77 protein-coding genes and 1 riboswitch (1 of these 78 cut by a window edge) are annotated in these 97,614 nt (G+C 69.7%); of the genes, 26 read left to right on the forward strand and 51 right to left on the reverse strand.

Features of this window, described 5'->3' with window-relative positions; all coding sequences use genetic code 11:
- Nucleotides 1–406, reverse strand: the 5' portion of a protein-coding gene (locus O9255_RS06385) for a TetR/AcrR family transcriptional regulator (RefSeq protein WP_297866019.1). It extends 245 nt beyond the left edge of the window; the window shows 406 of its 651 coding nt (coding positions 1–406); it begins with the start codon at nt 404–406; its stop codon lies beyond the left edge, outside the window.
- Nucleotides 407–477: 71 nt separating this feature from the next.
- Here O9255_RS06385 and O9255_RS06390 point away from each other — a divergent pair, with 71 nt between their 5' ends.
- From O9255_RS06390 to O9255_RS06420, 7 genes are all read left to right on the forward strand, one after another.
- Nucleotides 478–1,686 carry an efflux RND transporter periplasmic adaptor subunit gene (locus O9255_RS06390; protein WP_297866020.1) on the forward strand — a complete coding sequence of 403 codons (1,209 nt, stop codon included), beginning with the start codon at nt 478–480 and terminating at the stop codon, nt 1,684–1,686.
- Nucleotides 1,687–1,692: 6 nt separating this feature from the next.
- Nucleotides 1,693–4,854, forward strand: a complete 3,162-nt coding sequence (locus tag O9255_RS06395) for an efflux RND transporter permease subunit (RefSeq protein WP_297866021.1) — start codon at nt 1,693–1,695, stop codon at nt 4,852–4,854.
- Nucleotides 4,855–5,019: 165 nt separating this feature from the next.
- Nucleotides 5,020–7,443: an Ig-like domain-containing protein gene (locus O9255_RS06400; protein ID WP_297866022.1), complete on the forward strand. Its 2,424-nt coding sequence runs from the start codon at nt 5,020–5,022 to the stop codon at nt 7,441–7,443.
- 36 nt (nt 7,444–7,479) lie between these two features.
- Nucleotides 7,480–7,573, forward strand: a riboswitch (TPP riboswitch).
- Between the two features lie 67 nt (nt 7,574–7,640).
- Complete coding sequence (thiC, locus tag O9255_RS06405) at nt 7,641–9,521, forward strand: phosphomethylpyrimidine synthase ThiC (RefSeq protein WP_297866023.1); 1,881 nt, start codon at nt 7,641–7,643, stop codon at nt 9,519–9,521.
- 2 nt (nt 9,522–9,523) lie between these two features.
- Nucleotides 9,524–10,369, forward strand: coding sequence for a hypothetical protein (locus O9255_RS06410; RefSeq protein WP_297866024.1), 846 nt, complete (start codon nt 9,524–9,526; stop codon nt 10,367–10,369).
- 147 nt (nt 10,370–10,516) lie between these two features.
- Entirely contained in the window at nt 10,517–11,128 is a 612-nt protein-coding gene (locus O9255_RS06415) for a DUF4136 domain-containing protein (protein ID WP_297866025.1), read from the forward strand.
- Nucleotides 11,129–11,152: 24 nt separating this feature from the next.
- Complete coding sequence (locus O9255_RS06420; protein ID WP_297866026.1) at nt 11,153–11,737, forward strand: DUF4136 domain-containing protein; 585 nt, start codon at nt 11,153–11,155, stop codon at nt 11,735–11,737.
- 3 nt (nt 11,738–11,740) lie between these two features.
- On the opposite strand, the gene O9255_RS06425 is transcribed toward O9255_RS06420, so the two are convergent.
- Entirely contained in the window at nt 11,741–12,967 is a 1,227-nt protein-coding gene (locus tag O9255_RS06425) for a saccharopine dehydrogenase NADP-binding domain-containing protein (RefSeq protein ID WP_297866027.1), read from the reverse strand.
- Entirely contained in the window at nt 12,964–13,728 is a 765-nt protein-coding gene (locus tag O9255_RS06430; RefSeq protein WP_297866028.1) for a helix-turn-helix domain-containing protein, read from the reverse strand. The genes O9255_RS06425 and O9255_RS06430 overlap by 4 nt, the downstream gene beginning before the upstream one ends.
- A 95-nt stretch (nt 13,729–13,823) precedes the next feature.
- On the opposite strand from O9255_RS06430, the gene O9255_RS06435 reads away from it, so the two are divergent.
- Nucleotides 13,824–14,201, forward strand: a complete 378-nt coding sequence (locus O9255_RS06435; RefSeq protein ID WP_297866029.1) for a hypothetical protein — start codon at nt 13,824–13,826, stop codon at nt 14,199–14,201.
- Here O9255_RS06435 and O9255_RS06440 read toward each other — a convergent pair.
- From O9255_RS06440 to O9255_RS06465, 6 genes are all read right to left on the reverse strand, one after another.
- Nucleotides 14,172–15,275 (reverse strand): serine hydrolase, encoded by a 1,104-nt coding sequence (locus O9255_RS06440; RefSeq protein WP_297866030.1) that lies wholly within the window; start codon nt 15,273–15,275, stop codon nt 14,172–14,174. The genes O9255_RS06435 and O9255_RS06440 overlap by 30 nt on opposite strands.
- Before the next feature lie 99 nt (nt 15,276–15,374).
- Nucleotides 15,375–16,892, reverse strand: coding sequence for a 4-alpha-glucanotransferase (malQ, locus tag O9255_RS06445; RefSeq protein ID WP_297866031.1), 1,518 nt, complete (start codon nt 16,890–16,892; stop codon nt 15,375–15,377).
- Entirely contained in the window at nt 16,892–19,060 is a 2,169-nt protein-coding gene (gene glgX / locus O9255_RS06450; RefSeq protein ID WP_297866032.1) for a glycogen debranching protein GlgX, read from the reverse strand. Before glgX ends, malQ begins: the two co-directional genes overlap by 1 nt.
- Nucleotides 19,057–21,291 carry a 1,4-alpha-glucan branching protein GlgB gene (glgB, locus tag O9255_RS06455; protein WP_297866033.1) on the reverse strand — a complete coding sequence of 745 codons (2,235 nt, stop codon included), beginning with the start codon at nt 21,289–21,291 and terminating at the stop codon, nt 19,057–19,059. The genes glgX and glgB overlap by 4 nt, the downstream gene beginning before the upstream one ends.
- Nucleotides 21,284–23,779, reverse strand: a complete 2,496-nt coding sequence (locus tag O9255_RS06460; RefSeq protein ID WP_297866034.1) for a glycogen/starch/alpha-glucan phosphorylase — start codon at nt 23,777–23,779, stop codon at nt 21,284–21,286. Before O9255_RS06460 ends, glgB begins: the two co-directional genes overlap by 8 nt.
- An 80-nt stretch (nt 23,780–23,859) precedes the next feature.
- Nucleotides 23,860–26,589 (reverse strand): alpha-1,6-glucosidase domain-containing protein, encoded by a 2,730-nt coding sequence (locus tag O9255_RS06465; RefSeq protein WP_297866035.1) that lies wholly within the window; start codon nt 26,587–26,589, stop codon nt 23,860–23,862.
- A gap of 144 nt (nt 26,590–26,733) precedes the next feature.
- Here O9255_RS06465 and O9255_RS06470 point away from each other — a divergent pair, with 144 nt between their 5' ends.
- The 3 genes from O9255_RS06470 to O9255_RS06480 all read left to right on the forward strand — a co-directional run bounded on the left by O9255_RS06470 (nt 26,734) and on the right by O9255_RS06480 (nt 32,750).
- On the forward strand, nt 26,734–29,091 hold the full coding sequence (locus tag O9255_RS06470) for an amylo-alpha-1,6-glucosidase (protein ID WP_297866036.1): 2,358 nt from the start codon (nt 26,734–26,736) through the stop codon (nt 29,089–29,091).
- Entirely contained in the window at nt 29,088–31,463 is a 2,376-nt protein-coding gene (locus O9255_RS06475; RefSeq protein ID WP_297866037.1) for a glycoside hydrolase family 31 protein, read from the forward strand. Before O9255_RS06470 ends, O9255_RS06475 begins: the two co-directional genes overlap by 4 nt.
- Before the next feature lie 120 nt (nt 31,464–31,583).
- The gene (locus O9255_RS06480) at nt 31,584–32,750 is read left to right on the forward strand and encodes an HD domain-containing phosphohydrolase (RefSeq protein WP_297866038.1); all 1,167 of its coding nucleotides are present in this window, start codon (nt 31,584–31,586) and stop codon (nt 32,748–32,750) included.
- Between the two features lie 2 nt (nt 32,751–32,752).
- Here the strand turns inward: O9255_RS06480 and O9255_RS06485 are convergent, their stop codons facing one another.
- Complete coding sequence (locus O9255_RS06485) at nt 32,753–33,709, reverse strand: alpha/beta hydrolase-fold protein (RefSeq protein ID WP_297866039.1); 957 nt, start codon at nt 33,707–33,709, stop codon at nt 32,753–32,755.
- Between the two features lie 139 nt (nt 33,710–33,848).
- On the opposite strand from O9255_RS06485, the gene O9255_RS06490 reads away from it, so the two are divergent.
- From O9255_RS06490 to O9255_RS06500, 3 genes are read left to right on the forward strand one after another with little or no spacing between them, the layout of a single operon-like run.
- Nucleotides 33,849–35,405 carry a tryptophan halogenase family protein gene (locus O9255_RS06490; protein ID WP_297866040.1) on the forward strand — a complete coding sequence of 519 codons (1,557 nt, stop codon included), beginning with the start codon at nt 33,849–33,851 and terminating at the stop codon, nt 35,403–35,405.
- Nucleotides 35,402–36,916 carry a tryptophan halogenase family protein gene (locus tag O9255_RS06495; RefSeq protein WP_297866041.1) on the forward strand — a complete coding sequence of 505 codons (1,515 nt, stop codon included), beginning with the start codon at nt 35,402–35,404 and terminating at the stop codon, nt 36,914–36,916. Before O9255_RS06490 ends, O9255_RS06495 begins: the two co-directional genes overlap by 4 nt.
- Nucleotides 36,892–37,638: a DUF6445 family protein gene (locus O9255_RS06500; RefSeq protein WP_297866042.1), complete on the forward strand. Its 747-nt coding sequence runs from the start codon at nt 36,892–36,894 to the stop codon at nt 37,636–37,638. The genes O9255_RS06495 and O9255_RS06500 overlap by 25 nt, the downstream gene beginning before the upstream one ends.
- Before the next feature lie 18 nt (nt 37,639–37,656).
- Here O9255_RS06500 and O9255_RS06505 read toward each other — a convergent pair whose 3' ends face one another.
- Entirely contained in the window at nt 37,657–40,314 is a 2,658-nt protein-coding gene (locus O9255_RS06505; protein ID WP_297866043.1) for an alpha-amylase family glycosyl hydrolase, read from the reverse strand.
- Between the two features lie 200 nt (nt 40,315–40,514).
- On the opposite strand from O9255_RS06505, the gene O9255_RS06510 reads away from it, so the two are divergent.
- A complete protein-coding gene (locus O9255_RS06510) occupies nt 40,515–43,199 on the forward strand; it encodes a TonB-dependent receptor (RefSeq protein ID WP_297866044.1) in 2,685 nt (894 codons plus the stop codon).
- A gap of 97 nt (nt 43,200–43,296) precedes the next feature.
- Here the strand turns inward: O9255_RS06510 and O9255_RS06515 are convergent, their stop codons facing one another.
- Nucleotides 43,297–43,956, reverse strand: coding sequence for a methyltransferase domain-containing protein (locus O9255_RS06515; protein ID WP_297866045.1), 660 nt, complete (start codon nt 43,954–43,956; stop codon nt 43,297–43,299).
- A 213-nt stretch (nt 43,957–44,169) separates the two neighbouring features.
- Here O9255_RS06515 and O9255_RS06520 point away from each other — a divergent pair, with 213 nt between their 5' ends.
- A complete protein-coding gene (locus O9255_RS06520; RefSeq protein ID WP_297866046.1) occupies nt 44,170–45,510 on the forward strand; it encodes an MFS transporter in 1,341 nt (446 codons plus the stop codon).
- Nucleotides 45,503–46,843 carry a serine hydrolase gene (locus O9255_RS06525; RefSeq protein ID WP_297866047.1) on the forward strand — a complete coding sequence of 447 codons (1,341 nt, stop codon included), beginning with the start codon at nt 45,503–45,505 and terminating at the stop codon, nt 46,841–46,843. The genes O9255_RS06520 and O9255_RS06525 overlap by 8 nt, the downstream gene beginning before the upstream one ends.
- Before the next feature lie 34 nt (nt 46,844–46,877).
- Here the strand turns inward: O9255_RS06525 and O9255_RS06530 are convergent, their stop codons facing one another.
- Complete coding sequence (locus O9255_RS06530; protein ID WP_297866048.1) at nt 46,878–47,480, reverse strand: thioredoxin family protein; 603 nt, start codon at nt 47,478–47,480, stop codon at nt 46,878–46,880.
- A gap of 31 nt (nt 47,481–47,511) precedes the next feature.
- Complete coding sequence (locus tag O9255_RS06535) at nt 47,512–48,384, reverse strand: protein-disulfide reductase DsbD domain-containing protein (RefSeq protein ID WP_297866049.1); 873 nt, start codon at nt 48,382–48,384, stop codon at nt 47,512–47,514.
- Nucleotides 48,385–48,565: 181 nt separating this feature from the next.
- On the opposite strand from O9255_RS06535, the gene O9255_RS06540 reads away from it, so the two are divergent.
- Nucleotides 48,566–49,069: a fasciclin domain-containing protein gene (locus tag O9255_RS06540; protein ID WP_297866050.1), complete on the forward strand. Its 504-nt coding sequence runs from the start codon at nt 48,566–48,568 to the stop codon at nt 49,067–49,069.
- A gap of 7 nt (nt 49,070–49,076) precedes the next feature.
- On the opposite strand, the gene O9255_RS06545 is transcribed toward O9255_RS06540, so the two are convergent.
- The 13 genes from O9255_RS06545 to O9255_RS06605 form a co-directional block, all read right to left on the reverse strand.
- On the reverse strand, nt 49,077–50,192 hold the full coding sequence (locus tag O9255_RS06545; protein ID WP_297866051.1) for an HDOD domain-containing protein: 1,116 nt from the start codon (nt 50,190–50,192) through the stop codon (nt 49,077–49,079).
- Complete coding sequence (locus tag O9255_RS06550; protein WP_297866052.1) at nt 50,189–51,265, reverse strand: HDOD domain-containing protein; 1,077 nt, start codon at nt 51,263–51,265, stop codon at nt 50,189–50,191. Before O9255_RS06550 ends, O9255_RS06545 begins: the two co-directional genes overlap by 4 nt.
- Before the next feature lie 154 nt (nt 51,266–51,419).
- Nucleotides 51,420–51,974 carry an inorganic diphosphatase gene (gene ppa / locus O9255_RS06555; protein WP_297866053.1) on the reverse strand — a complete coding sequence of 185 codons (555 nt, stop codon included), beginning with the start codon at nt 51,972–51,974 and terminating at the stop codon, nt 51,420–51,422.
- Between the two features lie 74 nt (nt 51,975–52,048).
- Nucleotides 52,049–52,420 (reverse strand): hypothetical protein, encoded by a 372-nt coding sequence (locus O9255_RS06560; protein ID WP_297866054.1) that lies wholly within the window; start codon nt 52,418–52,420, stop codon nt 52,049–52,051.
- Nucleotides 52,413–52,925, reverse strand: coding sequence for a sigma-70 family RNA polymerase sigma factor (locus tag O9255_RS06565; protein WP_297866055.1), 513 nt, complete (start codon nt 52,923–52,925; stop codon nt 52,413–52,415). The genes O9255_RS06560 and O9255_RS06565 overlap by 8 nt, the downstream gene beginning before the upstream one ends.
- A gap of 7 nt (nt 52,926–52,932) precedes the next feature.
- The gene (locus tag O9255_RS06570; protein ID WP_297866056.1) at nt 52,933–53,631 is read right to left on the reverse strand and encodes a hypothetical protein; all 699 of its coding nucleotides are present in this window, start codon (nt 53,629–53,631) and stop codon (nt 52,933–52,935) included.
- Nucleotides 53,632–53,728: 97 nt separating this feature from the next.
- Nucleotides 53,729–54,685: an arsenosugar biosynthesis radical SAM (seleno)protein ArsS gene (gene arsS, locus O9255_RS06575; RefSeq protein WP_297866057.1), complete on the reverse strand. Its 957-nt coding sequence runs from the start codon at nt 54,683–54,685 to the stop codon at nt 53,729–53,731.
- Entirely contained in the window at nt 54,678–55,493 is an 816-nt protein-coding gene (locus O9255_RS06580; protein WP_297866058.1) for a sterol desaturase family protein, read from the reverse strand. The genes arsS and O9255_RS06580 overlap by 8 nt, the downstream gene beginning before the upstream one ends.
- The gene (locus tag O9255_RS06585) at nt 55,490–56,194 is read right to left on the reverse strand and encodes a DUF2064 domain-containing protein (RefSeq protein ID WP_297866059.1); all 705 of its coding nucleotides are present in this window, start codon (nt 56,192–56,194) and stop codon (nt 55,490–55,492) included. The genes O9255_RS06580 and O9255_RS06585 overlap by 4 nt, the downstream gene beginning before the upstream one ends.
- A complete protein-coding gene (locus tag O9255_RS06590) occupies nt 56,191–56,853 on the reverse strand; it encodes a glycosyl transferase family 2 (RefSeq protein ID WP_297866060.1) in 663 nt (220 codons plus the stop codon). The genes O9255_RS06585 and O9255_RS06590 overlap by 4 nt, the downstream gene beginning before the upstream one ends.
- 23 nt (nt 56,854–56,876) lie before the next feature.
- Entirely contained in the window at nt 56,877–57,944 is a 1,068-nt protein-coding gene (locus tag O9255_RS06595) for a methyltransferase domain-containing protein (protein ID WP_297866061.1), read from the reverse strand.
- Nucleotides 57,945–57,982: 38 nt separating this feature from the next.
- Nucleotides 57,983–60,139: an FAD-dependent oxidoreductase gene (locus O9255_RS06600; protein WP_297866062.1), complete on the reverse strand. Its 2,157-nt coding sequence runs from the start codon at nt 60,137–60,139 to the stop codon at nt 57,983–57,985.
- A 56-nt stretch (nt 60,140–60,195) separates the two neighbouring features.
- Nucleotides 60,196–60,606, reverse strand: a complete 411-nt coding sequence (locus O9255_RS06605) for a hypothetical protein (protein ID WP_297866063.1) — start codon at nt 60,604–60,606, stop codon at nt 60,196–60,198.
- Nucleotides 60,607–60,751: 145 nt separating this feature from the next.
- Here O9255_RS06605 and O9255_RS06610 point away from each other — a divergent pair, with 145 nt between their 5' ends.
- Nucleotides 60,752–62,416, forward strand: coding sequence for an NAD(P)/FAD-dependent oxidoreductase (locus O9255_RS06610; protein WP_297866064.1), 1,665 nt, complete (start codon nt 60,752–60,754; stop codon nt 62,414–62,416).
- Nucleotides 62,417–62,478: 62 nt separating this feature from the next.
- On the opposite strand, the gene O9255_RS06615 is transcribed toward O9255_RS06610, so the two are convergent.
- From O9255_RS06615 to O9255_RS06635, 5 genes are all read right to left on the reverse strand, one after another.
- Nucleotides 62,479–64,512: a sodium-translocating pyrophosphatase gene (locus tag O9255_RS06615; protein ID WP_297866065.1), complete on the reverse strand. Its 2,034-nt coding sequence runs from the start codon at nt 64,510–64,512 to the stop codon at nt 62,479–62,481.
- A gap of 166 nt (nt 64,513–64,678) precedes the next feature.
- Nucleotides 64,679–65,320, reverse strand: coding sequence for a DUF1109 domain-containing protein (locus O9255_RS06620; RefSeq protein ID WP_297866066.1), 642 nt, complete (start codon nt 65,318–65,320; stop codon nt 64,679–64,681).
- Nucleotides 65,317–65,922, reverse strand: coding sequence for a sigma-70 family RNA polymerase sigma factor (locus O9255_RS06625; RefSeq protein WP_297866067.1), 606 nt, complete (start codon nt 65,920–65,922; stop codon nt 65,317–65,319). Before O9255_RS06625 ends, O9255_RS06620 begins: the two co-directional genes overlap by 4 nt.
- Before the next feature lie 54 nt (nt 65,923–65,976).
- Nucleotides 65,977–68,100 carry an EAL domain-containing protein gene (locus tag O9255_RS06630; RefSeq protein ID WP_297866068.1) on the reverse strand — a complete coding sequence of 708 codons (2,124 nt, stop codon included), beginning with the start codon at nt 68,098–68,100 and terminating at the stop codon, nt 65,977–65,979.
- 80 nt (nt 68,101–68,180) lie between these two features.
- A complete protein-coding gene (locus tag O9255_RS06635) occupies nt 68,181–69,434 on the reverse strand; it encodes a 6-phosphofructokinase (RefSeq protein ID WP_297866069.1) in 1,254 nt (417 codons plus the stop codon).
- A 182-nt stretch (nt 69,435–69,616) separates the two neighbouring features.
- Between O9255_RS06635 and O9255_RS06640 the strand changes: the two genes are divergently transcribed.
- Genes O9255_RS06640 through mpl form a run of 3 tightly spaced genes read left to right on the forward strand, consistent with a single transcriptional unit; the run spans nt 69,617 to nt 72,225 of the window.
- Complete coding sequence (locus O9255_RS06640) at nt 69,617–70,183, forward strand: adenylate kinase (protein WP_297866070.1); 567 nt, start codon at nt 69,617–69,619, stop codon at nt 70,181–70,183.
- A gap of 25 nt (nt 70,184–70,208) precedes the next feature.
- A complete protein-coding gene (locus O9255_RS06645; protein ID WP_297866071.1) occupies nt 70,209–70,823 on the forward strand; it encodes a hypothetical protein in 615 nt (204 codons plus the stop codon).
- A gap of 4 nt (nt 70,824–70,827) precedes the next feature.
- Nucleotides 70,828–72,225, forward strand: a complete 1,398-nt coding sequence (mpl, locus tag O9255_RS06650) for a UDP-N-acetylmuramate:L-alanyl-gamma-D-glutamyl-meso-diaminopimelate ligase (protein ID WP_297866072.1) — start codon at nt 70,828–70,830, stop codon at nt 72,223–72,225.
- On the opposite strand, the gene lnt is transcribed toward mpl, so the two are convergent.
- The 13 genes from lnt to O9255_RS06715 form a co-directional block, all read right to left on the reverse strand.
- Nucleotides 72,226–74,658: an apolipoprotein N-acyltransferase gene (lnt, locus tag O9255_RS06655; protein ID WP_297866073.1), complete on the reverse strand. Its 2,433-nt coding sequence runs from the start codon at nt 74,656–74,658 to the stop codon at nt 72,226–72,228.
- A complete protein-coding gene (locus tag O9255_RS06660; protein ID WP_297866074.1) occupies nt 74,658–75,356 on the reverse strand; it encodes a hypothetical protein in 699 nt (232 codons plus the stop codon). Before O9255_RS06660 ends, lnt begins: the two co-directional genes overlap by 1 nt.
- Nucleotides 75,357–75,373: 17 nt before the next feature.
- Entirely contained in the window at nt 75,374–76,462 is a 1,089-nt protein-coding gene (locus tag O9255_RS06665) for a hypothetical protein (RefSeq protein ID WP_297866075.1), read from the reverse strand.
- Between the two features lie 269 nt (nt 76,463–76,731).
- Nucleotides 76,732–77,862, reverse strand: a complete 1,131-nt coding sequence (leuB, locus tag O9255_RS06670) for a 3-isopropylmalate dehydrogenase (RefSeq protein ID WP_297866076.1) — start codon at nt 77,860–77,862, stop codon at nt 76,732–76,734.
- The gene (gene leuD / locus O9255_RS06675) at nt 77,852–78,433 is read right to left on the reverse strand and encodes a 3-isopropylmalate dehydratase small subunit (protein ID WP_297866077.1); all 582 of its coding nucleotides are present in this window, start codon (nt 78,431–78,433) and stop codon (nt 77,852–77,854) included. The genes leuB and leuD overlap by 11 nt, the downstream gene beginning before the upstream one ends.
- A complete protein-coding gene (gene leuC, locus O9255_RS06680) occupies nt 78,430–79,860 on the reverse strand; it encodes a 3-isopropylmalate dehydratase large subunit (RefSeq protein WP_297866078.1) in 1,431 nt (476 codons plus the stop codon). The genes leuD and leuC overlap by 4 nt, the downstream gene beginning before the upstream one ends.
- Nucleotides 79,857–81,431, reverse strand: coding sequence for a 2-isopropylmalate synthase (locus tag O9255_RS06685; RefSeq protein WP_297866079.1), 1,575 nt, complete (start codon nt 81,429–81,431; stop codon nt 79,857–79,859). Before O9255_RS06685 ends, leuC begins: the two co-directional genes overlap by 4 nt.
- Nucleotides 81,428–82,570, reverse strand: coding sequence for a threonine dehydratase (locus O9255_RS06690; protein WP_297866080.1), 1,143 nt, complete (start codon nt 82,568–82,570; stop codon nt 81,428–81,430). The genes O9255_RS06685 and O9255_RS06690 overlap by 4 nt, the downstream gene beginning before the upstream one ends.
- Entirely contained in the window at nt 82,570–83,433 is an 864-nt protein-coding gene (locus O9255_RS06695; RefSeq protein WP_297866081.1) for an aminotransferase class IV, read from the reverse strand. Before O9255_RS06695 ends, O9255_RS06690 begins: the two co-directional genes overlap by 1 nt.
- The gene (locus tag O9255_RS06700) at nt 83,424–83,660 is read right to left on the reverse strand and encodes an ACT domain-containing protein (protein WP_297866082.1); all 237 of its coding nucleotides are present in this window, start codon (nt 83,658–83,660) and stop codon (nt 83,424–83,426) included. The genes O9255_RS06695 and O9255_RS06700 overlap by 10 nt, the downstream gene beginning before the upstream one ends.
- A complete protein-coding gene (ilvG, locus tag O9255_RS06705) occupies nt 83,644–85,353 on the reverse strand; it encodes an acetolactate synthase 2 catalytic subunit (RefSeq protein ID WP_297866083.1) in 1,710 nt (569 codons plus the stop codon). The genes O9255_RS06700 and ilvG overlap by 17 nt, the downstream gene beginning before the upstream one ends.
- Entirely contained in the window at nt 85,350–86,399 is a 1,050-nt protein-coding gene (ilvC, locus tag O9255_RS06710) for a ketol-acid reductoisomerase (protein ID WP_297866084.1), read from the reverse strand. Before ilvC ends, ilvG begins: the two co-directional genes overlap by 4 nt.
- A 75-nt stretch (nt 86,400–86,474) precedes the next feature.
- Nucleotides 86,475–88,079: a dihydroxy-acid dehydratase gene (locus O9255_RS06715; protein WP_297866085.1), complete on the reverse strand. Its 1,605-nt coding sequence runs from the start codon at nt 88,077–88,079 to the stop codon at nt 86,475–86,477.
- A 553-nt stretch (nt 88,080–88,632) separates the two neighbouring features.
- Here O9255_RS06715 and O9255_RS06720 point away from each other — a divergent pair.
- The gene (locus O9255_RS06720) at nt 88,633–89,232 is read left to right on the forward strand and encodes an LON peptidase substrate-binding domain-containing protein (RefSeq protein ID WP_297866086.1); all 600 of its coding nucleotides are present in this window, start codon (nt 88,633–88,635) and stop codon (nt 89,230–89,232) included.
- Between the two features lie 4 nt (nt 89,233–89,236).
- Here the strand turns inward: O9255_RS06720 and O9255_RS06725 are convergent, their stop codons facing one another.
- The gene (locus O9255_RS06725; RefSeq protein WP_297866087.1) at nt 89,237–91,231 is read right to left on the reverse strand and encodes a bifunctional DedA family/phosphatase PAP2 family protein; all 1,995 of its coding nucleotides are present in this window, start codon (nt 91,229–91,231) and stop codon (nt 89,237–89,239) included.
- A 121-nt stretch (nt 91,232–91,352) separates the two neighbouring features.
- On the opposite strand from O9255_RS06725, the gene O9255_RS06730 reads away from it, so the two are divergent.
- On the forward strand, nt 91,353–92,168 hold the full coding sequence (locus O9255_RS06730) for an NAD(P)-dependent oxidoreductase (RefSeq protein WP_297866088.1): 816 nt from the start codon (nt 91,353–91,355) through the stop codon (nt 92,166–92,168).
- A gap of 27 nt (nt 92,169–92,195) precedes the next feature.
- A complete protein-coding gene (locus O9255_RS06735) occupies nt 92,196–92,828 on the forward strand; it encodes an FMN-binding negative transcriptional regulator (RefSeq protein ID WP_297866089.1) in 633 nt (210 codons plus the stop codon).
- 15 nt (nt 92,829–92,843) lie between these two features.
- Here O9255_RS06735 and O9255_RS06740 read toward each other — a convergent pair whose 3' ends face one another.
- From O9255_RS06740 to thiE, 4 genes are read right to left on the reverse strand one after another with little or no spacing between them, the layout of a single operon-like run.
- Nucleotides 92,844–93,983 carry a PLP-dependent aspartate aminotransferase family protein gene (locus O9255_RS06740; RefSeq protein WP_297866090.1) on the reverse strand — a complete coding sequence of 380 codons (1,140 nt, stop codon included), beginning with the start codon at nt 93,981–93,983 and terminating at the stop codon, nt 92,844–92,846.
- Complete coding sequence (locus O9255_RS06745) at nt 93,973–94,614, reverse strand: HAD family phosphatase (RefSeq protein WP_297866091.1); 642 nt, start codon at nt 94,612–94,614, stop codon at nt 93,973–93,975. Before O9255_RS06745 ends, O9255_RS06740 begins: the two co-directional genes overlap by 11 nt.
- The gene (gene hemL, locus O9255_RS06750; protein WP_297866092.1) at nt 94,611–95,906 is read right to left on the reverse strand and encodes a glutamate-1-semialdehyde 2,1-aminomutase; all 1,296 of its coding nucleotides are present in this window, start codon (nt 95,904–95,906) and stop codon (nt 94,611–94,613) included. The genes O9255_RS06745 and hemL overlap by 4 nt, the downstream gene beginning before the upstream one ends.
- Before the next feature lie 13 nt (nt 95,907–95,919).
- On the reverse strand, nt 95,920–96,576 hold the full coding sequence (gene thiE / locus O9255_RS06755; protein WP_297866093.1) for a thiamine phosphate synthase: 657 nt from the start codon (nt 96,574–96,576) through the stop codon (nt 95,920–95,922).
- Between the two features lie 71 nt (nt 96,577–96,647).
- On the opposite strand from thiE, the gene O9255_RS06760 reads away from it, so the two are divergent.
- Complete coding sequence (locus O9255_RS06760) at nt 96,648–96,830, forward strand: rubredoxin (protein ID WP_297866094.1); 183 nt, start codon at nt 96,648–96,650, stop codon at nt 96,828–96,830.
- Nucleotides 96,831–96,884: 54 nt separating this feature from the next.
- Here the strand turns inward: O9255_RS06760 and O9255_RS06765 are convergent, their stop codons facing one another.
- Nucleotides 96,885–97,352: a DUF192 domain-containing protein gene (locus tag O9255_RS06765; RefSeq protein WP_297866095.1), complete on the reverse strand. Its 468-nt coding sequence runs from the start codon at nt 97,350–97,352 to the stop codon at nt 96,885–96,887.
- Nucleotides 97,353–97,614: the final 262 nt, after the last annotated feature.

The raw sequence follows: 97,614 nt of genomic DNA on the forward strand, positions 1-97,614 counted from the left end.
GGCCGGCCTTGAAGTAGAGCTGGGCAAGGGTCGTCGACTGGCTGGCCTGGGCCGCCATCATCCGCATCAGCTGTACGGCGTCCTCGGCGAAGACGAGGTCGACGAAGCCGGTGCCGATCTGCTTCAGGGCCTCGCCCACGGGCAGGTCTTCGGGCCATTCGAACAGGCCGTGGGGCAGCTGGTCGGCGCAGCGGGCCTCGACGGCGGCCGTGAACAGGCCTTCCTTGTCGCCGAAGTGGCTGTAGATCGTCAGCTTGGACACGCCGGCGGCCTGTGCGATGGCCTCGAGGCTCACCGCTTCAAAGCCGTGCTGGCAGAACAGCTGGCCGGCGGCCTCCACCAGGGCGGCGCGCTTCTCGGGATCTTTGGGGCGTCCGGGGGTGCCGGGGCGGGCCTTCGTCGTCACAAGAAATTTATTGAACTCGGGAGTATGCGAAATATACCATACCGGCGAGTTCATGAATCGTGGTCGCCCCGATGCCCGCCCTTCGCCGCCTCCCCCTGTCGTCCCGCGCCGCCTTTCGGATCGCGCCCCTGCTCCTGGCTGCCGGCCTGCTGAGCGCTTGCGGCAATGGCGACACCGGCGCACCGCCGGCCCGTCCCGTGCTGGTGCAGCAGCCGACGCCGGCTGCCGGCGCCGTACAGGCCTTCGCCGGTGAAATCCGCGCCCGCCACGAGACGCCTCTGGCCTTCCGGGTGGGAGGCAAGGTCGCGAAGCGGCTGGTCGATGTCGGAGATCGCGTGGTGGCCGGGCAGCCGCTTGCTGAACTGGACGCGCAGGACCTCCGCCTCAGCCGCGACGCGGCGCAGGCCCAGCTGACCGCCGCCGAGGCCGATGCCCGGCTCGCGGCCGCCGAATTCGAACGCATCGAAGTGATGTTCCAGCGCCAGCTGGTGAGCCGCTCCCTGTTCGACGCCCGCAAGAACGGCCTCGACGCCGCCAATTCGCGCGTCGCCCAAGCGCGGGCCCAGCTGGATGTCGCCGGCAACCAGGCGGCCTACGGGGTGTTGCGCGCCAACGCGTCCGGTGTCGTCGCGGTCCGCAACATCGAGGCCGGGCAGGTGGTTTCGGCCGGCCAGACCGCCTTCGGCCTCGCCGAGGATGGCGAGCGCGAAGTCGCCATCGCCCTCCCGGAAGCGGATGTCGCGCGCTTCCAGGACGGGCAGGACGTGCTGGTTGAACTATGGGCCGCGCCGGGGCAGCGTGTGCCGGGCACCATCCGCGAGATCGCCCCCGCCGCCGATCCGCAGGCCCGCACCTACGCCACCCGCGTTGCACTCGCCTTGCCCGAGGGCGTTCGCGTCGAACTCGGCCAGAGCGCCCGCGTTTATGCGGCCAATGCCGCGGCGCCGTCGCTGAGCGTGCCGCTCTCTGCACTGGTGCAGGCCGACGGGCAGGCGGCCGTGTGGGTACTCGACGCCGACGGCCAGCGCGTGAAGCGCGTGCCCGTGCAGGCCGGTGCCTACACCGAGACCGATGTGCCCGTCTCCGGCGGCCTCCAGCCCAACGACTGGGTCGTGATCAGCGGCGTGCACCTGCTGCGTGAGAACGATGCCGTGAAGCCGGTGGATCGCGAGAACCGCCCGGTGCGCGTCGAAGCGCAGGAGACGCCCGCCGTCGCCGAGGACGCCAGCGCCGCGCTCGACGCCGGTGCCGATCGCCTCAACGCCGAAATCGCCGGATAAGCCGCGATGGCCTCGTCCTTCAACCTCTCCGCTTGGGCGCTGAAGAACCGCGTTCTCGTGCTCTACGCGATGATCGTGCTCGCGATCGTCGGCGTCTTCAGCTACCAGCGTCTCGGCCAATCGGAAGACCCGCCGTTCACCTTCAAGGTGATGGTGGTCCGCACGATGTGGCCGGGCGCCACGGCGGAGGAGGTGGCCGCACAGGTCACCGACCGCATCGAGAAGAAGCTGATGGAAACCGGGCAGTACGAGCGCATCACCTCGTACTCGCGCGCCGGCGAATCGCTGGTGCTGTTCATGGCCAAGGATTCGATGGTGTCGGCCGAGCTTCCGCAGCTCTGGTACACCGCGCGCAAGAAGGTCGGCGACATCCGCCACACGCTGCCGGCCGGCGTCGTCGGCCCCTTCTTCAACGATGAGTTCGGCGACACCTTCGGCAACCTCTATGCGCTGCAGGCCGACGGCCTCGACTACGCGACGCTGAAGGACTACGCGGAGCGCATCGAGCTGGAGCTGCACCGCGTGCCAGACGTCGCCAAGGTCGAGCTGATCGGCCTGCAGGACGAGCGCATCTGGATCGAGCTCTCGAACACCAAGCTGGCCACGCTCGGCGTGCCGCTCGATGCCGTGCAGCGCGCGATCGACGAGCAGAACGCCATGGTCGGCGCCAGCTTCTTCGAAACCCCGAGCGACCGCGTGAAGCTGCGCGTATCCGGCGCCTTCGATTCCGTGGAGGCGATCCGCCAGTTCCCGATCCGCGTGGGCGACCGCAGCTTCCGCCTGCAGGACGTGGCCGAGGTGAAGCGCGGCTTCGTCGATCCGGCGGCGCCGCGCATGCGCTTCATGGGGCAGGACGCGATCGGCATCGGCGTGTCGATGCGCAAGGGCGGCGACATCATCCAGCTGGGCGAACAGCTCGAAGCCGAGTTCGCGCGCATCCAGCAGACCCTGCCCGCCGGCATGACGCTTTCGAAGGTGAGCGACCAGCCCGCCGCGGTGCGCGATTCCGTTGGTGAATTCGTCCGCGTGCTGGCCGAAGCCGTGCTGATCGTGTTGCTGGTGAGCTTCCTGAGCCTCGGCTGGCGTTCGGGCCTGGTCGTGGCGCTGTCGATCCCGCTGGTGCTGGCGATGACCTTCGCCGCGATGTACTTCCTCGGCATCGGCCTGCACAAGATCTCGCTGGGCGCGTTGATCCTCGCACTCGGCCTGCTGGTCGACGACGCGATCATCGCGATCGAGATGATGCAGGTGAAGATGGAGCAGGGCTTCGGGCGCCTCGAGGCCGCGGCCTACGCGTGGCAGAGCACGGCCTTCCCGATGCTCACCGGCACGCTGATCACCGCCGCCGGCTTCCTGCCGATCGCTACCGCCGCCTCGAGCACCGGCGAGTACACGCGATCGATCTTCCAGGTCGTCGTCCTGGCCCTGATCCTGAGCTGGATCGTCGCGGTGGTGTTCATCCCCTACCTCGGCGACAAGCTGTTGCCCGACCGCGAGCAGATGCTCGCCAGCCACGGCGGCGGGTTCATCGGTGCCGTGCGCAAGTCGCTGGCGGCGCGCCTGCCGCCGGCGTTCGCGACCTGGGTCGCGCCGGACACGGCGCACCACGACAACCCCTACGACACGCCGTTCTACTCGCGATTCCGCGCGCTGGTGGCGTGGTGCGTCCGCCATCGCAAGACGGTGATCCTGGTCACCGTGCTGGCCTTCGTCGGCTCGCTGGCGATGTTCCGCTTCATCCCGCAGCAGTTCTTCCCGTCGTCGACGCGGTTGGAGCTGATGGTCGACCTCGAGCTCGCCGAGGGCAGCTCGCTGGCCGCCACCGAGGCCGCCGCGAAGCGCCTCGAGGCGAAGCTGGACGGCCACCCGGACATCGTCAACTACGTGGCCTATGTCGGCACCGGCTCGCCGCGCTTCTACCTGCCGCTCGACCAGAAGCTGCCGCAGGCCAACTTCGCGCAGTTCGTGCTGATCACCCCGGACATCGAGAAGCGCGAGACGGTGAAGGCCTGGTTGCAGGGCGTGCTCGACACCGAGTTCGCCGACCTGCAGGGCCGCGTGACCCGTCTCGAGAACGGCCCGCCGGTGGGCTTCCCGGTGCAGTTCCGCGTATCGGGCGAGCACCCGGACGAAGTGCTGCGCATCGCCAATGCGGTGAAGGCGCAGGTGCTGGCGAACCCGCATTCGCGCAACGTCAACCTCGACTGGGACGAGCCGAGCAAGGTGGTGCGGCTCGAGATCGACCAGGACCGCGCGCGCGCGCTCGGCGTCAGTTCCGCGCAGGTCGCTTCCTTCCTTCAGGGCTCGCTCTCGGGCACGCCAGTGAGCACGTACCGTGAAGGCAACGAGCTGATCGAGATCCTGCTCCGTGGCCCCGAGGAAGAGCGCACGCGCTTGTCATTGCTCGGTTCGCTGGCGGTGCCGACCGCCAGTGGCAAGTCCGTGCCGCTCTCGCAGATCGCGCGTATCGAGTACGGCTTCGAGCCCGGCATCGTCTGGCGCCGCAACCGCCTGCCGACCGTCACCATCCGCGCGGACGTCGAAGGTGGGGTCACGCCGCCGACGGTGACGAACCAGATCCTCCCGGCGCTCGAGCCGATCCGTGCCGAGCTTCCGCCCGGCTATCGCTTGGAAACCGGGGGCGCCGTCGAGGAATCGGCGCGCGGTGGCGCGTCGGTGGCCGCGGGCATGCCGCTGTTCCTGTTCGCCGTGATCACGCTGCTGATGCTCCAGCTGCGCAGCTTCTCGCGCATGGCGATGGTGCTGATGACCGCGCCGCTGGGGCTGATCGGCGTGGTCTGGTTCCTGCTGATTCCGCAGGTGCCGTTCGGCTTCGTGGCCATGCTCGGCACGATCGCGCTTTCGGGAATGATCATGCGTAACTCGGTGATCCTCGTGGACCAGATCGAGCACGACATCGCCGAAGGCCACGCACCCTTCCAGGCGGTCGTCGACGCGACGGTGCGACGCTTCCGTCCCATCGTGCTGACGGCACTCGCCGCCGTGTTGGCGATGATCCCGCTCTCGCGCAGCGTGTTCTTCGGGCCCATGGCCGTCGCGATCATGGGCGGCCTGATCGTCGCCACGGCGCTCACGCTGCTGTTCCTGCCGGCCCTCTACGCCGCGTGGTTCCGCATCAAGGCCCCGGAGGCGGCGCCGCGCTACTGAGCATTCCCGGGGCCTGCGCCCCGGTCCGAGATTCGCCGCCGGGTCGTCCGCGAACCGGCTCCCTCCCCCGCCTCTCCGGCGGCCCGGCGGCGATCTTCATGCACGGGTTTTACCTCGTGTCGCGACGGCCTACCATGGGCCCATCTTGGCTTCCCCCCGTCGACCATGCGTGCCTCCGTCGTCATTGCCGGCCTGGTGGCCATCGCTCCGCCCGCTTTCGCCAACACCATTCCGGAGGGCCGGCCGGATCGCTATGTGCTCCGCCAAGGCGAATCCATCGACGTTCGTTCGCCGGGCGTTCTTGGCAACGACACCGATGCCGATGGTGATTCGCTGTTCCTTGAGCCCGCGGAGGCTGCGGCGTCGGGGCAATTGATCCTCTTCCCGGATGGCAGCTTCAGTTACACGCCGGATGCGCGCTTCTCGGGTACCGACCGGTTCACTTACCGGGCGTGCGACGCTCTGGTGTGCAGTGCGCCCGTGGAAGTGCGCATCGACTCCGACGGCATCTCGGCGCCCCTGGCTGCGCGGGCGGATCGATTCGAGATCGTGGCCGGCAGTGCGCCGGTCGAGCTTGACGTCCTCGTCAACGACGCATTCGCGCTCGAGCGGCTGTCGGGAGGTCGCTTGGAGGTTCGGACAGCGGCGTCGCTCGGCAACCTCGAGGTGCTGGCAGACGGCGCCGTGCCGACGGGCTTCCGGTACCGCCCGCGGCCTGAGGCAGTGGGGACGGACCGCTTCCGTTACCGGCTGTGTGAGCCCGCCGGTCGCTGCGTGGAGGCCGAGGTCGAGGTCGCGATTCTTCCGGTCGCGCCGGTCACGCTGGATGTATCGGGCGGTGCCGGCTTCGCCGATGTGGCGCTCAGGGGCCTGCCGGAGCTTCCGGCCCCCAATCTCGTCATCACCGGCACCGGGAAGGTTTCACACTACGCGTTCCCCATCTCGATTGATGCCACGCCCCTCGATCCCTGGGCTGGCGGCGGGGCCGCGCAGACGCTGTTTACGGCGGACGGCGGAGAGTCGGGGCGCCAGTTGCGGCTCCGAGTCACGCTCGAAGCGTCAGACGCCGATGTCGATCTCTATGTCGGGACGGACGACGACACCAACCGTCGTGCGTCATCCGATGAGCTCACCTGTACCGCGGCGAGCGTGGCGGGCGTCGAGAGCTGCGTTCTCGAGCTGGTCGTTCCGGCGGACGAGCGGCGCAGTTGGTGGGCGTATGCGCACAACCGCAAAGGGCGGCGAGTCGAGGCGCGCCTGCGCGTCCTCGAGGTCGATCTCGCCGACAGCTCATCGCTCGCGTGGTCGGCCCCGGGCCGCCTTGAGGCGGGCGCGCCGTCGGCGCTTCGCCTCTCGTGGTCGGATCTGACGATGCTACCGGGCGAGACGGCGGGGGGGTGGATCCAAGTCGAAAGCGAGTCCGGCACGTCTCTGGGATGGGTGCCATACACCCTCGTGGCCGAGGGGCGAGGCGTCGCGCCACGCCTGCTTCGTGCTGGCGATACCGTGCGATTCGACCTGCCCGCCGGTAGTGCGGCGACCGCCCTCGTGCTGGACGTTCCCGATGGCACCGCATCCTTCACTGTATCGGCAGTGGCCGATGGCGATTTCGGCCTCTCGCTCTTCCGAGCGCCGATTCCCGACGACCAGCGGTCCGACGTCAGCGTCGAGGGCATCGTCGATGGGCAGTTGCCCGAGGCAAGTCAGTTCAGCGAAGACGGCGTGGCCAGCATCGACGTGGTCGATGTCCCGGCGGGCCGTTGGCTGGTCCGCGTCGGCGACGCGACGGGCGACCTCGCCGATGTGGCCGTGGACGTGGTGATCGACACCGTGGACGCTCCCGAATCGACGTTGGGTCCGGGGCTCTACGCCCCCGTGCGTCGCCCGGGCGAGGGCTTGATCGTGGATCGCACCGGTGGGGACTGGTCGGCGGTCTGGTACGCGTTTGACGACCAGAGTCTCAGCACTTGGCTCTATCTCCAGGGGGCGGCGCCCGCGGATGGCGAGGCTTGGATGCCCACCGTCTATCGCAGCGGGGTGGGTTCGGGCGGCCAGCGCCTCGCCGCCATCGGCCGCGCCAGCCTTTCGAGGATGGATGATGGCGGGCCGATCCTCTCGTTCGAAATCGATGGCCGCGTTGGTTCGCAGCGACTGATCGATTTCGGTCGCGACTGTCCGGTGGATCGGGGCACGCCGCGTGATCTCTCTGGCCTGTGGTACGACCCGGCGCGCGCTGGCGAGGGCTATGGGGTCTGGATCAGCCCCGCGTACGAGTTCTATGGCTTCTTCGGCCATGACGCGCGCGGCCAGCCGCGCTACTTGGCAGCGGAAGGCCGAGGATTCGCGTTCCTCGGTGATCGTACCCTGGCGCTCACGGCCTACCGTGGCGCGTGCCTTTTCTGCCGCGATAGCCCGCGTGTGGGTGAAGCGGTTGGGGAGTTGCGCCGCAGCTTCGCACCTTCACTCAGCCCGATCCTGATGACTGTGGAGGCGACTTTCGGCGCGGGTGTGATCGGCGGCATCTCAAGGCACGAGACGTTGGAGCGGCTGGGCGGTGAGGGCGCGGGCTTCGGTTGCGAGAAGCTGTGATGGCGTGACGCGCCGGCGCTGCCATGCTTCAATGCGCGCCGGAAGCAGGGGTGCCCGTCGTCGGGCTGAGAAAGACCCTTCGAACCTGATGCGGGTGACGCCGCCGTAGGGAGACTTCGACGCGCCAAAGTGCGCCCCTGCCTGCATTCTGCCCGCGCGCCTCGCGCGGGAACCGGACACGCACGCAGGACAACACCATGAACGCCGTCGCCAAGGACCTGCTGGACAAGACCCGCCAGCTCTCCGAAGAAGTCACCCGCCCCATCCCCGGTTCCGTGAAGATCCACGTCGAGGGCTCGCGCCCCGACCTGCGCGTGCCGATGCGCGAAATCGCGCTGAGCCCCACGCCGCGCACGGTCGGTGTGGAGAAGAACGCGCCGCTGGCGGTGTACGACACCTCGGGCCCGTACACCGACCCGAATGCGAACATCGATCTCGCCCGGGGCCTCGCGGCCTTGCGCGCGCGCTGGATCGAAGAGCGCGGCGATACCGAAGTGCTGGGTGGTCTGACCTCCGCCTTCGGCCGCGCTCGCGAGCACGACGCCAAGCTCGACAGCCTGCGCTTCCCGAACCGCGCGCTGCCGCGCCGCGCCAAGGGCGGCGCCAATGTCACCCAGATGCACTACGCCCGCCGCGGCATGATCACGCCGGAGATGGAGTACATCGCCATCCGCGAGAACCAGCGGCTCGAGGCCATCCGCGAGGCGCACCTTCTGAAGCAGCATCCGGGCGAGAGCTTCGGCGCCGTGCTGCCGGCGCGCATTACGCCCGAATTCGTCCGCGAGGAAGTGGCCCGCGGCCGCGCCATCATCCCGGCCAACATCAACCACCCGGAGCTTGAGCCGATGATCATCGGCCGCAACTTCCTGGTGAAGATCAACGCGAACATCGGCAACTCGGCGGTCTCGTCGGGCATCGCCGAAGAAGTCGAGAAGCTGGTGTGGGCGATCCGCTGGGGCGGCGACACGGTGATGGACCTCAGCACCGGCAAGCACATCCACGAGACCCGCGAGTGGATCCTGCGCAACAGCCCGGTGCCGATCGGCACGGTGCCGATCTACCAGGCGCTGGAGAAGGTCGACGGCAAGGCCGAGGAACTCACCTGGGAATTGTTCCGCGACACGCTGATCGAGCAGGCCGAGCAGGGCGTGGACTACTTCACCATCCACGCCGGCGTGCGCCTGCGCTACGTTCCGCTCACGGCCAAGCGCGTCACCGGCATCGTCTCGCGCGGCGGCTCGATCATGGCCAAGTGGTGCCTCGCCCACCACAAGGAGAATTTCCTCTACACGCACTTCGAGGAAATCTGCGAAATCATGAAGGCCTACGACGTGAGCTTCTCGCTCGGCGATGGCCTGCGCCCCGGCTCGATCGCCGATGCCAACGACGCCGCCCAGTTCGGCGAGCTGGAGACGCTCGGTGAGCTGACGAAGATCGCGTGGAAGCACGACGTCCAGACCATGATCGAAGGCCCCGGCCACGTGCCGATGCAGCTGATCAAGGAGAACATGGACAAGCAGCTTCGCGAGTGCGGCGAAGCGCCGTTCTACACGCTGGGGCCGCTCACCACCGACATCGCGCCGGGCTACGACCACATCACCAGCGCCATCGGCGCGGCGATGATCGGCTGGTACGGCACGGCCATGCTCTGCTACGTGACGCCGAAGGAGCACCTCGGACTGCCGAACCGCGAGGACGTGCGCGAAGGGATCATGGCCTACAAGATCGCCGCGCATGCGGCGGATCTGGCCAAGGGTCACCCGGGCGCGCAGGCCCGCGACAACGCGCTGTCGAAGGCGCGCTTCGAGTTCCGCTGGGAGGACCAGTTCAATCTGGGTCTCGATCCGGAGAAGGCGCGCTCGTACCACGACGAAACCCTGCCCAAGGACGCGCACAAGGTCGCGCACTTCTGCTCGATGTGCGGCCCGCACTTCTGCTCGATGAAGATCACGCAGGACGTGCGCGACTACGCCGCCGAGAAGGGCGTCGCCGAGGAGGCGGAAGCGCTGGAGAAGGGCATGGCGGAGAAGTCGGCCGAGTTCCGAGCGCAGGGCGCGCAGGTCTACCGGAAGGACTGACCGTGGGCACCTGGAGCGCGGCGCTTTACGGCGACGACGACGCCTGTGACCTCCGCGACACGATCGCCTTGGTCGCCAAGCTGCCGCGTTCCGGTGACCAGCTTTTCGATCTGCTTCGCGAGCGTGAGCTGGGGGACGGGGACATCGCGCCTGCGCTCTGGGTGGTGGTGGCCGACCAGTTCGAGCGGCGAGGCATCGCCTGCGAGGCTGCCTTCTCCCGCGCCCTCCAGGTCATCGAGTCCGGCGACGACCTCGCGTGGTTGCGTGAGGCCGGGATGGACGAGAAGGACCTGAAGAAGCGCATCGCGGTGCTGGCCGAGGTCGAGGCGCGGCTGCGCGCGCCGCGTCCGCCGAAGCCGCGGCCCAAGGCGGGCAAGCCACCGGCCAATCCGCTGCAGGCCGGCGAGGTGTATGCCTTCCCCACCATGCGCCATGTGGCGGTGAACAGCTGGTTCCCCTCGTGGGAGGAGGCGCGCTTCGTGCCGGATGGTTGGGGCGCGTGCGTGGTGCTGGCGACGGGCCGGGCCTTCGACTGGTTGCCGTGGGCGGCGGTCGAGAGCTTGGGTGTCGACACTGACCGCAAGCCGACGTTCGACGACGCCGTCGCGGCACCGTTCTTCGCCGGGCAGGGCCCGTCGCGCTGCGTGCCGCGCAAGCTCCAGATGCAGCGGACGGGACTGTCCTTGCTGGGTCGGGTCACGCTGGATGCGGCCAAGGTCGACTCGCACCTCGCGCCGACCACCAGCCCCGAGCGGACCGTGATGGCCGGTTGGGCCATCAGCTCGGTGGTGCTGGGCTGGGGCCGCGCGCGTCCCCCCCGCGGTGGCCTCGCGGACCTCCTGCCCTGAGGCGCCGGGGGTGATGATGACCTTGCTGAATCGCGGGGAACCGGCGACGCGGAACCGGCCGCCTTTGGCGTGACCGTGACGCCGTGTCCGCTCGCTTCGCGCGTAGCATCCGGAAGGTCGGTCCCGTTGATGCCTGCGAGGTTCCCCATGCTCCCGTTCCGATCGTTCTGCCGTCCCGCGTTCGTGGTCCTGGTCGCCCTGTTGCTGGCCGCCTGCGCGACCGGCCCACGCGTCACCACCGAAGCCGATCCCGAGGCCGACTTCGCGCGCTTCCGCACGTTCGCGTTCTACGAGCCGCTCGCCCTCGAGACCCGGGGCTACACGACCCTGCTCAGCGCGCGATTGAAGGACGAGGCGCGTCGCCAGATGGAGGTGCGCGGCTATGTGTACGACGTCGCCGATCCCGACCTGCGCGTCAACCTCAACGCCTTCGTCGAAGAGAAGACCGACGTGGTGACGGTGCCGACGACGGGTTACGCCACGTACTACAGCTATCGCGCCAGGGCCTTCGTGACGGTGCCGGTGTGGCACGAGCGCTCGCAGGTGATGCAGTACACCGAAGGCACGATCAACGTCGACCTGGTCGACGCACGGGCGAAGCAGCTGGTGTGGGAGGGCGTAGCCGTGGGCAGCGCGGCCGGCGCCACCCCGGCCGAGCGTCGCGAGCGCGCGGTGCTGTCGATCGCGAAGATCTTCGAAGCCTTTCCGCATCGCGCGGGCGGCGCGCCCGTCGCGCCGGCGCCCGCGACGGCCCCCTGAGCACGCCTTCGACCGGAGCCCCCCATGCGCCTACGCCCTTCGATCTTCGTTTCGTCGCTGCTTGCCGCCTTCGTCGCCGTGGCGCTGCCCGGCTGCGCGTCGACCCCCATCGCCACCGCCGAGCAGGCGCCGGGCGCCGACGTGCGCACCTATGCGACGTTCGCGTTCTTCGAACCCTTGGCGATGGAGCGCGACGGCTACGGCACGATGGCCGGCGAGCGCGCCCGCGCGGTGCTTCGTCGCGAGATGGAATCGCGGGGCTACCGCCTCGACCCCGAGAACCCCGCGCTCCGCATCAACGTGATCGCCGCGGCCCGTGATGGCGACGGCGGCCCGGCCTTCAGCCTCGGGCTCGGTGTCGGCGTCGGAGGCGGGAACACGCGCGGCGGCCTCGGCGTGGGTATTCCGCTCGGCGGCAGTGGATCGCGCGAGCGCTCGCGCCTTCCCGGCGCGATCGCGATCGACGTGGTCGACACGGGAGCGAAGCGCGTGGTGTGGACCGGCGGCGTGGACGTGCCTCGGGTCGGCCGGGACGGCGAGGCCGAAGCGTTCGAGGTGGCCCTGCGCCGCGTGATGGCGGCGCTGCCGTCGCGATCGTCGACGCCCTGAGCCTCAGCGTCCCTCGACCGGCCCGAAGGTGAGGCCGGCGCGCTGGCGCAGGCGCTCGACGAGGCGCATCCCCATCGCGGCGGCCGGCGTCCACACGCCGCCGGGCGTCGCCTCGCGGTCGACGTCCTGCACCAGGCACAGCGCGGCCTCGCTGATCATCTTGCAGGTCGAACCGTAACCGGGATCGCGGTCGCCGGTGACCTTCGTGGTGAGCTTGCGGCCATCGGCGGTTTCGCCGAAGAACAAGACTTCATAGCGGCCTTTCTCGCGCTGCTGTTTGTTCGGGCCTTCGCCGGGCTTGGGCAGTGCAAAACGCCGCAGCAGGGCGCGCGTCGGCGCGAAGGCCAGCAGCATGGTTTGCAGTTTGGAACTGCGTGCCATCGATTTGGCGCGTTTCTCTCCGGCCTTGCCTTCGCCAGTGAGCATCCGCTCGCTGTACACGAACGCCTCGCCCCAAGGATGGCCCAGCAGGGCGTGGCTGCGATGCACGTTCTTGGTGTTGATGGGCGCCATGACGAAGGGCGCCGTCCATGCATTGGCCAGATCGTCGAAGGCCGCGGTGTTGTCGTTCGGTTGGCGCGGGCCCTTGAAGCCGGGCACCAGCGCGAACGGATCGCCCAAGGTGCGGATCAGGCTGCGGTCGCGGCCGATGGCTTCCATCGTGGCCAGCATGCTGGCCACGGTGCCGCCCGAGAACGTGCCCTTCATGACGCTCACGCGGCCATGCACGCGGGCCAACGGCGCGCCGAAGCGCGCCTTCGCCTCGTGCTGGGCGTGCAGCACGCCGAGGTCGAAGGGGATGGAATCGAAGCCACAGGAGAAAACGATCCGCGCGCCGCTGGCTTTGGCGGGTGCCTGCAGCTCGGGAATCATCTTGGCCATCCAGCCCGGCTCGCCGCACAGATCGACGTAATCGGTGCCGGCATGGGCGCAGGCGCGGATCAGGGGTTCGCCGTATTGCTGGTAAGGCCCGACGGTGGTGATGACGACCTTCGTGCGTTTGACGAGCGCCGCAAGCGCGGCTTCGTCGCTGGCGTCGGCGACCAGCAAGGGAAGGTCTGCCGGCAAGCCAAGCTCATCGCGAATCTGCGCGAGCTTGGCCGCGCTGCGGCCGGCCATGGCCCAGCGTACCGACCCTGCGGCGCCGTAGGTGTGGTCCAGATACTCCGCCACCAAGCGGCCGGTGAAGCCGGTGGCACCAAACACGATGAGGTCGAATTCTCTGTTCATGGGCTGGATGGTCGCACGTCGATGGCGGTCCACGTGAGGTCGATCGCGCTGAGGTTGGAAGGCGGCATGCCAAACATCGCCTTGAAGGTATCGCTGAAATGCGCGCCGCTGGAAAAGCCCGCGGCGTGGGCGGCCTCGGTGAGTGAGGCGCCGGCAATGATGTTGCGTACCGCCGAAGACGTGCGTTGCCACAGGCGCCAACGACGCCAAGGCAGGCCGGTGCTTTGGGTAAAGAGGCGTTGGAATTGCGAGACCGACAGCCCGGCTTGCGCCGCATGCTCGCTGACGCGATGCGTGAGGCCGGGGTCTGAACGCAGACGTGCCAGCGAGGCTTCGATCCTCCGGTCCATGCGGGGCGCTTCGATTCCCAAGCACGCCGTCAGGGCGATGACGTCGACGCGTTTCACATGGGGCTGTGCTCCTAGGCGACGAAGCACCTGCAGCGCCATCTCTTCAACCGCCATGCCGATGGCACACCCTCTCGGCCCCGGTGTGCCCGAGGCGGCAAGCTTTTTCCACGATTGATCGCCGGCATCGAGGTAAAGAAAGGCCATGGTCGAGGCGGGCGTGTGCAGGCGATGCCATTGGCCGGCCGGAATCACCGCACTGCGCACACGTCGTCCGGTTCCCGGAGGACCATCCAGGTGTTCTGCCACTTCGAATGCATCGTCGAGCCCGAAGGCCAGGACCGTCACGCTGTTGCGGTGTGCCGCAATGGGAAACGCCGGGCCGATGTAGAGGATGACGTGCCCCCCATCCACCAACTGGGCTTGCGGCGGGGAGCACGTTTCTGGAAGCGCCGGTGGTCTTTGCGGCCTAGGATTCGCCATCGTCGATCCCTCAGGAGTTCTTCACCATGAAAGCATTCTCCGCGGCGTTATGGCTGCTCGTTGGGCTGGTGCACCTGTTGCCGGTCACCGGCGTCCTCGGCGCGGCCTCGCTGCAGCGCCTTTACGGCCTGCCCATCACCGACCCGAACCTGCTCATCCTGATGCAGCACCGCGCCGTGCTGTTTGGCCTGGTCGGAGGGGTGATGGTGGCGGCGGCCTTCGTGCCGGCATGGCGATCGGTCGCGGCCGTCGTCGGCTTCATCAGCATCGGCAGCTTTCTGCTGATTGCATGGAGCGTCGGTGGCTACAACGCATTGATCGCACGGGTGGTTTGGATCGATGTGGCGGCGCTGGTGGTGCTGGCCCTGGCAAGCCTACTGGCTGTGCGCGCCCGCACTGCCTGAGTTGGACGCGGCTGCGGTCCGCACCCGTGCGCCATGAACGCGGCGGATCACGCCATAGAGATCGCCGTCGTTGAATCCTGAACCGGTCTCGGTATCCACGCGGTGCACCATCACTAGGTGATGCTTCGGGTACACCCCCAGCATGTGCACGCCAACGCCGGTGTGGAAGAACGACGGCTGCGCCTCGCCCGGCTCGGGCAGCAGCACGTCCCAGAGCATGCCGTAGGCCAGGCCGTACCCTGCGTCGACGATGGAGTAGGGCTGCGTGCTGCGATCGATCCATTCGGCCGGAACCAGTTGTTGTCCACGCCATTCGCCGCGTTGCAGAAAGAGTTGTCCGTACAGCGCCAGGTCGTGTGCAGACAGGCGGAAGTGGTAGGCCGGGTAGCGTGAGCGCTCGCGTTCGTAGCTGTAGAAGCCGTCGGCGCTGCGGTTGATGGTGTTGTCGCCCGAGGCGGTCACAGTAATGCGGCTCTGCCAATCCAGCATGCCCAGCGGGCGAGCGATCTCGGCATCGAAGGCATCGAACACGCGCCGTCCGATGCGACGCTCCAGTACCGCGCCGGCCACGTTGAAGTCCCAGTTGTTGTAATAGTAATGCGTGCCCGGCACATGGCTGCCGCGCGCTGGTCGCGATTGCGCCATGCCTTCCGATTCGGCGGCCGCGGTGATGTAGACGCCGGAGCGCGACTTGAGCAGGTCGACCAGTCGCGCCGAGCGTTCCATCGCGGTGAGCGTCTGTGGTGCATCGTCGATGCCGAGTTCGGCCAACGTGGCATTGAGGTCGATCTCGCCACGACTTTCGTGAATGCCATACAGCGAACTCAGCAGAGCCTTCCGCATGGAGTGAATCAGCAGCTTTTTGCGGATGTCGCCCCACTCGAAGAACACCTTGCCGTCATGGAGCAGCAACAGGCTGTCGGAGCCGGACGTCTTGAGGAAGGTTCGAAGTTCATCGAGGCGCGCCGGGTCGTAGCCGGCCTGCTCGGGTGTGATGCGCTCGAAGGCATCGGCCACCGCAGGTTGGGCTGCTCCTTGCGCCGTGCCCAGCGAGGCCAAGGCAATCACGAGCACCACGGCTCCCAACGACGAGTGCCATCGCATATTCAGCCCCCTCCCCCAGAAGAACGCCGAGCCTACGCGGTGCTCAGGTCCGGCGCATCGGGCCGATCGTCACACCCCGCTCAAGCCCCACGGCCCGCGGCCGCTCGTCGCAGTGATCAGGCCGAGCACGCGTTTGGCCTCGTCGTCGACCATCGGCCACGTGAAGCGCCAGCTCCAGTTGTGGTCGCCCATCGTGCCGGGGATGTTCATGCGATGCGCGGCGTCGAGGCCGAGCACATCCTGCAGCGGGAACACGGCGAAGTTCGCGACTGAGTTCGCGCAGGCGCGGACCATCGCCCAGTGGATGTCGTGTTCCGAGGCCGGCAGGTAGCTGCCGGCGAACTGGCGCTCGCGCGGCGTCGCGCTGTTCCACCAGCCGCGCACGGTGTCGTTGTCGTGCGTGCCGGTGTAGGCCACGCGCGCCCGCTCGCTGTTGTGCGGAAGGAAGGGGTCGGTGGCGTCGCCGCCGAAGGCGAACTGCAGGATCGTCATGCCGGGGAAGCCGCAGCCGTCGCGCAGTTCGATGACGTCGGGCGTGATCAGGCCGAGGTCTTCAGCAACGATGGGCAATGGGCCGAGCGCTTTCTCGATGGCATCGAACAGCGCCTTGCCGGGGCCGGGTACCCACTGGCCTTCTTCAGCCGTGGGGCAGCTCGCGGGGATCTCGTAGTAGCCAGCGAAACCGCGGAAGTGGTCGATGCGGAACACGTCGGCAAGGCCGAGCGCGCGGCGCACGCGGTCACTCCACCACGCGAAGTCTTCCTTCGCCATGCGGTCCCAGCGGTACAGCGGGTTGCCCCAGCGCTGGCCGGTCGGTGCCATCGCGTCGGGCGGGCAGCCGGCCACGGCCGTGGGCTGGCCGTCGCTGTCGAGTTGATACAAATCCGGGCGCGCCCAGCAGTCGGCGCTGTGGTGCGCGATGTAGATCGGCAGGTCGCCCATCACCGCGATGCCGCGCTCGTTGGCGTAGCCCTTCAGCGCCGCAGCCTGCGTGTCGAAGCACCACTGCACCCAGGTCCAGTAGCCGATCTCGGCGGCGTGTTCGATGCGCGCGGCGGCCAATGCCTTCGGGTCGCGGTCGCGCAGCGCCGGCGCCCAGGTCCACCACGGCATGCCGCCGTGCGCGGTCTCCAGCGCCATGAACAGCGCGTAGTCGTCGAGCCAGTAAGCCTCCTGCTGCGCCCACGCGGCCTTGGCGGCGCGCTCGGCCGGCGCGTTCTTCGCGAGATAGCCGGCATAGGCCGCGCGCAGTTGCGCGTTGCGCCAATCGACGACCTTGCCGAAGTCGACCTTGTGCGCCGCGAAGCCGCCTTCGGGCAGCGTCGGCGCCTTGAGCCAGCCGTTCGCGACCAGGCCTTCGAGGGCGATCATCAGCGGGCTGCCGGCGAAGGCCGACACGCTCTGGTAGGGCGAATTGCCGGGACCGATCGGGTTCACCGGCAGCCATTGCCAGATCGTCTGGCCGGCGTCCTTCAGCCAGTCGACGAACCGGAACGCGTCCGGGCCGAAGTCGCCGATGCCGTGCGGGCCGGGCAGGGAAGTGACATGCAGGAGCACGCCGGCGGCGCGCTGGTCGAGGTTGAACATCAGGTCGGCTCCGGAGCGGAGGTGAGGCGGCGAAGGACGAGCAGGCTGTGGGCCGGGACGAGCACGGCCGGGGACGCGAGTGTGGTGGTGAGGACGCCCGGTGGGAACGTGCCGGAGGTCTCCAGCAACACGGTCCACGGACCATCCGGCAATTCGAAAGGGCGATCGCTCCCGCCCGGATTGAAGGCGATGCAGCCGCGCGGCGCGGAGGCGCCGGCGGCGCGGAGTTGGCAGGCGAAGGCGCCGTCGCTGGCGTCGTGCCAATCGTCCACGCGCATGTCGCTGCCGTCGGGGCGCAGCCAGCGGATGGTCGGGTCGTCGTCGCCCGGCTCCGGCAGGAACCACGTGGGCCAGCGCAGGTAGGCCTCGCTGGCGCGCAGCGCGACGAGCGCTGCGACCAGCGCGCCCGCGTCGTCGTCGGTGCCGAGGCCGGCCCAGTCGATCCAGCCGGTGGCGTTGTCCTGGCAGTAGGCGTTGTTGTTGCCGGCTTGCGAGTTCGCCACCTCGTCGCCGGCCAGCAGCATCGGCGTGCCCTGCGCCAGCAGGGTGGTCGCAAGCAGTGCGCGGCGCACGCGGCGGCGGCGTTCGAGGACAGCCGCTTCATCGGTCGCGCCTTCGACACCGAAATTCGTGCACACCTCGTGCGCGTGGCCGTCGCGGTTGTGCTCGCCGTTCGCTTCGTTGTGCCGTCGCGCGTAGCCGACGACATCGGCCAGCGTGCGGCCGTCGTGCGCGGACACGTAGTTGATGCTGGCTTGCGGGCGGCGCTGGCCGTGCTGGAACAGGTCGCTCGACGCGGTGAAGCGTTTGGCGAATTCGCTGCGCGGCACCGGGGCCCTCGGGTGGCCGTCGGCCGTGGCTGCCGCGCCCAGCCAATAGCCGCGGACGGCATCGCGGAAGCGGTCGTTCCATTCGGCGAAGCGGCCGGGGAAGCGGCCGAGCTGGTAACCCTCGAAGCCCGCATCCCAGGGCTCGGCGATCAGGTGAACCTGCGCCAGCGTCGGGTCCTGCCGCAGCGCGACGAAGAACGGCGCGGACGGATCGAAACCGTGGCGCGTGCGGCCCAGCGCGGCACCGAGGTCGAAGCGGAAACCGTCGACGCCCATCGTCTCGACCCAGTAGCGCAGCACGTCGAGCGCGAACTGGGTGGTGCGCGGGTGGATCAGGCGCAGGGTGTTGCCGCAGCCGCTGACGTTCTCGTAGCGGCTGCGGTCGTCGCCGACGAGGCGGTACCAGCTGGCGTTGTCGAGGCCGCGGAAGCTGAGCGTGGCGCCGTGCTTGTCGCCTTCGGCCGTGTGGTTCAACACCACGTCGAGCACGACATCGAAGCCTTCGCGCTGCAGGGTGGCGACCATCCGGCGGAATTCATTGATTCCATCCTGCGGATGTCGGCAGAGCCGCCGCGCCGGGCAGAAGAAGGCGAGCGTGTTGTAGCCCCAGTAGTTGCGCAGGCCGCGCTCGACCAGCGGCGCTTCGTCGAGCCACTCCATCACCGGCATCAGCGACAGCGTGGTGACGCCGAGCGACTTCAGGTGCGCGATCGATGCCGGATGGGCGAGGCCTTCGAAGGTGCCGCGCAGCGCCTCGGGAACGCCCGGCAGCTGCATGGTGAAGCCGCGCACGTTCAGTTCGTACAGCACGCTGTCGCGCAGCGGGCGACGCGGGCGCGAAGCCGCGCGCACGCCGAGGCCGTCGGCCAACGGCTGCGGATCGGAAACCACGCGCGCCTTCAACGCCAGCAGGGCGTTGTCGCGGGTGTCGGGCTGGCGGCCCTGCGGGTGGCTCGCCGCCCAGCCGTGGTGCTCGGGGCGCCACTGGAAATCACCGACCAACTCGCGGGCGTAGGGGTCGAGCAGCAGCTTGGCCGGGTTGAAGCGGTAGCCGGACTCCGGCTGGTAGCGGCCGTGCGCGCGGAAGCCGTAGACCAACCCGGGGCCGGCGCCTTCGAGGCGGCCGTGGAACACGCCGTCCTCGCCGGCGTGCAGCGGCAGGCGTTCGAGTTCGCGCGTGCCATCGTCGCTGAACACGCACAGCTCGATGCGCTTCGCGCGCTGCGAGGCCACGGCGACGTCGACGCCTCCGTCGCGCGCGTGTGCGCCCAGCGGCGCATGCGGGCCGGGCACGAGGGTGTGCCTTGGCGCCGCGATGACGGCCGCGTTCGTGCTCATGCCGGGCGCAGCACCACGGTGGCCAGTGGCGGCAAGGTCAGGGTGAGCCCACCGTCCTTCGCTTTCAGCACGCCGCCGCCATTGCCGAGGTCGCTGCCGCCGTAGTGGCGCGAGTCGGTGTTCAGGGCCTCGCGCCACGACTTCGCCGCGCCCTTCGGCAACGGCAGGCGATAGCCCTCGCGGGGCACGGGGGTGAAGTTGCAGGCCACGATCGCCAGATCACCGGCGCCGTCGCGACGTAGCCAGGCGTAGACGCTCTGCTCGCGGTCGTCGCCGACCAGCCATTCGAAACCGGCGGCCTCGCCATCGAGCGCATGCAGGGCCGGGGCCTCGCGGTAGAGGGCATTGAGGTCGCGCACGAGGTCGCGCACGCCGGCGTGGTGCGGGTACTGCAACAGGTGCCAGGGCAGCGGTTCGGCATCGCGCCATTCGTCGCCTTGGGCGAACTCCTGGCCCATGAACAGCAGCTTCTTGCCCGGGTGCCCCCACATGAAGCCGTAGTAGGCGCGCAGGTTGGCGAAGCGCTGCCACTCGTCGCCGGGGCAGCGGCCGAGGATCGAGCCCTTGCCGTGCACGACTTCGTCGTGGGACAGCGGCAGCATGAAGTTCTCGCTGAAGGCGTACACGAGGCCGAAGCTCATCCGGTCGTGGTGCCAGCGCCGATGCACGGGCTCTTCCTGCAGGTAGCGCAGCGTGTCGTTCATCCACCCCATGTTCCACTTGAAGTGGAAGCCGAGCCCCCCGGCGTGCACCGGCGCCGATACCCCGGGGAAGCTCGTGGACTCTTCGGCCAGCGTGATGGCGCCGGGGCATTCGCGGCCGATCGTCGTGTTGATGTGCTTCAGCAGCGCGATGGCTTCGAGGTTCTCGCGGCCGCCGTGCACGTTGGGGATCCACTCGCCGGCGTTGCGGGAGTAGTCGCGGTAAAGCATCGACGCCACCGCATCCACGCGCAGGCCGTCCACGCCCCAATGCTCCAGCCAGTGCAGCGCGCTGCCGGTGAGGAAGCTCACCACCTCGTTGCGGCCAAAGTTCGGGATCAGCGTGCCCCAGTCGCGGTGCTCGCCTTCGCGCGGGTCGGCGTACTCGTAGAGCGCGGTGCCGTCGAAGCGGCCGAGGCCGTGGGCGTCACGCGGGAAGTGCGCGGGCACCCAATCCAGGATCACGCCGAGGTCGGCCGCGTGGCAGGCGGCGACGAAGCGGCCGAAGCCCTCGGGTTCGCCGAAGCGCGCCGTCGGCGCGAACAGGCCGAGCGTCTGGTAGCCCCAGCTGCCGTCGAAGGGATGCTCGGTGATCGGCAGCAGTTCGACGTGGGTGAAGCCGAGCGCCGCCGCGTAGCCGGGCAGCACCGCGGCCAGCGCATCCCAGTGCGGGAAGCCGGTGCGTGCGCTGTGCTCGGCGCAGGCAGGGCGTTCGGCGGTCGCCGTGGCGAGGTCGGGGTGCGCCCAGGAGGCGAGGTGCACCTCGTAGGTGCTGATCGGCACGCCACGATGGTTGCGTGCGGCGCGGTTGGCCGGCAGGGGCGTGTCGGCGCGCGGCGCGGCCACGCGGCTGGCATTGCCGGGGCGCAGCTCGCTGGCGAACGCGTAGGGGTCGGCCTTGGCCGGCAACAGGCTGCCGTTGGCGTCGACCAGCTCGTACTTGTACAGGTCGCCCGGCGCGGCATGCGGCACGAACAGCTCCCACACGCCCGCGGTGTGGCGCAGGCGCATCGGGTGGCGGCGGCCGTCCCAGCCGTTGAAGTCGCCAACCACGGAAACGCGCCGCGCGTTCGGTGCCCAGACGGCGAAACGCACGCCGGCCACGCCGTCGATGCTCAGCGCATGCGCGCCGAGGAAGCGCTGCGGCCGGGTGTGGTGGCCTTCGTGGAAGGCGCGCAGTTCGTCGTCGCTGATCTGCGGGCCGAAGGCATAGGCGTCCGCGTAGGTGCCGTCGTCGCCATTGGCCCAGCGCACGCGCAGGCGGTAGTCGAAACGCTGCTTGCGGCGCGGGATGCGGCCTTCGAACAGCGGCGTGACCAGGCTCTCGCCCGCCGACAGCCCGAGGGCGCGCGGCGCCAGCGTCGCGACGGCCTTGCCGGTCGCAGCATCGAGCACGTCGACCGCGTCGGCACCGGGCAGCAGGGCGCGCAGCCAGAGCGCGCCGGCCGTATCGGCGTGGAGGCCGAGCACGGCGAAGGGATCGGCGTGGCGCGCCGCGAGCAAGGCCGCGACGGCGCCGGGGTCAAGCATTCGTTTTCGCGGCCTTCGCGGCGCCGGGCACGGACCAGACCTTGGCGGCGTACTCGGCCACGGTGCGGTCGGCCGAGAAGAAGCCCATGCCGGCGATGTTGCGCAGCGCGGAGGCGTTCCAGGCCTTCGGGTCGCGGTAGAGCACATCCACGCGCGACTGCGTGGCGACGTAGTCGGCGAAGTCGGCGAGCAGCAGGTAGGTGTCGCGGTTCAGCAGGCCGTCGACGAGGGCGCGATAGCGCTGCGGTTCGCCGGGGCTGAAGGCGCCGCTGCCGATGGCGTCGAGCACGGCCTTCAGCGAAGCGTTCTGTGCGGCGATCCAGCGCGGGTCGTAGCCCACGGCCTTCAGGTTAGCCACCGCGTCGGCGCGCAGGCCGAACACGAACACGTCGTCCTCGCCGATGTGCTGTGCCATCTCGATGTTGGCGCCGTCCCAGGTGCCGATGGTCAGCGCGCCGTTCATGGCGAACTTCATGTTGCCGGTGCCGCTGGCTTCCGTACCCGCGGTGCTGATCTGCTCGGAGAGATCGGCGGCCGGGATGATCGACTCGGCCAGCGACACGCCGTAGTTCGGCAGGAAAACCAGCTTCAGCTTGCCGCCGAGGCGCGGGTCGCTGTTGACCACGCGGCCGATGTCGGTGGCGAGGCGGACGATCTGCTTCGCGGCCACGTACGCCGAGGCCGCCTTGCCGGCGATGACGACGGTGCGCGGCGTCCAGCCCTGGCCCTCGGGGCCGGCCGGGTTGGCCAGCATGGCCTGGTAGCGGGCGACGACGTGCAGCAGGTTGAGCAGCTGGCGCTTGTACTCGTGGATGCGCTTGATCTGCACGTCGAACAGCGAATCGACATCGACCACGACGCCGAGTTCGCGGCGGATGCGCTCGGCCAGCTTTTCCTTGTTGGCGCGCTTCACCGCGGCGAGACGCTGGCCCAGTGCGGCGTCGCCCGCCTGCGCACGCAGGGCCGAGAGCTGGCCGAGGTCGCGGCGCCAGCCGGTGCCGATGCTGTCGTCGAGCAGGTTCGACAGGCCCGGGTTGCACTGCTGCAGCCAGCGTCGCGGCGTGACGCCGTTGGTGACGTTGGTGAAGCGCTCCGGATAGAGGCGTGCGTAGTCCGAGAAGATCGTCTCGACCATCAGGTCGGAATGCAGTTTCGCCACGCCGTTGACCTGGTGCGACGCGACGACGGCGAGCGCGGCCATGCGGACGCGGCGGCCGTGCTGCTCGTCGATGATCGACACGCGTTGCACCAGTGCGTCGTCGCCGGGCGCCTTGGTGCGCACGTCCGACAGGAATTCGTGGTTGATGCGGTAGATGATCTCGAGGTGGCGCGGCAGCAGGCGCTCGACCATCGCGACCGGCCACGTCTCCAGCGCTTCCGGCATCAGGGTGTGGTTGGTGTAGGCCACGGCCTGGCGGGTGATCGCCCACGCCTCGGTCCACTCGAGACCGTGCTCGTCCACGAGCAGGCGCATCAGTTCCGCCGGTGCCAGCGCGGGGTGCGTGTCGTTGAGGTGGATGGCGTTGCCGCGGCCCAGCTCGGCGAGTGGACGGCCCTCGGCGAGGTGGCGCGCGATCAGGTCCTGCAGCGAGGCGGAAACGAGGAAGGCCTCCTGCTTAAGGCGCAGCGTGCGGCCGGCCTCGGTGCTGTCGTCGGGGTAGAGCACCCAGTTCAGCGTGTCGGCGGCGAGCTGCGCGGCGCCCGCTGCGGCGTAATCCCCGCGGCAGAAAGCGGCGAAATCGATCGGCTGCTCGGCGCTGGCCTCCCACTGGCGCAGCGTGGCGACGTGGCCATGGGCATGCGCCGGCACCACGAAGTCGAACGCGCGGGCGCGGACGCGCTCGGCTGGCACCCAGCGACGCGTGCCGCCGGCGTCCGATTCCACATGGCCACCGAAGCCCACCACGAAGGCGACGTCGGCGCGCTCGAAATCCCAGTGCGTGCCGTCGCGCTGCCAGTCGTCGGGGCGCTCGACCTGTGCGCCATCCTGCAGGCCCTGCGCGAACATGCCGTAGCGGTAGCGCAGGCCGTAGCCGAAGGAGGGCAGGCCGAGCTCCGCGAAGGAATCGAGGAAGCAGGCGGCGAGGCGGCCGAGGCCACCGTTGCCGAGCGCGGCGTCCGGCTCGGACTCGAGAACATCCGCCAGCGAGACGCCGCGCGTGGCGAGTTCATCGCGCAGCGCGGGTTCGAGCTGGAGGGCGGCGAGCGCATTGCGCATCGCGCGGCCCATCAGGAATTCCATCGACAGGTAGTGCACGCGCCGCTGGTCCTTGCCGCGGGCGGCGTCCTTGGCCTGCGTGGCGGCCCAGCGCTCGGCCAGCGGGCCGCGGCAAGCCTCGGCGGCGGCACGCAGCGCGGCGCGAGCGGCGGGGGCCTCGCGGCCGTCGGTGGTCGTCATGGCAAGCGCTCGACGGAAGGCCGCGACGAGGTCGGCGGCGGGCGGGGCGGCCGGCGTCGTGGCCGGTACGGTGGCGGGCTGGGTCGTCATCCGCGGGAGCTTAAGACCCGCGTCCGCGTTGGGGCGGGCGTGAAAACGTATTCATGGGCGCGGGCACGACGGCGTGTCGATCAACGCACGAAAACCGCGACGCTGCGTCCCGGCACCGAGACCCGTCCGTCGGCGCCAAGCGTGCCCTCGGCGAGACCGTCGAGGGCGGGGTGCAGCGCCCAGCTGCCGCCGCCTGTCGCCGCCACCGTTGCCGTGCGCGGGCGCGGGTCGGTGTTGAGCACATAGACAAGCTGTCGGCCGTGCGCCGGATGCGTGGCTGGCAGCGCGCGGCCGTCGAGATGCCCGATGACGAGACCGGGTTCGCCGTCCACCGGGACGAAGCGCAGCGCGGCCTGCACGGCATCGGTCGTTGCCAGCCGCAGCAGGGGCTCGTCGCGGCGCAGGCGCAGCAGGGCCTGCGTCCAGGTGTTCACGAAGGCGGCGTCTTCGGCGCGCGGGGCGATGTCCGGCGCGCGCTCGAGGACCACGCGCATTTGCGGCCAGCTGTCTTCGTTGTCCCAGGCCGGCGGCAGGCCGATGCCGAAGGTGCTGCGTTCACCGGTCCAATCGACGACGTTGAACGCATCGCCGGAGTTGTAGCTGTTGCGGTCCAGCGACTTGCTGCGCATCACCTCCTGCCCGGCGTGCAGGTAGGCCACGCCTTGCGCAAGCAACACCAGCGCGTTGCCCAGCACCTGCACGCGCGCCCGGTCATGGCGCGTGGTCTCCAGCGGGAGGCGCAGGGCGTTGCTGTCGAACAGCGTGAGGTTGTCGTGGTTCTCGGTGTAGTTGACGACCTCGTCCGGCTGGCTGGCATAGCCGGCAGGGCCGCTGCCGTAGCGGATGTCGCGCAGCGGCTTCACCACGCCGTCGGCGTCGAAGGTCTCGACATCGACGAGCGTGCCCGCGAGGCCGACACGGATCAGCGCCTCGGCACGGCGCAGTTCCGCTTCGGTCTCCGCCTTCGGGCGTGCGGCGTTCGCCGCGTTCGGCGCGTGGTGGAGGCCGGAGAGCCAGCCCTGCGCGTTCAGCGCCTCGCCTCGGTCACCGGCGCGGCCGCCGCGAGCCGCGTCGCGCATCCGGTCGCTGAAGGTGGCGATGCCGGTGCCGTTCAACACGCCCTGCGTGGCTTGCGGGAAGCGGGCCCCGTCCGCGACTTCGCCGAAGTTCCAGCCCTCGCCCAGCAGGTGGATGCGGCGACCGGTGGCTGCGTCGACGGCGCGCTGCAGGTCGAGCATTGCCGCCTTGGGCTGGTGGCCCATCAGGTCGAAGCGGAAGGAATCGATGCGGTAGTCGCGCGCCCAGATCACCGCCGATTCGATCATCAGCTTGGCCATCATCGTGGCCTCGGTGGCGGTGTTCGGGCAGCAGGTCGAAGTTTCGACCTCGCCTTGCGCGTTCAGCCGGTGGTAGTAGCCGGGCACCACGCGGTCGAGCACCGACTGCCGGTCCTGGCCGCTCGCCATCGTGTGGTTGTAGACGACATCGAGCCCCACGCGAAGGCCAGCTTGGTGCAGCGCCTGGACCATCGTGCGGAATTCGCGTACCCGCGTGGCGGCCTCGTCGGGCGCCGTGCTGTAGCTGCCCTCGGGCACGTTGAAGTGCCAAGGGTCATAGCCCCAGTTGTAGCAGTCACGCTCGCGCACGGCGCCGATCGCGGCCTGCACGCCTTCGCCGGCCGGGCCTTCGCCGTCCGGAAGCTTGGGCCGCGCGCAATCGCGCTCGGGAACGGAGGCGAGATCGTAGGTGGGCAGCAGGTGCACATCGGTGAGACCGGCGCCGGCCAGTGCTCGCAGATGCCTCATACCCGCGGTGTCGTCGTGGGTGAAGGCGAGGTAGGTGCCGCGATGCGCCTCGGGCACCGTCGTGTCGTCGCGCGAGAAATCGCGGACGTGGAGTTCGTAGACGACGAGGTCGGTGTTGCCCTGCACGGTGTCCGGGCGGCGGTCGTTGGCCCAGCCCTCCGGTTTCGTCGCCGGGTCGTCGAGATCGAGCACGACGGACGCCTGCGAATCCGCATTGAGGCCGAGCGCATACGGATCGGTAACGCGGTTGCGCACAAGACCGACGCCCGGCACGAGGACGTCGACGAGGAAGGCATAGCGACGCCCGCGCAGGTCGGCGGGGACGGTGTGCGTCCACACGCCGCTGGCGGGTTCGGCACGCATCAGCGGCGCATCAATGGTGGGCGTGGCATCGGCGGTCGACGCCTCGGTGGCGCCGAACAAGCAGAGCGACACGTTCGTGGCCGTCGGGGCCCACAGCGCGAAGCGCGTCGCGCCCGCGTCGATTGTCGCGCCGAGCATGGCGTCCTTCGCCTTCGGCGCGAACACGGCATCCAGTGCCCCCGCGTTCTGCAGGCCGGTGGCGTCGAGCACGCGGCCGTCGGCGTCGAGCGCCGCGACGACCAGCGTTTCGCGCCAAGCGTCCGTCGGCAGCGGTTCGGCGAGTTCGAACGTGCTGCCGGGCACGTGGCTGAAGCGGGCGTCGGTGTGTTCAAGGCGGATCGGTGCCAATGCATGCCGGATCGCGTGGCCTTCCGGCGCGGCACCGGGAACGAGTCGAAGCTGCGGGCTCGGCGCGCGCAGCAGCACGACCGAGGAAGCCTCCGCCGGCGCGGCCCAGCGCAGTTGCGTGGCATCGAGCCAGGCCGCGCGCTGGTGCGCGGGCAGCGCGTCCGACCAGGGATGGATCACGGTGCTGCCGGCGTGCACCGCACATTCGGCGGGACGCGTGTCCGGCGGCGGCATCGCGTGGGCCGGGCTCGCGGCGAGGACAAGGGCGACGAAGGCGGTGGTGCGGAGCAGCATGCGGAGTCCGGCGATCGGGCGGCTTCGCATCCTAGGCCGTGCGCGTGCGGTGGGAGGGCCAATCGCGATGCATACGTATGCGTGCGCCGCCCGGGTTCGGGACAGCCGCTACGCTCACTGCCAATTCGATGGAACGGTTTTCGCATGCTGCGATGCATCACGCTGTTGGCGGTTTTTGGTTGTGTTGGTCTCGCCAATGCGACGTCGCCCTATTGCGCGCCGCAGGGCGACGCGCCGTCGCTGCGCTTGCACCCGGTGGGTGGGCCCGAAGGGCGCGGCCAACGCATCGTCGCCAGCGACCAGCATCGCGGCGACCTCGACGCGCGGGCCTTCGAATGGCTGGGCGGCACGGGCTATCGGATGCATGCGTGGTCGGGGCCGGGGGATCGGTCGTTGCTGCGCGGCTTTGCGGTCCTGGTCAACGGCCAGCTTCGCGATCGCAGGGAGGCCGAGAGCGACACGTTGCGGCTCTGGGGTCACGAGGTGCGCCATGCGGACGGCAGCATCGAGGCCGTGCAACTGCAGGCCGGACATCCCGCGTTGTCGATCTGTGCGGAAGCGCGCGATGGCCGCCGCGTGGCTCTGCTGCTGATGCTGGGGCCGGAGGCCGACGGGCACGCGTTCTCCACCAACGTGCCGGTGCAGCGCCTCGAGGCCGATGACGCGCTGCGGCGTGCCGTGGGTGCGCCTGCGGAGATCGCCTTGGTCCTCGTCGAACCCGAGGTGCCGACCTCGACGCTCGCGGTGCATCTGGCCTTCGGCCGAACCCCGCCCGACGCGAACGCGACGATGGCCACGCTGCAGGGCGAGGCGGACCGGGGTTTCGGCGGGGATCTCTGGGCGGCCGGCATCGAACGCCGTCGCGCGGGCCTCGAATCGCTGCGCCTCCGAACGGGGGATGCGGCCTTCGATGACGCCTTCCGCTGGGCCATCGCCAGCAATGCCACCTTCCGCACCGACGAGTTCGGCCCGGGCCTCTGGGCCGGCCTGCCATGGTTCCGCGACAACTGGGGCCGCGACACCTTCATCGCCCTGCCGGGCACCCATCTCGTCACCGGCGAGTTCGGGCGTGCCCAGGCCGTCATCGAGAACTTCACCCGATGGCAGAACCGCGCCGACGGCCCGGAAAAGGGGCGGGTGCCGAACCGCGTGGCTGCGGCGACCGACACGCTCTACAACACCGTCGATGGGACGCCGTGGCTGATCCGCGCCGCATGGGAGACAGCGCAGGCCAGCGGTGACGCCGCCGGATTGCCCGGGCTGCGGCGCCTGATCCGCGACTATGTGGCCGGTGCCGAGCCGCACCTCGACGACGAGGGGCTGCTGCGCCACGCCGAAGCCGACACCTGGATGGATGCCCGCATCCGCGGCGGTCGCGGCTGGTCGCCGCGCGGCGACCGTGCCATCGAGATCCAGGCCCTGTGGCATGCGGTGCTGGTGATCGGTGCGGATCTGGCGACGCGCGAGGGCGACAGCGCCGAGGCCGAACGCTACGCCGCGATGGCGGCTCGCACGCGCACCGCGGTGTTGGCGCGCTTCTGGCGTGACGGCCGCTTGGCTGACCGCCTGCTGGCCGATGGCCGCGTCGATACCAGCGTGCGGCCGAACGCCTGGATGGCGGTCTCGGTGCCGCCGCTGCCGGAACGATTCCCCTTCCTGCCTTCCGACGTCGAACAGGCCGTCACGCGCGACACGGCCGCCGCGTTGCTGCTGCCGCGCGGGCCGCTGTCGCTCGCCCCCGACGACCCGCGCTTCCATCCGCGGCATGTCGATGACGCGCACCACCACAAGGACGCCGCGTACCACAACGGCACGGTTTGGCAGTGGACGGCAGGCCCGGCGATCACGGCCCTGGCGCGGTTCCATCAGCAGGAAACGGCGTATCGCGTCACTCGCGAGCTCGCTCGGCAGATCCTCGAGGACGACGCGCCGGGGCATCTCGCGGAACTCGCCGACGCCACGCTAGAAGACGCCGGGCGCGTGCGCCCGTCCGGCACCTATGCGCAGAGCTGGAGCACGGCCGAGTTCGTCCGCAACGCCGTGCAGGATTACCTAGGCGTCCGCCCGCGTCTGCTCGATGGCGTGGTCGAGCTGAGCCCCGCGCTTCCGGCCGCTTGGACCGACATCGAGGCCGTGTTGCCGCTGGGCGATGGCGAACCGCTGCGCTTCAACGTGATCCAGCGCGAGGGCCGCCAACGCTGGACCTTCGCGGCGCGCGAACGGCCCCTGCGCCTGTCGCTCGGCGGCATGCTGGGGGGCCATGAACCTCGGGCCGTGACGCTGCGCGACGGCCCGCTCGTCATCGACTTGCCGATCCCGGAAGCCCCGGCGCCGTGGCCGCTCGCCGCCGAGCCCATGCCGCCCTCGGGCGGCTGGCCGGTACGGCAGGGCCGCGACGTGCTGGAACGCTTCATCGAATCCGGCGGCCTCGACCGCCATCCGCAACCGACGCGCGCGCAACTGCTCGCGCCGACCGACACCGAGCGCAAGGACACCCCATGACCTCGACACCTTCCCGACTGCTGCCCGCGGCCCTGGCGGGCGTGATGGCGCTGCTGCCAGCGTGGGCCGCGGCCCAGTGGCGTCATCTGGAGTCGCTGCCGCAGGTGCAGCGCGACGGCAACACGGTGACGTTCACGGCCGCCGCTGACAGCGGGCGCACCGAGCACGTGGCCATCAGCGTGTTGTCGCCGGACGTGGTCCGCGTGCGGTTCTCGCCGACGCCGTTCGGTCGCGACCACAGCGACACGGTGGTCGACCGGAACCTCGGTGCGCAGGACTTCCGCTTCGAATCGACCGCTTCCGGCAGCGTGATCGCCACCGCTTCGCTGCGCGTCGAAGTGCAGGCGGCGCCGTTCCGCCTTGCGATCAAGGACGCCGACGGCCACGTCATCGACGCCGATGACGCCGGTCGCGGCATGGCGCACGACGGCTCGGCCGTGCGGGTTTGGAAGCAGCTGCGCGACACCGACAACGTCTACGGCTTCGGTGAGAAGAACGGCGCGTTCAACAGGCGCGGCTGGGCGCTGGGCGGCTACCACTACGTGATGTGGAACAGCGACACCTACGGCTACGACAACTCCACTGATCCGATCTACGCCTCGGTGCCGTTCTTCCTCGTGCTTCGCGAGGGCCGCGCGCATGGCGTGTTCCTCGACAACACCCACCGCAGCAGCTTCGACGTCGGCCGCGAGCGCCGTGGACTGCTGAGCTTCGGCGCCGACGGCGGCGAGCTCGACTACACGGTGATCGCCGGCCCGCACCCGCGCGATGTCGTGCGCCGCTACGCCCAGCTCACCGGCCGCGCGCCGCTGCCGCCGCGCTGGGCGCTGGGCTACCACCAGAGCCGCTGGAGCTACTACCCCGAGGCGCGCGTGCGCCGCCTGGCCGACACCTTCCGGCAGGAGCAGGTGCCCGCCGACACGCTGTGGCTGGACATCGACTACCAGGACGAGTTCAAGCCCTTCACTTGGAGCGCCGAGCGCTTTCCCGCCCCGGCCAAACTCGTCGCCGATCTGCGCGAGCAGGGCTTCCGCACGGTCGTGATCCTCGATCCGCATCCGACGAAAGAGCCGGGTTACCGGATCTTCGACGAGGGCGTGGCTGGCGACCATTTCGTCAAGAACCCGGACGGCACGCTGTTCGAAGGCCCGGTGTGGCCGATCAACGCGCCCAACAAGCCCGGCAACAGCGTGTTTCCCGACTTCACCCGTCCCGCTACGCGCGCGTGGTGGGGTCGGCAGCACAAGATGTTCACCGACGTCGGCATCGCCGGCATCTGGAACGACATGAACGAGCCGGCCGTGTGGGTGCCGCCGGCCAACACCATGCCCGACGATGTCCGCTTCGACCACGAAGGCCAGCCCACCAACCATGCCGAGGTGCACAACCTCTACGGCATGCAGATGACGCGCTCGACTTTCGAGGGCCTTACCGCCTTGAAGCCGAACGAGCGTCCCTTCGTGTTGACCCGCGCCACCTTCGCGGGCGGCCAGCGCTACGCCTGGGTGTGGACGGGCGACAACCGCGCCGAGTGGGCCTCGCTGCAGCAGTCCATCCCGATGCTGCTGAACTTCGGGCTCTCGGGCTTCCCCTTTATCGGCGCCGACGTGGGCGGCTTTTCGGGCTACCCGTCCGGCGAGTTGTTCACCCGTTGGCTGCAGGCGGCGCTGTTCTCGCCGTTCTTCCGCGGGCACACCGAGCAGGCCACGCCGGACCAGGAACCGTGGTCCTTTGGCCAGCCGTGGACGCGCATCAACAAGGGCACCATCGAGCTGCGCTACCGCCTGTTGCCCACCCTGTACACGGCGGTGGAGGAGTCCAGCCGAACGGGCCTGCCGGTGATGCGCCCGCTGATGCTCGAGTACCCCGAGGACCCGCAGACCCACGGCCGTGGCGACCAGTTCCTCGTCGGCACCGACTTGCTCGTGGCACCCGTTCTCGTCGAGGCCGCGACCTCGCGCGACGTGTACTTCCCCAAGGGCGAATGGATCGACTTCCACAGCGGCGCGCGCTTCGAGGGCGGGAAGACCCACAAGGTCGAGGCGCCGGTCGAGCGCCTGCCGGTTTTTGTTCGGGCTGGAAGCATGGTGGCCATGCAGCCGGTCGTGCAGCACACCGGCGAGATGGCCGCGCAGCCGATCGTCTTCCGCGCCTTCCCCGATTCGCAAGGCCGTGCCACGGGCGTGCTCTACGACGACGACGGCGAATCGATGGCCTACCGCGACGGCGCCTTCCTGCGCCAGCGGGCCACCCTGCGCACGGTCCGGGGCAAGGCCTGCGTCGCGCTGGAGACGGTTGAGGGCCGGGCCGAGGCCTCCCCGCGCGAGCGTCGCTTCGAGGGCCCGGACGGAGCGCCGCTGCCGGCCTGTTGAGTGGCCGGTGTCACGGAATCACCGGGCCTGACGTTTCGAGGCCCGCCGGCCGCTTGACCGCCGCGTGGTCGAGGCGTATCCCGGGGCTACGCATGTGCGTGGCCCCGGGGAGGGACGTGCATGGAGCTCGTAGCTGCCTCCGGACTGGGGCTCAAGATCGGTGACCGCCTCGAGGTGGCCATCGTGGATCGCAGCGGCCAGGTCCTGCTGCAGAAGGGCAAGGTGATCGGCACGGAGGCCGTGCTCGATCGATTGAACGAGCGCGGCTTCTTCCAGCGACAGACCGTCGAGGAAGAAGAACTCTCCGACCTCGATCGGCTCGAGGAGCAACTGCATCGCGAGTCGTCCACCGAAGGCCGACTCGCCCTCCTGGTCGAGCAGATCGAAAAGCTGTTGCGCAGCCTCGTTCGCCCGCCCTCGGGCACCACTTGGGCCGACCTCGAATCCGTCGTGCGCTGGCTCGACGAGCTCTTCGTCCGCGACCAGGACCAGTTCATCGGCGTGCAGCAGCTGCTCGCCCACAGCCACACGCTGTCCGAGCGGGCCCTGCACGCGGCGGCGGTGGCCAAGCTCCTAGCCGTCGCCGAAGGATTGCCCCGGGAAACCCAGACGAGCCTCGTGGCGGCCGCGCTGACGGTCGATGTCGCGGTGGTCGAGGACCACGACGGGCTCGCCCTGCATCCGGGCGACCTGCTCGACCACCACAAGCAGATGGTGGCCGAGCATCCCGTGCGCGCGGTCGAGCTGCTCAAGCACATCGGCGTGGATGACGCGGTATGGATGCAGGCAGTGGCCATGCACCATGAGCGAATCGATGGCTCGGGTTATCCGCGTGGTCTCGCGGGTGCGCAGATCCCCGTCGGGCCGCGCATCGTTGCTCTCGCCGATGCCTTCACCGCCATGATGCGTCCCCGTGCTGATCGGCCGGCGTACCTCGCGAAGGACGCCTTGCGCGAACTGTTCGTCGGTGGCGCGGCCAAGTTCGATGCCCGGCTGGTGCAGGTGCTGGTGAAGCAGCTCGGTGTCTACCCGCCGGGCACCGTGGTGAAGCTGGCGAACGGCGAAGTCGGGGTGTGCGTGCGGCGCACCAACGACGCCCGCAAGCCGGTGCTGCGAGCCGTCATGGATCCCAGTGGGCAGCTCTACGCCACGCCAAAGCGGCGGAACGTCGACGAAACGGCTTCGAAGATCGTCGAAGTGCTGCCTGCCGACCGCCATCGCAACATCCGCAGCCTGATCGTGCAGCTCTGGAAAAAGGACCTGGAGCTCACCGAAGGCGGCGGCTGAGCTCAGTCAGCGCGCGGCGGCAGCAGGAAGGTGAAAACCCCATCCAGCCTTGCGGCCCACGCCGCTTCCGAGTGATCGGCGCCGGGGAAGGCCAGGCTGCGATACGCCGGAAACGCCCATCCTTTCGCGACCGCGATGCGATCCACTTCGGCCTGCAGCGGCGGGTAGAACGCGTCCAGCGTCGCGTCGCCGTGGTCGAAGTAGAGGCGGTGCCGGCCCGGCGTCGGCAGCTGCGCGCGCAGGTACTCGAAGAAGGCCGGGGGAACCGGATTCTCCGTGCCCGGGAAGATGCCGGGCCAGTGCGTCGACATCGCCCCGAAGCCGCCGAAGACCGCGGGACGCTCGGCGAGGGCGTAGGTCGAGATCAGGCCGCCCATGCTGGCGCCGATCAGCACGCGGTCGTCGGCCGCGGGCGAGACGGGGTAGCGCGAGGCCACGTGCGGCAGCACGCGATCGGTCAGCCACGCGACGAAGGCATCGCTGTAGAGGTCGGTGGCGAAGAGCGGGGCTTCGCCGCGTTTCGCGCCATGCCGCAGTGCATCGCGCACGGCGGCGGGCAGGGCGTCGAAGGGGCGCTGGGGGAAATACTCCGCATGCCGCGCGGGGCCGGGGTTCCACACCCCGACGACGATGAAGGGCCGCGTGCGGCCGGCCGCCTGCAGCGCGCTGGCGGTCTCGTCGACGCGCCACTCCTGGCGGTTCCAGGTGATGCCGTCGTCGAACAGCATCTGTCCGTCGAACATCACGGCCACGGCGTAGGGTGCGTCCTCTGGGTAGCCCGGCGGCAGCCAGACGTCGATCGGCCGGGCGGCCACCGGGCCTTCGGCGGGCAGGGCGAGGCGTTCGACCCGACCGGCGGCGACAGTCGGAAGGGGCGGCGCGTCGGCGGGCGGCTCCGCGGCATCGAGCGGCAGGGCCAGTCCGAGCAGCAGGGCCAGGGTGGGAAAGGTGCGGGGCATAGGGTTTCCGTCCGGTGATGACGCGTTCACGCGCTGGAACCGTATTCACGTGGACAGGCCCGGCGCGCTCGGTTAAACGTTAACGCCTCACGGCGCGGCGCGGGGGCGCCGCCGACGATGCAGCAATGACGGAGTGGACGTGGAGCACAGCAAGGCGCTGCGGCGCATCGTGATTGTCGGTGGTGGCACCGCCGGCTGGATGGCGGCGGCCCTGCTTGCCACCGTGCTCGGCCGGCGCATCGGTATCACGCTCGTGGAGTCCGAGCAGATTGGCACCGTCGGCGTCGGCGAGGCGACGATCCCGATGATCCGGCTGTTCAACGCCACGCTGGGCCTCGATGAGGACGAGTTCGTTCGCGAGACGAACGGCAGCTTCAAGCTCGGCATCGAATTCCGCGATTGGGTCGAGCCCGGGCACTCCTACATGCACGCGTTCGGGCCCGTGGGCGGGCCTGATCTCGGCCTCGTGCACTTCTGGCACCACTGGGTGCGCGAGCGCCTAGCGGGCCGCGCCGGGCCACTGGGCGACTACGTGTTCAACAGCGTGGCCGGATATGCCGGCCGCTTCATGCGGCCGCTGCCGAACGCCGGCGATTCGCCGCTGGGTCGTATTCCCTACGCCTTCCACTTCGATGCGGCGCTGTATGCGAAGTATCTGCGTCGCAAGGCCGAGGCCCTGGGCGTCGAGCGGGTGGAGGGCCGCATCGTCGACGTGCCGCTGCGTGCCGCGGATGGCTTCGTCGAGGCCGTCGTCTTGGACGGCGGGCGCCGGGTCGACGGTGATCTGTTCCTCGATTGCTCGGGATTCCGTGGCCTGCTGATCGAAGACGCCGTGCATGCGGGCTACGATGACTGGTCGGCCCACCTGCCCTGCAACCGCGCGGTGGCGGTGCCTTGTGCCAGTGCATCGCCGCTCACGCCCTACACCCGCGCGACCGCGCGCCGCGCGGGTTGGCAGTGGCGCATCCCCCTGCAGCACCGAACCGGCAACGGCTATGTCTTCAACAGCGAGGCGATCAGCGAGGACGAAGCCATCGCGACGTTGCTCGCCAACCTCGACGGCGAGGCCTTGGCCGAACCGCGGCCCTTGCGTTTCGTGACCGGCATCCGCCGTGAGCCGTGGAAGAGGAACGTCGTCTCGCTCGGGCTCGCCAGCGGCTTTCTGGAGCCGCTGGAGTCCACCAGCATCCACTTCATCCAGTCGGCGCTCGCGCGCCTCCTCGCACATTTCCCCGACGCCGGCTTCGACGCCGCGACCACCGCCAAGTACAACGCGCTGACCCGCTTCGAATACGAGCGCTGCCGCGATTTCCTCGTGCTCCATTACCGGGCCAATCGCCGTTTCGGCGAGCCCTTCTGGGACGCGCTGCGGAACGCCGAGCCGCCGCCCGCGTTGGCGGAGAAGATCGCGCTTTTCGAATCGCACGGTCGCATCCACCGCGAGGCCGACGAACTCTTCACCGAGACGGGGTGGTTGCAGGTGATGGTGGGTCAGGGGCTGATGCCGAAGCGCGCGCACCCATTGGCCGACCTTCATGGCGCGCCTTCGATGGCGCCGATGCTGGACGACGTGAAGCGCGTGCTTGCCGCGGCCGCACAGGCCATGCCCACGCACGAGGCGTTTCTCGGCCGCCACTGCCGGTCCCCTGATGCCGTTGCTGTTCCCTTTTCCTCCGTCTCTGGAGCTTCCGCATGACCTCGTCCCGCGTCGATCGCCTGGTCATCGTTGGCGGCGGAACGGCGGGCTGGATGACGGCTGCCGCGCTGTCGAAGACGCTCGGCCCGACGTATTCGATCTCGCTCGTCGAATCCGAGGAGATCGGCACCGTCGGCGTCGGGGAGGCGACGATCCCGATGATCCAGCAGTACAACGAGGCGCTGCAGCTCGACGAAGCGGATTTCGTCCGGCGCACGATGGGAAGCTTCAAGCTCGGCATCGAGTTCGTCGACTGGGGCCGCAAGGGTGACAGCTACATCCACGGCTTCGGAAAGATCGGCCAGTCCATGAGTCTGGCGCCGTTCTACCAGTTCTGGCTGAAGGCCCGCGCCGCTGGGAACGCCGGCCCGCTCGACGACTATTCACTGAACACCGTGGCGGCGCGGGCCAACCGCTTCCTGCCGGCAAGCGCCCAGTACGCCAATTCGCCGCTGGCCGATATCGCCTACGCCTACCACTTCGATGCCGCGCTTTACGCGAGGTACCTGCGCGAGTACGCGGAGGCGCGCGGCGTGACGCGTCTCGAGGGCAAAGTCGCGTCGGTGCAGCAGCACCCCGAGAGCGGATTCGTCTCCGGAATCACGCTGGAGGATGGACGTCGCGTCGACGGGCAGCTCTTCATCGACTGCTCCGGCTTCCGGGGCATCCTGATCGAGCAGACGTTGGCGACCGGCTACGTCGACTGGAGCCAGTGGCTGCCGTGCAATCGCGCCGCAGCCGTGCAGTGCGAGCGCCGCGAGGCGCTGACGCCCTACACTCGCAGCACGGCGCGCGAAGCGGGCTGGCAGTGGCGCATTCCCCTGCAGCACCGCGTCGGCAACGGCTACGTCTTCTGTGCTGACCACCTGAGCGAGGACGAGGCCAGCGCCCGGCTGCTCGAGCGACTCGAAGGCCCGGCGCTGATGACGCCGAAGATCCTGAAGTTCGTCACCGGCAAGCGGAACCTGTTCTGGAACAAGAATGTCGTTGCCGTGGGGCTCGCCAGCGGCTTCATGGAGCCGCTCGAGTCGACCAGCATCCACCTCATCCAGTCCGCGATCGCGCGGCTCACCACGTTCTTCCCGCATGCCGGCTTCGATGCGGTCGACATCGCCGCCTTCAACGCCCAGTCGCACTTCGAGTTCGATCGCATTCGCGATTTCCTCATTCTCCACTACAAGGCAACCACCCGCGACGACACGCCGTTCTGGCGCCGGGTGCGCGACATGCCGATCCCGGAGACGCTGCAGGCGAAGATCGATCTGTTCCGCAGCAACGGCCGCTTCTTCCGCGAGCAGGACGAGCTCTTCGGCGAGATGAGCTGGGTGCAGGTGATGATCGGCCAGGGCATCTTTCCGCGCCGTTGGCATGCATTGGTCGATTCCTTCGACGATGCGGCGGTGGCGAAGCACGTGGAGGATACGCGGCGGATCATCCAGAACTGCCTGCGCGTGATGCCCGACCATGCCGATTTCATCGCCCGCCATTGCGCCGCCTCCGCTGCGGCCTGAGCACGCCGGTGCTGTTCAATCCCCGTCCTCGCATCGAGGCCGTCGAGTTCGGCGGCGGTGCGGTGGTCTGGGTCATCGACGACGCACTGCTCGAGCCGGTGCGTTTCGTCGACTTTGCCGCCGAGCATTGGGCCCATGCCAGGGAAACGACGCACAACGCGTTCCCGGGCCCCGAGTTGCCGATGCCGGAAGCCTTTACCGCGCGTCTGGACGCCTGGTTCGGTGAGCATCTTCGCCGGCGTCTGGGAGGCCGTCGGACACTCCGCGTGCACAGCCGCTTCGCGATGGCGACGTGGCCGGCTGCTCGGCTTCAGCCGAGGCAATGGCTTTGCCACCGCGATCGTGACGCTGTCCACCCGGGTGAGCGCGTCGCGGCGTCCGTGCTCTACCTGTTCGAGGATTCGGCCTTGGGCGGTACGGCCTTCTACGCGCCGCGCCGCGACGCGCTGGCGACGGCCATGCTGGTGCACGACAGCTCGACTCTGGACGCCGCGGCCTTCCGCGCCAGGCATCCTGACGTCGCGCCGGGCTACCTGGTCGATTCGAACGCGTGGTTCGAGCGGCTCGGGGTCGTCGAACCGCGATTCAATCGCCTCATCGCCTACGACGGCGATCTGTTCCACACCAGCCATGTCACCGATGTCGCCGGCCTCTCGGACGATCCGCGGCGCGGTCGACTGACGATAAACGGATTCTTCACCCTGCGGGCCGCCGCGGCCTGAGCCGCTTGCGTCCGCGTTTCAGGGCACCTCGGCCGTCATCGCATCCATCCAGCGCGGATCGCTCGCGCCATCACCGCCGCCCATCGTGTGCCCGCCGCCTTCGGGCGTCATCGCGCGCCAGCCGCCGTCCCAGTCCCAGGTGGTGGCGTGCACGACGAGTCCGGAGAGCTCGGCCGGGTGGCCGAGCGCGGCGGCCGGGAATTCGAAGCGCACCACCTTGCGCGCCTTGTCGACGGCAATGCGCGCGCCCGGAATGAGCGGCGTGCCGTCGCGGTCGGCATCGGCGCCTTCGGCGGTGAACGCGGCATTGCTCCAACCGTGGGTCCTCAAACGCACCTGCCAGCGTCGGCCGTCGGGCAGCGTCGCGTTCTGGCCCGGCATGGCCGTGGCGCCGTCCGTGCGGCCGGGCAGCGAGAGGAAGACCGAGAAAGCCACGTGGTCGAAGCCGTTCGCCGGGTTCCAGCGGTCGAGCACCTCGCCCATCGTCAGTTCGATCGCCAGCGCACCGCCGCTGCCGTAAACCCGCATCACGCGCAGATCCATGCTGGCCTCGCCGGCGTAGCTGGGGTCGGAGGGGTAGCGGTAGCGGCCCTCGGGACCGGCGTCGTCATCGGCCGGATCGGTGGCTTCGGCGAGCAGGGCCCAGTCGCGCTCGACGCGGAAGGTCTGGCCCGGAGAGGCGAGCCCGTCGCCGGCCAGCACCACCACGCGGTGCGTGGCCTTGGGGTCGATGAAGTCATCGGTCGGGACCGTCTCGCGCCAGCGCCCGGCAGCGTCGGCGACCAGGCGCTGCGCGCGCCGCAGGTCGCCGTCCACGACCAGCGTGCCGTCGCGGCCCGGGGGCAGGGTGCCGGTGAGTACGAGCGTGTCGCGCACGACCTCGGGCACCGCGTCGAGCGTCGGCACCGAGGCCGAATCCGCGGGCGTGGCCGCACCGTCCGCCGTTCGCGGCGCGGGCTCGACGCGCCACACCCCGCCGGCACGGGCCGGCAGTTCGCTGAGCACGCGGCCCTCCGCGTTGGCCTGCAGCACCGGGCCGTCGCCGTCGAGGGCGAGCAGGGGCACGAGGCGCGCGCCGGGCGGCAGGCCGTCGAGGTCGAGCAGGCGACGGTCTTCGGCCGTGTTGAGCATCACCACCAGCCGGTCGCCGTCGCTGCGGCCGGCTTCCGCATCGCCCTGCATCGCCCAGGCCACCACGCCCGGGCCGACGCCGTCGGCGGCGAGGATCTCGGGCCGCGCGCGCGACAGCGCGGGATAGGCGCGGCGCAGCTGCACCATCGCGGCGATCTGCCGGTACAGCGGGTGCGCGGTGTCGAAGTGGTCGCGCCCGCCGCTGCCGAAGCCCGTGGCGAACATCGCGTCGCGCTGGTTGCGGAAGCCCTGCTCGGTGCCGTAGTAGAGGACCGGGATGCCCGGCAGCGTCAGCATCGCCAGCAGGGCCTGCTTCAGGGCCGGCTCGCCGGCGCCCGCGAGGAAGCGGTCGACGTCGTGGTTGTCGATGAAGGTCGGCATGCGCCACGGGTCGGCGTGCACGGCCAGGGTGCGCTCGATGCGCCAGGCCAACTCGGCCGGCGCATGGCCGCGCGCGAACACATCGCCGAAGGTCCCGTACATCGGGAACTGGATCATCGCCGGGATGCCGCCCTCGAGGCGCTGGTAGGCGTCGATCTTGCGCATCTGCACGTCCTCGAAGGGCTTGTCGATGCCGAAGCCCTCGCCGAACAGGTGGAAGCGCGGGTTGCCCTGCGCGGCGGCCACGCGCAGCACGCCGGGGGCTTCCGGGTCCTCGGCGTGCAGGAAATCGGGGAAGAAATCCGCCGGCACGTAGAAAGCGGTGTCCACCCGGAACCCGTCCACGCCGACCTTGGTGATCCAGTCGCCGAAGCTCTTTCGCAGCGCCCGTCGCACCACCGGGCTTTCGGTATCCAGATCGTCCAGCCCGGCCATCTGGAAGGTCAGTTCCTGCACTTTGTTCGTGTAATCGCGGACCGGCGGGGTCCAGTGGTAGGCCGACAGCACGCGCTGCGCCGGGTCATTGGGGTCGTTCTGGGAGAACGGCCACTGCGTGGGCCGGTCCATGGGCCGGCTGCCGCGCGTCCGGCGCCAGGAATGCGCCGGCTCGCCTTCGCGCCAGTCGTCGTAGGCGAAGAAGTTGCCCATGTGGTTGACCACGATGTCCTGCACCAGGGTCATGCGCCGCCCGTCCAAGGCTTGCCCCAGTGCCACGTAGTCACCGAGCGTGCCGTAGTGCGCGTCCACCGCCGAGAAGTCGCTGGCCCAGTAGCCGTGGTAGCCGGAGAAGCGGGCCTCGTCGTCCCACCACTGGTTTGCCACCGGCGGAGTGATCCAGAGCCCCGTCACGCCCAGGCCTTCGAGGTAGTCGAGGCGCTGGGTGATGCCGCGCAGATCGCCGCCGCTGTACTTGCTGCCATCCGCGGGGTCGTAAACGCCGGCGCCTTGGTCGTTGTTGGACGGGTCGCCGTCGGCGAAACGGTCGATCATCGCGAAGTAGAGGACCTGGTCGCGCCAGTCGACCGATCGGGTCTTGGGGGCCTCGGCGGCCGCCGCTCCCGCGAGAAGCAAGCTTGCCAATACGCAGCCCCAATGCGCCTGCTGCGGGCGGGTGCGCACGCTGGGGCGGGTCGAGGGCTTCACTGTGAACGTGAAGAAGGGCATGGCGAGCGTCCAGCGGCGTGCTGAGACCAGTGTCGCACCGAGTAAAGACGTTAAAAGTCCATGAATACGTATGCAGCAAAGCGCGCGTTTGGAGCCTCGGCACTAACATGAAAAAATCGTGACGCGAGCCTGATTCGGGCTGCCACGAATGACCGCGCCGAAAGGCGTTGCTCTATTCCAGCCAGTGTCAGGAGACGGGAATGTTGAATCTCAAGCGCGACATGCTGAGCGTGGCGCTCGCGTCGGCCATCATGGCCATGGCGGCGAACGCCCAAGCGCAGGCCCAAGCGGCCGCCGAAGACGAAGAAGAGGTGGATGAAGCCAAGACCTTGGACGAGGTCATCGTGACCTCGGGCATCCGCCGCGGTATCGAAGACGCCATCGAGCTCAAGCGTGACGCGACGTCGATCGTCGAGGCAATCTCGGCGGAAGACATTGGCAAGTTGCCGGACTCGTCCATCGCCGAGTCCATCGCGCGACTGCCGGGCCTTGCCGCCCAGCGCGTCGCCGGCCGTGCCAGCGAGATTTCCATCCGCGGCCTCGACGGTAACTTCTCGACGACCAACCTCAATGGCCGCGAGCAGATCAGCACCAGCGACAGCCGCAGCGTCGAGTTCGACCAGTACCCCTCGGAGCTGCTGAGTTCGGTCGTGGTCTACAAGACCCCGGACGCCAGCCTGACCAACCAGGGCCTGTCCGGCACGGTCGACCTGCGCACCGTCCGCCCGCTCGAGTTCGACGGCACCATCCGCACCATCGGCGCGCGCATGGAGCGCAACTCCCTCGGCGACCAGATCGATGGCGTCAGTGCCTGGGGCAGCCGCCTCAGCGCCAGCTTTATCGACCAGTTCGCTGATAACCGCGTCGGCCTCGCCCTTGGCCTTGCTTATCTCGATTCCCCTGGCCAGGCGCGTGAGCTCCGCTACTGGGGATTCCCGGAAGAGGCGGGCCAGCGTCGAATCGGTGGCTTCGATGCCCGCGTGTTCTCGTCCGACAACAAGCGCCTCGGCGTGATGGGAACGGTCCAGTTCAAGCCGAACGACGTTTACAACGGCGTGCTTGACGTCTACTACTCGGACTTCGAGCGCAACGAGCAGCGTTCGCGCATCGAGACCGGCCTGCAGTGGAGCGGGGCGTCCCTCGCCGATGCCGGCCGCGTCGTCGACACCAGCCGCGGCGTGCCCTTCGTGTCGGGCGGCACGTACAACGGCGTCACGCCGCAGATCCGCAACGACGCCTTCAACCGCGAGGACAGCGTCCTCTCGGCCGGCCTCGCCAACGAGTTCACCTTCAGCGACAACCTGACCGGCCTGCTCGACCTGTCGTACAGCCGCGTCGATTCGGTCATGACGGAGCTCGAGACGTATGCGGGCCTTGGCCTTGGCAACACGGCCAACGTCGGCTACTCGGTGCCGACGTCCGGCTTCCCGACCTTCAGCTTCAACCGCAACCTGGCCGACCCGTCGATCATCCGCCTGACCGATTCCGCCGGCTGGGGCCAGGACGGCTACATCAAGGCGCCGGAGATCGACGACGAGCTGCACGCCGTCAAGGCCCACCTCGAACACCGCTTCGACGCCGGCTTCCTGAGCAGCATCGAGGGCGGCGTCCGCTGGTCCGACCGCGAGAAGTCGCGCTCTTCGAGCGAAGCGTTCCTCGACCTGCCGAACCGCCCGGTCACCCTGTCGTCCAGCGTGCTGCGCGGCCCGACCGACATGGGCTACATCGGCATCGGTCCGGTGTTCTCCTACAACCCCTTCGACGTGCTGAGCCTCTACCGCCGTCGCGGCAACGACTCCTCGGGCGTGGCCGACAAGAACTGGGACGTGAGCGAGACCCTGCAGACCGCGTACCTGCAGCTGAACATCGACAGCCAGATCGGCGAGATCGGCGTGCGTGGCAACGTCGGCGTCCAGCACCAGCGCACCGAGCAGGCGTCCACGGGCTTCGTGCGCGGGCCGGGTTCGAGCGGCTTCGGCACGCTCGCGTCGGTCGGCAAGGAATACAGCGACACCCTGCCGAGCATGAACCTCAGCTTCCTGTTGCCCTGGGACCAGACGCTGCGCATCGGCTCGGCCAAGCAGCTGGCCCGCCCGCGCATCGACCAGATGACCATCGGCGGCGGGTTCGGCGTCGACCAGCAGCGCGGACGCTACTCCGGCGGCGGTGGCAACCCGTTCCTCGAGCCGTGGCGCGCCACGTCCTACGACATCTCGTACGAGAAGTACTTCGCGGAGCGCGGTTACGTTTCGCTGGCCTACTTCCACAAGGACCTCGAGACGTACATCTTCCAGGGCGAGTTCCCGCTCGATTTCTCGATCTTTGACCTCTCGACCGTCCCCAACCCGCGCCCGCCCTCGACCATCGGCGTGTGGAGCGCGCCGTTCAACGGCGAGGGCGGCACGATCAAGGGCCTCGAGTTCGCCTTCTCGCTGCCGCTCGACGTGCTGTGGGCCCCGCTCGAGGGGTTCGGCCTGCGGGGCAGCTACTCCGACACCGACAGCGAGATCTCGGCCTTCGGTCCAGGCAACTCGCGACCGCTGCCGGGCCTCTCGAAGTACGTCTCGAACATCACGGCCTACTACGAGAAGAACGGCTTCAGCACCCGCGTGAGCCGCCGCACCCGTTCGGACTACGTGGCCTTCGTCCGCCAGTTCGACCTGACGCTGGGCGACCGCTTCATCGGCGCCGAGCAGATCGTCGACTTCCAGACCGGCTACGAGTTCCGCGAAGGTACGTTCAAGGGCCTGAGCCTCCTGCTGCAAGTCAACAACCTGACCAACGAGCCCTACCGCGAACTCGATATCGGCGGCAACTACCGCGCCGAGGCGTTGTACGGCGAGTACGGCCGCACCTATCTGCTCGGCGCGGTCTACAAGTTCTGACGTCACGTGTTTTTCCGCCCCCGGTCGGTCGCGTACCGCCGGGGGTTTTTTTCGTCCGCGTTCCGGGTGTGGGCTGCTCGATATGCCGCCGCAAGCCTCAATCGCGCGTTGGCTTGATTGCTTCGAGTTCCCAAAGCAGGTAGGGCTTGCGGTCGCCGTGGACCGACTTGCCGCGCAGGCGTCGCGACCAGCCGCGCCATGCCCTCGCGAAGCCTTTCAGCCCGCGATGGCGTGGCGTCGCCCGGTTCGCGGGATCGTCGGCATCCGCCGCGTAGTGCTCCACGAGGTGCACGGATTCCGCGCGCAGCGCGTGGAATCGCCCCTTGAACCCGTACATCCGCGCCATCGGCGCTTCGCCGCAGAAATACGCGTGGGTGCCCGCGGCGACGATGTTGACGTGGGTCGGGTCGATGAAGGCCTCCGGGTGCGGGAAGGCCGGCGTCAGTGCATAGAAGCGCCCGCCCGGCGCGAGCACGCGCCAGACCTCGTCCATCAATCGGATGAACGGGAACACCGTTCCCTGGCCGTCGGCCGTGGGCAGCAGGCGCGGCACGTGCTCGATGAAATCGAAGGCCGAGACCGAGCCGAAATGGTCGTCATCGAAGGGGATGGGCTGCACCGCGAGGTTCGCGATGCGGTAGTCGAAGCGCTCGTCCCCCTGCAGCGGGCGCACGTCGACGCCGGCCAGGGATGCGCGGTGGTAGGGGTTGCGCGGGAACCTGCCGCAACCGAGGTCGAGGTGGCGATCGGGGAGCATCGGGAGGGCTGCGTCGGGGTTGCGCGCGATCCTAGCGCGGAAGCGTGTTTTCAGGGGTTTTTGGCGCTCGCGGTGTAGTAGATTCCTGCCACTGCCAACGCAGCTCGCGCTGGCCACCAACAGTCAAGAGGCGGAAGCAGCATGGCGCATGGGGCGAACATCGCATCGGGGTCGGCACGCCGGCCCGTCCTGTCGTTCTGGCAGATCTGGAACATGTCGTTCGGCTTCCTCGGCATCCAGTTCGGCTTCGCGTTGCAAGGTGGATTCGTCTCGCGCATCTTCCAGACGCTAGGTGCGGAGAAAGACGCGTTGCCGCTGTTGTGGATCGCCGCGCCGCTCACCGGGTTACTGGTCCAGCCGATCATCGGCTACCTCAGTGACCGCACCTGGCATCCGATCCTCGGGCGCCGCCGCCCGTACTTCCTGATCGGCGCGATCCTCAGTTCGATCGCGCTGCTGTTCATGCCGCACTCGCCGGCGCTGTGGATCGCGGTCGGCACGCTGTGGGTGCTCGATGCGTCGATCAACGTCAGCATGGAACCGTTCCGCGCGCTGGTGGCCGACAAGCTGCCGGAGCAGCAGCGCAGCTACGGTTTCGTGGTGCAGACGCTGATCATCGGCATCGGCACCTGGGTGGCCAGCAACCTGCCGTGGTTCGTGACGCAGATGGGCGTCAGCAACGAGGCCGCGCCCGGCGTCGTGCCGCCGTCGGTCCAGGTGGCTTTCGCGATCGGTGCCTTCGTGTTCCTCGCGTCGATCCTCGTCACCGTGTTCACGACGAAGGAATACCCGCCGGATGATCTCGCCGCTTTCGAGGCCGAGAAGCAGAAGGGGAATTTCTTCCGCGACATCGTCCACAACATCGTGCATATGCCGAAGCAGATGCGCCGCATCGGCATCGTGCAGTTCTTCAGCTGGTTCGCGTTCTTCGCGATGTGGAGCATGGCGACGCCGGGACTGACCGAGCACGTGTTCAATGCCCCGGCGCCGGTCGCGAGCGCCTATGACATGGCGATCCCGGAGCAGGCGGCGGCGTTCGCTGCGGTGAACAAGGCCTACCAGGATGCCGCCGACCTCGTCGGCGTGGCCATGGGCTGGTACGGCCTGTCGTCGATGGTCGTGGCGCTGCTGTTGGCGTTCTACGCCGCGCGCTTCGTGCTCAATCGCCGGGCGATACATGCCGCTTCGTTGGTGATCGGTGGCCTCGGTTTCCTTTCGATGTACGTGGCGCCGTCGCCGGAGTGGCTGAAGCTCGGCTTCGTCCTCGTCGGCGTGGCGTGGGCCAGCATCCTGTCGATGCCCTATGCGCTGCTCGCCGGCTGCCTCGAAGAGAAGCGGATGGGCGTGTTCATGGGCCTGTTCAACATGTTCATCGTGCTGCCGCAGATCACCGCGGCGTTGGTGCTGGGTCCGCTGGTGAAGCAGGTGTTCGACAACCACGCGATCTACGCGCTCGTGCTCAGCGGTTGCAGCCTGCTGCTGGCCGCCACCTTCCTCCTGCGCGTGAACGAGCGCCCGGTCCTCGAGCCCGTGCCGGAACCCGCGCATGGATGAAACGCGGCGACGCGTGGTAGCGGCGATGTCGGCGCTGGGCCTGCTCGGCGCCGCGGGACCGGCGTTCGCCCAGGCTGGCGGTGCGGTGCCTGCGGCGTCGAACGCCACGGCGCGGCGCCATCGCCGCCTGCAAGGTGCGGAGGCGCAGGCGCTGTTCGATGCCGTGCTCGCCCACCTTCCGGCGGCGCAGCGCGAGGTGCTGCGCGACCCGCGTCGCGAGGTGCAGATCGCGCTGACGCGCATCGAGCGCGAGGCGGATGGCAGCGCGCGCTTCGCGACCGCCACCTTCGGCGTGCAGCGCCAGCGCTGGTTCCCGGCGGCGAGCGTGGTGAAGCTCCCGATCGCGCTGCTCGTGGCTGAAGTGCTGGAAGCCGCGAACCTTGGCTTCAATGCGCGAACGGTGCTGGCGAGCGCGCCACGCAGCGGCAACTGGGAGGCCGCGGAGCCGCTGGTCGAGCCGGTGTGGCAGACGCTGTGGCGCCTGCTCGTGGTCAGCGAGAACGTGCCGTTCAATCGGCTCTACGACATGCTCGGCCCGGATCGGATCCACGCGCGCCTCGCCGAGCTGGGCTTCGATGATGTGCGCCTGATATCCCGGCTCGGCTCCCCGGACCCGCGATTGAACCGGCAGACCATAGCCTCGCGCATCGAGGCGCCGGAAACGGGGCCGGACGGCGAGCTCGCCTGGGTGCCGCGCTGGAACGCGGAAGCGCGCCGTGCGGCGGCGCGTCGCTTCCCATTCGGCAGCGCGCTGAAGGGCGCGGCTTGGCAGGATGACCGCGGCCGCATCGAGCAGGGCCCGCGCGATTTCAGCACGGCGAACTTCCTGCCGCTCGAGGACGCCCACGCGATGCTGCTGCGGCTGGCCTTCCCGGAAGCGACACGTCGCTCGCAGCGCTGGGCGCTGAGCGCGACGACGCGGTTGTCCCTGCTGCGCATCACCGGCTTGTTCCCGCGCGAATCGCCGCTGCTCGCCACCGGCACGCACGCACCGGCGTCGTTCGGCGACGGCTACGCGAAGTTCTTCGTCGTCGGTGATCGCGATGCCGCGCCCCGCGGTTTCCGCAGCTTCGGCAAGACCGGCGAAGCCTTTGGGCACCAGGGTGAAACCGCGCTGCTCACCGAGGCCGATGGGCAGGGCGAAGTGCTGCTGAGTGCGAACCTCTACGCCAATGCCGACGGCGTGCTCAACGACGACCGCTACGAGTACGACACGGTGAGCCGCCCCTTTCTCGCTGCGCTCGGCCGCGCCGCCCTGGCGGCGGAAAAGGAAAGGCCGCGCCTGCATCGCGCCGACGCGGCCTTCCTGCCCACGGTGCTGGGGATGGGCTGATCGCCGCGCCGCGGCGACCGCCCGCTTCGATCGATCAGTACTTCACCGAGCAGCCGTAGGGCTGCGTGGTGCCGCGAGCGACCGCGCGATTCGCGGCGAGGTCGCCCAGCGCGGCTTCCACGTACTGCGTGGCACCCGGGATGTCGGCCGGGTCGGCGCTGGGGTTCGAGTCGATCGCGCCGTTGTAGCGCAGCACGCCTTCGCCATCGATCACGTACATGTGCGGCGTGGTCTTCGCGCCGTAGGCCTGGCCGACGGTACCGTCGTGGTCCAGAAGGAAGGCGGTGGGGCTGGCCTTCCACTCGCCAAGGATGGCGTTGGCCTGCTCGGCGTTGACGTGGCCCTGCTTTCCGGGCGCCGAGGAATTGATCGTCAACCACACCACGCCCTTGCCGGTCGCGGCGGCCTGCTGGCGCTGCATGTTGCCGGCGCCGTAATGCTTCTTCACGAACGGGCATTCGTGGTTGAACCACTCCAGCACCACGGTCTTGCCGGCGAAGTCCGCGAGCGAATGCGCGGTGCCCTTCGTGTCGGTGAGGGTGAAGGCCGGTGCAGGCTGGCCGACCGTGGCGGCGGCGTGGAGGCTGCCGGCGAAGGCGAGGGCGGTGCCGAGCGCGGCGGCGAGGAGGGTCTTCATGGCAGTGCTCCGTGGTGGTGGATGGATCGGATCAGGGCGTGCGCGCGTCGTCCGCCGGCAGCGAAACCTGCAGCGCGCGCCAGCGGCCGTCTTCGCCCTGCGCGCCGATCACCCAGTCGATGCGGGCGGGCATGCGGTCGAAATACTCGCTGGCGGGGTGGCGGAAACGCAGTGCGCCGTCGGGGCCCAGGCGGGCCTCGATGCGCGTGGAGGTGACGATCTGCGGCGTGAGCGGGAACACCTCGATGCGCGTCGCGCCGCGCAGCATCGCGTCGGCGTCGTCGATCTGCGTCGCGACATGCGTGGCGTCGCGCCAGCTGTGCCCGCTCGGCGCGTGGGGCGGCACCGGCACGCGTGCGGTGGTCGCTTCGAAATCCGCCGCATCCACGGACGCGCGCGGCGCGGCTTCGATCGGCAGATCCAACGTGAGCGTGGCCTCGTCGGGAATGCAGGCTTCTTCGCAGATCAGCCAGCGCGCGCGCAGCGTGGCGCGGAAGCGCGACCCGGCGGCGGCGCCCGCCGGAACGCGCAAGGTCGCGGGCAGCAGCAGCGCATCGCTGTAGCCGAAGTTGGTGAGTCCACTGGCGAACAGGCGTTCGGGCAGCGGCCATTCGATTGCGCCGGCGCTCGCGCCTGCGGGGAGTATCCAGTCGAAGCGCGTGGGCAGGCCGGAATCGCCGGGATTCGCCCAGTAGGTGTGCCAGCCCTTGTCGTGGACGATGCGCAGCCCCGCCTTGAAGGACTGCCCCGGCGCGACGGCGGCGTGGTCGGCGACGAGCGCGACGCGCGCATTCAGAGTCGGCGTCATCGCGGTGGCGGGCGATGACAGCGACGCGATGGCGAAGCTCGCGGCAAAGCCCATCAATGAGGCGAGAGGAAGGCGCGGCACGGTGGCGGTCGGCACGGGTCGATGCATCGGAGCGCACAGCGTCGCCATTCGCGGTGAAGCGCGCGTGCACGCCCGTCACTCCGCCGCCACCGGACCGCGACAACACCTGCACGCGAAACGCACGCCAGCCCGACGGACCCTTCGTCATGATGCGTGTCGTGCATTTCGCACGTCCCCCAATCCCCAGGAGTCGTCCATGCTCTCGTTCGCGCACCGTTCGCTGCTCACCCTCGTCGTGGCCGCCGCCGTCGCCACGCCTGCCGTCGCCCACAACCATGGCGACAAGGCGCCGGGCACCATCGTCGACGTCGCCGCGGCCAACGCCGATTTCGAAACCCTCGTCGCTGCGGTCAAGGCCGCCGGCCTCGTCGAGACGCTCAGCGGCCCCGGCCCGTTCACCGTGTTCGCGCCGACCGACGAAGCCTTCGCCAAGCTGCCGGCCGGCACGCTCGAAGACCTGCTGAAGCCGGAGAACAAGGCCAAGCTCGCCGCGATCCTCACCTACCACGTGGTGGCGGGTAAGGTGCTTGCGGCCGACGCGGTGAAGCTCGACAAGGCCACGACGGTGAACGGCGCCGATGCCGACATCAACGTCAGCGGCAGCACCGTGACCATCGACGGCGCGACGATCACCGCCACCGACGTGGCCGCCAGCAATGGCGTGATCCACGTGATCGACACGGTGATGCTGCCGGAGTAAGCGCCTCTCAGGCCGCTTCGGCCATCAGGCGATCCGCCAACTCGCGCCATGCCGCCATGCGTGGCGCGAGCCCGGAGGACTCCACCCACGCCTCGTCGAGCGGGATGTCGCCGACGAGCGCGCGGGCAATATGCGTCGTGCCCACCACATCGAGACCGCGTCCGGCGAGCCGTCCCGGTGCGTGGTGGAAGGCGACGGCTTCCACCATTTCCATCGGCAGGCCCCAAAGCGCCATCAGGCCCGCGCCCAGCAAGGTCACTCGCGGCGCTACTTGCCAGAGTTCGCTCGGATGGGGCGGTGCGTTCAACAGCGAACCGGGCAGCTGCCGCCCGAGATCGGCGAGCAGTGCCGCGCTGCCGGCGAGCCCCGCGTCGCGCGGCGTCGCCGCGATGCGCATGGCCAAGGTCGACGCCAGCAGCGCGCGCGTCTGCGCCGCTTGACCATCGCCGTCGCCGAGACGGCTGAACACTTCGCTGGCCAGCACGAGCTGCACGAGGGTTTGCAGGCCGAGGCGCTGGGTCGCCACGGTGAGATCGAGGATCGGTCGGCCGCGCGAGTAAAGTGCCGAGTTCGCCACGCGCAGCACCCGGACCGCGAGCACCGGATCACGCCGCAGCACCTGCACGGCCTCGTCGGTCCCGGCGTTGTCGTCCGCCACGACCATGCGCAGGCTCAGGTAGGCGCTTGGCGAGGCGGGCAGGCGCTCCACCTGGCCGAGCTCGGACCGCAGGTCCGGATCGCGCAGCAGGCTCCGCACGGTGAGCACGCGACGCATCGCGGCGCGCACCGTGCTGGCTTCGAAGGGCGCCGACACCACCTGTTGAACGGCCGGTTCAGCGGCGAGGCGCTCGCTTCGCCGCGGATCGAAGCCTGTGGGAAGCACCAGCACGCGCAGCGCTTCCGGGCAGACCCGCTGCAGGCGTTGGAGCAGGGTGGCGCCATCGATCGCGCCGGGGTCGGCGCTGGTGAAAACCGCATCGATGCCGCCCAAGGCGGCATCTTCCAGCAGCTGCTCGGGGCGCAGGCCGTCGATGACGACCCACTCGCGCGGCAGTTCGGCGGCGAGGCGGCGCAGGTCGCCGTGCTGGTCGGGATGGTCGACCAGCGCGACCCGCAGGCTCATGCGCTTTCGGCGTCCGCCAGCTTCTGGTGGACGCGCTGCCACTCGGGCAGCTTGTCGCGCAGGCCGCTGGCGTCGAGCCAGGCCTCGTCGAGCGGGATGCTGCCCACGAGGGCGTGCGCCACGTGGACGGCGCCGGGAATCCAGAAGCCGCGCTGGCGGCTGCGCGTCGGTTCGAGGTGGAAGGCCACGCCTTCGACGATCGGCATCGGCAGGCCCCAGAGCCCCAGCAGCCAAGCGCCGGCGTCGGCATAGCTGGCGTTGCCGTCCTTGCCGTAGGCGTCCTTGAAGCCCGGCAGCAGTCGGCCGAGTTCGGCGAGCATCGCGGCCGTGGCGGCCATTTCCGCGCTCGGGCCCGGCAGCAGGCGCGCGGCCAGCTGCGAAGCGAAGAAGGCCCGGCGACGCACCGTCTCGGCGTCGGGGCCGTTGTTCGCCGACAGCGCCTCGGCGGCGAGCACCACGCGGCGCAGCGTCTCAAGACCCAGGCGGACGACCGCAGCCTTCAGGTCGGCCACCGGCCGGCCGCCGGAGAAGAACGCCGAGTTACAGACGCGCAGCACCTTGGCGACCAGCGCCGGGTCCTTGGTCAGCATCGACACCACCTGCGCGGCACCGACGTTCGGGTCGGCCAGCGCCTTCGAGATGGCGAGGTAGCTTTCCGGCGACGGCGGCAGCTGCGCGATGGCGCCGACCTTCGACTTCAGGTCGGGGTTGTCCAGCACTTCGAAGAGTTCGCCAATGCCCTCGACGGCGTCGACCATCGCGTTCGCCTGCAGCGGCAGGCCGAGGTGGCGGTGCGCGATGTCGATCGCGGCGGCGCTGGGTTCGGCGCCCGGCGGCAGCAGCAGCAGGCGCACGGCCGTGGGGTTCTTCTCGCGGGCGCGGCGCAGCACGTCGATGCCGCGGGCTTCACCGCCATCGACGGCCAAGACGTCGACGCCGCGGCCTTCCAGCAGGGCCTGCGCCTCGGCGGCTTCGCCCACCCACTTCACGGTCCAGTCGAGGCCGAGCGCCGTCAGCGTGGCGGAAAGGTCCGCGCTGCGCTCGAGATCATGGCCGACGATCAGGACGAACATGGACGGGCTCCTTCCGGGATGCGGCCCGCGACGGCGCGGGCCTGATTCGATGGAGGATACGCCCGGCCGCCCCCGCCGTCGCTGCGCTCGGCCACAAAACGCGAACCCCGGCACGGGGCCGGGGTCCGGGGAGGGAGCGAAGGCGGTCGGCCGATCAGAAAGCCGGCTTCTCGTCGTCCGGAACGGCGTTGAAGCGCGCGATGCCGTCGACGATTTCCTTGATGGCCGCGTCCTTGCCCTCCCAGCCCTCGAGCTTGACCCACTTGCCCTTCTCGAGGTCCTTGTAGTGCTCGAAGAAGTGGCCGATGCGCTCCAGCCAGTGCTGCGAGACCTGGGCGATGTCAGTGATGTGCTCGTAGCCCTTGAACACCTTCGGCACCGGCACGGCGACCAGCTTGGTGTCCTCACCGGCCTCGTCGGTCATCTTCAGCATGCCGACCGGGCGGCAGCGGATCACCGAGCCCGGCACCAGGGCCAGCGGCAGGATCACCAGCACGTCGACCGGGTCGCCGTCGCCGCACAGGGTGTGCGGCACATAGCCGTAGTTGCACGGGTAGCGCATCGGGGTCGAGAGGATGCGGTCGACGAAGATCGCGCCGGTCTCCTTGTCGACCTCGTACTTCACCGGCTCGGCGTCCTTCGGGATCTCGATGATGACGTTGATTTCGTTCGGCACGTCGCGGCCGGTGGGGACGAGGGAAAGGCCCATGGCGGTTCCTGAGGGGGTCGGGAGAGGGCGCGGAGGATACCGCAAGGGCATCGAATCCGGGCTCGGGACCGCTCTCAGGGACCTTGCGGTTCGACGCGGTAGACCCGGACGCTCGGCACCCTGCTGGGCAGCCGCTGCACGCTTGCGCCGTGGATGCGGACCTCGGGGCCGAGGCGGCCGGCCTCGGCGACGGCGGCGGCGAGGCGCACCTCCATCTGCTGCCGGACGTCGTGGCGCTCGACGGCGGTGCGCAGCGGCAGGGCCATGACCGCGACCATCGCGAGCGCCGCGGCGGCCGCCAGAGCAGGACGGAGCCGAGAAGCGCGTGGTGCGTTCGTGGCCGCGGCGAGGGTTTGGGCCAGCCGCGCGCTGCCGCCGGGCGGCGGAACAAGGCTGCGGCGAAGCGTCGATCGTAGCGCGGGCAGGGGCGTCGGCGAATCATGCATCTCGGGCGGCTCCGATGGCAGGTGCGTAGCGCTGCGCCAGCTTCTTCACGGCATGGTGGCGACGCGAGCCGACCGTGCCGGGCGGGATATCCAGCGCTTCCGCGATCTCAGCGGTGGAAAGGCCCATGAACTCGGCCAGCACCAGCACTTCGCGCTCGCGCTCGGGCAGGGCGGCGAGGGCGGCACGCAGCTCGGTGGCTTCGGCTTTCGACAGAGCGCTGTCCTCGCCGAGCGGTTCCGGTAAGGATTCGTCTCGCCACGGCAGCCAGTGCCGCAGCGACTGCCAGCGCCGCTCGTTGCGCGCCAGATTCAGCGCCGCCGCGGTGACCAGCGCGTCGACGCGCGCCGCATCGACCGTTGCGCGCTTCGCCCACACCGCGAGACAGGCGTCGTGCATCACGTCCATGCAGGCCTGCGGCTCCCAAAGGAGCCGGTAAAGCGCGTTGTATAGCGGCCTTTCCAGACGCCGGTAGCAGGCGGCAAGCTGCGCATCATCGAGCGCCATCCGAGCCTCAGTTGGTGAGCCGCAGCACGAGCGATTCGCTGCCGCCGCTGCCGTCCGGTCGCGAGGTCAGCACGGTGAATTCGCCGGGGACCACGCGCACCTCGCCCTCGTAGCGAATTGGTCCTCCAGCGCGGGCGACCTCCACACGCGTTTGGGTAATGTGTAGTTCAAGCACGAAGGTATCTCCCTCCGGCGCCGCTCGAACGTTCATCAGCATCGCGTCGCCGTTCGCGTTGGCCAAACGCCCGCTGGCCGCGACGCCGAGTCGGATATGGTCGCGGACGCGCAGGGCGCTCGCATCGCTGCCGAGGGCCTTGGCCACGTCGGCGAGCTCGGCGGGCAGCGGGGCGGCCTCCGGGTTCTTGCCGATCCACCACGCTTCGACCTGCAGTTGCACAGGCTCGGCCGCCTCGACGCCCTGCAGCGCGGCGATGGTCGAGGCGATCGAGGCCTGCATCCCGGACGGCGCGCGCACCACGAGGGTGCCGGGCGAAGCCACTTCGGCGCGGCCGAGCGGGGGCGCGTCGCCCTGCATCAGCGTCGTGTTGATGGCCTCGGCGATCGCCTGCGCGCGCGCCGGAGGCACGGCGTGCGTACTCAGTGTTGGCGCCTCGGCGGCCGGCTGGCAGCCGGCCAGTAGCGCGGCGGACAGTGCGAGGACGAGGAGAGCGCTGGCGGAGCGGGGGGCGGGAACAGGGTAGGCCATGGGTGTGCTCGCGTGGGGATGTCTTCCCTTCTACACGCGAGCGGGGGATTTCTTCACTGTCCTCGCCGACCGACCCGAAGCCGTCCGGTGAACGCCCTCAGGCCAGCGCGCCGCCGCAGCTCGAGCCCTGCCCGGCCGTGCAGCCGTAGCAGTGCCCCGCGACGGCGATGCGCTCGGGCAGGGGGCCGGCCAGCAGCTCATCAAGGTGGCGTGGGGCGCTGCCGCCGCCCAGCGGCATCTTCAGCATCTGGTTGAAGTCGCAGTCGAACAGCTCGCCGTTGTAGTCGACGCTGACGAGCGAACGGCACATCACCGCGTCGAGGTTGGCGTCGCGGTGCGCGGCGCGGAGCTTGCCCATGTAGGCCTCGAACTGGCCCTTCGACTGCAGCCAGGAGCCGAAGCGCTGGATCGGCATGTTGGCCAGCGCGTACAGGTGGTTGAAGACGATGCCGAAGTTCTCGCCGAGCAGGCGCTTGTAGTCGGCCTCGAGCTTCTCCTGCTGCGGCGGCAGGAAGGCGCCGTTCGGGTTGTAGACGAGGTTGAGCATCAGGCCGCTGCCGGGCTGGCCGTAGCCGAGCGCGTTGAGCGACTGCAAGGCGCGGATCGAGGCTTCGAACACGCCATCCCCGCGCTGTTCGTCGACGTTGGCCTGGCTGTAGCAAGGCAGGGAGGCCACGGCTTCCACCCGGTGTTCGGCGAGGAAGGCGCCGACCCAGTCGTAGCCGGGCTCTTCCATGATCGTGGGGTTGAGCCGGTCCATCACGTGCAGCCCGCGCGCCCGAGCCTCCGCCACCAGCCAGCGGAACTCGGGGTTCATCTCCGGCGAGCCGCCGGTGAGGTCGAGCGTGGTCACGCCGAAGCGTTCGGCCACCGCGAGTGCCGTCTCCATGGTCGCCTTCGACATCGTCTCGGTGCGGCGCGGCCCGGCGGCCACGTGGCAGTGCACGCAGCTCAGGTTGCAGCGGTAGCCGAGGTTGAGCTGCAGCGTCGTGAATGCGCCGCGAGTGAGCGCTGGGAACGGGATGTCCTTCAGCAGGGGCCAGGTGTCACGCATGCGGGGCGGTCTCGGTGGGGGCGGGGCGCGGGGCGCGCCGGAAGGGGTTCAGCAGCAAGGCGGTCCAGCGTTGGTCGGCATCGCTGCGCCAGCCCTCGAGGCCGATGGCCATGGTGCGCTGGCTGGCGGGCGGCACGGCCGGGCGGGTGCGGAACAGACGGTCCCAGGCGGTGAGCAGGTTGCCGTAGTGGCTGTCGGTGCAGGCGCGTTCGGGCGAGTGGTGCACGCGGTGCCAGGTGGGCGTGACCACCACCGCGCTGACGGTGCGCTCGAGTCGCGGCGGCAGGGCGAGGTCGGCGTGCGTCCATAGCGCGGCCAGCGCGAGCAGGGTTTCGTACAGCGCGATGCCGGCGGCGGGAAGGCCGAGGGCGACGACCAGCAGCAGTTTCCACCCCAGCGACACGAGGATCTCGAGCGGATGGAAACGCAGGCCCAGCGTGGCCTCGAAACGGGTGGCCACGTGGTGCACGCGGTGCAGGCGCCACAGCCAGGGCCAGCGGTGCGAAGCGACATGCTGGGCCCAGATCGCGAAGTCCATCAGCACGACGGTCGCGACGATCGCCCCGGCGCCCTCGAGGCCGATCGCGGAGAACAGGCCCAGCCCTTGCGACTGCGCCCACAGCGCGGTGCCGACCGTACCGATCGGCACCACGAGTCGCAGCAGGCCACTGCCTGCCAGCGCGACGACGAGGTTGTCGAGCATCGGCCGTACGCGCATGTCGTGGCGGAAGCCGACGCGCCACTGCAGCACCAGCAGCAGGGCCAGCAGGCCGAGCACGGCGGCGAGACGGAGCAGGTCGGCGTTCATCGCGGCATCGTCGCCAGGAGAGCGTCGAGACGGCGCGACACCCGCTCCTGCGAAGCCGTGCGTTCCGGCAGCGCGGCCAGCGCCGCGGCGACGACGGCGAGGTCCCCCGGTTCATCGAGGTCGTGCGCCGCGTCGAGCTGGTGGATGTGCAGGCCCTTCGGGAGCGCGGCGAGGAAGTCGCTGCGCGCGTCGGGCGTGCTGTAGCGCGGTGCCGTCCACGCGGCGAGCGGCAGGTCGAGGCGGCCGCCCACCAGCCAGAAGCCGCCGTCCTCGCTCGGCCCGAGCACGAGATCGGCCTTGGCGTGGACGAGGGCGTCCACGGCGTCGCTGAGCGCCGGTATGGACAACTGCGGCAGGTCGGTGCCGATCAGCAGCGCGGCGCCATGGCGAGCGCGCAGCGTGGCGTAGACATGGGCCATGCGCTCGCCGAGCCCGCCGTCGCCCTGCGCGAGCCGCGGCAGGGTGCGCCAAGGATCGGTGGTGGTCGGGACCTCGGCGGCCCCATCGCGCTCGTCTTCGGCCACCGCCCAGTAGGCGTGGAGCCGGTCGTTGCGTTGCAGGGCGATCGCGGTCTCCGCGGCGGCCGCGGCGCAGTCGAGATAGAGCGCCTCCGCCGCCTCGCGACCGATGGCCGGCCACAGCCGCGACTTCACCGGCGAGCGGCCGGGCGTTTTCACGAACAGCGCGAGGCCGGGCCTCATGGCGCTGGGCCTCGTGAGAATGCACGGCGCTGCTGCCAGGTAAGCCGAAGGTGTTCGCGCGTCGTCCGCCACCAGCCATGTTCGATGTAGCGGCGCGCGCTGGTTGCCACCCGGCCGCGCAGGCGTCGCAGCGGCAGTCCGGCGCGACGCACGGTGTGGACAAAGGCATGGTCTTCACCGCGGCCAACCGACGGATCGAAACCGCCGAGCGATTCGAACAGCGTTCGGGGTGCCAGGAAGCCCTGGTCGCCGAACGGCATCCCGAACCAGCGGCTGCGCAGGTTGGCGCCGAAGGCGTTGATCGCCATCGCCCGCGGCCCGTCGTGGAAGGCGAGATTGAACCAGCACAGCGCCGGTGCCTCGCCGCGCGCGAAGCCGAGGGCCGCATCCCGCGCGGCAGCGAACGTGTTCCCATCGATGCGGGTGTCGGCGTGCAGGATCCACACCGTCGCGCCCCGTGCTTCGCGCAGGCCAGCGTTGATCTGCCGCGCCCGGCCCGCCGGCGCGTCGAGCACCCGCGTGCCCGCCGGGGCGACCGGCAACGCGTCGCCCTCGGCCAGCACCAGCAGGCGCTCGAGGTCGTCGCTCGCCGGCAGATCGTCCAGCAGCGCGGCCCAGTCGCGGTCGCCGGGGCCGGCCGGGATGACGATGCTGAGCACGGGGGCACCCACGGCTGAAAGACTCAGCAGCAGGCGCCGGCGGCCTTCGGTGCCGACGTCGGCGAGGCCGGCGCGCAGTCGAACAGACCGAAGTGGCGCGCTTTGTCGCCGTGCAGCTCGAAATGCGCGCCGAAGCGAGTGGCCGCCAGCATATCGAAGGTGTTGCCGCAGACGCGCAGCGGACGGCCGGTCTCAAGGGTGTGGTGGTCGTCGAGCACGAAGGCATGCGGCGCGTCGGGAATCGTGCCGCGGTAGGTCGCGACCTGGCCGAAGTCCTCGCAGCGGTCCTCGAGCGCGAGCTTGAACGCTCGCACCGTGATCGATTCGAAGTTCACGAAACCGATGGCCGCCTCGATGGCCGGGTCGAGCAGCGGAATCGGCGCGCGGCTGACGGTACGGGCGTCGGCGCAGCCCACCTGCTGCATCAATCGGCGGAAGTCCTCGGTGTACAGCGCGCCGCCGAGGCACTCGCCGAGCAGCACGGGGTCGCAGCGCAGCGCGTCGGGGATGCGGCGGTCGGCGAACACGTCGGCGAAGTACAGCTCGCCGCCGGGCTTCAGCACGCGGAAGATCTCGGCGAACACACGCGCCTTGTCGGGTGCCAAGTTCAACACGCAGTTCGACACCACCACGTCGATGCTGGCGTCGGCGATGCCGATGGCGCCGAGGTCTTCGATCAAGCCTTCATGGAAGGCGATGTTGCTTGTCGCGTGCCCGTATCGTTCCGCGTGCCAGTCGCGATGGCGGCGCGCCACGGCGAGCTGCTCGGGGGTCATGTCCACGCCGATCACGCGGCCGCTGGGCCCGACGAGGCGCGAGAGCAGGTAGGCGTCGCGGCCGGTGCCGCAGCCGAGGTCAAGCACGGTGCGGCCCTCGAGCGCGGGCGGCAGCGGCGAGCCGCAACCGTAGAAGCGCGCGAGGATCTCGGGATGGATGTCGCCGAGCATCCGGCGCAGGGCCAAGGGCATGGCCTCGGCCGGGCAGCACGCGCCGGTCTTCAAGTCGCCGCTCGATTGCAGCACTTCGCCGTAGTAGTCGCGGACGTCGGCGTGGGTGCGTGTCGGTGTGGTCATCGTGTTCGTCGTCGTCATTGGATTCGTTTCGCGTGCCGGGCGGGGTTCGTGCCGGTCTATCCGCGCCGCCACCGGAAGAAGCGCTCAGCCCAGCGCAATGCGCCCTGCGGCGCGTTCGCTCGCTTCCATACGCCGGCGGCGTACTTGTTGGCTTCATTCATCGTCGGATAGACGTGGATGGTGCCGAGCAGCTTGTTCAAGCCGAGGCCATGCTTCATCGCCAGCACGAACTCCGGCAGCAGCTCGCCGGCGTGTGCGCCGACGATGCAGGCGCCGAGAATGCGGTCGCTGCCCGGCGGCGTGAGCACCTTGACGAAGCCTTCGTCGTTGCTGTCGGCGATGGCGCGGTCGAGGTCATCGATGCCGTAGCGCGTCACGTCGATGGCGATGCCTTGAGCCTTCGCCTCGTCCTCCGACAGCCCGACGCGCGCCACTTCCGGGTCGGTGAAGGTCACCCAGGGCACCACGCGGTAATCGACCTTGAACGACCAGAACGGCGCGAGCAGTCCGTTGACCGCGGCGTACCAGGCCTGGTGCGCCGCCATGTGGGTGAACTGGTAGGGGCCGGCCACGTCGCCGGCCACGAGGATGTTCGGGAAGTTCGTGCGCATCAGACCATCGACCGCCACGTGCCCGCGCGGGCCGAGCTCCACGCCGAGTTCCTGCAGGCCGAAGCCGTGGGTGTTCGGCGTGCGCCCCAAGGCCAGCAGCAGGCGGTCGAAGTCGATCCGCACTTCCGAGCCGTTCGCCTCGGCGACCAGCACGCCGCCTTTCCCGTCGGCACCGGGCTCGATGCGCAGCGCCTTGTGGCCGGTGGCGACATGCAGTCCTTCATGCGCAAGGCGCTCGGCGAGCAGCGCGCCGACCTCGGCGTCCTCGCGCGGCAGCAGGCGCGGCGCCATCTCGACCACGCTCACCTGCGCGCCGAAGCGCGCGAAGCTCTGTGCCAGTTCGCAGCCGATCGGCCCGCCGCCGAGCACCAGCAGGCGTTTCGGCAGTGTGCGCAGCGACCAGACCGTGTCGCTGGTCAGTGCCTCGATGGCATCGAGGCCGGGGATCGTTGGAACCAGCGGCCGTGCGCCGGTGGCGATGACGATGCTGCGGGCGCTGATCCGTCGGCCGTTGACTTCCACCTCCCACGGGCTGACGAGGCGCGCGTCGCCTTCGATCACGTCCACGCCAAGGCCGGTGTACCGCTCGACCGAATCGTGCGGCTCGACCTTCGCGACCACGCGCTGCACGCGCTCCATCACCGTGGCGAAGTCGAAATCGGCCGAGAGCGAATTCAGCCCGTACTTCTGCGCCTCCCGCGCTTCGGCCAGCAGCCGCGCCGAGCGGATCAGCGCCTTCGACGGCACGCAGCCGGTGTTGAGGCAGTCGCCGCCCATCTTGTGCTTTTCGATCAGCGCGACCTTCGCCTTCACCGCGGCGCCGATGTAGGTGGTGACGAGACCGGCCGAACCGGCGCCGATGGCGATCAGGTTGTAGTCGAAGGCCTTTGGCTTGTGGTGCCCGGCGTAGACGCGCCTCGCCTTCAGCGCTCCGAGGATGGCTTTCAGGGCCAGCGGCAGCGCGCCCAAGGCCACCAGCGCGCCGAGCAGGCCGGGCGAGAGGATGTCACCGAGCGAACGGATTTGGGCCAGCTGCGTGCCCGCGAGCACGTAGACGATGGTCGCCGGCAGCATGCCCAGCTGGCTCACCCAGTAGAACGTGCGTGTGGGCAGCGAGGTGAGGCCCGAAAGCAGGTTCACCACGAAGAACGGGAAGGCCGGAACGAGGCGCAGGGTGAGCAGGTAGAAGGCGCCGTCGCGGGCGATGCCCGCATCGATGTCGCGCAGCCGTTCGCCAAAGCGCGCCCGCAGCGCGTCGCGGAAGCCGAACCGCGCGACGAGGAAGGCCAGCGTCGCGCCGATCGAACTGGCGAACGACACCAGCACCGTCCCCTCGAGCAAGCCGAACAGGGCTCCGGCTGCCAGCGTCATCACCGCGGCGCCGGGGATCGACAGCGCGGCCACCAGCACGTAGGCGAGGAAGAACAGCCCCGCGGCCTGCCACGGGTTCGCGGCCACCGCCGTGCCGAGCGCGTCGGCCTGGGTCTTCAGGGCGTCCAGCGTCAACCACTGGTGCGCGCCGCTCGCCCAGATCGCCAGCAGGGCGACAGCGAGCAGCACAGCGACCAGCCGCGGCCGGGACAAGGGCGGGGTTTGGCCCATCGGGTTTTCTCGTCGGTGTGATGCTGGTTCGTGCGAAGGGCGATGCGGGTTACAGCTCAGCGGGATTTCATCACTCGGAGCGCGACGGCACAGCCCAGCCCCCACGCGCCGTTGAGCAGCAGGGCGCCGATGATCAGCTTGGGGTCCCAGCCGCCGGCCATCGCCATGCCCTTGAGCGGGAACACGATGAACAGGGCCACCGCACTCGGGCCAATGGCGCCGGCGATGATCCATGCCGACCACCAACGGGCTGCCGTGAATTTCGCCAGCAGCGGCGCCAGCGCGATCGCCCAGACCCCGCCCCAGAACGCCAGCGATACCACTTGCGGGATGCCCAGCGGTTCCGTCGCGGCCAGATTGAACGGTGCGCGCGGGCTGATGCCCGTCAGGTACAGCAGGCCGAATAGGCCCTGGTGGAACACCAGCGTCGCCACGAACCCGGCGATGAACCATTTCACGATCTTCATTCGTCGACTCCCTGATGCGCGAGCCCTGCATGGCCCGCCGTCGAGGATACGCGCCCGGGCGTCCCCCGCCGCGACGGCCAGCAGAAGCGGAGCCGCCCGGCGTGGGATCATGGCGGACTTCCACGGCCGCACCGCTCCACGCCCCATGCTTCGACTCACCGACATCACGCTGCCGCTGGACCACGCCGACACCGCGATCAACGACGCGGTGCTGGCGCGCCTGAAGCTGCCGCCCGGCGCGCTGCGTTCGCTCTCCGTGACCAAGCGCAGCTACGACGCCCGCAAGCGCGGCCAGATCCAGTTGATCTACTCGGTGGATGTCGACGTCGCCGATGAGGCGGCGGTGCTGAAGCGCGTCGCGGCCGAGAAGAAGCCGAACCGCGTCAAGGTGACCCCGACCCCCGACACGACCTACCGCTTCATCGCCAAGCCCGCGCCCCAGCAAGCCCTGCGCCCGGTGGTGATCGGCATGGGCCCCTGCGGCCTGTTCGCCGCACTCGTTCTGGCGCAGATGGGCCTCAAGCCCATCGTGCTCGAGCGGGGCAAACAGGTGCGCGAGCGCACCGTCGACACCTTCGGCCTGTGGCGGAAGAAAGTGCTGAACCCCGAGTCGAACGTGCAGTACGGCGAGGGCGGTGCGGGCACCTTTTCCGACGGCAAGCTGTACAGCCAGATCAGCGACAAGCGCCACTTGGGCCGCAAGGTGCTGGACGAATTCGTGAAGGCCGGCGCGCCCGACGAGATCCTCTATGTGAGCAAGCCGCACATCGGCACCTTCCGCCTGGTGTCGATGGTCGAGCACATGCGGGGCGTCATCGAAAGCCTGGGCGGCGAGATCCGTTTCTCGCAGCGCGTGGACGACCTGCTCATCGAGGTGGACTCCGCAGGCGTCCGGCACCTGCGCGGCGTGGTGCTGGCCAACGGGGAAACGCTACGCGCCGACCATGTGGTGATGGCCCTGGGCCACAGTGCCCGCGACACCTTCGCGATGCTTCACGCGCGGGGCGTGTACATGGAAGCCAAACCCTTCTCGATCGGCTTCCGCATCGAGCACCCGCAGTCGGTGATCGACCAGGCGCGCTTCGGGCCGCAGGCCGGCCATCCCATGCTCGGCGCGGCCGACTACAAGCTGGTGCACCACTGCAAGAACGGGCGCTCGGTCTACAGCTTCTGCATGTGCCCGGGCGGCACCGTGGTGGCCGCGGCCAGCGAGCCCGGGCGCGTGGTCACCAACGGCATGAGCCAGTACTCGCGCAACGAGCGCAATGCCAACGCGGCGATCGTGGTGGGCATCACACCCGAGGACTACGCCGAGTTCGACCCCAGCGGCAGCCCGCTGGCGGGCATCGCGCTGCAGCGGCATTGGGAAGAAATCGCATTCAAGCTCGGCGGCGAAACCTACGAAGCGCCGGCGCAGAAGGTTGGTGATTTCCTCGCCGGCACGCCCTCGGAAGCGCTGGGCACGGTGGTGAACTCGTACACGCCGGGCGTCCGGCTGGGCGATCTCTCCACGGCCCTGCCGCGCTACGCCATCGAGGCGATCCGCGAAGCGCTGCCGGCCTTCGGCAAGCAGATCAAGGGTTTCGACATGTCCGATGCGCTGCTCACCGGCGTCGAAACCCGCACCTCCTCGCCGCTGCGCCTGACGCGCGGCGACGACGGCCAAAGCCTCAACACGCGCGGCCTGTTCCCGGCGGGCGAAGGCGCGGGCTATGCCGGCGGCATTCTCTCCGCGGGCGTCGATGGCATCCGCGCGGCGGAGTGGGTGGCCGAGGCGATGATCGAATCCGGCACCGCGCTGCCGACCTGAAATGAAGAAGCCCCGCCATCAAGGCGGGGCTTCGGTGTTGCTCCAGCGTCCTCAGATCAACGTCAGAGCAGCGGCACCAGCAGCAGGGCCACGATGTTGATGATCTTGATCAGCGGGTTGATGGCCGGGCCGGCAGTGTCCTTGTAAGGGTCGCCGACGGTATCGCCGGTCACCGCGGCCTTGTGGGCATCGCTGCCCTTGCCGCCGTGGTGGCCTTCCTCGATGTACTTCTTGGCGTTGTCCCACGCGCCGCCGCCGGTGCACATCGAGATCGCCACGAACAGGCCGGTCACGATGGTGCCCATCAGCAAGCCGCCGAGTGCCGCCGGGCCGAGCACGAGGCCGACGATGATCGGGATGAACAGCGGCAGCATCGAGGGCACGATCATTTCGCGGATCGCCGACTTCGTCAGCAGGTCCACGGCCTTGTCGTACTCCGGCTTGCCGGTGCCTTCCATGATGCCGGGGATGTCGCGGAATTGGCGGCGCACTTCTTCCACCACCGCGCCCGCCGCCCGGCCCACCGCCTGCATGGCGTAGGCGCCGAACAGGTAGGGGATCAGGCCGCCGATCAGCAGGCCGATCAGCACTTCCGGCTTGTCGATCGAGAAATCGACGACGTCCTGGCCGAACTTCTCGTCCAGCTTGTGGGCGTAGTCGGCGAACAGCACCAGCGCGGCGAGGCCGGCCGAGCCGATGGCGTAGCCCTTGGTGACGGCCTTCGTCGTGTTGCCCACGGCGTCGAGCGCGTCCGTCGTCTTGCGGATCTCCTTGTCGAGGCCGCTCATCTCGGCGATGCCGCCGGCGTTGTCGGTGATCGGGCCGTAGGCGTCGAGCGCCACAATCACGCCCGCCATCGACAGCATCGACGTCGCGGCCACCGCGATGCCCATCAGGCCGGCCAGCGTGTAGCAGACCCAGATGGCCAGCGCGACGGCCAGCACCGGGGCCGCCGTCGACTTCATCGACACGGCGAGGCCGGCGATGACATTGGTGCCGTGGCCGGTGACCGAAGCCGCGGCCACGTCGCGCACCGGCTTGTACTCGGTGGCGGTGTAGTACTCGGTGATCACCACCATCGCCGCGGTCAGCACCAGGCCGACGAGGGCGCAGAGGAAGATCTGCAGCGTGTTGACGGCGATCATCGCGTCGGTGACGAACCAGAAGCCGACCGCCGACAGCAGGCCGGCCACGATCAGCCCCTTGTACAGCGCCTTCATGATCTTGCCGTCGCTGCCGACGCTCACGAAGAAGGTGCCGATGATCGAGGCGATGATCGACACCGCGCCGAGGACCAGCGGGTACATCACGCCGGCGAAGCCGTAGGTGCTGAAGGTGATGCCGGCGATCAACATCGCCGCCACGATCGTCACCGCGTAGGTTTCGAACAGGTCGGCGGCCATGCCGGCACAGTCGCCGACGTTGTCGCCCACGTTGTCGGCGATCACCGCCGGGTTGCGCGGGTCGTCCTCCGGGATGCCGGCTTCCACCTTGCCCACGAGGTCGGCGCCGACGTCCGCGCCCTTGGTGAAGATGCCGCCGCCGAGGCGCGCGAAGATCGAGATCAGCGAGCTGCCGAAGGCGAGGCCGATCATCGGCTGCAGGGCAGCCTTGATCGCCGCCTCGTCGTTCACCGCGCCGCCGACGAACCAGAAGTAGCCGGCCACGCCAAGCAGGCCGAGGCCCACCACCAGCAGGCCGGTGACCGCGCCGCCCTTGAAGCTGACGTTGAGCGCTTCGTTGAGGCCCTTGGTGGCCGCCTGCGTGGTGCGCACGTTGGCGCGCACCGAGACGAACATGCCGATGAAGCCGGCGAGGCCCGAGAGGATCGCGCCGATGGCAAACCCGATCGCCGTTTGCCAGCCCAGCGCCGGCACGAAGCCGATCACCAGGAAGAGCACGACGCCGACGATGGCGATGGTGGTGTATTGCCGCCGCAGGTAGGCACCCGCACCTTCCTGGATCGCCGCGGCGATCTGCTGCATTCGTTCGTTGCCGGCCGGTTGCGCGAGGATCCAGCGCGCCGACACGATGCCATAAAGGATGGCGACCACGGCACACGACAGTGCGATGGCGATTCCGTACTGCTCCAACATCCTGACCTCCCCAGATTCGGACTTAGAACCTCAGACACGAGAAGGCGGCCGGACGGCCGCCTTGGGTCGAGTATTGCCGATAGGGGGGCGGGGCGCTACGCCGTTGCGGGTGTCTGTCGTGCCGCGACGCCGCACGGCAGCGAGGCTTTCATGTTGCGTTGCCGCATCACCAGCGAAGCCACCGCATGGCGGTGGCGTGGGTGAACGCGACGGTGGCGATCACCGCGAGTCCGTACCAGACCAGCACGTACCCCGGTTGGTCGGCCTGGCAATGGAAGGCGTAGGCGAAGGCGCCGATCGCGCTGGCGGTCCAGCCCACGGCGCGGGCCGCGCGGGCCGGTTCGGTCGGTGCGGCGCGACGCAGGGCCCACACCATCGCGGCGGCCGGCAGAACGGAAAGCAGCGGCACCATCGTCAGGCAGACGAGGATGGTCGGCGAATGGAAGAGCCCAAGGCGCTCGCCAGCGGGCGCCGAGACGACCGTCACCACGGTCGCGACCGCCAGCCACGCCGGTGCGGCCCAACGCAGGCGCTCGGTGGATCGCAGCGCACGCCCCGGAAGCCCCGAGCGATAGGCGGCGACGCCCGCGACCACCGCCAGCAGGGCCAAGGCGCCAATCTTCTGCCAGAACAGCGGGGAGGCGACGGCATCGGCGAGGTCCGGCCGCAGCCCCAGCATGAGCGCCATCAGCAGGAATGCCGTGCCCAGCCCGGCAAACACGGCCAGCGCCGTGTCGCGCGCCGGATGGGCTTTCGGCAGGGCGTCCGGCTGTCGGGCCAGCAGGGTGATCAGGTCATCGGTCTTCATGGGGTGTCACCTTCCGCGGCGAGGCGCTTGGCCAGTGCCTTCAAGCCGCGATGGATGCCGACTTTCACGGCGGAAATGGACAGGCCGGTGCTGGCGGCGGCTTCCGCGACCGAGCGGCCTTCGAGTTTCACCAGCTCGATCGGCCGGCGCTGCTTGTCGGGCAGTTGCGCCAGCAGCACGGCGAGGTCGGCCCCGGCCTGCGGCTCGGTAGATTCGCTCGACTCGGCGAATTCATGGGTCTCGGCCAGCAGGTCGAGGCTCAGTTCGCGGCCCGGCTGGCGGCGCCGCAGCAGGTCGATCAGCTTGTAGCGCGCCACCGCATACAGCCAGGGCTCGAAGGGCTGGGCAGCGTCGTAGGTGTGCGACTTCAAGTGCAGCGCCAGCAGGCATTCCTGCACGACGTCCTCGGTGTCCCCCACCATCGCCGGCGCCATCCGCTGCAGCTTGGCCGCGGTGAAGCGGCGGAGCAGCACTGTGCACTCGCGCAGCGCCTGCGCGTAACGCACCTCGTCGCCTCCGCGGCCTGCGCAGAACAGCACGCCGAGGGCGGTGGCGGTCGGTGGCGGGGGCGTCATCGCGAAGGGCAGGGCCAGGGCGGTCACGGGGTCGCTGGAGGGCAGGGCATGCCCCCCTGTCCGGCCCGGGATGGCCCGCGGTTACACCAGCGTGCGTCGGCGCAGGAAGGACTCGGCGAAGCGCGTCGCATCCGCCGGGCGGCCGAGGTGGTAGCCCTGCAGCAGCGCGCAATCGCGCTGGATCAAGTACTGCGCCTGCGATTCCGTTTCCACGCCTTCCGCCACCACCGTCAGGCCGAAGTGTCGGCCCATCGCCAGGATCGCGTCGACGATGGCGGCGTCGTTGGCGTCGGTGCCGAGGTCGCGCACGAAGCCCTTGTCGATCTTCAGGCCGTCGGCTGGCAGGCGCTTCAGGTAGGCCATCGAGGAATAGCCGGTGCCGAAGTCATCGATGTAGAAGCGGATGCCGCGCGCACGAAGCGTGTTCATGCGTTGGATGGCGCTGTCGATGTCGCCGAGCACCACGCCCTCGGTGATCTCGAGCACCAGCATCGAGGGCGGCACTTCGAACTCGTGCAGCGCGGCGAGCAGGCGGTCTTCGAAGCCCTGCTGGCGGAACTGGCGCGGGCTGATGTTGACGCTGATGTACTGCTGCGGCCCGAGCAGGCCTTCCCGGCGCCACGCCTGCACCTGCTTGAGCACCGCGCGAAGCACCCAATCGCCGAGATTGATGATCAGCCCGCTTTCTTCGCACAGCGGGATGAACTGCGCCGGCGACACCGGGCCGCGCGTCGGGTGCGTCCAGCGCACCAGCGCCTCCGCACCGCGCACGCCGCCATGCGCATCGACGAGGGGCTGGTAGGCGACGTCGAGGCCGCCTTCCACCAGCGCGCGGCGGAGGTCGGTTTCGAGCGCATGGCGCTCCTCCATCGCGGCGAGCAGGTCGCGCTGGAAGAAATGGATGGTGTTCCGGCCTTCGGTCTTGGCCTGGTACATCGCCGTGTCGGCGTGCTTGATCAGGTTCTCCGGGCTGCCGCCGTCGTCGGGGAACAGCGCCACGCCGATGCTCGCCGACAGCCGGAACACTTCGTCGCGCACCACGATGGGCTCGGCCAGCGCGGCGCGCAGCTTCTCCGCGGCGGTCTGTGCGTTCTGCGCAGCACGTTCGCGCAGCTCGCCGAGCATCGGCAGCACGGCGACGAACTCGTCGCCGCCGAGGCGCGCCACCAGGTCGATCTCGCGCAGGTGCGTCCGCAGCCGCCGCGCCACCTCGATCAGCACGGCGTCGCCGATGCTGTGGCCGCGCGCGTCGTTCAGCGTCTTGAAGTGGTCGAGGTCGATGAACATCATCGCGCCCTGCGTGCCGCTGCGCTCCGCCACCGCGAGCTCGTGCGCCAGGCGCTGGAACAGCAGGCGGCGGTTCGGCAGGTTGGTCAGCGCGTCATGGTTGGCAAGGTGGTCGGCGGCCGCCTCGGCGCGCAGTCGCGCGGCGATGTCGGACTGCAGTTCGGCATTGGTGTCCGCGAGGTCGCGGTAGGCGCCGTGAAGGCTGCTGCGCATGGTTTCCAGTGCGTCGATCACGCGGTCGATCTCGTCGCCGGGACCAGAGCCGCGTGGCCGCACGCGGAAGCTCGCCGTCTCGTCGCGCAGGTCGAAGCGCTGCGCCGCGTGCGCCAAAGCGGACAGGTGGCGGGTGACGATCTGTCGCACGAGCAGGAGCAGCGCAAGGCTGATCAGCAGGGTGATGCCGCCCTGGGTGACCAGGATGCTGACGGCGCGTTCGAGGGCGCTGCGCTGGACCGCGCCGATGTCGAGCTCGACGATGAGGGTGCCAAGGTCGGCGTTTTCGCCATCGCGCCGGTAGGAGAGCGGCAGGCGCTCGATCCGGCCTTCGCCGCTCGCCTCTTCGCCGACGCGTGCCCGCAAGGCGCCGTCCTCGCCGCCCATGCCGCGTTCACGCACTTCCACCGCGGCCACGTAAGGGCGCTGCCGGATGCCGTCGAGCTGCAGCCGCAGCTGGGCGTCGTCGTAGTTCCACAGCGAGAGCGCGATTGGATCGAGGCTGGCGCGGCTGATGCGCTCGATGTCGGCCTCGAGCTCGCGCAGGTCATCCTGGTAGCCGGCCCAGACCTCGACGCCGGCGACCGCGGTGCTGATCAGCGTGCTGGCCACCACCATCGATGCCAGCAGCCGCCCACCGATGCCGGTGAGCGAGGCGCGGAGACGCGCGGTGATGCCTGGGTCGCGCTGCGGGGAAGCCGCCATGCGGGTGCATGCTCCAACGACGATGGTTTGAGGATAGCCACGTCCGGGGCGCCGCGCAGCGCCCCGGCGTGCCCGTCAACTCACTTTGACCAAGCCAGCAGCGTTTTCGGCAGCAGCGGCAGGGTGGGCCGCACGAAGGCGGGCAGGCCGTCCTTGCCGTAGGGCGGCGGCGCCTCGCCGCGGATCAGCGGCTCGAGGTAGGTGCGGCAGGCCTCGGTGATGCCAAAGCCGTCCTTGCGGATGAAGGCCTTCGGCATGGTCTTCTCGTGGTTCGCGATCTCCGACAGCGGGTGCGGCACGATCTTCCAGCGGTAGGGCTTGTCGCTGGTGCGCTGGATCGTCGGCATCACGCCATTCTTCCCGGCCAGGGCCAGCTCCACGGCCGCCTTGCCGACCGCCAGCGCCTGCTGCAGGTCGGTCTTGCTGGCGAGGTGGCGGGCCGAGCGCTGCAGGTAGTCGGGCACGGTCCAGTGCACCTTCACGCCCAGCTTGTCCTTGCACAGCGCGGCCAGCATCGGGCCGACGCCGCCAAGCTGTGAATGCCCGAAGGCGTCCTTGCCGCCGGCTTCAGCCACGAAGCGGCCGTCGGCGTGGCGGATGCCCTCCGAAACCACGACCACGCAGTAGCCGACCTTCTTCACCACAGCCTGCACCTTGGCGAGAAACGCGGTTTCGTCGAAGGCGTTCTCGGGGAAGAGGATCAGGTGCGGCGCCTGGTCCTCGCCGCGGCCGGCGAGGCCCGCCGCTGCCGCCAGCCAGCCGGCGTGTCGGCCCATCACTTCGTAGACGAAGACCTTGGTGGACGTGTCCGCCATCGCGGCGACGTCGAGCGCGGCCTCGGCCACGGAGACCGCCGTGTACTTCGCCGCTGAGCCGAAGCCCGGACAGCAGTCGGTCACCACGAGGTCGTTGTCGACCGTCTTCGGCACGCCGATGCAGGTCAGCGGGTAGCCAAGCTCCGAGGCGACCTTCGACAGCTTCAGCGCGGTGTCCGCCGAGTCGTTGCCGCCGTTGTAGAGGAACCAGCGGATGTCGTGCGCGCGGAAGACGTCGATCAGGCGCTCGTACTGGGCGCGGTCCTGCTCGATGGATTTCAGCTTGAAGCGACAGCTGCCGAAGGCGCCGCCGGGGGTGTGGGCGAGGGCCTTGATCTCGGCGGCTTTCAGCTTGCGGGTGTCGTAGAGCTCCTCGCGCAGGGCGCCGAGGATGCCGTTCTTCGCCCACAGCGCCGGCACCTTGTGGGCGCGCGCGGTGGCGAGAACGGCACTGGCGGTGGCGTTGATGACGGCGGTGACGCCGCCCGACTGGGCGTAGAGCAGGTGGCCTTTCGGCATGGGGGCACTCCGTGGGGCGGGGCGCGCGTGCTGCGGCCCGGGCCCGCCATTGAAGCCTTTCCTGTTTGACTTCACCACCCGGGGCCGCTAGCGTGACCTTGTCCGCACGGCCTGTCGGCGGCCCTCCGTATCGCGTTGGGGGTGAAGACGGTGCCGTGCGTCATCGTTTATGGAGCCTCTTCATGCGACTCGTCTTCCTCGGCGCCCCGGGTTCGGGCAAGGGCACGCAGGCCACCCGCCTGCGCGAGCACTTCAACATCGCCCACATCTCGACCGGTGACCTGCTGCGCGCCGCCGTCAAGGAAGGCACGCCGCTCGGCCTGCAGGCCAAGGCCGTGATGGATGCCGGTCAGCTGGTGTCCGACGACCTCGTGCTGGGCATGCTCGAAGAGCGCCTCGCCAAGCCGGACACCGCCAATGGCTTCATCCTCGACGGCTACCCGCGCAACCTCGCCCAGGCGGATGCGCTCGACGCTCTGCTCGCCCGCATCGGCCAGCCGCTCGACGCCGTCGTGAAGTTCGAAGTGCCGAACGAAGTGATCGTCGGTCGCTGCGAGATCCGCTACGCCGCCGAGGGCCGCGCCGACGACCATCCGGAAACCGTCCGCAAGCGCCTCGACGTTTACGCCCAGCAGACCGCGCCCGTCGCGGGCTTCTACCAGTCGCGCGGCCGCCTGGCCGTGGTCGATGGCGTGGGTGCGCTCGACGACGTGTTCCAGCGCATCGTGTCGGCTCTGCCGCAGCGTTGATCCCGCGTCGCCGCGACGCAGCGCTGTGGGCGATTCGCGGATCCGTGACGATCTCCCGCTGCTGGTTTGGTTCGGCGCCCGCCTCCTTGTCCTGCGGTCCGGCCCCGAAGACCTGCCGTATTCCCCGGCGCTGACGTGGATCGCCATCGCATTGATGGCTTCGACCTATCCGGCTTGGATGATCGTCCTCTCGGAGACGCCACCGGGATCGGTGCCGCCGACCGGTGGGCTGCTCCTCGCTTGGGCGATCGGGCCGGTCGCCTGCCTGCTTGGCGCGTGCGCGCTCGTGCTTCGCGCCTTCGACCGGGCATCGCGCTTCAACCAGTTCGCAATGGCACTGAGCCTCGTGCACGGGCTCACCATGCTGGCGATGTTCGGCAGCGTGCTGGTGCGCGTGAAGCTCACGGGACCGGAACCGGTCGAACAGGGATGGCGGGTCGCCGTGGCTTGGTTGTCCGCGTTGGTCCCTCTCGCGGTGACCCTCTGGTATGGGCTCGCGATGTCCCACGTCTGGGCGCGGACGCTCGATCGCGGTTACGCCGTAGGGCTGTTGATGACACTCCTGATGAACGCCGCCATGTGGATCGTCCCCGTCGTCCTATTGATCGGCTTCGTCGAAGCCTCAAACCTGTTCAACTGATCCCATGAAGCTCCACATCCTTGGCATCTGCGGCACCTTCATGGGCGGCATCGCCGCCTTGGCGCGCGAGCTCGGCCACGACGTCGAAGGCTCCGACCAGAACGTCTACCCGCCGATGAGCACCCAGCTCGAGCAACTCGGCATCACGCTCGCGTCGGGCTACGCGCCGTCGAACATCAGCGCCGGTGTCGATGAGGTCGTCGTTGGCAACGCGCTGTCGCGCGGCAACCCGGCCGTCGAGCATGTGCTGGACGCGGGTATGCGCTACACCTCGGGCGCGCAGTGGCTGTCGGAGCACGTGCTGCGCGGCCGCGAAACGCTGGCCGTCGCCGGCACGCACGGCAAGACCACCACGACGTCCCTGCTGGCCTGGCTCCTTGAATCCGCTGGCCGCGATTCCGGTTTCCTCGTCGGTGGCGTGCCGGAGAACTTCGGCGTGTCCGCGCGCCTCGGCAGCGGCCGCGAGTTCGTGGTCGAAGCCGATGAATACGACACCGCGTTCTTCGACAAGCGCAGCAAGTTCGTGCACTACCGCCCGACGGTGGCGGTGTTGAACAACCTCGAGTACGACCACGCCGACATCTTCCCCGACCTCGCGGCGATCCAGCGCCAGTTCCACCACCTCGTGCGCATCGTGCCGGGGCGCGGGCGCTTGATCGTCAACGGCGAGGACGCCGCGCTGGCCGAGGTGCTGGCGATGGGCTGCTGGACCCCGGTGGAGCGCTTCGGCATCGTCGATGCCGACGGCCGGACCGAGGTGGCAACGCCCGGTGGCGCGACGCTGGACTGGACCGCGCGCCTGCTGGCCGCCGACGGGTCGCGCTTCGTCGTCGCGCATCGCGGCGTTGAACTCGGTGCCGCCGACTGGCCGCTGGTGGGCCGCCACAACGTGATGAACGCGCTCGCTGCCTTGGCCGCCGCGGCCGCGGTCGGTTGCGATGCGACCGCGCTGCTGCCGGCCTTCTCGACCTTCGCCAGCGCCAAGCGCCGCCTCGAAGTGATCGGCACGGCGCGCGGCGTCACCGTCTACGACGACTTCGCCCACCACCCGACGGCCATCCGCACCACGCTCGACGGCCTGCGTGCGAAGGTCGGCGCCGCGCGTGTGATTGCCGCGCTGGAGCCGCGCAGCAATTCGATGCGCCTCGGCGCGCATGCCGATGCGCTGGCGCCCTCGCTCGACCCGGCCGACGCCACGGTGTTCCTGCATCGCCCGAACCTGCCGTGGGATGCCGGGAAGGTCGTTGGCGCCGTGCGCGGTGCCGCGCGCACCGTGCCGGATGTCGACACGATGATCGCCAGCCTCGCCGCAGAGGCGAAGGAGGGCGACCACGTGGTGTTCATGTCGAATGGCGGCTTCGAGGACGCGCCGCGGCGGTTCCTTGCCGCGCTTCGGGGCTGATCAGCCCGCCAGCAGCCGGAACACCAGCGCCGCTGGCACGCCGACGTAGTAGAGCCCCCGCAGCAGCCATTCGCCGGCTTCGCGCAGCATCGTCTGCCGCGTAGGCGCCGCGAGCCACGACGCGCTGAAGGCGATGCCCTCGAGGGCGATGCGCAGCGCGGCGGCGAACAACATCAGGCCCAAGGACCACGCCGCCCACCAGATCGCGAGGCCGGTGAACCACGCCGCGGGACCATAGGTGAGCCATTCGCCGAAGAAGCCGCCGAACGCGATCACCTGGTGCAGGCGGAACGCGATCAGGGCGGGGAGCAGTGGGAACAGGCCGAACTTCAGCAGCGCGTGGTCCCAGCGCGGGCGATGGGCGCGCGCGCGCTGCTCGGCGACCGCGGCGAGGCGTCCCGTCGCGAGTGCGCCGCGCCACGCATCGCCGGCCGCCGAAGGCGACGCCAGTGCCATGGACCAGCGCCTTCCCGAGCCAAGCACCAGTTCGAGACCCGGCGAAGGCAGGGGCAGGCGCCAGGCTTGGAGTGAGGCGATCGCGGCGTGCGGGATCTCGATGCGTTCGTTCGGGCGGTCGATGACCACCTGCGCTGATTCGAAGCGCAGCTCACTGCGCCCCCAGCGACGCAGGCCCCAGGCCAGCAGCAGCGGCAGAACGACGAATAGACCGTAGCCGCGGAGCTGCCCCAGAGACGCCACCTGCCAGCCGATGCGCGTGGCCATGTCGTAGGCCAAGGCCACCAGCCCCGCCAGCGCCACGGCGCGGAGCGCAATGACCGCGAGGCGCATCGTCGGCGGCATCAGCACGACCGCGAACACGGTGGGGGCCGCCGCCGGCCGCAGCGCGTGTGCACCGAGGGCTGCCAGCCCTCGCCAGAGGGCAAGGGCGAACAGGAAGGCGAGGCCGGCACGGCCCACCCAGTCGCCCCAACGCACCATCAGGGTCGGCGCGGGATCGCGCGCGAGCAGGAAGCCGGTGAGCACCGCCTGCTGCCCCATCGCGGTATGCACCAGCACCTCGCCGGTCTCGTCGATGACGGCGCTGAAGCCGTTGGTGGTGACGCGCAGCTGCGGCAGTCCGGTCTCGACGCTGCGGAAGGCCGCCACAGCGAGGTGCAGGCGGGCGCCGAGCGGGGCCTCGGTGAACCACGAATCGTTGGACATCCCGAGGATGGCTTGGGCGCCCAGCCGCGCACCGTCGATGGCAAGCTGCGGGTGCACATCGTCGAGGCAGATGAGCGGCAGCACGTTCACTTCGCGACCGTCGCCGCTGCGCAGCGGCAGCACGCGCGCGCCATCACCCGCGCGCCAGCCGCCGGTCCAGGGCAGGGCTGCGCGGAGCGCCGGCCCATCGAGCCATTCGGGCACGTGCTCCGTGAGCGGGAACGGGTGGGTCTTGCGGTAGCTGCCGAGCCGGCCGCGGCCGGGTTCGAGGACCACGGCGGCGTTGTACTCGCCCAGCACGTCCTGCTCGTAGGTGCCGAACACCAGCGGCACGCCCATCGCATCGACGAAGCCCTGGATCTCGGCGTCGAAGGCGGCGCCGTCCTCGCTGCGCGGCTGCCCGAAGGTGGTGGGATAGACCGTTTCCGACCACAGCAGCACGTCGGCGCCGTGGTCGCGCAGGGCCGAGGCGGACAGTCCGAAGTGCGTGTCCAGCACCTCGCGCACCACGGCATAGGCGCCCTGCTCGCGGCGTCGCGTTTCGTAATCGGTGAGGCTGGCCTGCACCATCGCCACGCGCAGAACGGCGGTATCCGCTGCAGGCGGTACGCGCAATGCCGCCAGGCGCCACGCGCCGTAGCCCGACACCGCCGCCAGCATCGCCGTGCCGAAAGCGAGGGGCAAGCCCCAGGCGCGCAGGCAGTCGCGGCGTCGCGCGATGGCCTGCGCGATCGCTTCGTTGGTGAGCAGCACCACGACGGTGAGGCCGGTCGCGCCGCCGAGGTCCGCGGCCTGCCGCAGCGCATCGGCCGGCTGCAGGCCGTGGCCAAGCGTGTCGCCAAGCAGTTTCGGCCACAGCGCCTCCGTGGCCACCCAGGCGGCGGCGCCCGCGAGTGCGCGCAGCAGCGGTCCGTGCGCGCGGCCGACGGCGTGGCGCACCAGTGCGAAGACGAGGATTTGCGGCTGCAGCAACGGGGCCGCCAGCAGCAGGGCGGCGGCCGCGAGGCCGGTGCCGACGCCGGTGAACTGCCCGATGCCGATGGCGAACCACCAGAACACCGCGGCGGTGAACAGCACGGTCGTCGCGAGGCCCTGCGCCGCGACGCCGCGCCACGACCGCGCGCGATCGAGCGCCCACAGCCAAGGCACGAGCAGCACGGCGGCGAGCGGCCACGCGGGCTCGATCGCGGCGAAGAGCGCGACCAGCGCGGCGGTGGCGAGGAGGCTCGCGGGGATCGGCCAGCGTGCGCTGGCGTTCGTGGCCGGCATCAAGACTTGCCGGGGCGGACCCAGCGCAGCGGCAGGCCGGGGGGCGCCAACTCCGGCGGCACGACGCGGTTCGCCGGCAGGGCGATCGGGCGTCCTTGGGCATCGCGCAGCACGAGGTCCGGCGAAAACATCAGGATCGGCTCGATGGTGTCGCCCTCATCGGTGGCCTGGTGGTGGCGCACGTAACCAGGCGGTAGTTCGAAATCCGCGGGCACGGCGAGCCCTTCGAGCGGCGGGCTGGTGCCGGGCGGATTGAAGGCGGCGATGCCGGTGCGGATGCCCGCCTCGTTCATCGCCTTGATCAGGTTCGCGGTGGAAGGCACGGGATCGCCGGGGCGGAAATAGCTCGCGAGATCGTCGGGGTCGCCGCTGGGCACGCGCGCCGCGACGTCTGCAGCGGTGGGCGCGATCTCCAGACGCTGTTCGGCGCCGGCCACTTCAAGGCGAGCCGGCGCCATCGCGGGTGTGGCGGTGGGCAATGGCGAACCGGTGCTTGCAACCCCGACAGCATCGCCACGTGGCTCATCGCTTCGCGAGGTCCAGAGCGACACCGCCACCGCAACGGCGACGATGAGCGCGATGCCGGCGGCCCCACGGGCCTCGACACCGAGACGCGAGCTGGGCTTGCGCAGGATGCGCACGCCCTCGTCGTCCGCGGGGGACGACGGGGCGTGGCGGCCGGGCGGCGACAGGGCCACGGGGCGTTCGGCGGGCGTCAGGGGCTGGCTGGGTTGTAGACCGACAGTGCCCAACCCATCCGCTCATGGCCGAAGGTGTTCCAGATCGGATTGCGGCCGTTCGTGATGGTCGGGTAGCGCGGTGCACCGGTGCCGGTGCTGCCGCCCCAGAGGCCGGCGCTGACGGTCGGGCCGCTGTAGGTCGGATGCACGTCGTCCGACTGGATGTAGTCGGCGCTGGTCGTCGACGAGACGAAGTGCGTGTTGGCGTCGCGCAGCGTGCCGCGCAGCGCCACCGTGATGCGCTGCACGTAGGCCGCCTCGGTGTCGCCCGGCACGTAGCGGAGCGCATCGGAATCGACCTGGCCGTCGCCATTGCTGTCGAAATCCGCACCCATGTACTGCGCGAAGCTGTCGGCGCACTGGAAGCCCTTCTGGCGGGCGTATTCGCACATCCAGTAGTTCATCCGGGTGATGGCCGGCAGGAAGCGGTCGCGCAGGTTCACCGTCTGCCCGGTGGTGGCGTCGCGGCACGTGCTCTGCACGTTGTCGGCGTTGTAGCCCGGGTAGTACAGGTTCGAGATGACCTTCAGCCGGGTGTTCGGGCTGGCGTTGGCGTTGATGTAGTCCATCGACGCGGCGACGTAGGTCTTGCAGCTGTTGACCGCGTTGTCGAGCACGGCGTAATTGCAGGTGCCGGTCTGGTCCTTGAAGGCGGTGCGCGCCTGCAAGCCGTCGTTGCCGCACATTTCGAAGGTGACCACGCGCGTCGACGCCGCCTGCATCCACGAGCGCTCGGCGACGATCTTGTTTTCGTAGACGTCGCGCGCGACGGCGCCCGACTTGGCGCGGCGGATGCTCTCGATGTCGGCATTCCAGCGCGCGGAGAGGTACTCGGAATCCACCGTCGGCGCGGCCCAGCGCGCGGCGTTGGAGACGGAGCCGTTGTAGCCGGCGTAGATCGAATCGCCGTAGGCGACGACGCGGTACTTGGCCGTGGTGCCGGCGCGGTCGACGGTCCACGAGACGTTCTGGTTCAGCGTGCTGGCGAGGGTGGGCGCGGCGATCGCGACGAGCACGAGCGCGGCGGCACACCGCCGCGTGGTGCGGCGAGCGAGATGGTTCATCGATTTTCCCCTGTGGCGTGGTGATCGCCGCGGGGTGTTCCCCGCTGCGTCCGACGGAAACCGGAGGCCGGTTTCACGATGCGGGCGCTCTCATCCCCTGGGGCACCCGGTGCATCGCGAAACGGACGCTAGCGTATGGTTCGGGGGCGCGCAAGCGCCCCGCCCGTTGGCAGTGAGTTTCCCTGCCTTTTCATGGCGCGATGCAGCATCGCAGCCGCGGTGCTCTGCTGCGCCGCGTCACTTCGGCCCACGGCTCGCGGCCGGCGCCCTCAGTCGCGGAGCTCGACGGCCGGGAACGCAGGTTCCGGAGTGCTGGTTCGCGGCGCATCCGCGGCCAGCGCGGCGAGCACCGCCGAGGTCAGGGCTGCGGTGTTCGCCGTGCCGCCGAGATCGCGCGCGCGCAAGGCAGCATTGCCTTCACCCGCGGCGAGGACGGCACCGACGGCCGACTCGACGGCGTCGGCTTCGCGGTGCAGGGACAGCGAATGCCGTAGCAGCATCGCGACGCTCAGGATGGCGGCGATGGGGTTGGCGATGCCTTGGCCGGCGATGTCCGGCGCGCTGCCGTGGATGGGTTCATACAGCCCGCGCGGCCCGTCCCCGAGGGCGGCCGAGGGCAGCAGGCCCATGGAGCCCGCCAGCATCGCCGCTTCGTCGGTGAGGATGTCGCCGAACAGGTTCTCGGTGACCACCACGTCGTAGTCGCGTGGACGCGAGATCAGATGCATCGCCATCGAGTCGACGAGCTGGTGCTCGAGAACGACGTCGGGGAACTCCGCGCGATGCACGCGGGTGACCGTCTCGCGCCACAGTCGCGAGGTCTCCAGCACATTCGCCTTGTCGACCGAGGTGACCTTGCCGCGGCGCGTGCGGGCGAGGCGGAAGGCGTGGCGGGCGACGCGCTCGATCTCTTCGACGGTGTATTCGCAGACATCAACAGCGCGATCGGCGTGGCGTTCCTTGCGGCCGAAGTAGCTGCCACCGGTGAGCTCGCGCACCACCACGAGGTCGACGCCCTGCAAGACTTCCGCCTTGATGGCGGAGTGCTTCAGCGTCGCCGGATGCGGCTTCACCGGGCGCAGGTTGGCGTACACGTTCAGCTGCTTGCGCAGGGCCAGCAGCCCTTGCTCGGGCCGCACCGGGGCCTTCGGGTCGCTCCACTTCGGCCCGCCGACGGCGCCGAGCAGCACGGCGTCGGCGCGGTCGCAGGCCTCGGCGGTCGCCGGCGGCAGCGCTTGCCCGGTGGCGTCGATGGCGGCACCACCGATCAGCGCCTCCTCGGTGCGGAACGCGTGGCCGAAGCGCTGCCCGACGGCGTGCAACACGGCGACGGCAGCGGCAGTGACCTCCGGGCCGATGCCATCGCCCGGCAGGACGGTAATGCGGATCTCACGCGGCATGGCGGCGCTCCTCGAAGCGGGTAATGGCGGCGTCCTGCGCCAGCAGGTAGCCCAGTTCATCCACGCCTTCCAGAAGGCAGGTCTGGGCGAAGGCGTCCAAGGGGAAGGTGACGTGTTCGCCATCGGGCCAGTACACGCGGCGCTTCGCGACATCAACCTGCAGGCGCAGGCCGGGCTGGGCGAGCAGGGTGTCGACCACGGCCTCCGGGAGAACGATCGGCAGCAGGCCGTTCTTCAGCGCGTTGTTGCGGAAGATGTCGGCGATCTCGCTGCTGATGACCACGCGGATGCCGGCGTCGAGCAGGGCCCAGGGGGCGTGCTCGCGCGAGCTGCCGCAGCCGAAGTTGCGGCCGGCAACGAGGATGCGCGCATCGCGATGCTCCGGGCGGTTCAGCACGAAATCGGCGCGCGGCGCTCCCTGCTCGTCGTAGCGCCAGTCGTGGAAGGCGTGGCGGCCGAGTCCTTCGCGCGTCGTGGTGGTCAGGAAGCGTGCCGGGATGATCTGGTCGGTGTCGATGTTGGCGCGCGGCAGCGCGACGATCGGCGACTCGAGGGTGCGGAACGGATTCATGCGGTGGCCTCCTCGGCAACGGCCGGGGTGGTGGCGTAGGTGCGCGGGTCGGCGATGCAACCGGCGATCGCGGCGGCGGCGGCGCTGGCGGGCGAGGCGAGCACGGTGCGCGCGCCCTTGCCCTGGCGGCCTTCGAAATTGCGGTTGCTGGTGCTCACGGCGAGCTGGCCGGGCTTCACCGTGTCGCCGTTCATGGCGATGCACATCGAGCAGCCCGGCTCGCGCCATTCCGCACCGGCCTCGCGGACGAGGCGGTCGATGCCTTCGGCCTCGGCCTCGCGCTTCACCGCGTCGGAGCCCGGCACCACCAGCATGCGCACGCGCGGGTGCACGCGACGGCCTCGCAGCACGGCGGCCATCTCCCTCAGGTCCGAGAGGCGGCCATTGGTGCAGCTGCCGACGAAGACCACGTCCACCGGCTGGCCGGCCAACGGCGCGCCGCCTTCGAAGCCCATGTAGGACAGCGCGCCGACGGTCTCCGGCGCAGCCTTCGGCAGCGCCGCATCGACCGCGACCACCTGCCCCGGGTGCGTGCCCCAGGTGAGCGTGGGGCGCACGTCGCTGGCGTCGATGCGAACTTCGGCGTCGAAGCACGCGCCCTCGTCGCTGCGCCACGCGCGCCATGCACTGGCCGCGGCCTCGAAGGCCTCACCCTGCGGCACACGCTCACGGCCGCGTAGCCACTCGACCGTGGTGTCGTCGACAGCGATCAGGCCGGCGCGCGCGCCGGCTTCGATGCTCATGTTGCAGACGGTCATGCGCTCTTCCATCGACAGCGCTTCGATGGCCGGTCCGCGGTATTCGATGACCTGCCCGGTGCCGCCGGCCACGCCGATGCGACCGATGATGTGGAGGATCAGGTCCTTGGCGCTGCAGCCGGCCGGCAGGCGGCCGTCGACGGTGATCGCCAGCGTCTTCGGCTTGCGCTGCAGCAGGCACTGGGTGGCCATCACGTGGCCCACTTCACTGCTGCCGATGCCGAAGGCCAGTGCGCCGAAGGCGCCGTGGGTGGCGGTGTGACTGTCGCCGCAGACGATGGTCATGCCCGGCTGCGTCAGGCCCAGCTCGGGGCCGACCACATGGACGATGCCGCGTTTGCCGCTGTCCCAGTCGAACAGCTCGATGCCTTGCGCTTTGCAGTTCGCACGCAAGGCCTCCACCTGCGCTTCGGCCTGCGGCGTGATGTAGGCGAGGCGGCCGGCCGCATCGGCGGCCGTGGTCGGCGTGCTGTGGTCCAGCGTGGCCTTGTGGCGCTCCGGGCGACGCACCTTCAGGCCGCGGGCCGCGAGTTCGGCGAAGGCCTGCGGGCTCGTGACCTCGTGGACCAGGTGCAGGTCGACATAGAGGATGGCCGGGGCTCGCTCGCTTTCCTCGCGGACGCAATGCGCATCCCACAGTTTTTCGAACAGGGTGCGCGGCGTGCTCATGCGCGGGCCTCCGAGGCGGCGATGTCGCGGGTCGGCGCCACGGCGGGGCCCGGGCGGCGCGCGATGCGCTGTGCCAAGGCCAGCCACGCGAGGGCGCTGGCTTCGAGGATGTCGGTGCTGGTGGCGCTGGCCGTCAGCTCTTCGCCGTGGTGGCGGGTGCTCAGGCTGGCCTGGCCCTGCGCGTCCTCGCCGCTGCTGACGCTGTGCACGCCGTAGCTCTCGACATCGACATGCATGCCGCGGGCTTCCGTCAGCGCAGCGAATAGGGCATGTACCGGGCCGTCGCCGCTGCCGCGGCCGAAGTGCGATTCGCCCTGCGGATCGCGCAGCTCGATGGCCGCGGCGGGCTGTTCGCCCTGGCCGGCGCCCGTGCTCAGGTGGAAAGCGGTGAGCTGCCAGCCCGCGGCGCTCGCATCCTCGCCCAGCACCAGCGCTTCGAGGTCGGCGTCGAAGACTTCCTTCTTCTTCTCGGCCAGCGTCTTGAAGCGGGCGAACAGGCGCTCCGCGGCGGCTTCGTCCAGCGAGAAGCCGAGGAAGCCCAGGCGCTCGTTCACCGCGGCCCGGCCGCTGTGCCGGCCCAGCACCATCTGCGAGCGCGCCCAGCCCACGGTCTCCGGACGCATGATTTCGTAGGTGTCGCGGTGCTTCAGCATGCCGTGCTGGTGGATGCCGCTTTCATGGGCGAAGGCGTTGGCGCCGACGATCGCCTTGTTGCGCTGGACCGCCATGCCGGTGATGCGCGTCAGCAGGCGCGAGGTCGGCACCAAGCGCGTGGTGTCGATGCCGGTGCGGAAGGGGAAGCGGTCGGCGCGCACGTTCAGCGCCATCACCAACTCCTCCAGCGCGGCATTGCCGGCGCGCTCGCCGATACCGTTGATCGTGCATTCCACTTGGCGGGCACCGCCGGCGATCGCCGCCAGCGAGTTGGCCACGGCCAGGCCCAGGTCGTTGTGGCAATGCGTCGAGAGGATGGCCTCGTCGCCGATGGCTGCCCGCAGGCGACGGAACAAGGCTTCGATCTCGGCCGGCGTGGTGTAGCCGACGGTGTCCGGCACGTTGAGGGTGCGCGCACCAGCCTTGGCGGCCGCGCGGAACACCTCCTCAAGGAACTCCGGTTCGGTGCGGATGGCGTCTTCCGCCGAGAACTCCACGTCGTCGACCAGGCGACGAGCATGCTCGACCGCGCGGACCGCCGCATCGACCACTTCGGCCTGCGAGAAGCCGAGCTTGTGCTGGCGGTGCAGCGGGCTGGTGGCGATGAAGACGTGGATGCGCGGGGCTTCGGCCTGCTCCAGTGCTTTGGCCGAGGCTTCGATGTCGCCGGGGCGGCAGCGGGCGAGGCTGCAGACGCCGGTACCGGTGCCCCGCAGGGCGCGGGCGACGCGAACGATGCCATCGGCATCGGCGTCCGAGCTGGCGGCGAAGCCGGCTTCGAGGGTGTCGACGCCGAGCTCGGCCAGGGCGAGCGCGAAGCGCAGTTTCTGGGCGGCGTCCATGCTGCAGCCGGGCGATTGCTCGCCGTCGCGCAGGCTGGTGTCGAAGATGCGGATGCGCTCCGGGGCGGGGCTCATGGCAGGGATCCTTCAGGGGTCTTGGAGAAAGAAGCGGCGATGCCGGGGAGGGGCACCGCCGCCGTCGCCGAACGACCAGGGGTGGCGTTGGCGAAAGCGGAGCCGGTCGTCGGTGCGACCGGCGAAGGGGCGGGACGCGAGGCGGGTGCCTCGGCGGTGAACGGGTCGGCGGCGCGGCGACGCGGCGGCCGCGGCGGGCGCGGACGGGTGTCGAGCAGGAGCTGCGCGAACACCGCGGCATCGATGTTGCCGCCGGAGACGACGGCCACCTTGCGACGGCTGGCCACGCGGCGACCGGCGGCCAGCGCCAGCGCGCCGGCGCCTTCGGCGACGATGTGTTCTTCCAGCATCAGGCGGGCCAGCGTTTCGCGCAGCTCGGCCTCGCGGACGATGATCAGGTCGTCGAGCAAGCGCGAGAGGATGTCGCGCGTGAGCGTTCCAGCTTCGGCGACGCGGGTGCCGTCGGCCAGCGTGGCTTTCGGCGCAATCGGCGAGGCATCGCCCTTCAAGGCGCGGGCCATCGCATCCACGCCTTCGACCTGTGCGCCGATGACGCGCACGCCCTGCGACTTCAGCGCCAGTGCGACGCCGGCGGCGAGGCCGCCGCCACCGATCGGCACCAGCACGGCTTCGGGCGCGTGCGCGGCGAGTTCGATGCCCAGCGTGCCCTGGCCGGCGATGACGTCCGGATCATCGAAAGCGGAGAGGTAGCGGAAGCCGTGCTGCTCGGCCAGCTGCAGCGCGTGGGCCTTGGCTTCGTCGTAGGTCTGGCCGCTCTGGCGCACGGTCGCGCCGAGGAAGGCGACACCCTGAGCCTTCACGACGGGCGCGGTCACCGGCATGACGGTGATGACCGGCACCTTCAGTTCTCGCGCCGCCCAGGCCAGGCCCATCGCATGGTTGCCGGCCGAAGCGGTGATCACCGTGCGGCGGTCGCCGCGTTCGCGCGCCGCCAGCAGCGCATTCAGCGCGCCGCGCACCTTATAGGCGCCGGTGCGCTGCAGATTCTCCAGCTTCAGCCAACAGCCGAAGCGCTCGGCGTAGTGCAAGGGTGTCGGCGGCAGGTAGCGCCGCAGGCGCGCGCTGGCCGCCAGCACGTCGCTGGCGGTCACGTCGGCGCGGGCGGCGTCCAGCGGCATCAGACCCTCGTCAGCCAGCCGCGATGGGCTTCTTTGCGGCCACGGACGACGTCGGCGTAGCGGGCGGTCAGGGCGTCGCCGAAGGGTGAGGCATGGAATACGCACTCGTCGATGGCCTCGACGCGGGCGATCTCGGCCGAGGTGCCGGTCAGGAACACTTCGTCGGCGGCCTTCAGCTCCTCGATCCGCACCGGGCGCGATTCGGCGCCGGTGAGCTGGATCACCGTGTCGCGGGTGATGCCCGGCAGGGCGTCGCCGTGCTCGACGGCGGTGACCTTGCCGTCCTTCACCATGAACACGTTCTCGCCGGTGCACTCGACGACGAAGCCGCCGTCGTCGACGAACAGCGCCTCGCCGAACCCGCGCTGCGTGGCTTCGCGCTTGGCCAGGATCGAGTTCACGTAGTTCCCGCAGAGCTTCAGCGGCGGCAGCGCCTTCGCCGGGTTGCGGCGGAAGGAGGAGACGGTCAGGCGAACGCGGTGCGTGCCGAGGTGCGAGGTCCACGGCAAGGTGGCCACCATCAGGCGCTCGGACAGCTTGTCGACGTCCAGGCCCAGCCCGCCGGCGTTGAACCACAGCAGCGGACGGATGTAGGCGTCGCGGTGGCCGTTGGCGCGCAGCGTGGCCAGCACGGCTTCGGTGGCCTGCGCCACGTCGAACTTCATGCCCAGGGCCTCGGCGCCCTTGCGCATGCGCTCCAGATGCTCGCGCAGGCGGAACACCGCCGCACCGCCGTCGTCGGTGGCATAGCTGCGGATGCCTTCGAACACGCCCGTGCCGTAGTGCAGGGCGTGGCTGGTCAGCGGAACGCTGAAGGCTTCGGCCTCGGCGATCTCGCCGTCGCAGAACTGCATCAGCGACATGGCGCCACCTCCACCGCGAGGCAGTCGTGCAGCTTGTCGAGCTGCGACTTCAGGCCGTGGGCCGAGCGCTCGCTCTCCACTTTCATGGACAGCGTCCACGCCGTGGCGCGGGGGTCGGTCTCGGCCTGCATCGACAGCGGCCAGTAGCCGCGACGCTGGGCAGTGCCCAGCACGCGGGCCAGCGCGCCTTCGCTCTGGCGCAGGGTCACGTCAAGTTGGTAGTGCATGGACGAACTCCTTGCTCTTGTCATGGGCGACGGCCTCGGCCTGCGCCGGGGCATCGAGCATTTCGGTATTGGATTTGTTGGGCGGCACCAGCGGCCACACGTTGGCCTTCTGGTCGATGGCGACGTGCAGGAAGGCCGGGCCGTCGATGGCGAGGAATTCGGCGAGCGTGGCTTCTTGGTCGGCACGGGAGTCCAAGCGCATCGCGGGGATGCGGTAGGCCTGCGCGATCAGCCCAAAGTCCGGGTTGTCCGACAGGTCGACCGCCGAGTAGCGCTCCTGGAAGAACAGCTCCTGCCACTGCCGCACCATGCCGAGGGCCTGGTTGTCGAGCAGCACGATCTTGATCGGCAGGCGCTCGCGCGCGACGGTGGCCAACTCCTGGATGTTCATCTGGATGCTGCCGTCGCCACTGACGCACACGACGGTGGCGCCGGGGTTCGACAGCTGCGCACCGATCGCCGCGGGCAGGCCGAAGCCCATCGTGCCGAGGCCGGCGCTCGACAGGTGGTGCGTCGGGTCCTTGAAGCCCCAGTGCTGCGCCACCCACATCTGGTGCTGGCCCACGTCGCAGGCCACGATCGCATCGGGCGCCAGCTCCGAGAGACGCTTCAGCAGGGCCGGGGCGTAGATGTCGGTGCCCGGCGCGTCGTAGCGGGCGGCGTGCTTGCGCACGCGGTCCGCGCACAGGGCGCGCCACTCGTCGCAGCGGCTGATCGCGGCGCACAGCGCGTTCAGGCTGTTGTCGATGCGGCCATGCACCGAGACGTCCGCGCGACGCAGCTTGTTGATCTCGCCCAGGTCCGCGTCGAGGTGGATCACCTTGGCGTGCGGGGCGAACTCGGCCAGTTTGCCGGTGGCGCGATCGTCGAAGCGCGCACCGACGACGATCAGCAAATCGCTTTCCTGCACGGCCAGGTTCGCCGCGCGCGAGCCATGCATGCCCAGCATGCCGAGGAACTGCGGGTGGTCGAAGGGCAGGGCACCCAAGCCGCGCAGCGTCAGCACGGTCGGCATCTTCGTCGCCGCGATGAAGCGACGGAAAGCCTTCGTCGCATCGGCGATGGCGATGCCGCCGCCGCCGTAGACCACCGGCTTCTTCGAGCGCGCGATCAGGGCCAGCGCTTCCACCAGTCCCACCGGCACGGCGTTCACCACCGGCGGGCTGATGAGCGGTGCGGGCGCCGGCAGGTGGTCGGCCTTCGCCAGCTGCACGTCCTTCGGCAGGTCGATCAGCACCGGGCCGGGGCGCCCGCTGCGCGCCAGATGGAAGGCCTCGTGCAGCACCGCCGGCAATTCATCGACCGAGCGCGGCAAGTAGCTGTGCTTGACGATCGGCAGGGTCATGCCGAACACGTCGAGTTCCTGGAAGGCGTCGGTGCCCATCAGGTGCGTCGGCACCTGTCCGGTGATGCAGACCATCGGCACCGAATCCAGCAGCGCGTCGGCGATGCCGGTGACCAGGTTCGACGCGCCGGGGCCCGAGGTCGCGACGCAAACGCCGACGCGCCCGCTGTGGCGCGCGTAGCCGTTGGCCGCCAGCGCGGCGGCCTGCTCGTGTCGCACCAGCACGTGCTTCATCGTGCTGCCGAGCAGGGCGTCGTAGAAGGGCATGATGCAGCCGCCCGGATAGCCGAAGAGGGTGTCGACCCCTTCGGCCTCGAGCGCCTTCACCAGCCACTCGGCTCCGTTCATGCACCGGCCTCGGCGGGGGTCGCCTGCGGGGTGGTAGCGGTCGACGGATTGGCCGGGGCTTCGCCGCGCGGATTCAGCCACGGCATGCCGGCGCGCAGCTTGCGGCCGACGGCCTCGATCGGGTGCTCCAGGTCGGCCTGCTTCAGCGCGCGGTAGTTCGGGTTGCCGGCGCGGTACTCGGCGATCCACTCGCGGGCGAAGCGGCCGTCCTGGATCTCGGCCAGCACGCGCTTCATCTGCGTGCGGGTGTGCTCGTCCACCACGTACGGGCCGCGCGTCAGGTCGCCGTACTGGGCGGTCTCGCTGATGAAGCGGTGCATCTGAGTGACGCCGCCTTCGTACAGCAGGTCGACGATCAGCTTCAGCTCGTGCAAGCACTCGTAGTAGGCGATCTCGGGCTGGTAGCCGGCTTCGACCAGCGTCTCCCAGCCGGCCATCACCAGCTTGGTGGCGCCGCCGCACAGCACGGCCTGCTCGCCGAACAGGTCGGTCTCGGTCTCTTCCTTGAAGGTGGTCTTGATCGGCTGCGCGCGGCCGCCGCCGATGCCCGAGCAATACGCCAGCGCGATCGTCTCGGCCGAGCCGCTCTGGTCCTGGTGCACGGCATAAACGCTCGGCACGCCGCGGCCGATTTCGAATTCGCGGCGTACCAGCGCGCCCGGGCCCTTCGGCGCAACGAGCACGACGTCGATGTCGTGGCGCGGGTTGATCTGGCCGTAGTGAACGTTGAAGCCATGGGCGAACAGCAGGCAGGCGCCGGCCTTCAGGTTCGGCGCGATGTGCTGCTGGTAGAGCTGCGGCTGGACCATGTCGGGCGTCAGCACGGCGACGACATCGGCGGCACGCACGGCGTCGGCGGGCTCGCGCACTTCGAAGCCGTCGGCCTTGGCCTTCGCTTCGGTGGGGCCGCCGGCGCGCAGGCCGACGATGACGCGGACGCCGGAGTCGCGCAGGTTCTTGGCGTGGGCGGTGCCCTGGCTGCCGTAGCCGATGACGGCGACGGTGCGGTGTTCCAGGGCGGCGGGCGTGGTGATGGCAGTGGTCATGGCGAGGTCCTTGGGAAGAAACGTTGGGAAGGGCGAAAGGAGGAAGGCAGAGACGAGTGAGCGGGCGGTGGAGTGCTATCCGGTGGTGATCGCTCCGCGGCTGGCGGAGGCGACGCTGCGGGCGTACTTGGCCAGCGCGCCGTGGCGCACGCGCGGTTCGATGTGGGCGGGTTCGCGGGCGCTGAGGTCGGCGTCGGTGCGGATTTCGCGGGCGTCCACGTCGATCACCACGCGGTCGCCGTCGCGCAGCTGCGCGAGCGGGCCGCCGCGCGCGGCCTCGGGGCTGATATGGCCGACCATGAAGCCGTGCGTCGCGCCGCTGAAACGGCCATCGGTGATCAGGGCGACGTCATTGCCGAGGCCTTGGCCCACCAGCGCGGCGGTCACGGCCAGCATCTCGCGCATGCCGGGGCCGCCGGCGGGGCCTTCGAAGCGGATAACGACCACGTCGCCCGGCCGGATGGCGCGCGCCTGCACGGCGGCGAAGGCGGCGTCCTCGGAATCGAACACGCGCGCCGGGCCTTCATGGCGACGATGCTTGGCGGGCAGCTTGCAGATGCAGCCCTCGGGCGCGAGGTTGCCGTACAGCACCGAGTAGCCGCCGTGCGGCTTGAGCGGCGACGCGAAGCCCGGCACCACCTCGGCGGGCGTGATGTCGCCGGCCTCCGGCGGGTTCGCCATCGCCGCGTCCACGGCCGCGAACAGCGTCTGGCCGGTCATCGTCGGCGTGTCGCTGATGCGGCCGGCGGCGCGCAACTCGTCCAGCACGCGCGCCGTGCCGCCGGCGGCATGCAGCTCGACCGCGGTGAAGCGGCCGCCGGGTTTCAGGTCGGCGATCACCGGCGTGCGCGATGCGGCTTCGAATTCCTCCAGCGGGAAGGGCACGCCGGCTTCATGGGCGATGGCCAGCAGGTGCAGCACGGCGTTGGTCGAGCCCGCCGTCGCGGCCACGGTGATGGCGGCATTGCGCAGGGCCTGCGCGGTGATCGCCTCGCGCGGGCGGCGGCCCGCGCGCAGGGCGTCCATGGCGAACGCGCCGCAGCGGAACGCGGCCGTACGCTTCGCCGGGTCGGTCGCCGGGATGTCGTTCAAGCCCATCGGCGACAGGCCCAGCGTCGTCAGCACCATGGCCATGGTGTTGGCGGTGAACTGGCCGCCGCAGGCGCCGGCGCCCGGGCAGGCGCGGCGTTCGATCTCGCCCAGCTCCTCGTCGTCGATGCGCCCGGCGGCGTGCGCGCCGACCGCCTCGAAGACCTCCTGCACGGTGATCTTCTTCGCCTTGCACACGCCCGGCTGGATCGTGCCGCCGTAGAGCACCACGCCCGGGATGTCCATGCGGCCCAGCGCCATCGCCGCCGCCGGGATGGTCTTGTCGCAGCCCACCAGCACCACCAACGCGTCGAGGCAGTGGCCGGTCACGGCCAGTTCGATCGAATCGGCGATCACCTCGCGCGAGGGCAGCGAGGCGCGCATGCCGGTGGTGCCCATCGCGATGCCGTCGGTCACGGCGATGGTGTTGAACTCGACCGGCGTGCCGCCCGCGGCCTTGATGCCCTCGCGGGCGGATTGCGCCAGCTCGCGCAGCGTCAGGTTGCAGGGCGAGATGTCCGACCACGTGTGCACCACGCCGACCAGCGGCTTGGCGATGTCGGCGTCGGACAGGCCGGTGGCGCGCAGCATGGCGCGGGCGGGAGCGCGGGAGGGGCCGGATTTGATCTGGTCGGAGTTCACGGTGTGCGGGCGGTTTCTGGGCTTCGGGGATTTTTCGAAGGCCCTGAAACGCGAAACCCCGCACCGTTGCCGGTGCGGGGTTTTCGTTTCGGACCTTGTTGTTGCTTTCTAGGTCACGTCGATCCCGCACCGGTTAGGGGGCTCAAGAAGGACGACGGTAATAACAATCGACGCGACCGGCATGACGCGACGCAGCTCGGCCGGGAGGGCCGAGGCGGTGCGCGCAGCGAAGGTCGGGGCGGTGGAGTTCATGGACCCGACAAGACCACGGGCTTTTCCGCGCTGTCAACACTTTGTCGTGATGTGGACCTCATTCGAGTGAAGACTCAGTTCCAAGTCGTTGATGGAAATGAACTTTGGTTGCCGATAGAACTGACGGCTCGACCGCAGATTTCGCATCCCGACGGCCGACATGCGCGGGTTGAGCCCTCGGTCACACGCTCGAGGACCGGGCCGCCACCATCCTTGCGCTGCTCGCACGCCTCGCCTCGACCGGTCCGCCATGGCTCTCCACCCTGCCGCCACGCACTCCCTTCCGCTGTTTCCCCTCAAGGCCGTGCTGATGCCCGGTGGGGTGATGGCCCTGAGCGTCTTCGAGCCGCGCTACCTCGACATGGTCAAGCGCTGCGCGCGCAAGGGCGAGAGCTTCGGCATCGCCCTGATCATCGACGGCCCGGAGGTCGGCGGCCCCGCCCATCCCGCGGAGATCGGCACCGAAGCCCGCATCGTCGATTTCCACGTGCAGCCCGGCGGCGTGCTCGGCATCGCCGTGGAGGGCGAGCGCCGCTTTGCCGTCGCCAGCACCGCCACCCAGTCCGATGGCCTCGTGGTGGCCGAAGTGCGCTGGCTGCCGCCGACGCCGCGCGTCGTGGTCGAGCCGCAGCATGGCTTCCTCGTCGACCTGCTCAAGCGGATGCTGGAACGCGCCGGCGGTCCGCATGCCTTCGCGGACAACGCCAGCTTCGATGATGCTGGCTGGGTGTCGTGCCGACTCGCGGAGCTGCTGCCGCTCGACACCGACCAGCGCCTGCACCTGCTCGAGGAAGACGACCCCTCGCTGCGCCTCGACGCCGTGCTGCGCTGGCTGCCCCAACTGGCCTGAGCGCTCAGTCGGCGGCGCGCGTCGCGCGCAGGCGCAGCACGCGGCCGTCGTCGCCGACGCGCAGGTTCGCGGTGTCGGCGTCCACCCGCGCCAAGGCGGCGCTCTGGTCGTCCTGTGCCGCCCAGTACCTCAGGAATCCGTCCCCGCGAAGGGCGAAGCGCAAGGTCTGCGCCGTGCCCAGCCAAAGCGGTTCGTCGCGCAGGCCGAGTGAATAGGGCGCCGGCCACAGGCGCAGCACCAGGCGCTCCTCCGGCGTGGCGCCGTTCCGAACCATCAGCAGGGCTTCGGAATGGCCTTCGTGCGTCGCCGGCATGATCGGCAGGGTCGCCGACGTCGCGTCGTCGTCCAGCATCATCAGCAGGCCGCGCCAATCGGCCTCTGGCAGCGGCGTCCAACCCGCGGCCTGCAGTTGCTCCACGAGGGAGGGCAGGTGGCCGGCGTACTGCACGTTCAGGAGCCAGGCGTCACGGCTGCGCAGTTCGTTGCGGCGCGAAGGCAGGTCGAGGTTCGCATCGCCCCGGATCCAGCGTTCGGCGTCGATCGCCCGGCGCTCGATCGGCGGATCGAAGGCGGCGACGAGGTCGTCCGCCGATCGTGCGGCGTGCCAGCCGCCCACCAGCAGCACCATGCCGAAGAAGATCGCCGCGACCGGGCGCACCCAGAACGAGCGCACCACGCGTCGCCGGTAGGCGATGCCCAGCGCGGTGATCCACAGCAACCCGAGGCTGGCGCCGGCGAGCACGTCGGAGAGCCAATGCGCGCCGAGATACAGGCGCGAGAACCCGAGCAGGCCGACGAGCAGCGCGGCGACCACATAAGGCCACACGCGGCGCCGGCCCGGCATCTCGCGCGCCACCAGAACGGCGAAGAAGCCGTAAACCGTCGTCGCCAGCAGCACGGACTGCGAAGGGAAGGAGAACCCGCTGACCGCCGTGGCCGCCGGCGGCTTCGGCAGGTCGATCAGCCAGCCCAGGGCCCAGGCGAACACGATCGCGAAGCTCGGTGCCGCGATCCAGTGCCAGGCGGCGATGCGGCGCTTGCGCCAGAACAGCCAAGCGGCGACCGCAGCCATCGCTGGGCCCAGCACGACCGGATCGCCCAAGGTGGCGAGGAAGCCCATCACCGGGTCGGCCAGCGGGTGCCGCAGCCCGAACATCGTCTGGTGGACCACGAGGTCGAAGCGCGACGGGGCCTCGCCGCCGCCCACCGAAATCAGCAGCTGGAAGAAGGCCCAGGCGCCGAACAGCAGCACGACGGCGAACACCAGCAGGGAGGGCGATTCGCGCCGGTTCGGGTCGATCAGGGCTTCGGAATAGCGGCCCATCACCGGATGGCGGTGCGACCAGTCGAGCAGGCGCACCAGCAGGCCGTGCGCGCGCGGCGCCAGCCAGCGCCACGAGTACAGCACCAGGGCCCACTGCACGGCGACGAGCACCAGCACCAGGCCGATGACGATAGCGAGCCGCCCCGCCACCGCGGCCACCAGGTCCAGCGAGGCGCCGAACAGCCAGCCCGGCGCCAGGAACGCGAGGGCCCACAGCATGGCCGCCAAGCCCGTTGCGAAGCAGTACTTCGGTGCCGGCATCCGCACCATGCCGGCGATGGCCGGGATGAAGGGCCGGATGGCGCCGACGAAGCGCCCGATCACGAGGCTCTTCATGCCGTGGCGGCGGAAGGCAACGTCGCCGCGTGCGAGCCATTGCGGGTTCTGCGCGAACGGCCAGCGGGTCTTGAGGGAATCGCCGTAGCGGCGTCCTGCCAAGTAGCTCACGCCGTCGCCGCAGAAGGCACCGAGCGCTGCGCAGACCACCGCATAGGTGCCGTCGATATGGCCGAGCCCCACCAGCGTGCCGACCGCGAACAGCAGCGGCGTCGCCGGGATGGCCACGCCGATGATCAGCAATGCATCGCCGAACGCGATCAGGAAGATCACCACGCCCGCCGCGAGCGGGTGGCGAGATATCCAGTCGAGAAGGGCGTCCCAGCGGATGGAGTCCATCCCGCGATTATAGGTGGGACGCCAAGGCGCCCGGATGACGTTGCTGCGACGCGTCACGCCAAATACTCTCAGCCCGCGGGACTCGCTACTCTTTGGCTTCTCCCTTCGGTCGACCGCGCGCATGCCCAGCCTCTCCGGCAAGACCCTGCTCATCACCGGCGCCTCCCGCGGCATCGGCCTCGCCATCGCCCTGCGTGCCGCCCGCGAAGGCGCGAACGTGGCCATCGCCGCCAAGTCCTCGGTGCCCAACCCGAAGCTGCCCGGCACCATCCACAGCGCCGCGGCCTCGGTGGACGAGGCTGGCGGTCAGGGCCTCGCGATCAAATGCGACATCCGCGAGGAGGCCGAGGTCGAGGCCGCCGTCGCCGCGACGGTCGAGCGCTTCGGCGGGCTCGACATCCTCGTCAACAACGCCAGCGCCATCTGGCTGAGGGGTGCGCTCGAGACGCCGATGAAGCGCTTCGACCTGATGAGCCAGGTCAACAGCCGCGGCAGCTTCCTCTGCGCGCAGAAGGCTCTTCCGCATCTGCTGAAGGCACGAAACCCGCACATCCTCACGCTGGCGCCGCCGCCCACCCTCGACCCGAAGTGGTGGGGCCCGCACACCGGCTACACGCTGGCGAAGATGGGCATGAGCTTCGTCACCCTCGGCCTCGCCGCGGAGTTCGGCCCGCAGGGCGTGGCGGTGAACGCACTGTGGCCGAAGACCGTCATCGCCACCGACGCGCTGAACATGATCCCCGGCATCGACGTCTCCGGCTGCCGCACGCCGGCCATCGTCGCCGACGCCGCCCATGCGGTGCTGTGTCGCGAGGCCCGCGGCTTCCACGGCCGTTTCCTGATCGACGAGGACGTGTTGCGCGAGGCCGGCGAGATCGACTTCGCGCGCTATGCCGTCGATCCATCGAAGCCGCTGTCGCCCGATCTTTTCCTCTGACAGCACTCTGGCGACCCGCACCCGCCCATGTACCAGCCCGCCCTGTTCGCCGAAAACCGGCCCGAGGAATGGCATCGCCTGATCCGCGAGCACCCGCTGGGCATGCTCGTCACCGCGACGGCCAAGGGACTCGAAGCGGAGCACCTGCCCTTCGTGCTCGAAGCGGAGCGCGGTCCCGCCGGCACGCTGCTGGCCCATGTCGCACGCGCCAATCCGGTCTGGCGCGCGGTGGGCGAGAATGATGCGGTGATGGTCGTATTCCGCGGCGTCCAGGGCTACATCTCGCCGAGCTGGTACCCGAGCAAGCACGAGCACCACCGCCATGTGCCGACCTGGAACTACGAGGTCGTGCACGTGCATGGCCGCATCCGTGTGCTCGACGACACGAATGCCGTCCGCGGCGCGGTGGCGAAGCTCACGCGCCAGAGCGAGGCGGGTGAGCCGGTGCCGTGGAAAATGGGCGATGCGCCGGCCGACTACCTCGCGTCGGAGCTTGCCCACATCGTCGCCATCGAGATCGCGATCGAGCGGATCGAAGCCAAGCGCAAGCTCAGCCAGAACCGCGACGAACGCGACTTCAACAATGTCGTAGAAACCTTGGAGCGGCGCGGCGGCCAAGCGCTGGCGAGCGCGATGCGGCGCGCTCGCTCCGACGGCTGACGGCCGCCGGGAATGTCAGCGCAGCACGTCGATGCCGCGCCGCAGGTCGGCGACGAGATCGTCGCCGTGCTCCAGGCCCACGCTCAAGCGCAGTAGCCCCGGTGGCGACACCGGGTTCGGTCCCTCGACCGAGGCGCGGTGCTCGATCAGCGACTCCACGCCGCCCAGCGAAGTGGCGTTGGTGAACACTTCGACGGCACCGGCGAAGGCCAGCGCCGCCTCGCGGCCGCCCTTGAAGGTCACCGACACCATGCCGCCGAAGTCGCGCATCTGCCGCGCGGCGATGGCGTGGTTGCGGTGCGTGGGCAGGCCGGGCCAGTAGACCGTCTCGACGGCCGGCTGCGCGGCGAGGAATTCGGCCACGCGAAGGGCGTTGGCGCAGTGCCAGGCCATGCGCGCCGGCAGCGAGCGCAGGCCGCGCAGCGTCAGCCAGGCAGAGAACGGCGCCAGGATGTTGCCGGTGATATGCCGGCGATGTGCCGCCTTGTCGAACAGCGCATCGCGCTTGGCGAACACCAGCGCGCCACCCATCACGTCGCTGTGGCCGCCCATGTACTTGGTGGTGGAGTGCATCACCACGTCGGCGCCCAGCGCGATCGGCCGCTGGAGGGCCGGCGTGGCGAAGGTGTTGTCCACCGCCAGCAGCGCCCCGTGCTGCTTCGCGATCGCGGAGAGTGCGGCGAGATCGGCAATGCGCAGCTGCGGGTTCGACGGCGTCTCGGCCCAGATCATCCGCACGGCGGGCGTCATCGCCGCGGCCACGGCGGCGGCATCGCATTGGTCGACACGACGCACCGTCACGCCGCGCTCGGGCAGGAACTCTGCGCCCAGCGAGCGCAGGCCGGCGTAGCAGTCCTCGGGGATCAGCACCTCGCTGCCGGCCGGCAGGCATTCGAGCGCCGCCGTCATCGCCGCCATGCCCGAACCGTAGGCCAGCGCCGCATCGCCACCGTCGAGCGCGGCCAGCGCGGTCTCGAGGCGGTCCTGCGTCGGATTGCCTTCGCGCTGGTACTCGTAGCCGGCCAGTCGTTCGGCGGCTGGGCTGTGCTTGAAGGTGGTCGACAGGTGCAGCGGCGGGGCCACGGCGCCGTTGTGGGCATCGGCTTCGCCGCCCGCGTGGACGGCGAGGGTTTCAAGGTGGAGCTCAGGGCGCATGCACGGGTTCCAGGTCGAAGCCCCGGCGCAGCAATTCACCGGCGAGCTGCGGGGGCGAGGTGTAGTGGATCGCGTCGAGACCGGCGCTCTGGGCGCCGCCCACGTTCTCCGTACGGTCGTCGATCATCAGGGCCGACGCCGGGGAATAGCCGAGCGTGGACAGGCAGGCATAGAAGGCCTGCGGGTCGGGTTTGGTGAGGCCCAGCTGGCCGGTGGTGATCATCCGCGTACCGAACAGCGGGCGAAGCTCGGGGAAGAATTTCGGCAGCTGCCGCCCGAGCCACTGGCCGTTGTTGGTGAACAGCGCCAGCGTGGTCTGCGGGGCGATGCGCTCCGCCAGGCCCAGCACGTCGCGGCGCAGGCGCATGCTCTGGCGCCGCGCGTCGATGAAAGCGTCCAACGGGATATCGAGGCCGTGGCGGCGACGCACGGCGTCGAGGTAATCCTCGAGCCCCAGTTCGCCGCGGTCATTCTTCGTCTCCAAGCCACTCTTGAACAGGGCGTCCAGCACGGTCGCGGGGGCTGCGCCCACTGCGCGCGCCAGCGCATCGACCCGGCGCTCGCGCTGGTACTCGACGAGCACGTCGTCGAGGTCGAACACCACCAGCTTCGGGCGCGGCCTTGGCGTCATGCGGCCGCGGCGACCTCGCGGAAGGCGGCGCGCGCGGCCTCCAGCGTGTGCGCGATCTCGGCGTCGCCGTGCGCGGACGATACGAAGCCGGCCTCGAAGGCCGACGGCGCGAGGTAGACGCCGCGCTTCAGCATGGCGCGGAAGAAACGGTTGAAGCGCGCCGTGTCGGCGGCCTTGGCCTGTTCGAAACTCGTCACGCGCTCCGCGGTGAAGTACAGGCCGAACATCGCGCAGACATGGCGGGTCGAGAACGCGACGCCGGCCGCGTCGGCGGCGTCCTGGAAGCCGGCCACCAGCGTCTCCGTCGTCTTCGCAAGCCCTTCGTAGAACCCGGGCTGCTGGATGATCTTCAGCGTCGCGAGCCCGGCAGCCATGGCCACCGGATTGCCGCTCAGCGTGCCGGCCTGGTAGATCGGGCCGGCCGGCGCAATCTGCCGCATCAGCTCGGCGCGGCCGCCATAGGCGCCCACCGGCATGCCGCCGCCGATGATCTTGCCGAAGGTGCTGATGTCGGGCTGCACGCCATACAGCTCCTGTGCGCCGCCGAGCGCCACGCGGAAGCCGGTCATCACCTCGTCGAAGATCAGCAGAGCGCCGTGCTTCGTGCAGAGTGCGCGCAGGTGTTCGAGGTAACCCGGCTCCGGTGGGATGCAGTTGGCATTGCCCACCACCGGCTCGACGATGACGCCGGCGATGTCGGCGCCCACTTCGTTGAACAGCGCGGTGGCCGCGGTGAAATCATTGAACGGCAGGGTCAGCGTGAGATCGGCCAGCGCTTTCGGCACGCCGGGCGAATTCGGCAGGCCGAAGGTCAGCGCGCCCGAGCCCGCCTTTACCAGGAAGCTGTCGCCATGGCCGTGGTAGCAGCCCTCGAACTTGACGATGCGGTTGCGCCCCGTGGCGCCGCGCGCGAGGCGGATCGCCGACAGCGTGGCTTCGGTGCCCGAGTTCACCATGCGCACCATCTCGCAGCTCGGCACGATGGCGGTGATCGCCTCGGCCATCGTCACCTCGAGCGGGTTCGGCACGCCGAACGAGAGACCGTCGACCATCACCTCGCGCACGGCCTCGAGCACTTCCGCGCGCGCATGGCCCGCGATCATCGGGCCCCAGCTGCCGATGTAGTCGACGTAGCGGTTGCCGTCCACGTCCTCGATCCAGGCGCCCTTGGCGCGCTTGGCGAAAAACGGTTCGCCGCCCACCGACTTGAAGGCACGCACCGGCGAATTGACGCCGCCGGGCATGAGGTCGAGGGCGCGGGTGTAGAGGGCGTGGCTGGTGTCGGTCTTCATTCGTTGCATCAGGTCAGGAAAAGGAGGCAGCGTCCGCAGGGTGCCCGGCGACGGCCGGAGTGCCGAGGAACAAGGCATTGAAGCGGCGCGCAGCGGCCAAGGGCTCGGGCGCATCGAACACCGCGCCGACGACCGCCAGCAGGTCGGCACCGGCGGCGACGAGGGGTGCGGCATTGTCCGGCGTCAGGCCGCCGATGGCCACTCGAGACCGCCGCAACGGCGCCGCCGCGCTGAGCAGATCGGGCGTTGCACGTCGGGTGGTCGTCTTCGTCTGTGTGGGGAAGAAGGCGCCAAAGGCGATGTAGTCGGCGCCGGCCGCGACCGCACGCTCCGCGCGGGCGAGCTCGTCGTAGCAGGAGGCGCCCAATACGAGTCGGGGTGCCGCCCGCCGGGCCTCCACCAGGTCGCCATCGTCCTCGCCCAGATGTGCGCCGGCTGCGTCGACGTCCAGCGCCAAGCGCCAATCGTCATTGATGACCAGCGGCACCCCCGCCGCATCGCAAAGGGCCTTCAGCGCCCGCGCCTCGTCGAAGCGCCGCGTGGCGTCCGCGCGCTTGTTCCGGTACTGAAGCAAGGCCGGTTTGGCCGACAGCACGGCGGCGACGCGTTCCACGAGTCGATCGCTGTCGTCGTCGTCGGGCGTGATGAGGTAGAGGCCGCGCAGCGTCATGGTCGTATCGTACTCGTCAGGACGTGTGCGGCATGGCAGGCTTCCGGGATTCCACGAATCGTCCGGAAGCCATGGCCACATCTCCTGCCTACACCACTTGGGTCTGCGTCGTCTGTGGCTTCGTCTATGACGAGGCCGAGGGGCTGCCCTCGGAGGGCATCGCTCCGGGCACGCGTTGGGCCGACATCCCGGAAGATTGGCAATGCCCGGAGTGCGGTGTGTCGAAGGCCGACTTCGAGATGGTGCAGGCCTGACCGTTCCTTCGAGTGCCCGGGCGCCGACGTCATTCCACGGCTCGGTCCGTCGGCTCAGGGCTGTCCCGTTTCGGGAATGCCTTCCGAGAAGGTGATCACGGCGCCGCGTTCGAGGCCGAGGGCGTCCGAGCGTCCGGCATTGAGCTCCAGCACGTACTTGGCCGGCCCGCGGCTCGGGTAGTTCGGGCAGCGGTCGCCCGCGGTGCAGGGCGGCACGCCGCGCTGGATCGACACCAGTTTCCGATCGGCATCGAAGTACAGGATATCGAGCGGGATCTTGGTGTTCTTCATCCAATAAGCGAGCGGTGCCTCGTTCTCGTGGACGAAGAGCATCCCGTGATCGGCCGGCATCGACTCGCGGAACATCAGGCCCCGCGCGCGCTCGTCGAAATCGTCGGCAAGTGCGACATCGAAGCGCTGTCCGCCCACTTCTACCCAATGTCGGCCGCCCGAGCCGCTGCATGCAGTGGTGCCGAGGACGGCGGCCAGGGCGAAGAGGCTTGTAAGGAGGCGCAGGCGCATGGGCGGTCCCGGTCGATAGGAGGCCTCGATTGTAGGGCGGCGCCCCGTTTCGCCCGATGGGAATGAACGATTCGCCGCGTCTGCGCGTTCGTTCATTCAAGAGGCTTGCAATGCCCCATGCCGGTTGCCTATAGTTCGCGCCCCTTCGCAGGGCGGCCCGGAAACGGGGCGGAGTTGCGGAGGGGGGTTGAGAAGAAAGTTTCGCTTTACGGTGTTGACGAACTTCGAAACTGCTGTATAGTGTGCGGCTCCCTCGGGCGAA

The sequence above is a fragment of the Silanimonas sp. genome (assembly GCF_027530345.1).
Lineage (GTDB): Bacteria > Pseudomonadota > Gammaproteobacteria > Xanthomonadales > Xanthomonadaceae > Silanimonas.

What these genes read in the sequence shown, in the direction of transcription:
- mpl (WP_297866072.1), top strand. Translation starts at nt 70,828, where the DNA reads ATGAAGCTCCACATCCTTGGCATCTGCGGCACCTTCATGGGCGGCATC.
- O9255_RS06420 (WP_297866026.1), top strand. Translation starts at nt 11,153, where the DNA reads ATGCGCCTACGCCCTTCGATCTTCGTTTCGTCGCTGCTTGCCGCCTTC.
- O9255_RS06640 (WP_297866070.1), top strand. Translation starts at nt 69,617, where the DNA reads ATGCGACTCGTCTTCCTCGGCGCCCCGGGTTCGGGCAAGGGCACGCAG.
- O9255_RS06480 (WP_297866038.1), top strand. Translation starts at nt 31,584, where the DNA reads ATGGAGCTCGTAGCTGCCTCCGGACTGGGGCTCAAGATCGGTGACCGC.
- O9255_RS06740 (WP_297866090.1), bottom strand. Translation starts at nt 93,983, where the DNA reads ATGCGCCCTGAGCTCCACCTTGAAACCCTCGCCGTCCACGCGGGCGGC.
- O9255_RS06695 (WP_297866081.1), bottom strand. Translation starts at nt 83,433, where the DNA reads ATGTCGCTGATGCAGTTCTGCGACGGCGAGATCGCCGAGGCCGAAGCC.
- O9255_RS06475 (WP_297866037.1), top strand. Translation starts at nt 29,088, where the DNA reads ATGACCTCGACACCTTCCCGACTGCTGCCCGCGGCCCTGGCGGGCGTG.
- O9255_RS06745 (WP_297866091.1), bottom strand. Translation starts at nt 94,614, where the DNA reads ATGACGCCAAGGCCGCGCCCGAAGCTGGTGGTGTTCGACCTCGACGAC.
- hemL (WP_297866092.1), bottom strand. Translation starts at nt 95,906, where the DNA reads ATGAAGACCGACACCAGCCACGCCCTCTACACCCGCGCCCTCGACCTC.
- O9255_RS06560 (WP_297866054.1), bottom strand. Translation starts at nt 52,420, where the DNA reads ATGCATGATTCGCCGACGCCCCTGCCCGCGCTACGATCGACGCTTCGC.
- O9255_RS06395 (WP_297866021.1), top strand. Translation starts at nt 1,693, where the DNA reads ATGGCCTCGTCCTTCAACCTCTCCGCTTGGGCGCTGAAGAACCGCGTT.
- O9255_RS06470 (WP_297866036.1), top strand. Translation starts at nt 26,734, where the DNA reads ATGCTGCGATGCATCACGCTGTTGGCGGTTTTTGGTTGTGTTGGTCTC.
- O9255_RS06550 (WP_297866052.1), bottom strand. Translation starts at nt 51,265, where the DNA reads ATGTTCGTCCTGATCGTCGGCCATGATCTCGAGCGCAGCGCGGACCTT.
- O9255_RS06580 (WP_297866058.1), bottom strand. Translation starts at nt 55,493, where the DNA reads ATGAACGCCGACCTGCTCCGTCTCGCCGCCGTGCTCGGCCTGCTGGCC.
- O9255_RS06600 (WP_297866062.1), bottom strand. Translation starts at nt 60,139, where the DNA reads ATGGGCCAAACCCCGCCCTTGTCCCGGCCGCGGCTGGTCGCTGTGCTG.
- leuB (WP_297866076.1), bottom strand. Translation starts at nt 77,862, where the DNA reads ATGCCGCGTGAGATCCGCATTACCGTCCTGCCGGGCGATGGCATCGGC.
- O9255_RS06530 (WP_297866048.1), bottom strand. Translation starts at nt 47,480, where the DNA reads ATGAAGACCCTCCTCGCCGCCGCGCTCGGCACCGCCCTCGCCTTCGCC.
- O9255_RS06730 (WP_297866088.1), top strand. Translation starts at nt 91,353, where the DNA reads ATGCCCAGCCTCTCCGGCAAGACCCTGCTCATCACCGGCGCCTCCCGC.
- O9255_RS06610 (WP_297866064.1), top strand. Translation starts at nt 60,752, where the DNA reads ATGCTTCGACTCACCGACATCACGCTGCCGCTGGACCACGCCGACACC.
- O9255_RS06585 (WP_297866059.1), bottom strand. Translation starts at nt 56,194, where the DNA reads ATGAGGCCCGGCCTCGCGCTGTTCGTGAAAACGCCCGGCCGCTCGCCG.
- O9255_RS06620 (WP_297866066.1), bottom strand. Translation starts at nt 65,320, where the DNA reads ATGAAGACCGATGACCTGATCACCCTGCTGGCCCGACAGCCGGACGCC.
- leuC (WP_297866078.1), bottom strand. Translation starts at nt 79,860, where the DNA reads ATGAGCACGCCGCGCACCCTGTTCGAAAAACTGTGGGATGCGCATTGC.
- O9255_RS06465 (WP_297866035.1), bottom strand. Translation starts at nt 26,589, where the DNA reads ATGCTGCTCCGCACCACCGCCTTCGTCGCCCTTGTCCTCGCCGCGAGC.
- ilvC (WP_297866084.1), bottom strand. Translation starts at nt 86,399, where the DNA reads ATGACCACTGCCATCACCACGCCCGCCGCCCTGGAACACCGCACCGTC.
- O9255_RS06390 (WP_297866020.1), top strand. Translation starts at nt 478, where the DNA reads ATGCCCGCCCTTCGCCGCCTCCCCCTGTCGTCCCGCGCCGCCTTTCGG.
- O9255_RS06485 (WP_297866039.1), bottom strand. Translation starts at nt 33,709, where the DNA reads ATGCCCCGCACCTTTCCCACCCTGGCCCTGCTGCTCGGACTGGCCCTG.
- O9255_RS06415 (WP_297866025.1), top strand. Translation starts at nt 10,517, where the DNA reads ATGCTCCCGTTCCGATCGTTCTGCCGTCCCGCGTTCGTGGTCCTGGTC.
- O9255_RS06665 (WP_297866075.1), bottom strand. Translation starts at nt 76,462, where the DNA reads ATGAACCATCTCGCTCGCCGCACCACGCGGCGGTGTGCCGCCGCGCTC.
- O9255_RS06515 (WP_297866045.1), bottom strand. Translation starts at nt 43,956, where the DNA reads ATGCTCCCCGATCGCCACCTCGACCTCGGTTGCGGCAGGTTCCCGCGC.
- glgX (WP_297866032.1), bottom strand. Translation starts at nt 19,060, where the DNA reads ATGAGCACGAACGCGGCCGTCATCGCGGCGCCAAGGCACACCCTCGTG.
- O9255_RS06630 (WP_297866068.1), bottom strand. Translation starts at nt 68,100, where the DNA reads ATGGCGGCTTCCCCGCAGCGCGACCCAGGCATCACCGCGCGTCTCCGC.
- O9255_RS06505 (WP_297866043.1), bottom strand. Translation starts at nt 40,314, where the DNA reads ATGCCCTTCTTCACGTTCACAGTGAAGCCCTCGACCCGCCCCAGCGTG.
- thiE (WP_297866093.1), bottom strand. Translation starts at nt 96,576, where the DNA reads ATGACGCTGCGCGGCCTCTACCTCATCACGCCCGACGACGACGACAGC.
- thiC (WP_297866023.1), top strand. Translation starts at nt 7,641, where the DNA reads ATGAACGCCGTCGCCAAGGACCTGCTGGACAAGACCCGCCAGCTCTCC.
- O9255_RS06540 (WP_297866050.1), top strand. Translation starts at nt 48,566, where the DNA reads ATGCTCTCGTTCGCGCACCGTTCGCTGCTCACCCTCGTCGTGGCCGCC.
- O9255_RS06510 (WP_297866044.1), top strand. Translation starts at nt 40,515, where the DNA reads ATGTTGAATCTCAAGCGCGACATGCTGAGCGTGGCGCTCGCGTCGGCC.
- O9255_RS06715 (WP_297866085.1), bottom strand. Translation starts at nt 88,079, where the DNA reads ATGCTGCGCGCCACCGGCCTGTCCGACGCCGACATCGCCAAGCCGCTG.
- O9255_RS06520 (WP_297866046.1), top strand. Translation starts at nt 44,170, where the DNA reads ATGTCGTTCGGCTTCCTCGGCATCCAGTTCGGCTTCGCGTTGCAAGGT.
- malQ (WP_297866031.1), bottom strand. Translation starts at nt 16,892, where the DNA reads ATGTTCAACCTCGACCAGCGCGCCGCCGGCGTGCTCCTGCATGTCACT.
- O9255_RS06400 (WP_297866022.1), top strand. Translation starts at nt 5,020, where the DNA reads ATGCGTGCCTCCGTCGTCATTGCCGGCCTGGTGGCCATCGCTCCGCCC.
- O9255_RS06605 (WP_297866063.1), bottom strand. Translation starts at nt 60,606, where the DNA reads ATGAAGATCGTGAAATGGTTCATCGCCGGGTTCGTGGCGACGCTGGTG.
- O9255_RS06425 (WP_297866027.1), bottom strand. Translation starts at nt 12,967, where the DNA reads ATGAACAGAGAATTCGACCTCATCGTGTTTGGTGCCACCGGCTTCACC.
- O9255_RS06690 (WP_297866080.1), bottom strand. Translation starts at nt 82,570, where the DNA reads ATGCCGCTGGACGCCGCCCGCGCCGACGTGACCGCCAGCGACGTGCTG.
- O9255_RS06435 (WP_297866029.1), top strand. Translation starts at nt 13,824, where the DNA reads ATGAAAGCATTCTCCGCGGCGTTATGGCTGCTCGTTGGGCTGGTGCAC.
- O9255_RS06725 (WP_297866087.1), bottom strand. Translation starts at nt 91,231, where the DNA reads ATGGACTCCATCCGCTGGGACGCCCTTCTCGACTGGATATCTCGCCAC.
- O9255_RS06525 (WP_297866047.1), top strand. Translation starts at nt 45,503, where the DNA reads ATGGATGAAACGCGGCGACGCGTGGTAGCGGCGATGTCGGCGCTGGGC.
- lnt (WP_297866073.1), bottom strand. Translation starts at nt 74,658, where the DNA reads ATGCCGGCCACGAACGCCAGCGCACGCTGGCCGATCCCCGCGAGCCTC.
- O9255_RS06765 (WP_297866095.1), bottom strand. Translation starts at nt 97,352, where the DNA reads ATGCGCCTGCGCCTCCTTACAAGCCTCTTCGCCCTGGCCGCCGTCCTC.
- O9255_RS06570 (WP_297866056.1), bottom strand. Translation starts at nt 53,631, where the DNA reads ATGGCCTACCCTGTTCCCGCCCCCCGCTCCGCCAGCGCTCTCCTCGTC.
- O9255_RS06685 (WP_297866079.1), bottom strand. Translation starts at nt 81,431, where the DNA reads ATGAGCCCCGCCCCGGAGCGCATCCGCATCTTCGACACCAGCCTGCGC.
- leuD (WP_297866077.1), bottom strand. Translation starts at nt 78,433, where the DNA reads ATGAATCCGTTCCGCACCCTCGAGTCGCCGATCGTCGCGCTGCCGCGC.
- glgB (WP_297866033.1), bottom strand. Translation starts at nt 21,291, where the DNA reads ATGCTTGACCCCGGCGCCGTCGCGGCCTTGCTCGCGGCGCGCCACGCC.
- O9255_RS06595 (WP_297866061.1), bottom strand. Translation starts at nt 57,944, where the DNA reads ATGACGACGACGAACACGATGACCACACCGACACGCACCCACGCCGAC.
- O9255_RS06545 (WP_297866051.1), bottom strand. Translation starts at nt 50,192, where the DNA reads ATGAGCCTGCGGGTCGCGCTGGTCGACCATCCCGACCAGCACGGCGAC.
- O9255_RS06700 (WP_297866082.1), bottom strand. Translation starts at nt 83,660, where the DNA reads ATGCACTACCAACTTGACGTGACCCTGCGCCAGAGCGAAGGCGCGCTG.
- O9255_RS06760 (WP_297866094.1), top strand. Translation starts at nt 96,648, where the DNA reads ATGGCCACATCTCCTGCCTACACCACTTGGGTCTGCGTCGTCTGTGGC.
- O9255_RS06735 (WP_297866089.1), top strand. Translation starts at nt 92,196, where the DNA reads ATGTACCAGCCCGCCCTGTTCGCCGAAAACCGGCCCGAGGAATGGCAT.
- O9255_RS06635 (WP_297866069.1), bottom strand. Translation starts at nt 69,434, where the DNA reads ATGCCGAAAGGCCACCTGCTCTACGCCCAGTCGGGCGGCGTCACCGCC.
- ppa (WP_297866053.1), bottom strand. Translation starts at nt 51,974, where the DNA reads ATGGGCCTTTCCCTCGTCCCCACCGGCCGCGACGTGCCGAACGAAATC.
- O9255_RS06720 (WP_297866086.1), top strand. Translation starts at nt 88,633, where the DNA reads ATGGCTCTCCACCCTGCCGCCACGCACTCCCTTCCGCTGTTTCCCCTC.
- arsS (WP_297866057.1), bottom strand. Translation starts at nt 54,685, where the DNA reads ATGCGTGACACCTGGCCCCTGCTGAAGGACATCCCGTTCCCAGCGCTC.
- O9255_RS06460 (WP_297866034.1), bottom strand. Translation starts at nt 23,779, where the DNA reads ATGACGACCCAGCCCGCCACCGTACCGGCCACGACGCCGGCCGCCCCG.
- O9255_RS06615 (WP_297866065.1), bottom strand. Translation starts at nt 64,512, where the DNA reads ATGTTGGAGCAGTACGGAATCGCCATCGCACTGTCGTGTGCCGTGGTC.
- O9255_RS06565 (WP_297866055.1), bottom strand. Translation starts at nt 52,925, where the DNA reads ATGGCGCTCGATGATGCGCAGCTTGCCGCCTGCTACCGGCGTCTGGAA.
- ilvG (WP_297866083.1), bottom strand. Translation starts at nt 85,353, where the DNA reads ATGAACGGAGCCGAGTGGCTGGTGAAGGCGCTCGAGGCCGAAGGGGTC.
- O9255_RS06495 (WP_297866041.1), top strand. Translation starts at nt 35,402, where the DNA reads ATGACCTCGTCCCGCGTCGATCGCCTGGTCATCGTTGGCGGCGGAACG.